Origin of the sequence: uncultured Piscinibacter sp. (assembly GCF_937952055.1) — a bacterium.
Taxonomy (GTDB): domain Bacteria; phylum Pseudomonadota; class Gammaproteobacteria; order Burkholderiales; family Burkholderiaceae_C; genus Piscinibacter.
In genome coordinates this window covers 57,672-158,712 of record NZ_CALFYO010000008.1, presented here as the reverse complement: position 1 = coordinate 158,712, position 101,041 = coordinate 57,672, and the positions used below count along the sequence as shown (strand labels likewise).

The following is a 101,041-nucleotide window of genomic DNA, read 5'->3' as shown; positions in this document are numbered from 1 at the left end:
TGGTGGGTGCTGAGGGGTTCGAACCCCCGACCTACGCCTTGTAAGGGCGCCGCTCTACCAGCTGAGCTAAGCACCCGCGCTACGCGAGAAGCGACTCAGTTGACCGCGTCCTTGAGCGCCTTGCCCGGACGGAACTTCGGCACCTTGGCAGCCTTGATCTTGATCGTGGCGCCGGTGCGCGGATTGCGGCCGCTGCGTGCAGCACGCTTGCTGACGCTGAAGGTGCCGAAACCGACCAGCGAGACGCTGTTGTTCTTCTTCAGCGTCGACTTCACACCGCCGATCATGGCTTCCAGGGCGCGGGTGGCTGCGGCCTTGGAGATATCCGCCTGACGGGCGATGTGCTCGATCAATTCAGACTTGTTCACGGGTTATCCCCCTCTAAATGGTTTCTCGAACGGAATTCGGTGGGTGTCTCGGTGCGCGCCGACCCTGGGTACGCCCGGCGCGGGCCATTACAAGCTGTGCCCCCGAGGCTGTCAAGGGCGGAGCGGGATTCTATGCGCATTCATCGGCGTCGACGGCGCGGGGCGGGACACTGCTCACAACGTCATCGCCCATCGCGCACGACCAGTGCCACGCCGATCACCGTCAGCAGCATTCCCATCAGCATCAACGCCGTGAAGGCCTCGCCGAAAAGCAGCCAGGCCATCAGGGCGGTGCAGGGGGGCACCAGGTACAGCAGGCTCGTGACCTGCGTGGCGGCGCCGCGCTGAATGAGCAGGTAGAGCAAAGAGCTGCCTCCCAGCGTCAGTGCGAGCACCGACCAAGCCATCGCGATCGCGAGGTCCGATTGCCACTGCATCGACTCGGTTTCCAGCAAGGCCAGCGGTGCCGTGACGACGAAGGCCGCGAGCAACTGCACCGTGCTGGCAGCACGGACATCGGCGACGCGTACGAAGCGCTTCTGGTACAGCGTGCCGGCGGTGATGCTGAGCAGCGCGCCGACGGCGAGCGCCAGGTTCACGTTCGTCACTTCGCCGATGCCGAGCTTGCGCCACACCACCAGCGCGAGGCCGACGAGGCCGAACAGCAGCCCGAACCACTGTCGCGCCGTGACGCGGGACTGCGTCCCCGACGTCGCGCTGAGCCACAGGGCCGTGAGCACAGGTTGCAGACCGACGAGAAGCGCCACCGTGCCCGCGCCCATGCCCGACTTGACTGCCGACCAGACACCGCCGAGGTAGCCGGCATGCATCAGCACGCCCGATGCGGCGAGATGCGCCCACTGGGCGCGCGGTGGCAGGGGCACGCGGGCCAACGCGATCCACGCGGCGAAGCAGAGCACCGACAAGGCGTAGCGCACCGACAGGAAGCCCAGCGGCGGCGAATGGGGCATGGCCAGCCGCGCGACCACGAAGCCCGTGCTCCAGATGAGCACGAACACCCAGGGCATCGCCCGCAGCAGCGGGCGCTCGGCGAGCGCCACGGTCAGCGAGCCTTGGCGCGGATCTCCGGCAGCGCCTTCTGCAGGTAGTAGATCATCGACCAGATGGTCAGCACCGCAGAGATGAGGATCAGCAACGTGCCCCACCAGTGCGTGTCGATCAGGCCGAACAGCCGGCCATCGAAGAGCAGGAACGGGATGGCGACCATCTGCACCACCGTCTTCACCTTGCCCAGCATGTGCACTGCCACGCTGCGCGATGCGCCGATCTGCGCCATCCACTCCCGCAGCGCCGAGATGGCGATCTCGCGGCCGATGATCACCAGCGCCACGAGGGCGTGCAGGCGGTTCAGGTGCACCAGCACCAGCAACGCCGCGCAGACGAGGAACTTGTCGGCCACCGGGTCGAGGAAGGCCCCGAACGACGAGGTCATGTTCAGCTTGCGCGCAAGGAAGCCGTCAAGCCAATCGGTCAGCGCGAACACGACGAAGAGCACGGTGGCCAGCAGATTCTGCAGGCCGGGCTCCAGATTCAGATAGAAGACGCCGACGATCAGCGGGATCGCGACGATGCGTGCCCAGGTCAGCAGGGTCGGCAGGTTGAAGAACATCGGCCGATTGTGCCGAAGTTCTTCGCGGCGGCTGCTTCAGGCTCGCCGGAACGCCTACAACTGTCCTTCGGTCAGCGTGTCGAGTTGGAACCTGCCGCTCTTGTCGACCAGCCACGTGTCGGTGTACTTCACCGCGCCCAGCCGGTGGGGCGCGGGCAGTGGCGACGCCTTGCGGATCAACTCGCGCACCCTCGCCGTCACCTCCGGTGCGTGGCTCGGCGCGCGCAGCATGCGCACCTCGCGGACATTGCCCTTCGAATCGAGTTCGGTCTCGACCACCGCGATGGCGTACAGCATCGGTGGCAGCTTGCCCTTGTAGATGCTGTCCGGGTAGGCCGCGTAGATGGCACGCGCCGCATCCTGGCGATAGGCACGCTCGCTGGTGGCCTGGGACGCGTGGCGGTGGATCTGCGTCGGGGATGCAGGCGCAGGCATCGAAGGGGCGCGAGCCGCGGGCGCCGGGGCCGGCGTGCCCAGTGGCACCGGGCTGGTGCAGCCCGCCAGCCCCGCCAGCGCGGCGATCACCAGGCCGCTCTTCGCATCAATGCAACGCACGATAGATCTCCTCTGCAAGTTCCCTCGATATCCCATCCACGCTGGCGAGATCGTCCACGCTCGCCTGTCCCACCCCGCGCACGCCGCCGAAACGCTGCAGCAGTCGCGCTCGCTTGCGCGGACCGACGCCGGGAATCTCTTCGAGCCGGCTGCCGCCGGTGCGCACGCTGGCCCGCCGCGCGCGCATGCCGGTGATGGCAAAGCGGTGCGCCTCGTCGCGGATCTGTGCCACCAGCATCAGCGCGGCCGAGTCCCGGCCCAGGTAGACCTTGGGTCGCCCGTCGGCAAACACCAGTTCCTCCAGTCCGACCTTGCGGCCCTCGCCCTTCTCGACGCCGACGATCAGGCCGAGGTCGAGGCCGAGTTCCTCGAAGACTTCGCGCGCCATCGCCACCTGGCCGCGGCCACCGTCGACCAGCACCAGGTCAGGCAGCCGAGCCGTACCGCCGCCGACCGCCTCGGCCAGCTTGGCGTAGCGCCGCGTCAGCACCTGACGCATGGCGGCGTAGTCGTCGCCGCCGGTGATGCCTTCGATGTTGTAGCGGCGGTACTGCGCGTTCTGCATGCGATGGTTCTCGAACACCACGCACGATGCCTGTGTCGATTCGCCGGCGGTGTGGCTGATATCGAAACACTCGATGCGAAAGGTGTCGAGGTTTTCCACCGCCATGTCGAGCGCGTCGACCAGGGCGCGCGTGCGCGCCTGCTGCGAGCCCTCCTCGGCGAGCAGCTGCGCGAGCTTGATCTGGGCGCCCTGGATGCACATGTCCAGCCAGGCGCGGCGCGCTTCCCTCGGCTGGTGCTGTGCGGTGACGCGCACACCGCTGTGCCCCGACAGCGCCTCGATCAGCGACTTGTCGACCGCGTGGCTGAGGACGAGCAGCGGGGGGACGCCACCATCGAGGTAGTGCTGCGCGATGAAGGCCTCGAGCACCTGGACCTCCGGCGCCGCCTGCGCACCGCGCTCGCCGTCCTCGCCGGCCAGCACCGTGCCCTCCTCGACGTGCGCCGGGAAGTACGGCCGGTCACCGAGGTGACGGCCGCCGCGAACCATCGCCAGGTTGACGCAGGCCTTGCCGCCCTCGACGCGCACCGCGAGGATGTCCGCATCCTTGGTGGTGACGCCGCTGTTGTCCTCCACCGCCTGGCGGTGCAGCACGCGCGACAGCGCGCCGATCTGATCGCGGATCTCGGCGGCCTTCTCGAACTGCAGCGCGTCGGCATGGGCCATCATCTGCGCCTGCAGGGCATCGAGCGTCTCCTGCTCGCCGCCGAGCAGGAAGCGCTCGGCGTTGGCCACGTCGCGCGCGTAGTCGGCCGCGTCGATCATCTTCACGCAGGGGCCGGAGCAGCGCTTGATCTGGAAGAGCAGGCAGGGCCGTGTGCGGTTGGCGAAGACGGTGTCCTCGCAGGTGCGCAGGCGGAACACCTTCTGCAGCAGTTGGATCGACTCCTTCACCGCCCAGGCACTCGGGTAGGGGCCGAAGTAGCGATGCCGCTGGTCCACCGCGCCGCGGTAGTAAGCCAGGCGGGGGAAGGCCGCGGCGCCCTCGCCCTTCGCGCCGGCACGGCCGGTGATCTTCAGATAGGGGTAGCTCTTGTCGTCCCGGAACAGGATGTTGTAGCGCGGGACCAGCGTCTTGATCAGGTTGTTCTCGAGCAGCAGCGCTTCGGCCTCGGAGCGCACCACCGTGGTCTCCATGCGCACGATCTTGCCCACCATGTGGCCGATGCGCGTGCCGTCGTGGTTCTTCTGGAAGTAGCTCGAGACGCGCTTCTTCAGGTCTCGCGCCTTGCCGACGTAGAGCACCGCACCCTGTGCGTCGAAATAACGGTACACGCCGGGCAGGCTGGGCAGCGCGGCAACCTCTTCGAGCAGGCGCGCGTGCACCGCGTCGTCGCCTGCGGCGGCTGGCGGCGTGGTCGGCGTGCTCGTCCTGGGCTCCATCGGCGCGAATTATCGAGCCGTATGATCGATGCGCATGACCTGGGACCTGTTCTGCCGCGTCGTCGACAACCATGGCGATCTGGGCGTGTGCTGGCGTCTGGCCGCCGATCTCGCCAGCCGCGGCGAGCGGGTGCGGCTGTGGGTGGACGACGCCTCGGCGCTGGCCTGGATGGCGCCGAAGGGGGCGGCGGGCGTCGAGCTTCGCCCCTGGCCCGAGGCGGAACTGGAGGTCGAGCCGGGCGAGGTGGTGATCGAGGCCTTCGGTTGCGATCCGCCGGCATTCTTCGTGGCACGCATGGCCGCGCGCGCGACGCCGCCGCTGTGGATCAACCTCGAGTACCTCAGTGCCGAATGCTATGTCGAGCGCAGCCACCGGCTGCCGTCTCCACAGTCCTGCGGCCCCGGTGCCGGACTGGTGAAGTGGTTCTTCTATCCCGGCTTCACCGACCATACCGGGGGTCTGCTGCGCGAGCCGGGCCTGCTCGAGCGATGCCGGGCCTTCGATGCCGAGGCCTGGCTCGCCGGCCTCGGCGTGCAGCCGCACGCGGGCGAGCGGGTGGTCAGCCTCTTCTGCTACGCCAACCCGGCGCTGCCGCGACTTCTGGAGGCGCTGTCCGAGACGCCGACGCTGCTGCTCGCCACCCCCGGCCCCGCGGCGCAGCAGGTGCGCCACGTCCTTGGCGCCGCGATGGCGACCGGTGCGCTGCGTGCCGTCTCGCTGCCCTACCTGACCCAAGTCAATTACGACCACCTCCTGTGGGCCTGTGACCTGAACCTGGTGCGTGGCGAGGATTCGTTCGTGCGCGCGCAGTGGGCGGGCCTGCCTTTCGTCTGGCACGTCTATCCGCAGTCGGATGGTGCACATGTGGTCAAGCTGCAGGCCTTTCTCGAGCGTCATCTTGCCGGGGCCTCGGGAGACTGGGTCGATGCCTGCCGATCGCTCTGGCGGGCGTGGAACGGCGTGGGCGACGGCCTTCGTCTGCCGCCGCTGTCGCCCTGGGGTGCGCATTGCCGCGCCTGGCGCGATGGCCTCGCGGCGCAGCCCGACCTGACCAGCCAGCTGCAGAGCTTCGTCCTGGAAAGGCGCTAGAATCGCGAGCTTTGCGCCAAGCGGGGAACCACTGCCTGCGCGCCTCAGAACCGCCCGCCCCGGGGACCAGGAAGACACCGTGGTCGCGAGGCAACTGCAACACCGGAACTCACCATGAAGATCGCACAGGAAATCCGCGCCGGCAACGTCATCATGCAGGGCAAGGACCCGATGGTCGTGCTCAAGACCGAATACAGCCGCGGCGGCCGCAATGCCGCCACGGTGCGCATGAAGCTGAAGAACCTGCTGAACAGCTCGGGCACGGAGGTCGTCTTCAAGGCCGACGACAAGATGGACCAGATCGTGCTCGACAAGAAGGAGTGCACCTACTCCTACTTCGCCGATCCGATGTACGTCTTCATGGACAGCGACTACAACCAGTTCGAGGTCGAAGCCGAGAACATGGGCGACGCGATCAACTACCTCGAGGACGGCATGGCCGTCGAGGTGGTGTTCTACGACGGCAAGGCGATCTCGGTCGAACTGCCGACCACCGTGGTGCGCGAAGTCACCACGGAGCCGGCCGTCAAGGGCGACACGTCGGGCAAGGTGATGAAGCCGGCAAAGATCGCCACCGGCTTCGAGATCTCGGTGCCGCTGTTCGTCGAGAACGGCGACAAGATCGAGATCGACACGCGCACGCACGAGTACCGCAAGCGGGTGTGACGCCAGCGGGCGCGAGGTGAAGCGGGCGCCTGCGGGCGCCCTTTTCGTTTCTTTCGGCATCATCGGCACATGCCATTCGACTTTGCTGCGGTCACCGCCCCGTTCCGCATGCAGCCGGGTCTGCGCGCACTGACGCCGGGAGCCTCGCAGCTGACGCCGAGCCGCCCGGGCGACCGTGCGCTCGGCGAGAAGCTCGTCGTGCTGCGAGACCATGCTGCGCAAGCGCTGGTGGTCGCGCCCGGCTTCGATGCGGAGCCGGCGCTGCGCCGCTTGAGCGAACACGCGGCGGCCGAGCATCCGCAGGCCTGGTGCTGGGACGGCCAGGATCGCCTGGACGCGCCGCTGCTCGGCTGGTCGCTGCGGGGCGACACGGTGGTGGGCGATGGCCCCGCAGCCATCGGCCGCTGCCTGTCCGCCCTCCCCGCGCCGTGGCGGCGGGCCGCCCTGCTCTGCCTCGCCTTCGCCGAGGACTTCGCGGTCGTCGACGGCGCCACGGCGCGCATCCCCTGGCTGGCGGTTTGCCTGCCCTCGCACTGGTCGCCCGAGGACAAGGTGGGCCGGCACTTCGCCGAGGTCCACGCTCCGGTGGCCGACAACCGACTGCTGCTCAGCGCGAGCGAGCACCTCACGCGACTGGTAACCGGCAACCAGCGCTGGGAACGCTTCGTCTGGACGATCACCCCCGAGCCGCGCCTGGACATGCATCCACAGCGCGTGGGCGCGCCGCGCTGGCCGGCCGACGCCGATGCCGAGTCGCTGGTGGCAGGGGCGAGCTTCCGCACCGAGCGGCAGACCTTCATTCCACTGCCCGAACGGCGCCAGGCGATCTTCACCATCCACGTCGAGAGCCGTCCCCTGGACGAAGCGATCCGTGCGCCGGGGCAGGCGGCCGCCGTGCACGACGCGCTGGCGAGCATGAGCGAGGCGGTGCTCGCCTACCGCGGTCTGGGCAGCGCGCGCGATCGGCTGCTGGCCTGGCTGGCGGCGCGCACGGCATGAAGACCGCCCCCATCGTCCCGGCACGCATCGAACCTTCGTCCGAGGGGCTGCCCTTCGCGGCGAACTTCGACGATGTCTACCACCCGCGTGCCGGCGCGCTGGAACAGGCCCGCCACGTCTTCCTGGCCGGCAACGGCCTGCCCGGCCGCTGGGCCGGCCGCGATCGCTTCGTGATCGCCGAGACCGGCTTCGGCCTGGGCAACAACTTCCTCGCCGCCTGGGCCGCCTGGCGCTCCGATACGCAGCGCTGCAGGCGTCTCGACTTCCTCTCGGTCGAACTGCACCCGCCCACCCGCGAGGACCTTGCCGACTGGCCGCGCGAAGGCGAGCTTGCCGGCCTGTGCGCGGAACTCGTCGGGCAATGGCCGCCGCTCGCGCACAACCTGCATCACCTGAGCTTCGATGCAGGACGCGTGAACCTCTACCTCGCCTTCGGCGACGCCGCCGCCTGGCTGCCCGAATGGGTGGCCGCGGTGGACGCGTTCTTCCTCGACGGCTTCGCGCCGGACCGCAATCCGCGCATGTGGGAGGCGCGGCTGTTCAAGTCGCTGTCGCGGCTGGCTGCGCCACAGGCGACTGCGGCCACCTGGTCGGCCGCACGCAGCGTGCGCGACGGCCTGCACCGCGCCGGCTTCGCGGTGCAGAAGGCGCCCGGCCGGGGCGGCAAGCGCGAGATCACCGTGGCGCGCTTCGAGCCGCCGACAACGCGCCGCAGTGCCCCACCCGGGCGGCCGCGTGCCCGCGACGTCGAGCGCCATGCGCTGATCGTCGGCGGTGGACTGGCCGGTTGCGCTGCGGCCTGGGCACTGGCCGAACAGGGCTGGCGCAGCATGGTCGTCGATCGTCATGCCGGACCGGCCGGTGAAGGCTCGGGCAACCCGGGCGGCTTGTTCCACGGCGTGGTGACGCCCGACGATGGCCTGCATGCGCGCTGGCACCGCGCGGCCGCGCTGGCCTTCGAGCGCGTGGCGCGCGAAGCCGTGGCACAGGGTGTGCCGGGGCAGGTGCAGGGCCTGCTGCGCATGGCGGACGAGACGGCCGACCTGCCCGCCATGCGGGCCATGCTGCAGCGACTGGGTCTGCCGAGCGACTATGTCGATGCGGTCGATGCCGCCACGGCCTCGCGGATCGCGGGCCTCGGCCTGGCGCAGCCGGCCTGGTTCTATCCCGGTGGTGGCTGGATCGCGCCAGTGGCACTGGCGGCCTGGTACCTGCGCCGCGCGGCCGACCTCGCCACGTGGTGCGGCAACACGCCGGTGGCCGAGCTGCGGCAGCATGGCGACGCGTGGCAACTGCTCGACGCGGAGGGCCGCGTGCTGCACCGTGCGCGCAGCGTGGTGCTGGCCAACGCGGGCGACGCCTTGCGGCTGCTCGGCGCCGAAGACTGGCCCGTCGAGCCAGTGCGTGGACAGGTCTCGCTCGCGCCGGCGCAGCATGTGGCGCTGCCGCGGGTGCCGCTGGCCGGGGCGGGCTATGTGCTGCCGGCGGTCGGCGGCGCGGCGGTGTTCGGCGCGACCTCGCAGCGAGGTGACGGTGACGCCTCGGTACGCAGCGACGACCACCGCGTCAACCTCGGGCGGCTCGCGCGGCTCACCAGTGTGGCGGCGACCATCGAGGCCGACGCGCTGCAGGGCCGCACCGGCTGGCGCTGGACGTCCGCCGATCGCCTGCCGATCGTCGGCGGGGTGCCCGACGGTGCGCGGCGCGCGGTCGGCTCCGCCGACCAGCCGCGCTTCATTCCGAGACATGAGGGTCTGTTCGTTTTCACCGCGCTCGGCTCGCGCGGCATCGGCATGTCGGCGCTGGGAGCGCGGCTGCTAGCCGCCTGGGTGACTGGCTCGCCGTCGCCCGTGGAGGCGAGCCTGATGGATGCCGTCGATCCCGCGCGCTTCGCGGCGCGGGCGCGGCGCCAGGCGCTCAGCCCTGGTCGGGAGCCGGCGCAGCGGGCGTGACGTCCTCGCTGCTGGCAGCGTCGGCCTCGCCCTCGCCGGGTTGCCCGCTGCCGGTCTTGCGCTCTGCCTTCTCGCGGGCTTTCTCTTCCTTCTTCTTCTTCTTGGCCAGCTCGCGCTGGCGCTTCTCGTACGAATAATTCGGTTTCGCCATGCGACGTCCTTCCGGGATGCGAAGGGCGCCCGGGGGCGCCACAGTCGCGAGGTTACGCGTTTTTCGGCGCCACGCGCCGTGCCGCGCTCAGAAACTCAGCGTCTTCACGCCCTGTGCCGTTCCCAGCAGGCAGACGCTGGCCCGATGACGCGCAAAGATGCCCACCGTGACCACGCCGGGCCACTGGTTCACCTCCTGTTCCATGGCGAGCGGGTCGGTGATGGAAAGGCCCCTCACGTCGACGATGCAGCCGCCGTTGTCGGTGATCACACCTTCCCGCAGCACGGCCTCGCCGCCCAGCGCCGCGAAGCGGCGGGCCACCTGCGACGTAGCCATCGGAATCACCTCGACGGGCAGCGGATAGCGGCCCAGCATCTTCACGAGCTTCGATTCGTCGGCAATGCAGACGAAGCCCTCGGCGAGGTCGGCGACGATCTTCTCCCGCGTCAGGGCCGCGCCGCCGCCCTTGATCATGTGGCCGCCGTGGTCGATCTCGTCGGCGCCGTCGATGTAGACCGGGATGCGATCGACGCTGTTGCTGTCGAGCACGGTGATGCCGTGGGACTGCAGGCGCTGCGTGCTCTTCTCGCTGCTCGACACCGCGCCGGCGATGCGATCCTTCATGGCGGCCAGCGCGTCGATGAAACAGTTCACCGTCGAGCCGGTGCCCACGCCGACGATGCTGCCGGGTTGCACGTAGGCCAAGGCGGCCTGGCCGACGAGAGCCTTGAGTTCGTCCTGGGTCATGGGGGATGAGGCCGGTGCGAGGCGGTTTGCGACAATCCGGCGATTATCCAAGACGCACCGCATGGCCCTCGTTCCCTACGCCCTCGCCCGCCCCTTCCTGTTCGGCCTGGACCCGGAGGCCGCGCACGACCTGACCCTGGCCGCGCTGGCGCGCATCCAGCACACGCCACTGCTGTGCGGCATCGCGCAGCCGCGCGTCGACGATCCGGTCAGCGTCGCGGGGCTGCGCTTTCCCAACCGCGTCGGCCTGGCCGCCGGCCTGGACAAGAACGGCCGCTGCATCGACGGCCTCGCGGCGATGGGCTTCGGATTCATCGAAGTGGGCACGGTCACGCCGAAGGCGCAACCGGGCAATCCCAGGCCGCGCATGTTCCGCCTGCCCGAGGCGAAGGCGCTGATCAACCGGCTCGGCTTCAACAATGACGGCCTCGAGGCCTTCCTCGCCAACGTCAAGCGCGCGGGCTTCCGCGCCAAGGGCGGCATCCTGGGCCTGAACATCGGCAAGAACGCCGCCACGCCGATCGAACGCGCGGTGGACGACTACCTGATCGGCCTGGACGGCGTCTACCCGCATGCCGATTACGTGACGGTGAACATCTCCAGCCCGAACACGAAGAACCTGCGCGCACTGCAGAGCGACGAGGCGCTCGATGCACTGCTCTTGGCCGTTCAGGAGCGCAAGGCGGCGCTGCAGCGCGCGCATGGCCGCCGCGTGCCGGTGTTCGTGAAGATCGCGCCGGACCTCGACGAAGCGCAGGTGAAGGTGATCGCGGCAACGCTGAAGAAGAACGGCATCGACGGCGTGATTGCCACCAACACCACGATCGCGCGCGACGCGGTCAGGCACCTGCGGCACGGCGAGGAAGCCGGTGGCCTGTCCGGCGCGCCGGTGTTCGAGGCGAGCAATCGCGTGATCCGGCTGCTGCGCGCCCAGCTGGGCAGCGCCTATCCGATCATCGGCGTGGGCGGCGTGATGAGCGGTGCCGACGCCGTCGCCAAGCGCGAAGCCGGGGCAGACCTCGTGCAGATCTACACCGGCTTCATCTACCGGGGCCCGCCCCTGGTCACCGAGGCAGCGCGGGCCCTCCAGCACATGCGCTGAAGTGCCTACTGCAGCGGCACGCCCGTCTTCGACTGCACCTCCTCGCGCGTCACGCCCGGCGCGAGCTCGACGAGCTTCAGCCCGTGCGGCGTCACGTCGAGCACGCACAGGTCGGTGATGATGCGATCGACCACGCCGACACCGGTCAGCGGCAGCGTGCAGTGCGGCAGGATCTTCAGGTCGACGGTGCCATCCTTCTTCTTCGCCACGTGCTCCATCAGCACGACGACGCTCTTCACCCCGCCAACCAGGTCCATGGCGCCACCCATGCCCTTGACCATCTTGCCGGGGATCATCCAGTTCGCCAGGTCGCCCTTCTCGCTGACCTGCATCGCGCCGAGGATGGACAGGTTGATCTTGCCGCCGCGGATCATCGCGAAGCTGTCGTGCGAGCCGAAGATGCTGCTGCCCGGAATCGTCGTCACCGTCTGCTTGCCAGCGTTGATCAGGTCGGCGTCGACCTCGTCCTCGGTCGGAAACGGGCCGATGCCGAGCATGCCGTTCTCGCTCTGCAGCCAGACTTCGATGTTCGGGTCGACGAAGTTGGCCACCAGCGTGGGCAGGCCGATGCCGAGGTTCACGTAGAAGCCGTCGGCGAGTTCCTTGGCCGCACGGGCAGCCATCTGGTCGTGGGTCCAGGCCATGGTCAGATTCCTTCCTTCGCGGGCACGCGCTCGGTGATGGTGCGCTTCTCGATGCGCTTCTCCGGCGTGGCGTTGAGCACCAGGCGGTGCACGTAGATGCCGGGCAGGTGCACGGCGTCCGGGTCGAAGGTGCCGGTCTCGACGATCTGCTCGACCTCGACCACCGTGACGCGGCCGGCCATCGCCACCGCCGGATTGAAGTTGCGCGCGGTGCGGCGGAAGATCAGGTTGCCGCTCTTGTCCGCCTTCCAGGCCTTGACCAGCGACACGTCGGGCAGCAGCGCGCGCTCCATCACGTAGGTGTGGCCGTCGAACTCGCGTGTCTCCTTGCCCTCGGCGACCATGGTGCCGACGCCGGTGCGCGTGAAGAACGCCGGGATGCCGGCGCCGCCGGCGCGAAGCTTCTCGGCCAGCGTGCCCTGCGGCGTGAACTCCAGCTCCAGTTCACCGGCCAGGTACTGGCGCTCGAACTCCTTGTTCTCGCCCACGTAGCTGGAGATCATCTTCTTGATCTGGCGCGTCTCAAGCAGCTGCCCGAGGCCGAAGCCGTCGACGCCGGCATTGTTCGAGATGACCGTCAGGTTCTTCACCTTCGAGTCGCGCAGCGCGGCGATCAGTGCCTCGGGAATGCCGCACAGGCCGAAGCCGCCCACGGCGAGCAACTGCCCGTCGTGCACGATGCCTTCGAGCGCCTTGGCCGCGCTCGGGTAGACCTTGTTCATCGAAACGTCTCCTGGGAGGAAATCCAGCCGCGCAGCGTACTACGTATGCCATTACGTAGGGGTTACGTAGAATTCAGTAAGGATCTTCCTGCGCGAGCAGGTTCCCCTCATGACCGACATCCCGGCGCTCGACTACCGCACCGCCTTCGACCTCGCCCCGGTCGGCATGGTGCTGTCACGGCATCGCCTCATGGTCGACTGCAACCAGCAGGTGCTGGCGATGTTCGGCGCCGAGCGCGAGCAGCTCGTCGGCCAGAGCTTCGAGATGCTCTATCCCACCCACGACGAATTCGAGCGCACCGGCGCGCGCATCGCCGCCAGCCTGGACCGACAGGGCTGGTACAGCGACGAGCGGGTGATGAAGCGCGTCGACGGCGCGCAGCGCGGCGAGCTGTTCTGGTGCCATGTGTCGGGCCGCGCACTCGACCCGGCGCAGCCGCACGCGGCGGGCATCTGGGTGTTCGAGGACCTGTCCGCGCGGCGCCGCATCGCCGTGGACCTGACGCCGCGCGAACGCGAGATCGCCGCACTGCTGATCGAAGGTCTCACCAGCAAGCTGATCGGCAAGCGACTGGACATCAGCCCGCGCACGGTGGACGTCTACCGCGCCCGGCTGATGAAGAAGCACAGGGCGGCGACGACGCCGGAGCTGGTGCAGAAGCTCCTGCGCGCCTGAGCTCCGATGGGTGGCTGCGCCGCCCTTCAGCGGATCGCCTGGCCGCTCCACACGCCCGCCGCCGGCACCTGCACGTACTCGAGGAAGGTCTCGCCCAGGCGCTGGGTGCGCGACGGCGTGGCGTCGCCACGGAATGCCGTGCTGCGCAGCAGCTCGGACAGATTGAGCGACACGCCGACGTAGGCGCGCCGCGTCGGTGACGCCAGCGCACCCGGCGCGGCCGGAAAACCCTGCGCGCCATAGCCGACGCTGAGCTCGAGATGGCGCAGCACGGGGCGGGTCCTCAGCGCGGGCATGCCGCTGGCCTTGAAGACCAGCAGGTAGCGCTGCCCGGCGTAGTCGCCGAACGGATTGAAGCTGCTGCGGCCCGTCGGCCCCATCGAGCGGCGGTAGTACAGGCGCAGGTCGACGAGGTCGTCGAGCGCCGGGTCGCGCTCCATCCACCAGCCCAGCGCACCGCCGACCAGGTCGGCGATCGCATCCTCGTGCGAGAAGCGCCACTTGCGCGAGTAACCGTCGGCCACCTCGACAGCGAGCAAGGTGCCGACCGCCGTCCACGCGCCCCACCGCAGGGCCATGTCCGGATCCCGGCCGATGCCCTCGAAGGCGCGCGTCAGCAGGCGCGATCCCGCGTACGCGAACATCATGTGCCCAAGCTTGTCCGCGCCGCCATTGGCCGTGCCGCGACCAAACCAGCCTTCGTTGGCGCGCTTGAAGCCGCCGCCGAAGCCGTCCTGCCACCATTCGGCGCGGCCGTAGGCGGCCATCGCCGCGAAGGAAGCGCCTGTCAGCGCCGCGCTGCGCCGGCGCAGCTGCGCCGGGCTCGGGTCGCGCGTCGGCGACTCCGCCACCCCTCCAACATCAAGGCGCGCCTCTGGCTGCGGCGGCGCGGGCGTCTGGGCCCCGGCGCCCGGCGGAGCGAGCAGCGTGGCGATCAGCGCTATCCTCGTTCGCATCGCACCACCCCGATGGCCACGATGATCTCAGGTGACCAGGGCGCGGATCCAGTCCGGCAGCAGGATCGATTTCTGCTTCGGGAAGTCGACCCACACGCAGCGCGCGCCGCCTTCCGTGTAGACCACGCCCGGCTGGTCGGTGCGCTCGAGCGTCAGGTAGGTGTCGAAGCTGCTGCGGCCGGGGTTGGCCACATAGTGCCGCGCGACCACCTCGCCGGGGTACTCGAGCTGGCGGATGAAGTTGCAGAAGGCGTTGACGATCACCGGGCCTTCGCCCTGCGGGTCCGGCCGGCAGCCGATGCTGTCGAACCAGGCGATCCGCGCCGTCTCGAAGTAGCGGAAGTAGATGGTGTTGTTGACATGACCCATCGCATCCATGTCGCCCCAACGGATCGGGATCACCATCTCGTTGGTGAGCTTCTTCTGTTCGGGCAGATGGAAGCGCAGCATCGCGATGCTTCAGTTCCTGGCCACCCCGAGCTCGGCGTAGAGGCGCTCGACCAGCCCGCGCAGTTCCGCCAGTTCGGCCTGCAGCGCATCCTGCCGGGCCTTCAGCGCGGCGATCTCCCCTGCGGCGACGAACTCCTCGGCGCCCGCCGCGACCGGCAGCGTCGACACGTCGACCGGTCCGCACAGGAGGTGCGTCCAGCGCGGTTCGCGTGCGCCCGGAGCACGCGGCAGCCTGAGCGCCAGCGGCCCACCCTTCTCGTCCGGCCGCGCGGCCAGTTCGTCGAGAAAGGCCTCGACCGAGGAGACGTCGGCGAAGCGGTGCAGGCGGTCGCAGTTGGCGCGCAGTTCCGAACTGGTCTGCGGCCCGCGCAGCATCAGCACCGACAGCAGCGCCACCGACTGCGAGGGCAGCCCCATCGCGCGCCCCATGTTGTGCTCGTAGCGCGCCACGCGCGAGCCGCTGGTCTCGAACACCAGGCTCAGCGCACGCAACGCATCCACCGCACCCTGCACTTCCGACTCGGTGGCGTTGAGCACCGGGTCGCGTGCCGTCTTCTGGTTGCAACCCAGCGTCAGGGAGTTCAGCGACAGCGGGTAGCTGTCCGGCACGGTGTGGGCCTTTTCGACCAGCACGCCGAGCACGCGTGCCTCGAGCAGAGACAGTGGCCGCATCGCCGCACCCACCTCAGACCGCGAAGCCGTCGTCCGCCTGGATCACGGCGCCGTTGATGAAGTGGCTCTCGTTGGCCACCAGCATCATCAACACCGAGTCGAGGTCCTGGGGCTGGCCGACGCGCTTGCGCGGCAGCATGTCGATGAGCTTCCTGCCCTGCTCGGTCTGCCAGTGGTGGTGGTTGATCTCGGTGTCGATGTAGCCGGGACAGATGGCATTGACGTTGATGCCGAAGCGGCCCCACTCCAGCGCCATCGCACGCGTCATGTGAATGACCGCCGCCTTGCTCATGCAGTACACGCCAATTTGCCCGAGCACGCGCAGGCCGGCCATCGAGGCGATGTTGACGATGCGCCCGCCGGTGAAGGTGCCCGGCGCCGCGCCCTTGGCGCGCGCCAGCATGCGCTTGCCCACCTCCTGCGCCACGAAGAAGGCGCCCTTGGTGTTGGTATCGAAGACGAAGTCGTAGTCATCTTCCGTCACCTCGACCAGCTTCTGCGTGGTGCTCACGCCGGAGTTGTTGACGAGGATGTCGATCGTGCCCATCTCGGTCTCGGCATGGGCCACTGCCGCCTTGATGCTGTCGTGATCGGTGACGTCCAGCGTGACCACATGCGCGTCGCCACCGGCCGCCTCGATCTCGGCGCGCAGCGTCTTCAGCCGCTCCACGCGGCGGCTGGCGAGCACCACGGCGCAGCCGGACTTGGCGAGGGTCCTGGCGAATTGCGCGCCCAGGCCGCTGGACGCTCCGGTGACCAGGGCCACGCGGCCCGAGAGATCGATGCTGTAGGTCATGCGGACTCCATCGTCGTTCGTCGTTTGGCGGAGACGATAGCACGCGGTTTCGCTGATGCCGGCGTGTCGCGGCGGCGACTCCGAGCGCCGCGCCCAACGAAGCGAACGATCGTGCTTTTTTGCGTCGCCAGCCCGTAGAATCGCGCGCAGTCCCGACCTTCAGGAAGCCCGATGACACCCCAAGCGATCCTCGAACAATACGGCCCGCGCGAAGCGATGGAATACGACGTGGTCGTGGTCGGCGGCGGTCCCGCCGGCCTGGCCACGGCGATCCGCCTGAAGCAGCTGGCGGCGCTGGAAGGCGGCGAGGTCTCGGTGGTCGTGCTGGAGAAGGGTTCGGAGCCCGGCGCGCACATCCTCTCCGGAGCGATCATGGACCCGCGTGCGATCACCGAGCTGTTCCCGAAGTGGAGCGAGATGGACGCGCCGCTGAAGCAGGAAGTCACCGCCGACCGGTTCCTCTTCCTCGGCGAAACCGGCGCGAAGGCGACGCCCGAGTTCCTGCTGCCCGACTGCTTCAAGAACCACGGCAACTACATCGTCAGCCTGGGGGAGGTGGTGCGCTGGCTGGCCCGGCAGGCCGAGGCGCTGGGCGTGGAGATCTTCCCCGGCTTTGCCGCCGCCGAAGTTCTGTACAACGACGACGGCTCGGTGAAGGGTGTGGCCACCGGCAACATGGGCGTGGGCAAGGACGGTGCGCCGCACGACGGCTTCCAGATCGGCATGGAGCTGCATGCCAGGTACACGATCTTCGCGGAGGGCGCCCGCGGCCACCTCGGCAAGCAGCTGATCGAGCGCTTCAAGCTCGACGCCGGCCGCGACCCACAGAGCTACGGCATCGGCCTGAAGGAGCTGTGGGAGATCGACCCGGCCAGGCATCAGCCCGGCCTGGTCATCCACACCGCCGGCTGGCCGCTGGAGTCGGACACCTACGGGGGATCGTTCCTCTACCATGCGCAGGACAACAAGGTCGCGCTCGGCTTCGTCGTCGGCCTCGACTACGCGAACCCCTGGCTGAGTCCCTTCGAGGAGTTCCAGCGCTGGAAGACGCACCCCGAGATCCGCAAGTTCCTGGAGGGCGGAAAGCGCATCGGCTACGGCGCGCGCGCCATCACCGCCGGCGGCATCCTCAGCCTGCCGAAGACGGCGTTCAGGGGCGGTGCGCTGGTTGGCTGCGAGGCCGGCTACCTGAACGCCAGCCGCATCAAGGGCAGCCATGCGGCCATCAAGACAGGCATGCTGGCCGCGGAAGCTGCGCATGCAGCGCTGCGGGCCGGCCGCCAGCACGACGAGTTGAACGACTACCCGAAGGCGTTCGAAGAGAGCTGGCTGTTCGAGGAACTGGACCGGGCGCGCAACTTCAAGCAATGGTTCAAGAAGGGCCGCAACACCGCCACGCTGATGACCGGCATCGAGCAGTGGTTGCTGCCCAGGCTCGGTTTCAAGGCACCGCCGTGGACGCTGCACCGCGCGGCGGCGGACCACACCTATCTCAAGCCCGCCGCGGAGTGCCCGCAGATCGCCTACCCGAAGCCCGATGGCAAGCTGACCTTCGACCGCCTCAGCTCGGTGTTCATCAGCAACACCAACCATGAAGAGAACCAGCCCGCGCACCTGACGCTGCGCCGCGCCGAGGTTCCGGTCGCCACCAACCTGGCGAAGTACGCCGGGCCGGAGAGCCGCTACTGCCCGGCCGGCGTCTACGAATTCGTGAAGAGCGACGACGGCAGCGACCGGCTGCAGATCAACGCGCAGAACTGCGTGCACTGCAAGACCTGCGACATCAAGGACCCGACGCAGAACATCGTCTGGGTCACGCCCGAGGGCGGCGGCGGGCCCAACTACGCGGGCATGTAGCGGGCCTCAGCGCCGCGCGGCGTAGACCTGCGCGCCCGGCACGGCGAGCATCTGCTCGACCAGCTTGCTGCGTGCCTTGTCGCGCCAGTACGGATGCCCGAGGTCGATGACCATGAACGGGCACGGCAGCTCGATGTGCTCGCGCAGCTCGGTCCACCAGGTCAGCGTGTCCGGCTGACCCAGGCCGCGGGCGCGCTCGACGATGACGAGGCAGAAGCGCCAGCTTGCAGCCGCGCCCTCGATCTTGCGGATCACCCAGGCGCGGCCGGCGGCGCGCTCGCCTCGCAGCAGGTCCTGAAGCGCGCGCAGCGCGCGCCGGCTCAGGCCTGAAGGCTCGAACCGCCGAGGACCGTCGAACTGGTGCAGCGCCTCCATCGCCGCGGTGGCTTCCGCGTCGCGCTGGCGCAGCAGGTCGCGCCAGCTCGTCAGCTCTTCGAAGCGCTCGCGGCTCTCCAACCAGGCCTCTCGGCGCAGCGCCGCACTGTAGGCCCAGGGATGGTTGCCGGCCTGCGCGACGGCACGCAGCCACTCCGCGCCCTCCTCGCAGCGCGTCGAGTCCGGTTCGTCGACGAGCAGCATGCCGAGCTCGTAGCGGCCTGCCAGGTCGTCCGGCTGCTCTTGGATCAGGCGACGCAGCACCGACTCGTAGGCTGCGTCGCCCTCGAGCAGCCGCACGGCACGGGCCCACAGCAGGTGGTCGTCGGCAGGGATCGGTCCGGTGGCGCTCTCGCGCGCCAGTTCGTCGATCATGTGCCGCTGGCCGTTGGCATGTCGGTGGTGTTCGTTCCAGCCGCGTGCGACCTCGTCGCGCCAGCGCGCATCGAGGCGGCCGATCCAATCGCGCAGGCTCTCGCCGAGCAGTTCTTCGGCGGCCGATGACGCTGCCGGGGGGGGCAGGCCCGGCTTCACCTCGGCGAAGTCGAGCCGGTCGCGCAGCGAGGGGTGGGTGTCGTCCGGGTCCGGCAAGCGCTTCAGGGCGTCGTTCAGCCAGGTCTTCGCCTTGCTGTGCAGCAGGCTGGCCGGCACCGCCCGGCGCAGCTCGCGGTACGGGCTCTCCTGCGCGGGCGACGGCGTGGCGGCGGCGCGCTGCCATACCGCGGGCCAGAATTCCTCGTCGAGAAAGCGCGCCTGCACTTCGATGGCCTGCAGTCCTTCGGCGGACGGCCGCGCGCCGACGATGCGGTGCGCCGTGCGGTCGGCCGCGAACTCCTGCTGGCGCGACAGCACGAACGCGCGCGCATTGAAGCGCGGGAAGAAATGACGGAAGAAGAAGGCCAGCGCGAGATCCGCGACGTTGCCGCCCAGGCCGGCGCGGTCGCGCGCCTCGGCAAGCTTGAACCAGCTGCGGCGCGTGCGGTAGACCCACTGTCCCAGCTTGCCGTGCGCGCCGCGCAGATGGCCGAACTCGTGCGCGATCACCGCGGCGAGTTGCCGCGTGGACAGGCCCATCAGCAGCGGCAGACCGAGGATCAGATGATTGCGGTGCCAGCCGAGCAGACCCAGGCGAGGCTCCTGCCAGACCGCGGCGTTCAGCTCGCCATCGATCAGCACGCGGTCGGGCCGCGGCGCGCCGGTGCGCTGGCGCAGCTTCTCGATCAGCTCGAACAGGCGCGGCGCCTGCATTGCGGTGATGGGAATGCCACGTGGCGCCTCCGGTCGCATCCACAGCGCGCGCATCAGCGAGAGCAGCAAGGAGCCGCAACCCAGCACCAGCATCAGCTTCCAGCCCTGCACGCTGCCTTGCACCAGCTGCTGCACGCCCCAGATCAGCCCCCAGGCCGACGCCGCGAGCGCCAGCAGGATCGCGGCGAAGCCGAAGGCGGCCATCCGCGCGGTGGCCTTCGCAAATCGCTGCGGGTCGTCGCGGCTGTCGTGCTCGTAGGCCGCGACCAGGCTGCGGAAGGCCTGATCGTCCATCGTCGTTCTCGCTCCTGCCGGCAGTCTTGCCCAGAGTAACGGCAGTCGTGTTTCCGGCGAGCCTATCGTGTGTCAAGTCGTTCACACATTGGAACGATATGGATGAGCTGCACCGATACACTAGGGGGCATGTCGACGCTCAACCGCCGCCGCTTCGTGGCCGCACTCGCCGCCGTGCCCGCCATCGCCAAGGCGCGCAGCAGCGAGCCGCGCGTGCTGAACTTCAACCACCTGCACACCGGCGAGAAGCTCGAGGTCGAGTACTTCAACGCAGGCGTCTACCTGCCCGACGCACTCGACGCGGTGAACCGGCTGCTGCGCGATTTCCGCACTGGCGACGTCGCCTCGATCGATCCTTCGCTGCTCGATCTGCTGCATGCGCTGCGCCAGCGCACGGGCGCCGAGCGGCCGTTCCAGATCATCTCCGGCTACCGCTCGCCGCTGACCAACCGCGCGCTGCACGAGCGGAGCAGCGGCGTGGCGACGAAGAGCCTGCACATGAGCGGTCAGGCAATCGACATCCGCGTGGCCGACGTGCCGCTGCCGCAGCTGCGCGACGCCGCGCTCTCGCTGCGCCGCGGCGGGGTGGGCTTCTATCCGGGCTCGAACTTCGTGCACGTCGACACGGGGCGCGTGCGCGCCTGGTAGACCCGCGGATTCCGTTCAGCGTGCGCGGCCCCTGGCGAGCGCGCGCTCCAGCGCGGCGTCGTGTCCGTAGATGTCGTCGGCGAAGTGCAGCAGGCCGTCGTCGGGCGTCACCGCCGCGGTGATGTAGTACAGGATCACCGGCACCGGCGCGACCAGATTCACCTGCTGCGGCCTGTCCGCGTCCATCGCCGCGGCGATGCGTTCGGCCGTCCAGGCCGGCTGGTCCTTCAGCAGCCACTGCGCGAGCGCCGTCGGTTGTTCGACGCGCACGCAGCCATGGCTGAAGTCGCGCCGGCTGCGCGCGAACAGCGAGGTCGCCGGCGTGCCGTGCAGGTAGACGTTGTCGTCATTGGGGAAGATGAACTTCACCAGCCCGAGTGAGTTCTTCGGCCCCGGACGCTGACGCACGCGCAAGGCGCCGCTGCGCAAGGCGTCCAGGCTCTGCGCGGACAGTCCCACGGGCTTCGCGTCGTCGCCCTGGCCGCTCACCACTTCCATGTCGTGGCGCGCCAGCCAGCTTGAATCGCGCTCGACCGCGGGCAGCACCTCGTTGCGCAGGATGGAGCGCGGCACGTTCCAGTAGGGGCGGAAGATCAGATGCGTCATCTCGTCGGCGAACACCGGCGTGCTCGTGCGCATGGCACGGCCGACGATCACGCCCATGCTCAGCGTCGGCGCGGGCTCGGCTGCCCCGGCGTCCCAGGCCCAGAGACGGAACATCGGAATGTTGATGGCGACGAAGGGTCGGCCGCTGCGAAGCGGCAGCCAGCGCAGGCGCTCCATGGCGAGTTCGATCTGCCGCACACGCCGTGCCGGCGCGACATTCAGCGCCGCGAACGTCGAGCGGCCCACCACACCGTCGACCTCCAGGCCGTGGCGAGCCTGGAAGCGCCGCACCGCCTCGGCGAGCGCTTGGTCGTAGTGCGTGGACGAGACGGCCACATCCGCGCCCAGGTCGCCGAAGGCCAGCAGACGCTCGCGCAGCGCGGCCGTGCCGGCATAGGGCTCGCCAGGCACGAGCTTCTTCGCCACCGGCGGCAAGGCGGCGAAGGCCGGACCCGCGGCGAGGCCCCGATAGCGGGCGAGCGCCTCGCGCAATTGGCGGTATTGCGCCAGCGGCGGCGCCATCTCCCCCACCACTGGCTGCAGCCGGCCGGCGTCGACGGCGGCCTGCAGCCGCGCGGCAATGTCCTGCTCGGTGCGGGCGCCGTTGTCGACACGGAAGCCCAGGTCCTTCGACCGGACCCGGCCGAGGCGGAGGTGGCGGAGATAACGCAGGAAGGTGTCCTGCAAGGCCGCGTCGCCGTCGGCCGCAGAGACGACGTAGTCCGCCGGGTCCAGGCCATCGGCCGCCGCCGCCGCGAGGATTGCCGCCGCCTCGCGGCCCAGCGACGAGGCTTGCCCGTTTGCATCGAACCAGCGCAGACGCGGCTCGGCGGCCCCGGCGGCGCCGACGAGCAGGACCGTCAGCGCGAGCAGCGTGCACCGTGCCCGGGCAGCGATGCTCATCCCTGCGTGCTGCCCCAATTCGGCGGTCGCTTGTCAATGAAGGCCTGCACGCCCTCCAGCGCGCAGTCGTCCATCATGTTGCAGGCCATGGTCTGGCCGGCGTCGTCGTAGGCGGCGGCAATGCCCTTTTCCAACTGGCGGTAGAACAGCGACTTGCCCATCGCCAGCGCCACGCGCGGCTTGGCGACGATCGCCGCGACCAGCGACTCCACCGCCTCGTCGAGCTGCTCCGGCGCGGCCACGCGGTTCACCAGACCCTTGGTCATCGCCTCGTCGGCCGAGATGAAGCCGCCGGTGACGAGCATCTCGAAGGCAGCCTTGCGCGACAGGTTGCGCGACAGCGCCACGCTCGGGGTCGAGCAGAACAGACCGAGGTTGACGCCGCTGACGGCGAACTTCGCGTCGCGGCTGGCCACCGCCAGGTCGCACATGGCGACGAGCTGGCAGCCCGCCGCGGTGGCGATGCCGTGCACGCGCGCGATCACCGGCACGGGCAGCCGCTGCACCGCCAGCATCACCTGCGTGCATTGCGCGAACAGCTTCTGGTAGTAGTCCAGCGAGGGCTCGGCGCGCATCTCCTTCAGGTCGTGGCCGGCGCAGAAGGCCTTGCCGGCGCCGCCGAGCACCACGGCGCGCGCCTTCTCGTCCTGGGCGATGGCGTCGAGTTCCGCCTGCAATGCGGCAAGCATCCCCTCGGAGAGCGAATTGAAAGCGTTCGGGCGGTTCAGCGTCAGCCGCACGACGCCGCGCGCGTCGGTCTCGCGCAGCACGAGCTGTTCGTGGATGTTCATGACCTGGTCCTCATTCGATGGCGGAGGCGCTCTTTGCGCGTTCGCGCAACTGGAACTTCTGGATCTTGCCGGTCGAGGTCTTGGGGATCGCCTCGAAGCGGATCTCCCTCGGCACCTTGTAGCCGGCCAGCAAGCCCTTGCAGTGCGCGATCAGATCTTCGGCCGAGACGTCCGCCCCGGGCTTGATCTCGATGAAAGCCAGCGGCGTCTCGCCCCACTTCTCGTGCGGCTTGGCAACGACCGCACAGGCCAGCACCGCCGGGTGACGGTACAGCGCGTCCTCCACCTCGATCGAGCTGATGTTCTCGCCGCCAGAGATGATGATGTCCTTGCTGCGGTCCTTGATCTTCACGTAGCGATCGGGCTCCATCACCGCCAGGTCGCCGGTGTGGAACCAGCCGCCCTCGAAGGCCTTGGCGGTGGAAGCCGGGTTCTTCAGGTAGCCCTTCATCACGATGTTGCCGCGGAACATGATCTCGCCCATGGTCTGGCCGTCGGCGGGTGTCTCGCGCATCGTCTGCGCATCCATCACCGTCATGCCCTCCTGCAGCACGTAGCGCACGCCCTGGCGGCCGTTCAGCCGTGTCTGTTCGGACAGGCTCTCCTGAGCCCATCGATCACGTTTGACCGCCACCGCCGCCGGCCCGTAGACCTCGGTGAGGCCATAGACGTGGGTGATGTCGAAGCCGATCTTCGCCATGCCTTCGATCATCGACGCCGGCGGCGCGGCGCCGGCGACCATGCCGCGCACCTTCTGGCGAATGCCGGCGCGCAGTTCCTCCGGCGCCGCGATGATGAGGTTGTGCACGATCGGCGCAGCGCAGTAGTGATCGGCTCCGTGCTCGCGCATCGCGGTCAGGATCGCCGGCGCCTCGACACGGCGCAGGCAGACATGCACGCCGCCGAGCATGGCCACCGTCCAGGGGAAGCACCAGCCATTGCAGTGGAACATCGGCAGCGTCCACAGGTAGATCGGGAAGTGCGGCATGGTCCAGGTGGCCGCGTTGCACACCGCGTTGAGGTAAGCCCCGCGGTGGTGCGTGACCACGCCCTTCGGGTCGCCGGTGGTGCCCGAGGTGTAGCTCACCGCGATCGCATCCCATTCGTCGGACGGGCCTTCGAGCCTGGCAAGCGGCTCGTGCGCGGCGAGCAGCGCCTCGTACTCGTGCGTCCCGAGGCGCTCGCCGGGGCCGGTGTACTCGCTGTCGCAGACGTCGATGACGACGGGGCTGCGACCATGCTCCGCCTTCAGCAGGCGCAGCGCTTCGCCCATCACCGGCGCGAACTCTCGGTCGGTGATCACCACCGCAGCCTCGCAGTGGTTCATCTGCCAGGCCAGCAGCGGCGCGTCGAGCCGCGTGTTCAGCGTGTTGATGACAGCGTTCAGCGCGGGGACCGCGTAGTGCGCCTCGACCATCTCCGGCGTGTTGGGCAGCATCGTCGTCACCGTCGTGCCGCGCCCCACGCCGAGCGCACGCAGGGCCGCGGCCAGCCGCGCCGAACGCTCGCGCAAGGTGCGCCAGTCGCAACGGCGCGCGCCGTGGATCACCGCCGGCAGATCGCCGAAGACCTCGGCGCTGCGCTCGACGAAGCTCACCGGCGAGAGCGCCGCGTAATTGGCCGGATTCCTCTCGAGATGCTGGTCATAGATGCTGGTCATCGCCGTCTCCTGCCGGTTCCTTTTTCATTCTCGCACCGTGCCATTCGAGCCGACCGGCCGAAATGAAACACTTGACTCATGTATGTGATGATGAAACACTTGTTCGTATCTCATCGCCGCAGGCCCAGCGCGCTCCCATGCCCATCGCGTCGCTCTCCCAGCTGATCGACCGGCGCTTCGACGAGCTCAGCCCGGAGCTGCAACGCGCGGCACGCTGGCTGCAGCGCCACGAGGCGACGATCGCGCTGCACTCGATGCGCAGTTCGGCGCGCCAGGCCGGGGTCAGCCCGGCGACGATGACGCGGCTCTCGCAGCGCCTCGGTTTCGAGGGGTTCGAGGCGCTGCGGCAACCGGCGCGGCGGCAGCTCGCGGCCCAGGCGCAGGTTGCGCCGGCCGCCTACGCCGAGCGTGCACGCGCCCAGCAGCGCAAGGGCGCCGCCGCGCAGGAGCGACTCGATGCGCTCAACGCCGCGCAGCAGGCCGACGCCGCCTCGGTGGTCGCGCGCAACACTGCCGACGCGATCGACGCCGCCGCCGACGCGCTGCTGCAAGCGCCGCGGGTGTTCTTCCTCGGACTGCGCGTGTGCCACGGTCTGGCCTACCACCTGCACTATGGCTGGGGCCTGCTGAAGGCCAACGGCACGCTGATGAACGACCTCGGCGGCACGCTGGCCGATCAGGCCCTGCAGATCGGCCGCGGCGACCTGCTGGTGGCGATCAGCCAGGCGCCCTACACACGACGCAGCGTCGAGACGGTGGCGCTGGCGCGTCGCCAAGGCGCGCTGGTGCTCGCGCTGACCGACAGCCCGCTCGCGCCGATCGCGCGCGGTGCGCAGCACGTGCTGTTGTTCGACACCGCCTCGCCGTCGTTCTTCCATTCCCTCACCGGTGCGCAGGCGTTGATGGAGTCGCTGCTCGCCGAGGCCGCCGCACGCGGCGGCGACGCGGTGCTGCAGCGGCTGCAGCGCATGCAACAGCACCTGCACGCTACGCGCGCCTACTGGGAGCGCCCCTCGCACACGGCAATCCGATGAACGAAGCCCCTTCCCTTCCAGACAGCCGCGTCATGCACCGCCAGCTGCGCCATGGCCTGCCGGTGGCCACGGCCGGTGCCGGGGTCATCCTCACCGACGCCACCGGCAAGCGCTACATCGACGCCTCGGGCGGCGCCGCGGTGTCGTGCCTCGGGCATGGCCATCCGGACGTGCTGGCGGCGATGCATGCGCAGATCGATCGCCTGGCCTACGCGCACACCAGCTTCTTCACCACCGAGGTGGCCGAGCGGCTCGCCGACACGCTGGTCGCCCATGCGCCGGCCGGCATCAGCCACGCCTACTTCGTGTCCGGCGGCTCCGAGGCCGTCGAGGCGGCGCTGAAGATGGCGCGCCAGTACTTCGTCGAGGTCGGCCAGCCGCAGCGCCAGCACTTCATCGCGCGGCGACAGAGCTATCACGGCAACACCCTGGGCGCGCTGGCGGTCGGCGGCAACGAGTGGCGGCGCCGCCAGTTCGCGCCGCTGCTGATCCCGGTGACCCATGTCTCGCCGTGCTACGAGTACCGCGACCGCGCTCCCGGCGAGTCCGCCGAGCAGTATGGCCAGCGCCTCGTGCGCGAGTTGTCCGGGGCCATCGAACGGCTCGGGGGCGAGCGCGTCATCGCCTTCGTCGCCGAGACGGTGGTCGGCGCCACGGCCGGCGCCCTGACGCCGGTGCCCGGTTATCTGCGCGGGGTGCGCGAGCTCTGCGACCGCCACGGCATCCTGCTCATCCTCGACGAGGTGATGTGCGGCATGGGACGCACCGGCACGTTGCATGCCTGCGAGCAGGAGGACGTGGTCCCCGACCTGATGACGATCGCCAAGGGCCTGGGCGGCGGCTACCAGCCGATCGGCGCCGTGCTCGCGCAGGAGCGCATCGTGCTCAGCCTCGCGCAGGGCAGTGGCCTGTTCCAGCATGGCCACACCTACATCGGACACCCGGTGGCCTGCGCAGCGGCGCTGGCGGTGCAGCAGGTGATCGAGCGCGACCACCTGCTCGAGGCGGTGCGGCGGCAGGGGCAGCAACTGCACGACCGCCTGCGCACCGCGTTCGGCGAGCATCCGCACGTCGGCGACATCCGTGGCCGAGGGCTGTTCTGGGGCGTCGAACTGGTCGCCGACCGTGCCGACAAGCGCCCCTTCGACCCCTCGGTCCGGCTTCATGCGGCCGTCCGCGCGCGGGCCATGGCCGAGGGCCTGATGGTCTATCCGATGGGCGGCACCATCGACGGACGCCTCGGCGATCACGTGTTGCTCGCCCCGCCTTTCATCGTCAGCGACGACGAGCTCGAGCAGATCGTCGGGAGGCTGAGGCGCGCCATCGACCTGGCCATCGCCGAGGTGGTGCACGCAAATTGCTAGCCACCCGGGGCAATCCCGCTCGCGCCCGGTCCGCCGTTGCGCGTATGGTGGGCGCCGGAGTCGTGCGCGTGGCGCACGCATCTCGCTCTTGCCTGCCTCACGAGGGCAGGCGTTCCACGCAACCCGCCCATCGGAGTTAACGATGAACAAGACCCCCCTCTCCCGCCGCCTGGCCCTGGCCGCCGCCGTCGCCCTGACCGTCGCCCTGCCCGCCGCGCCCGCGCTGGCCCAGCAGAAGTTCATCACCATCGGCACCGGCGGCGTCACCGGCGTCTACTACGCCGCCGGCGGCGCGATCTGCCGACTGATGAACAAGGACCGCGCCCGGCACGGCATCCGCTGCTCGGTCGAGTCGACCGGCGGCTCGGTGTTCAACATCAACACCATCAAGGCCGGCGAGCTCGACTTCGGCGTCACGCAGTCGGACTGGCAGTACCACGCCGCCAAGGGCACCAAGGTGTTCGAGAAGGACGGCGCCGTGCAGGACCTGCGCGCCGTGTTCTCGGTGCACCCCGAGCCTTTCACCGTGCTGGCGCGCAAGGAAGCCAACATCGCCAAGTTCGAGGACCTGAAGGGCAAGCGCTTCAACGTCGGCAACCCCGGCTCGGGCACGCGCGCCTCCATGGAGGAACTGCTCGGCGCGGTGGGCTGGAAGCTCGGTGACTTCTCGCTCGCCTCGGAGCTGAAGGCCGACGAGCACGGCGCCGCACTGTGCGACAACAAGATCGACGGCTTTTTCTACGGCGTCGGCCATCCCTCGGCGAACATCCAGGATCCGATCACCACCTGCGGCGCGAAGCTGGTGCCGCTGACCGGTCCGGCGGTCGACAAGCTGGTCGCGGGCGCGCCCTACTACGCCAAGGTCGACATCCCCGGCGGCTTGTACGCCGGCCACCCGAACCCGACGCCGACCTACGGCGTGCTGGCCACCTTCGTGACCTCGGCCAAGGTGCCGGACGCGACGGTGTACGAGCTGGTCAAGGCGGTGTTCGAGAACTTCGACGAGTTCAAGAAGCTGCACCCCGCGTTCGCCAACCTCGATCCGAAGCGCATGGTCAAGGACGGCAACTCGGCGCCGATGCATCCGGGCGCGGTCAAGTACTACAAGGAGAAGGGCTGGCTCTGAGCGGCGGTTGATCCGCGAAGGACGAGCCGCACGCGCCGCGCGCGTGCGGCCTCTGGCTTGGCGCCGATCGGCGTTCGGGAGGATCCGATGTTCGGCAAGAAGAAGTCGGCTGCGGCCGAGATCGACGTCAACCAGCTGGTCGCGGAAAGCGACGCCGGAGGCCGCAACCCCGGCCCGCTGGTCAGCCGACTGATCCTCGCGCTGTGCCTGGGCTGGAGCCTGTTCCAGCTCTGGATCGCCTCGCCGCTGCCGTTCGCGCTCGGCATCGGCGTGTTCAACGACACGCAGTCTCGTGCTATCCACCTGGCCTTCGCGATCCTGCTCGCGTTCCTGGCCTACCCGGCGTTCAGCCGCTCGCCGCGGGACCGCGTGCCGCTGACCGACTGGGTGTTCGCCATCGTCGGCGCCGCCTGCGCGAGCTACCTGTTCATCTTCTACCGGGAGCTCTCGACGCGCCCCGGCCAGCCGATCACGCAGGACCTCGTCGTCGGCGTGGTCGGCATCGTCCTGCTGCTCGAGGCGACGCGGCGTGCGCTCGGCCTGCCGATGGTGATCGTCGCGCTGGTGTTCCTCCTCTACACCTTCGCCGGGCCCCACATGCCCGACCTGATCGCGCACAAGGGCGCCTCGCTGTCGCGCGCGATGTCGCACCAGTGGCTGACCACCGAAGGCGTGTTCGGCGTCGCGCTGGGCGTGTCCAGCGGCTTCATCTTCCTGTTCGTGCTGTTCGGCTCGCTGCTCGACAAGGCCGGCGCGGGCAACTACTTCATCCAGTCGGCCTTCGCGCTGCTCGGGCACATGCGCGGCGGGCCGGCGAAGGCCGCCGTCGTCTCGTCGGCGGCCACCGGCATCATCTCCGGCTCGTCGATTGCCAACGTCGTGACCACCGGCACCTTCACGATCCCGCTGATGAAGCGCGTCGGCTACCGGCCCGACCAGGCCGGTGCGGTCGAGGTCTCCAGTTCGGTGAACGGCCAGCTGATGCCGCCGGTGATGGGCGCGGCGGCCTTCCTGATGGTCGAGTACGTCGGCATTCCCTACACGCAGGTGATCAAACACGCCTTCCTGCCGGCCATCATCTCGTACATCGCCCTCTTCTACATCGTCCACCTGGAGGCGCTGAAGTCCAACCTGGTGGGCCTGCCGCGCCGCTCGCAAGCCGGTCCGCTGCAGCGCCTGCTGTCCTTCGGCCTCACAGTCAGCGGCTTCGTGGTGCTGGCCGGCGCGGTCTACTACGGCATTGGCTGGATCAAGCAGGCCGCCGGCGCGGCGGCGATCTGGATCATCGGGGTCGGTGTGCTGGCCTCGTACATCGGGCTGCTCTGGGTCGGCGCGCGCCAGCCCGAGCTCAAGCTCGACGACCCCGACGCACCGGTATTCGAGCTGCCGGAGACGGCACCGACGCTCCAGTCCGGCCTGCACTACCTGCTGTCGGTGGTGGTGCTGATCTGGTGCCTGATGATCGAGCAGATGTCGCCCGCGCTGTCGGCGTTCTGGGCGACGGTGTTCATGATCTTCGTGATGCTGACGCAGCGCCCGCTGATCTCCGCGCTGCGTGGCCGCGGCGATTACGGCGCGGCGCTGCGCCAGGGATTCGCTGACCTCATCGGCGGCCTGGAGGCCGGTGCGCGCAACATGATCGGCATCGGCGTGGCCACCGCGGCCGCCGGCATCATCGTCGGCACCGTGTCCCTGACCGGCATCGGGCTGGTGATGACCGAGGTCGTCGAACTGCTGTCGGGCGGCAACCTGATGCTGATGCTGGTGCTGGTGGCCTTCATCAGCCTGGTGCTCGGCATGGGACTGCCGACCACCGCCAACTACATCGTCGTCTCGACGCTGATGGCGCCCGTCGTCGTGGAGCTCGGCGCGCAGAGCGGACTGCTCGTGCCGCTGATCGCGGTGCACCTGTTCGTCTTCTACTTCGGGCTGATGGCCGACGTCACGCCGCCGGTGGGTCTGGCCTCGTTCGCCGCTGCCGCGATCGCGCGCACCGACCCGATCAAGACGGGGGTCACCGCGTTCTTCTACAGCCTGCGCACCGCGATCCTGCCGTTCCTCTTCATCTTCAACACGCAGCTGCTGATGATCGGCGTCGACAGCACCTGGCACCTGCTGCTGACGATGGTCAGCGCCACCGTGGCGATGCTGGTGTTCGCGGCAGCCACTCAAGGCCACTTCCTGGTGCGCTCGCGAGCCTGGGAGACGGCGGCGCTGCTGCTGGTCACCTTCACGCTGTTCCGCCCCGGCTTCTGGTGGGACATGGTGTACCCGCCCTACGAGGAGATTCCTGCTGCTCAGCTGATGAAGCGCGTCGAGGAAGCGCCGGCCGGAGCCAGCAAGCGCATCTGGGTGGAGGGCACCAACCTCGATGGCAAGGACATCCGCAAGGGCGTGCTGCTGCCGCTGGGGGACGCCGGGCCGGGCCGCGACCGCCTGCGCAAGATCGGCCTGACGGTCGTGCCGCTGGGCGACGAGATGCAGATCGCGCAGGTGCAGTTCGGCTCGCGTGCCGAGAAACTGGGGCTGGAACAGGGCTTCAAGGTCACCAGCATCGAGATGCCGGCACCGCGGCCGGCCAAGGAATGGATGTTCCTGCCCGCGCTGCTGCTGCTGGCGCTGGTGATGGGCGCGCAGCGGGCTCGCCGGCGTCTCTCGCAAGGCGGCGCGCCGGCGCCGGCCTGAGCCGCGGTCACGCGCGCGCGGCCGCGAGCGCCTGGTCGATGTCCCAGAGGATGTCGTCGATGTGCTCCAGCCCGACCGACATGCGGATCATGTCGGGCAGCACGCCGGCGGCGAGTTGCTGCGACGCGTCGAGCTGGCGGTGCGTGGTCGATGCCGGGTGAATGATCAGCGTGCGCGTGTCACCGATGTTGGCGAGGTGACTCATGAACTGGGCCGACTCGATGAAGCGCACGCCCGCCCCCATGCCACCCTTCACGCCGAAAGCGAGCAGACCCGACGCCCCGCGCATCTGCCGCTGCACCAGCGCGTGCTGCGGGTGGTCGGCCAGGCCCGGGTAGTTCACCCAGTTCACCTGCGGATGCGCGCGCAGGAACTCCGCCACGCGCGTGGCGTTCGTACAGTGCCGCTCCATGCGCAGCGGCAAGGTCTCGACGCCTTGCAGGATCTGCCAGGCGCTCGTCGGCGCCAGCGCCGCGCCGTAGACGCGCAGCGTCTCCATGCGCGCGCGCATCGTGAAGCCGAAGTCGCCGAAGGTCTCGTAGAACTTCACGCCGTGGTAGCCCGGCGAGGGCTCGGTCATGCCCGGGAACTTGCCGTTGTCCCAGGGGAACTTGCCACTCTCCACGATCACGCCGGCCAGCGTGGTGCCATGGCCGCCGAGGTACTTGGTGGCCGAGTGCACGACGATGTCGGCACCATGGCGGATCGGCTGGCACAGGAACGGCGACGGCACGGTGTTGTCGATCACCAGCGGGATGCCGTGTGCATGGGCCACCTCGGCCACCGCGGCGATGTCCAGCACGACCAGGCTGGGATTGCCCAGGCTCTCGGCGAAGATCGCACGCGTGTTCGGCCGGATCGCCGCGGCGAATGCCTCGGGTTTCGTCGCATCGACGAACGTGGTCTCGATGCCGAACTTCTTCAGGTTCACGGCCAGCATGGTCACCGTGCCGCCGTAGAGCGCACCGGCCGCCACCACGTGGTCGCCCTGCTGCAGCAGGGTCATGAGCGCCATCGCCTCGGCCGCCATGCCGCTGGACGAGGCGACGGCGGCGCGCCCCCCCTCGAGCGCAGCGACACGCTCCTCCAGCGCCGCCACCGTCGGATTCGACAGGCGCGAGTAGACGTTGCCGAAGGTCTGCAGGTTGAAGAGGGACGCCGCATGGTCGGCGCTGTCGAACACGAAGCTGGTGGTCTGGTAGATGGGCAGCGCGCGGGCGCCGGTGGCGGCGTCGGGGATCTGTCCGGCGTGGATGGCCAGCGTCTCGGGCATGAATACGTGGTCGGCCATGGTGTTGCGCTTCAGACGACGGGACGGCGCGCCGAGATCACGCGGGTGTTGACGCCGGCCCAGTTCAACCCGCCGAACAGGCGGGCGTGCTCGATCTTCACGCAGCGGTCCATCACCGACGCGAGGCCCGCCTCGCGCGCGATCGCGTCGGCCTCGAGGCTCTTCACGCCGATCTGCTGCCAGAGGCACCTGGCGCCGATCGCGACCGCCGAGCGCGAGATCAGCGGCACGTCTTCCGCCCTGCGGAACACGTCGACCAGGTCGACCGGGAACGGCACCGCCTCCAGGCTCGGGTAGCACGGCTCGCCCAGCACCTCGGTGTAGCGCGGGTTGACCGGAACGATGCGGTAGCCATGCTCCTGCAGGTACTTGGCGGCAAAGTAGCTCGGGCGGTGCCACTCGGCCGAAAGCCCGACCACCGCCACGGTCCGGCAGTCGTTCAGGATGCGGCGCAGTTCGGAGATCGTGTCGGCCATGGGGAAACGATAACCGATCGCCCCGGGCGTGAAGGGTTCACGCGGCGCCCGGTTTTTCCCTCAGTTTTCCGCCGGTGCAGCCGACAACCCAGCGGTGAAGCGCGTCTCGCTCCAGGCCCTGCTCGCCGCCCTGTGGTTCGCGCTGCACCCCGCGGCCGGCGCGGCCACGCTGCTCCCGCCCAGCATGCTCGTGATCGACGAGCGCATCAACGACGACCCGCGCGCCGCGATCGAGCAGGCCCGCGTCCAGCTTGGGGCAGCCAGCGCGCCGGTCGATCGTTTCTGGGCCCTGCTCGCGCTGGCGCGGGCGCAGAACACACTCGAACTGCAGGCGCAAGCCGAGCAGACGCTCGAGGAGGCCGACGCCGCGCTGGCCGGCGCACCTCAGGCCATGACAGGCCATCGGGCCTGGCTGGCGGCGGCCCGGCTGCTGATCGGATGGTCGTCGCAGGAACCGCGCGAGGCACGCCGGCAGATGGATGCACTGGCGCGGCAGGTGACGGCGCTGGACGACACCATGCTCGCCTGCGAGCTGAAACAGATCGACCTCGGCATGCCGATCGACATCGACAGCCTCGACGAAGCCTGGCTCACCGCGGAGGCGGTCGAACGATGCGGTCGCGAGCTGGGCCTGCCCGGCGTCGAGGTCGGGGCACTGATCTCCATGGGCACCATTGCCGGCCGCGGGCGCGCCCGCACTCAGGCGGACACCGACAGCCATTATCGAGCGCGCACTGAGGGCCCTGGCCGACCGGCCGGCCCGCTTTGTCCGCAGCATCGTGCTGTGGGAGCGCGGCAACGCCATGCGCCACGCCAGGCGCTGGGAGGAAACCGCGCAGTTCTTCGGCCAGGCTCGAGAGCTGTCGCGCAGCATCGACGACCGGGCCGGCATCGCCGCCGCCGACATCGGCGTGGCCGAGTTGCAGATTCGACTCAAGCAACCGGCACAGGCTCTGCCACTGCTGGACGAGGCACGCCGGCTGCTCGAAGGCACCGATGAGGGCTACCGGCTCTTCTCGGTCGCCGAACACAGCGTCTCCGCGCTGGCTGCGCTGCGCCGCCCGGAAGTCATCGCCGCGATCGGGCGCGCCCGACGCTGGGACACCCCCGCCGTGCCGGCCGCGGCCCGCGCGCGCATGGCCCGCGCCATGGCCGCCGGCTATGCCTCGCAGGGGCGCTACGCGGAGGCCTACGCAGAGACGCAGCGTGCCGAGTCCTTCCAGGACGAAGGCCGCGGTTTCGCATCGGACGTGCAGACCCTGCGCCTGCAGGCCCGCTACGCGGCCGCCCAGCGCGACGCCGAGAATGCCGAACTGCGCCACCGCAGCGAGACCGCCCGGCTGGCGCTGCAGGCCGAGGCGGCCACGCAGCGAGCGTTGTGGTTGGCACTGGCGGCATTGGTGCTGGTGGCGCTGACCGCCCTCGGCGTGGCCTGGCGCGCGTTCGCGCGCCGTCGTGCGCTGGCTGATCTCGCGCTTCGCGACGAGCTGACCGGGGCACCCAATCGCCGTGCGGTCACCGCCTACGCGCAGGCACAGTGCGAGCAGGCACAACGGCTCGGCGTGCCACCGGCGCTGGCACTGATCGACCTCGACCACTTCAAGCACGTCAACGACTCACGAGGCCATGCCATCGGCGACGCCGTGCTGCGTGCGCTGGCGACCGCCGCCCGAGAGGTCCTTCGCGGACAGGACCGGTTCGGCCGCTGGGGCGGCGAGGAATGGCTACTGGTGATGCCCGGTACCGCGGCCGATGAGGTGCCGGCGGTGTTCGCCCGCCTGCGCCAGCGCTTTGCGGCAACGTCGGTCGGCGGCGTCGAGGGCGCACACGGCTGCACCTTCTCGATGGGCGCCGCCGTGCTGACGCCGCAGACCGGGTCGCTCGACGCATTGCTCGCCGACTGCGACCGGCAGCTCTACCGCGCCAAGCAGGAGGGCCGCGACCGGCTGTGCTTCGTGCGCTCATGAAGAACGGGCCCGCGGCAGCTGCCGCGGGCCCGTTCTGCTCACACGTCGCTCGAACTCAGGCGTGCTTCTTGTCGAAGAACTGCTCGTCCTCGGTCGAACCCTTCAGCGCGGCCGTCGAGGCCTGCGCCTCGATGGTCGTCGTCACCGCGTCGAAGTAGCCGGTGCCGACCTCGCGCTGGTGCTTCACCGCAGTGAAGCCACGCTCGGCGGCGGCGAACTCCTTCTCCTGCAGCTCGACGAAGGCGCTCATGTTGTTGCGCGCATAGCCGTAGGCCAGGTCGAACATCGAGTAGTTCAGGCTGTGGAAGCCGGCCAGCGTGATGAACTGGAACTTGTAACCCATCGCGCCGAGCTCGCGCTGGAACTTGGCGATCGTCGCGTCGTCGAGGTTCTTCTTCCAGTTGAACGACGGCGAGCAGTTGTAGGCCAGCAGCTTGCCCGGGAACTTGGCGTGGATCGCGTCGGCGAAAGCCTTGGCGAACGCCAGGTCGGGCTTGCCGGTCTCGCACCAGATCAGGTCGGCGTACTCGGCATAGGCGAGGCCGCGGCTGATCGACTGCTCCAGGCCGTTGCGGGTCTTGAAGAAGCCCTCGACGGTGCGCTCGCCGGTCATGAACGGCTTGTCGTTGTCGTCGACATCGCTGGTGACCAGGTCGGCCGCTTCCGCGTCGGTGCGCGCCAGCAGGATGGTCGGGGTGCCCATCACGTCGGCCGCCAGGCGCGCGGCCACCAGCTTGGCGACCGCTTCGCGCGTCGGCACCAGCACCTTGCCGCCCATGTGGCCGCACTTCTTCACCGAGGCGAGTTGGTCCTCGAAGTGCACGCCGGCGGCGCCGGCGTCGATCATGGACTTCATCAGCTCGAAGGCGTTGAGCACGCCGCCGAAGCCGGCTTCCGCGTCGGCAACGATGGGCGCGAAGTAGTCGATGTCGTTCTTGCCTTCACTCCACTGGATCTCGTCGGCACGCTTGAAAGTGGCGTTGATGCGCTTGACGACCTTCGGCACCGAGTCCACCGCGTACAGCGACTGGTCGGGGTACATCTCGCCGTTGCTGTTGGCGTCGCCGGCGACCTGCCAGCCCGACAGGTAGATGGCCTTCAGGCCGGCCTTGACCTGCTGCATGGCCTGGTTGCCGGTCAGCGCGCCGAGCGAGTTGACGAACGGCTCGGTGTTGATCAGCTTCCACAGCTTCTCGGCACCGCGCTTGGCCAGCGTGTGCTCGATCTGCAGCGAGCCGCGCAGGCGCACCACGTCGGCGGCGCTGTAGCCGCGCTTGATGCCCTTCCAGCGCGGGTTCTCGGCCCAATCCTTCTCGAGGGCGGCGATTTGCTGTTCGCGGGTCAGATTCGTCATGGGGACCTCCGTGAATGATGTGAAGACAGGGACTGAAAACGAAATCTCTGGCCTCAAGAGTAGTCCCGCTCGTGCGCCGTGAGAAGACTTATGTCTTATAGAAGACTAAAAATGTTATCTTTATTAATCAATAACTTAGGAACATCAAACCGGGATGCGAAATAGCGTTCTCCACGATGAGAAAGATTGCGGCGCTGCAGCATCCGTCTTTTCCGCAATTCGAAAAGACCATCCCGCAACGTGAAATACTGTCAGGCGCCCAGCCAGCGCGCATACAGCCGATCCGCCAGCGCCTGCTGCGCGGCAAGTGCTTCGGCCGCCTGGGCACGCATGGCCTCGCCGCCCTGCACCGTCGGGCAGGTCTTCTGCAGCCGCAGGTAGGCGCGATCGCGCGACGCGGACCACAGCGCCAGCTTGTGCGCGTCGACTTCCACGTGGAACTGCATGCCGAGGTGGCGGCCGACCGCGAAGGCCTGATGGGCGCAGGCCTCGCTGCCGGCCAGCGGCACCGCGCCCTGCGGCAGCTCGAATGCCTCGTGGTGCCACTGGAACACGGTCAGCTCTGTCGCGCCGCCGAACCACGCCGTCGCCTCACGATGTGCGAGCACGCGCATCGTCTGCCAGCCGATCTCCGGTGCCGCAGCATCGACGACGCGAGCGCCGAGGGCCTTGGCCATCAGCTGCCCGCCCAGGCAATGGCCGATCACCGGTCGGTCGCCGGCCATGCTCTCGCGGATCAGCGCTTCGGCACGGCGCAGCGACGGCAGATCGTCGTTGGCACTCATCTCGCCGCCGAGCACCGCGAGCGCCCCATGCGCATCCATCGAGGACGGAAAGTCCTGCCCCGCCGCCGTGTTGAACACCTCGAAGGGCACGCCCCGCCGTTGCAGCCAGGTGGCCAGGTAGCCCGGCCCGTCGCCGTCCATGTGCTGCAGCACCAGCACAGGCTTCATGCACGCACCGCCACGATGAACTCGCCCAGCGCCTGCGCCAGCGGCTCGACGTCGACGGGCTGCGTGTCGGGCGCGACGAGCAGCATGTTGTGGAAGGGTGTGATGAGGATGCCGCGATTGAGCAGCCACAGGTGCAGGCAGCGCTCCAGTTCGTCGTCCATCGCTGCCCGCGCTTGCGCGCCGGTCTGTGGCGGCCGCACGCAGAACTGCAGCTCCATGCGTGCGCCGAGCCGCGTCACCGACCACGGCGCACCGGCACCGGCAATGACTTCGCGCAGCCGCGCCTCGAGGATCGAGGCCGTGGCCAGCATCTCGGCATAGGCGTGCGGCGTCATCACCTCGGCGAGATGGGCGCGCAAGGCCGCCATGGCCAGCAGGTTGGCCGACAAGGTCGTGCCGATGCCCGAGTGGCCGTCGGGCGACGCCCGCTTGGCCGTCTCCATGCGGCCGTTCATCGCCTCGGTGAAGCCGTAGACGGCACAGGGCAGCCCGCCGGCGATCGCCTTGCCGATCACCATCATGTCGGGTTCCAGCCCTTCGACGCGCGCATGACCGCCCCAGCCGCTGCTGACGGTGTGCGTCTCGTCGAGCACGAACAGCGTGCCGTGGCGGCGGCAGGCGTCCTGCAGCGCGTGCAGATATCCCGGCCGCGGCGGCACCAGGCCGCAGTTGGTCAGCGCCGGTTCGGTGAGCACGCAGGCCACGTCGCCCCGCGACAGTGCGTGTTCCGCGGCATCGATGTCGTTGAACGGCACCACCACCGTGCCGAGCGCGAGGTCGTGCACCTGGCCGAGCAGGCTTGCGCGCTTGACGGTGCGCTGCTGCGCATCCATGTCGACCAGCGTGTCATCGACGGTGCCGTGGTAGCAGCCGTCGAACACCAGCACCTTGGGCCGGCCGCTGACCGCACGCGCCCAGCGCAGCACGAAGCGGTTGGCATCGCTGGCGCTGAGCGTGAGCTGCCAGCGCGGCAATCGGAAGCAGTCGGTCAACAGGCCGCCCACCTCCGCGCTGAGCGTCGAAGGCAGCATCGCGGTGAGTCCGCGGACGGCTTGCGCGGCGACGGCTTGCGCCACCGGCGCCGGGCTGTGGCCGAACATCGCCCCGGTGTCGCCCAGGCAGAAGTCGAGGTACTCATGGCCGTCGGCACACCACAATCGATTGCCGCTCGCGCGTGCGACGTGCAGCATGGCCGGCACCGGCCAGTCGCGCATCCAGTGCAGCGGCACGCCGAACAGGTAGTGCCGTGCGTCGTCGGCGGCCAGCGTCACGCTGCACGGGTGGGTGTCGAGGTAGCGCTGCGCTTCGCGCTGCTGCACGGCAGACAGCGCTTCGCGGTCGACGCGGAAGCGGTGCATCGTCATCGGGTCAGGGCTCCTGCAACTCGGCTCGTATCATCGCCGCGAGTTTGCAGCAGGACGACCGATGAGCAGCTTCGCCTTCCTCTCCAACAACGCCTTCCTGAAGGCGCCTCCCGCCTCCGCCAAGACGCGCTACGCGGTGGCCGGCATCGCCTGGGACGGTTCGGTGACCAATCGCCCGGGCGCCCGCTTCGGCCCGCGCGCCATCCGCGAGGCGAGCCACATGCTTTGCGACGCGATCCATCCGCTGTTCGACATCAGCCCCGCGGGGCAGCTCGGCGACGCCGGCGACCTGCCCCTGCCCAACACCAGTCTCGCAGCGATGCGCGAGGCAATGGCTCCGCAGGTGGAGCGGCTGATCCGCGCGCACCACATGGTCTGGCTCGGCGGCGACCACAGCATCACGCTGCCGCTGCTGCGCGCCTACCGGGCGAAGCTGGGCAGGCCGCTGGCGGTGATCCACTTAGACGCCCACTGCGACACCTGGGAAGACCACTTCGGTGAGCCGAGCGGCCACGGCACCTGGGTCTACGAGGCGATCCAGGAAGGACTGGTCATCCCGGAATGCTTCACCCAGCTCGGCATCCGCTCGGCGGGCGTGCGCGAAGCGCGCGAGTACGTGCGCGGCCAGGGCGGACAGATCTTCACCGCGCGCGACCTGCGCGGGCTCGACAACCCGGCGCAACTCGCGCCCGTGCTCGAAGCGATCCGCGGACGCCTCGCCGCACATGGGCACCCGCCGGTCTACCTCAGCCTGGACATCGATTGCCTCGATCCGGCGTTCGCGCCCGGCACCGGCACACCCGAACCCGGCGGCATGAGCACCAATCAGGTGCTCTCCGTGCTCGAGGAACTCGCGGTCCTGCCGCTGGTGGGGATGGACTGCGTCGAGGTGGCTCCGCCCTACGACCATGCCGAGCTGACCAGCCAGGCCGCCGCCCATTTCGTCTGGACCTACCTCTGCGGCAGACTGCGGCTCGCTTGACCTGTCGCAACTGCTGCAACGCAGCAACTCGAAGAATGGAATCACACACAACGACGTGGAGGTTCCATGGCAGCGGCAGTCCCGACGAAGAACCCCGGCACCGACTTCCAGGCGCTGGACGCCTGCCACCAGCAGATATCGGCCCACCTCGACCGGCTCGATGCCTTGTTCGGGCATCTCTCCGACCATGGCGTCGACGCCCATGCCCAGCAGGAGGCCGGCCGGATCGAGACCTTCTTCTCCGAGACCTCGCAACAGCACCACGTGGACGAGGAGAGCAAGGTCTTCCCGGCGCTGCTCAACTCCAGCGACCCCTCGCTGGTCGCCACCGTGCGCATGCTGCAGCAGGACCACGGCTGGATCGAAGAGGACTGGCTGGCGATCGCGCCGCAACTGCGCGCCATCGCGGCAGGCTACAGCTGGTATGACCCCGACGAACTGCGCCACGCGATCGGCGTCTTCGTCGAACTCTGCCGCGAGCACATCCAGCTCGAGGAGTCGATCATCTACCCGCAAGCCAAGGCGATCGTCGCCAAGCTGGCAAGGCGCCGCGCCTCGCTGCCGCCGCTGCGCTTCACAACGGCAGGGCCGTCGTCTTCTTGACGGTGCGAAGCACCAGCATCGAGTTCGATCGCGACACCCCGGGCAGGTGCATCAGCACCTCCGAGTGGAAGCGCTCCAGGTCCTCGGCGTCGCGGTAGGCGAAGCGGATCAGGTAGTCGTTCGCGCCGGCGACGTAGTAGCAGTCGAGGATCTCCGGTGTGTCGCGCACCGCCTGCTCGAAGGCTTCGAGCAGTGGCGTGTTCATGCTGTCGAGGTTGATGATGGTGTAGCTGATGCCGTGCTTGCCCACCGCGCGCGGGTTGAGCAGCGCGACGTACTGGGCGATGACGCCGGCATCCTCCAGCGCCTTGACGCGGCGCAGGCATGCCGAGGGCGACAGATGCACGCGCTGCGCAAGCTCCTGGTTGGCGATGCGGCCCTCGTGCTGCAGCACCTCCAGGATCGCCCGGTCGATCGCATCCAGTTGCACGTCGAAGGCGTTGTTTCGCATTCTCTGCGGTCTTTCGGTTGTCTGTTCGAATGATATTGCAGCTTGGAGGGAGAACCCGCCTCCATTGCGCAAGCACATTGCGCTGCGATTTCTCTAGACTCACCCTGTCTCCGATTGCACACTTTGTCGCAGCGAGACCAGTGTCTCGAGGAGCCTTTCGCCATGAACAAAGCCATCGATCCCGCCGTGCTGGCAATGCGTGAGGAAGGCTCGGCGCATCCGCACTCGATGGACGCCTACTGGATGCCGTTCACCGCCAACCGGCAGTTCAAGAAGGCGCCGCGGCTGCTCGCCAAGGCCTCGGGCATGCATTTCTGGACCCCCGAGGGCCGCGAGGTGCTCGACGGCATCGCCGGACTGTGGTGCGTCAACGCCGGCCACGCGCGCCCGAAGATCGTCCAGGCGATCGCCGCGCAGGCCGCCGAGCTCGACTTCGCGCCGCCCTTCAACATGGCGCATCCCAAGGCCTTCGAGCTGGCCGAGCGGCTGGTGCAGATGACACCGCAGGGCCTGAACAAGGTCTTCTACACGAACTCCGGGTCGGAGGCGGTGGACACCGCGCTGAAGATGGCGATCGCCTACCACCGCGCGCGCGGCGAAGGCACGCGCACCCGGCTGATCGGCCGCGAGCGGGGCTACCACGGCGTCAACTTCGGCGGCATCTCGGTAGGCGGAATCGTCGGCAACCGCAAGTTGTTCGGTCCGGCGCTGGGCGGCGTGGATCACCTGCGCCACACCCACGATCTCGCGCGCAACGCCTTCTCGCGCGGCGTGCCGGCATTCGGCGCCGAGCTCGCCGACGACCTGGAACGCATGGTCGCACTGCACGACGCCTCGACCATCGCCGCGGTGATCGTCGAGCCGGTGGCCGGCTCCACCGGCGTGCTGCTGCCGCCCAAGGGCTACCTCGAACGGCTGCGCGCAATCTGCGACAAGCACGGCATCCTGCTCATCTTCGACGAGGTCATCACCGGCTTCGGGCGCCTCGGCGCGCCGTTCGCGTCCGATTACTTCGGCGTCGTGCCCGACCTGATGACGGTCGCCAAGGGCATCACCAACGGCTGCGTGCCGATGGGCGCGGTGTTCTGCAAGGACGCGATCCACGATGTGTTCATGACCGGCCCGGAGCACGTCATCGAGTTCACGCACGGCTACACCTACTCCGCCCACCCGCTGGCCTGCGCCGCGGCGCTGGGCACGCTGGACACCTACGCCGAGGAGGGTCTGCTGACGCGAGGCGCGCAGATGGCGCCGTACTTCGAGGACGCACTGCATTCGCTGAAGGGATCGCGCCACGTCATCGACGTGCGCAACATCGGCCTGGTGGGTGGCGTCGAGCTCGAGCCGCTTCCCGGGCAACCCGGCAAGCGCGCTTTCGACATCTTCCTCGAGTGCTGGCAGCGCGGCGTGCTGATCCGCACCACCGGCGACACCATCGCGATGTCGCCGCCGCTGATCATCGAGAAGCAGCACGTCGACCAGCTCGTCGGCACGCTCGCCGAGGTGCTGAAGACCGCGGCCTGAAATGACGCCCCCACGCTCCCGCCGCGCGGTGCCCCCCAAGGGGCCGCAGGCCGTCCACGCGGCGGTCCGGCGGAAGTCCTGAGCCTCTCTATGTCGCTGCTGCAAACCGACCTCGAACTCACGAAGAACTCCTACTACGCGGCCACGGCGCCGCGTCGGCAGCATTTCCCCTCGCTTCAGTCCCACATCGACGCCGATGTGGCCATCGTCGGCGGCGGCCTCGCCGGCCTGTCGGCGGCGATCGAACTGGCCGACCGCGGCTACCGCGTCGCCTTGCTGGAGGCACGCCAGGTCGGCTGGGGCGCGTCCGGGCGCAACGGCGGCCAGGCGATCGCCGGGCTGGCCTGCGACCAGTCGGTGATCGAGGGCCAACTCGGCCGGGAAGATTCGAAGCGCGTCTGGGACATGACGCTCGAGGCCATCCGACTGATCGGCGAGCGACGCCGTCGCTTCGACATCGACTGCGATTGGCGTGACGGCTACATGGGCCTGGCCGTCAACGCGCGCAAGGCGCGCGAACTGCAGGCCTGGCACGAGCAGATGCAGCGCGACTACGGCTACGAGACGAGCTGGATCACGCCGCAGGACATGCCGAACTGGATCGCCAGTCCGCGCTTCCACAGCGGCATCCACGACCCGAAAGGCGGTCACCTGCATCCACTCAAGTACAGCCTGGGGCTGGCGGCGGCCGCGGCCGGCCTCGGAGTGCAGATCCACGAGGATTCCGGCGTCACCGAGATCCTGCCCGGCCGCCTGCCGAAGCTGCGTACCGCGCAGGGCAGCGTCAGCGCCTCGCACGTGCTGCTCGCCGGCAACGTCTACCTGCAGGGCATCGCACCGGTGCTGGAGAAACGCGTGATGCCGGTCGGCACCTACATCGTCGCCTCGGAGCCCATCGAGCCGACCCTCGCGCAGTCGTTGGTGCCGTCCGGCTCGGCGGTGTGCGACACCAATTTCGTGCTCGACTACTTCCGCCCGACGCTGGATCACCGCATGCTCTACGGGGGACGTGTCAGCTACAGCACGGCCACGCCGCCGAATCTCGCGGCGAGCATGCAGCGCCGAATGGCGCGCACCTTCCCGCAACTGAAGGACACCAGGATCGAATTCGCCTGGGGCGGCTTCGTCGACATCTCGATGAACCGCGCGCCGGACTTCGGCCGCCTCGCCGACCGGCTGCACGACAGGCAAGGCTCCGACTGGTCGAACGTCTACTACCTGCAAGGCTTCTCGGGCCACGGGCTGGCCCTCACCGGCCTGGCCGGCAAGCTGGTGGCCGAGGCCATCGCGGGCGACGCCGAGCGCTTCGACACCTTCGCGCGCATCCGCCATCGGCCCTTCCCCGGCGGCCGGCTGCTGCGCACGCCGGCGCTGGTGGCCGGCATGGCCTACTACCGACTGAGGGATCTGCTGTGAGCGCGCCCCGTTCGTCGAAGCCGGTCGTCCTCGTGCCGTCGTGCAACCGCATGCTCGGCCAGCACCCCTTCCATGTCGCCGGCCGCAAGTACATCGAGGCGGTGCGCCTGGCCGGTGGCCTGCCGCTGATCGTGCCGGTGGCGCATGCCGACGAGCTCGACGCCTTGCTCGACTTGGCCGACGGCGTGCTGCTCACCGGCTCGCCGTCGAACGTGCATCCGCGCCACTTCGGCGAGGACGTGCACGATCCCGGTCTGCCGCTGGACCCGGATCGCGACGACTGGACGCTGCCGATGATCCCGCGCATCCTCGAGCGCGGCATCCCGCTGTTCGCCATCTGCCGAGGCTTCCAGGAGACCAACGTCGCGCTGGGTGGCACGCTGCACCAAGCGGTGCACGAGGTCGAGGGTCAGCACGACCACCGCGGAGCCGCCGGCGAGAACGACGCGCCCGCGGAGCGCGTCTACGGGCTCGCCCACCCGGTCGACGTGCAGCCGGGCGGCGTGCTGCAGCAGATCCTTCCCGAACCGCGCATTCAGGTGAACTCGGTGCATGGCCAGGGGGTGAAACGGCTCGCGCCGGGGCTGCGCATCGAGGCGAAGGCGCCGGACGGCCTGGTCGAGGCGTTCTCGGTCGAGCGTGCGCCGGGGTTCAACCTGTGCGTGCAGTGGCATCCGGAATGGCAGGCCGCATCGAACCCGGTCTCGGTACGCTTGTTGCGTGCCTTCGGCGATGCGTGCCGCGCCTATCGCGATCGCCACAGGGCCCCTGAGCCATCGCGCTGAACGCGCGGCGCGACAGGCGCCCGAAAGCCGCCATCGCGGCGACCCTTCCCGCAGCAAGCACCGGCCACGAGCCGAACGCTGTGCCCCAACTCTCAGGTGACACATGGTTGACAAGAAAAACTTCGGCTTCGCCGAACTCGAACAGTGGCTCAATGAACGACGCGTGACGGAGATCGAGTGCCTGGTGCCCGACCTCACCGGCGTGGCGCGCGGCAAGATCCTGCCGCGCGAGAAGTTCACCGAGGACCGCGGCATGCGCCTGCCGGAGGCGATCGTCGCCATCGGCGTGACCGGCGAGTTCCCCGAAGAGGGGCCGTACTACGACGTCATCCACGCCACCGACCGCGACATGCACCTGCGCCCGGACCCGAGCACCGTGCGCATCGTGCCCTGGGCCACCGACCCGACGGCGCAGGTGATCCACGACTGCTTCGACCGCAACGGCCAGCTGATTCCCTACGCGCCGCGCTCGGTGCTGCGCCGCATCTGCGACCTCTACGCCGCCGAAGGCTGGAGCCCGGTGGTCGCGCCCGAGCTGGAGTTCTACCTGATCGAGCGCAACTCCGACCCGAACACGCCGCTGCGCCCGCCGCGCGGCCGCAGCGGCCGCGCCGAGACTTCGCGACAGGCTTACTCGATCGATGCGGTGAACGAATTCGACCCGTTGTTCGAGGACATCTATGCCTACTGCGAGCAGATGGAGCTCAACGTCGACACGCTGATCCACGAGGTCGGCGCCGGGCAGATGGAGATCAACTTCTTCCACGACCATCCGCTGGGGCTCGCCGACGAGGTGTTCTTCTTCAAGCGCACCATCCGCGAGACGGCGCTGCGCCACGAGATGTATGCCACCTTCATGGCCAAGCCGATGGCCGGCGAGCCGGGCAGCGCGATGCACGTGCATCAGAGCGTGGTCGACACGGCCAGCGGGCGCAACATCTTCAGCAACCCCGACGGCACGCCGAGCAAGGAGTTCTACTGGTACATCGGCGGTCTGCAGAAATACACGCCGGCGGCGATGGCCTTGTTCGCGCCCTACGTCAACTCGTACCGACGCCTGGCGCGCTCGACGGCAGCGCCGATCAACATCCAGTGGGGCACGGACAACCGCACCGTGGGCATCCGCTCGCCGGTGGCCACGCCTGCGGCGCGCCGCATCGAGAACCGCGTCATCGGCGCCGATGCCAATCCCTACGTGGCGCTGGCCGCCACGCTGGCCTGCGGCTACCTCGGCATCAAGAACCGCATCGACCCGACGCCCGAGTGCAAGGGCGACGCCTACCTGTCGGAATACCAGCTGCCGCGTTCGCTGTCCGAGGCGCTGGGCTGGCTCGCCGACGAGAAAGACCTGCACGACGTGCTGGGCCGGGAGTTCGTCACCGTCTACTCCGAGGTCAAGGAGATCGAGCACGACGAATTCATGAAGGTGATCTCGCCGTGGGAGCGCGAGCACCTGCTGCTGCACGTCTGAATACCGAACGAGACTGGAGATGCGCATGACCGCCGCCGTGAACTCACCGAACAGCCGCACCACCGCCGAGTGGCAGGCTGCGGACGCTGCCCACTACCTGCACCCTTTCACCGACTTCAAGGGCCTGGCGAACAAGGGGTCGCGGGTCATCACCCGCGCCGACAACATCTACCTCTGGGACAGCGACGGCCAGAAGATCCTGGATGCGATGTCGGGCCTGTGGTGCGTCAACGTCGGCTACGGCCGCCCGGAGCTGATCGAGGCGGCGACGCACCAGCTGAAGGAACTGCCCTTCTACAACAGCTTCTTCCAGACCGCGACGCCGCCGGCGATCGAACTGGCCGAACTGCTCGCCGAGGTGACGCCGCCGCAGTTCCAGCACGTGTTCTTCTCGGGTTCCGGCTCCGAAGGCAACGACACCGTGGTGCGCATGGTGCGCCGCTACTGGGACGTGCTCGGCCAGCCGCAGCGCAAGGTCATCATCAGCCGCAAGAACGCTTACCACGGCTCGACCATGGCGGGCGCCTCGCTCGGCGGCATGAGCGGCATGCACGAACAAGGGGGTCTGCCGATCCCCGACATCGTGCATATCGAGCAACCGTTCTGGTTCGATCTGGGGCGCGGCCTGTCGCGCGACGAGTTCGGCCTGAAGGCGGCAGGCTGGCTGGAGGCGAAGATCCTCGAGATCGGCGCGGACAAGGTAGCGGCCTTCATCGGCGAGCCGGTGCAGGGGGCGGGCGGCGTGATCGTGCCGCCCGAGACCTACTGGCCCGAGATCCAGCGCATCTGCGACAAGCACGGCATCCTGCTGGTCAGCGACGAGGTGATCACCGGGTTCGGCCGCACCGGCCAGTGGTTCGGCTGCGAACGTTTCGGCACGCGTCCCGACCTGATGACCTTCGCCAAGGGTGTCACCTCGGGCTACATCCCGCTCGGCGGCGTGATGGTCGGCGAGCGCGTCGCCCGGGTGCTGATCGACCAGGGCGGCGAGTTCGCCCACGGCTATACCTACTCCGGCCATCCGGTGGCCTGCGCGGTGGCCATCGCCAACATCCGGCTGATCCAGCGCGAGGGGCTCGTGCAGCGCGTGCGCGAGGACGTCGGCCCCTACCTGGCCGGGCGATTCGCGGAACTGGCCGAGCACCCGCTGGTCGGCGAGGCGCAGACCTGCGGCCTGATGGGCGCGCTGCAGCTGGTCAAGGACAAGTCGTCGGGCACGACCTTCGACGCCGCGCTGGAGGTCGGCATGCTCTGCCGGGGGCACTGCTTCGGCAACGGTCTGATCATGCGCGCGGTGGGCGACCGCATGATCATCGCGCCGCCCCTGGTCATCACGCGCGTCCAGATCGACGAGATGGTCGGCCTGATTCGACGCTGCCTTGACCTGACGCTGGCCGACGTGCGCGCACGAGGCTGGCTCTGAACATCGTTCCTCAGGCGTGGCACGGGGTTTGCCTCTAGCTTCGCGAACGGCCCCCTCGCTAGACTGCCCGACAGCCTGTTTTTGACCCCGTCCCTAGACCTCACAGAACCTCGACACGAAGGAAGTCCACCATGAAACGGATGCTCAGCGCCATCAGTTCCCTGACCTCGGCCACGCTGGCTGCCACGGCCTTGCTGTGGGGACCGCCGGCCGCAGCGCAGGAAGAGGAAAAGGTGCTCAACGTCTACAACTGGTCCGACTACATCGCCGAGGACACGATCCGCAACTTCGAGAAAGAGACCGGCATCAAGGTCCGTTACGACAACTTCGACAACAACGAGATCGTCCATGCCAAGCTGGTGGCGGGCAAGACCGGCTACGACGTCGTCGTGCCCTCGTCCTACTGGGCCAAGATCCAGGCCGACGGCGGCCTGCTGATGAAGATCGACAAGAGCAAGATCCCGAACCTGAAGTACCTCGACCCGGCGCTGCAGGAGCAGCTGGCCAAGCTCGACCCGGGCAACCAGTACCAGGTCAACTGGCTGTGGGGCTACACCACGGTGGGCATCAATGTCGACAAGGTCAAGGCCGCGCTCGGCACCATGCCGATGCCGGACAACGCCTGGGACCTGATCTTCAAGCCCGAGTACATCTCCAAGCTGAAGAGCTGCGGCGTGAGCATGCTCGACTCCGCCACCGAGGTGATCCCGGCGGCGCTGCACTACCTCGGCAAGCCGGCCTACTCGCGCAACCAGGCCGACTATGCCGGCGTCGCGCCGTTGCTCAAGTCGATCCGACCGCACGTGACGCTGTTCAGCTCGTCGGGCTACATCAACGACATGGCCAACGGCTCGATCTGCCTGGCGCTGGGCTGGTCCGGCGACATCAGCATCGCCCGCCAGCGCGCCATCGACGGAAAGACCGGCCAGAACATCCAGACGCTGATCCCCAAGACCGGCGGCATCCTGTTCTTCGACGTGATGGTCATCCCGGCCGACGCGCCGCACCCCGGCAACGCGCACAAGTTCATCGACTACATCCTGCGTCCCGAGGTGCACGCGAGCCTGACCAACAAGGTCTTCTACGCCAACCCGAACAAGGAATCGAAGAAGTTCATCAAGCCCGAGGTCGCCAGCAACCCGACGGTGTTCCCGAGCGATGCCGACATGAAGAAGATGCAGGCGCCGGACGCGCTGTCCAACGACATCCGGCGCACCATGACGCGCCTCTACACGAGCTTCAAGACGGGGCTCTGAGGTGAGCGTCGCGCAGCCCGCGTACCTGCAGATCCAGGACGTGGTGAAGGACTTCGGCGGCGGTGCCGTCGCGGTCAACCACGTCTCGATCGACATCGCCAAGGGTGAGATCTTCGCGCTGCTCGGCTCTTCGGGCTGCGGCAAGACGACCCTGCTGCGCATGCTCGCCGGCTTCGAGACGCCGACATTCGGGCGCATCGTGCTGGACGGCCGCGACCTCGCCGGGCTGCCGCCCTACGACCGGCCGATCAACATGATGTTCCAGAGCTATGCGCTCTTCCCGCACCTCAGCGTGTGGGACAACATCGCCTTCGGCCTGCGCCGCGACCGCATGCCCGCTGCCCAGGTCGACGAGCGGGTCGAGGCCATGCTCAAGCTGGTGCAGCTCGGCAAGTACGCCAAGCGCAAGCCGCATCAGCTCTCCGGCGGCCAGCAGCAGCGCGTGGCGCTGGCGCGCAGCCTGGCCAAGCGGCCGCAATTGCTGCTGCTCGACGAGCCGCTGGGCGCGCTGGACAAGAAGCTGCGCGAGGAGACGCAGATCGAGCTGGTCAACATCATCGAGGAGGTCGGCGTCACCTGCGTGATGGTGACGCACGACCAGGAGGAGGCCATGACCATGGCCTCGCGCATCGCCATCATGAGCGAGGGCAAGGTGCTGCAGGTCGGGGCGCCGGCCGACATCTACGAGACGCCGGCGACGCGATTCGTGGCCGACTTCATCGGCAACGTCAACCTGATGGACGGCACGCTGGTGCAGGACGAAGCCGATCACTGCGTCGTCGAGTGCCAGGACCTCACGCACTACGTCGGCCATGGCATCACCGGCACGCGCGGCATGTCCGTCACGGTGGCGGTGCGTCCGGAGAAGATCCATCTGTCGCGCCACGCCCCCACCAACGAGGACGAGGCGCCTGGCTACAACCGGGCCAGGGGCGTGGTGAAGAACCTGTCCTACTTCGGCAGCTTCACCGTGTATCACCTCGAGTTGCCCTCGGGACGGGTGCTGAAGATCAGCCAGAACAACACGCAGCGCCACCGGGAGCACGAGCTGACCTGGGGCAGCGAGGCCTGGGCGCACTGGTCGCGCCAGTCGCAGGTCGTGCTGACGCAGTAGCGGACCATGAACGCTGCACGCGCCGTCCTCGCCTGGCTGTCCCGCGGCCGCACCGCGGTCATCGGCATGCCCTACCTGTGGCTGCTGGTCTTCTTCCTGCTGCCGTTCCTGATCGTGCTGAAGATCAGCGTCTCCGAGATGGAGGGCGTGGTCTTCAAGGACGTGCTGAGCTTCACCGATGGCGTGCTGGCGCTGTCGGTGAAGCTGTCCAACTACGTGTTCATCACGCAGGACGACCTCTATTTCAAGACCTACCTGTCGAGCATCAAGTACGCCGCGGTCACCACGGTGCTGTGCCTGGCCATCGGCTACCCGTTCGCCTACTTCATGGCCCGCGCCAGGGCGACGATTCAGCCGGCGCTGCTGATGCTCGTCATGCTGCCGTTCTGGACGTCCTTCCTGCTGCGCGTCTACGCCTGGAAGGGCCTGCTGACCGAGCACGGCTGGGTGTCCGAGCTGCTGATCGCGTTGCGCGTCGACGAACTGCTGCTCGCCGCCGGCGTGATCGCGACGCAGGGCAAGTTCATGAACACGCCCTTCTCCCTGGTGCTGGGCATGGTCTACACCTACCTGCCATTCATGGTCCTGCCGCTGTACGGCAACCTGGCGAAGATGGATCTGCGCCTGCTCGAGGCGGCTGCCGACCTCGGCGCCACGCCCTGGGTGGCATTCTGGAAGGTGACGGTGCCGCTTTCGAAGGCCGGCATCATCGCCGGCTCGATGCTGGTGTTCATCCCCTGCATCGGCGAGTTCGTCATCCCCGAGCTGCTCGGTGGGCCGCAGACGCTGATGATCGGCCGCGTGCTGTGGGACGAGTTCTTCAGCAACAACGACTGGCCGATGGCCTCGACGGTGGCGGTGGTGATGATCCTGCTGATCATCGTGCCGCTGGCGATCTTCAATCGCTACCAGGCGCAGGCGCAGGAGCGGCGTCCATGAAGGGCAAGACGCTGTTCGGCGCCGGATTCGCGAAGGGCTTCTCCAAGGCCTGGCTGCTGGCGGGCTACCTGTTCCTCTACCTGCCGATCGTCGCGCTGGTCGTCTACTCGTTCAATGACTCGCCGATCCCCAACCTCTGGGCCGGCTTCACGCTGAAGTGGTACGCCGCGCTGCCCGGCGACCGCGAGATGATTGCCGGCCTGTGGCTGAGCCTGAAGATTGCCTTCTTCACCGCCTGCGGTTCGGTGATTCTCGGCACGCTGGCGGCCTTCGCGCTGGTCAAGTACCGGCGCTTCACCGGCCGCACGATGTTCAGCGGCATGGTCAACGCGCCGCTGGTCATGCCCGAGGTGATCATCGGCCTGTCGCTGCTGCTGATGCTGGTGTCGGTGCAGCGCATGCTCGGTTTCCCCGAACGAGGCATGCTGACCATCTGGTTCGGCCACCTGCTGCTCGGCATGGCCTACGCCACCGTCGTCGTGCAGGCGCGGCTGCAGGACCTCAACCCGCAGCTCGAGGAAGCCGCCATGGACCTCGGCGCCCGCCCCTGGCAGGTGTTCACGCTGGTGACCCTGCCGATGATCGCGCAGTCGCTGATGTCGGCCTGGCTGCTCACCTTCACGCTGTCGCTCGACGACGTGGTGCTGTCCGCCTTCCTGTCGGGCCCCGGCGCCACGACCATGCCCCTGGTGATCTTCTCACGCGCGCGGCTCGGCCTGAACCCGAGCGTGAACGCGGTCGCCACGATCATCGTGCTGGTGGTCTCGGTGGGCGTGGTGCTCGCCAGCCTGGCCATCGCACGCGCCGAACGCCGCCGTGCCCAGGAACTCGCCGCCGCGGCACGCGGCGCCTGACGAGAACAAACCGAACCAATCCAAGCCGCAACGATAGATCACACGAGGAGAACCCGATGAAATTCTGGCAACCCACCGCCTTCGCCCAGGCTGCCGTGCTCGCACTGGGCGCCAGCTTCGCCAGCGGCGCCGCGGCTCAGTCGACGGCCGACCTGATCAAGGAGATCCAGGAGCTGAAGAAGCGCGTGCAGGAGCTCGAAGGCAAGCAGAAGGCGGCCGAGGCCGCCAAGCCGGCTGCCGGCCAATGGGGCATGACGCCGGAGCAGGCCGCCGAGTTCAACCGCATCACGGTGAAGACCGAGGCCACCGAGGACAACCTCGAGATGTGGGGACTGAAGGGCCTGACGATCTCCGGCTACATGGACGTGGCCTACCTGTGGAACCGAGGTCAGAAGCGCGCGGGTTTCCAGTTCCTCAACTCGCAGGGCGACGGCTTCTTCTACGACACCTCGTACATCGGCTCGGCATCGCTCGACTTCACGAAGGAAACCGAGAGCGGCTCGCGCTTCAAGCTGACGCTGTCGCCGAACCGCGGTGCCGGCGCAGCCACCTCGGGCGGCACGAGCATCGTGCAGGAGGCCTCGGTCTCGGTGCCGCTGACCGACCTGCAGACGCGCTTCATCGCCGGACAGATTCCCGACTGGTCGGGCTACGAGTACCAGCAGCCGACGCTGAACCCGTTCATCACCCACAACCTGCTGTTCGACTTCACGCTGCCGACCACCTACACCGGCGCGGGCATCGACTACACGCAGGGCAAGTGGTGGTTCCGCAGCATGGTCGCCAACGTCAACGAGAACATCGGCGCCCAGGGCGAGCGCCAGCCGGTGCTGGTCTACCGCCTCGACTACTCGAAGGGCGAATTCGACGGCTGGGGCTTCGCCGGACTGCACGGCAAGACGACCAACTTCAACCTCTGCCGCGACGCCGACTGCACGCAGTTCCACAAGACGATGACCAACCTCTTCGAGGTCGATGGCTACTACATCCGCGGCGACTGGACGCTGCAGGGCCAGCTCTCCTACGGCCAGCAGAAGCAGGCGGCGATCATGCCGGACGCGAACGGCGAATTCCCGAACGCCAAGTGGTTCGGCCTGTCCGGACTGGCCGGCTACTACGTCAATCCGCGCCTGCAGCTGCTGGCGCGCGCCGACTACATCAAGAACCGCGACGCCGGCGGGGGCCTGTTCGCCTACACCGGCTACTGGGATGCCTTCGGCATCGACGGCCCCTATGGCGACTACCGCAACGGCATCGGCCCCAACCCGGGACTGGGCTGCGACGTCGATCCGACCGCGACCGACTGCGACAAGGGGGCCAACCGCTACGCGCTGTCGTTCGGCCTGAAGTACGCGTTCAACCTGAACACCACCTTCAAGCTCGAGTACCGCCGCGACGGCGCCAACGTGCCGGTCTTCTTCGACGTGAAGTCCGGCACCTACAAGAAGAGCAACGACCTGCTCGGCGCCTCGGTGGTGCTGAGCTTCTGAGCCCACGGGGGTTCGTCCCCCGAACGACGATGAGCACCGATCTCTCGCGCCTGCGGCCCCCGGGGGCTGCGGGTGCGCCGTCGTCTTCCTGATCGAGAAGGAACTGCCATGAACAAGCCCGCCCCCGACTGGCACGGCGCCGCCAAGGCGCTGCGCATCGACGGCCGTGCACTCATTGCCGGCCACCGCGTCGCCGCGAAGAGCGGCGAGAGTTTCACCAAGACCTCGCCGATCGACGGCCGCTATCTTGGCGAGATCGCCCGCGGCCGTGCCGAAGATGTCGACGCGGCCGTGGCGGCGGCCCGCGCCGCCTTCGCCGACGCGCGCTGGGCGGGGCAGTCGCCGGCGGCGCGCAAGAAGGTGCTGCAGCGCTTCGCCGAGAAGATCCTGGCCGCCAAGGAAGAGCTCGCCCTGCTCGAGACGCTGGACATGGGCAAGCCGATCCAGTACAGCCTCGCCGTCGACGTGGCGGCCACCGCGCGCACCATCGCCTGGTACGCCGAAGCGGTCGACAAGGTCTACGACGAGATCGCCCCGACGCCGGCGACGGCGCTGGCACTGATCACGCGCGAGCCGATGGGCGTGATCGGCGCGGTGGTGCCCTGGAACTACCCGATGATCATGGCCGCCTGGAAGCTCGGCCCGGCGCTGGCCGCCGGCAACAGCGTGGTGCTCAAGCCCAGCGAGAAGAGCCCGCTGACGGCGTTGCGCCTGGCCGAACTCGCCCTCGACGCCGGCCTGCCGTCCGGGGTGTTCAACGTGGTGCCCGGCTACGGCCACGAGGCCGGCGAGGCGCTCGCGTTGCACATGGACGTCGACGCGATCGGCTTCACCGGCAGCACGCGCGTCGGCCGCAAGATGCTCGAGTACGCCGGGCGCAGCAACCTCAAGCGCGTCTACAACGAGCTCGGCGGCAAGTCGGCCTTCGTGGTGTTCGACGACTTCGCCGACATCGAGCGCGCCGCCAAGACCGTCGCCGGCAGCATGTTCTTCAACCAGGGCGAGAGCTGCAACGCGCCTTCACGCGTGTTCGTGCACGAGGCGGTTGCCGAGCGCTTCCTCGAGGTCGTCGCGGCCGAGGCGCCGAAATACGTGCCGGGCGACCCGCTGTCCGGCGCCGCCGAGATGGGCGCGCTGGTCGACGAGACGCAGATGCGCACGGTGCTCGGCTACATCGACGCAGGCAACAGCGAAGGCGCCAGGCTGGTGGCGGGCGGCCGGCAGGCGCGCGGCGAGACCGGCGGCTACTACGTCGAGCCGACCGTGTTCGCCGGCGTGCGCAACGACATGCGCATCGCCCGCGAGGAGATCTTCGGGCCAGTGATGAGCGTGATCCGCTTCCACACCGAGGCCGAGGCGATCGCCCTGGCCAACGACTCCTCCTACGGCCTGCAGGCCAGCGTGTGGAGCGACAACATCAACCGGGCGCATCGCGTGGCCCGCGCGCTGCGTGCCGGCACCGTGCACGTCAACCAGTACGACGAAGACGACATCACCGTGCCCTTCGGCGGCTACAAGCAGAGCGGCAACGGCCGCGACAAGTCGCTGCACGCCTTCGACAAGTACACCGAGCTGAAGACGACCTGGCTGCGCATCGACGCGGCCTGAGGAGAACGAACCATGAACCTTTCGCTGAACGAGCAACTGATGGCCCGCAAGGCCGCCGCCACGCCGCGCGGCGTGGGCGTGATGGGCACCTTCTTCGCCGACCGTGCCGACAACGCCGAACTGTGGGACGTCGAAGGCCGGCGCTACATCGACTTCGCCGGCGGCATCGCGGTGATGAACAGCGGCCACGGCCATCCGAAGGTCGTCGCCGCCATCGAGGCGCAGCTGAGGAAGTTCACCCACACCTGCTACCAGGTGGTGCCCTACGAAAGCTACATCGCGCTGGCCGAGAAGCTCAATGCGCTGACACCGGGCAGCCATGCGAAGAAGACGGCGCTGTTCTCCACCGGCGCCGAGGCCGTCGAAAACGCGGTCAAGATCGCCCGCGCCCACACCAAGCGCGGCGGCGTGATCGCCTTCGGCGGCGCCTTCCACGGCCGCAGCCTGTTCGCCGTGTCGCTGACCGGCAAGGTGGTCCCGTACAAGCTTGGCTTCGGGCCCTTCCCGCCGGAGATCTACCACGCGCCCTTCCCTTGCCACTGCGCGAGCCTCGCCGAGGTGAAGAAGGCCGTGCACGGCATCTTCAAGGCCGACATCGAGCCCAGCCGCGTGGCGGCGATCATCTTCGAGCCGGTGCAGGGCGAAGGCGGCTTCAACGTCATCCAGGCGGAAGCGGTGAAGTGGCTGCGCGAACTTTGCGACGAGCACGGCATCGTGATGATCGCCGACGAGATCCAGACCGGGTTCGGGCGCACCGGCAGGCTGTTCGCGATGGAACACTTCGGCGTGGTGCCGGACCTGATGACCATCGCCAAGAGCCTGGCCGGCGGCGTGCCGCTGTCGGCGGTGACCGGCAAGGCCGAGATCATGGATGCCCCCGCCCCGGGCGGCCTGGGCGGCACCTATGCCGGCAACCCGCTGGCCATCGCCGCGGCGCACGCGATCATCGACGTGATGCGCAACGAGAAGCTGCCCGAGCGTGGGCAGCAGCTGGGCGACCGGCTCAAGGGCGTGCTCGAGTCGATGCGCCAGGAGGTGCCGCAGATCGCCGACGTGCGCGGCCTCGGTGCGATGGTCGCGGTCGAGTTCAACAAGCCGGGCAGCGACGAGCCCGACGCCGATTTCACGAAGAAGGTGCAGGCCGAGGCGCTCAAGCGCCAGCTCATCCTGCTGACCTGCGGCGTCAACGCCAACGTGGTGCGCTTCCTGTTCCCGCTGACCATCCAGCAGCCGGTGTTCGACGAGGCGATGGACGTGCTGCGCGCCGCCTTGCGGGCGGCCGTGGCGTGAGCGGTCATCACAACGTCGAGACCCTGCGCGAGACCCTGGCCGCGCAGGGCGTGCACACGCTGATCGCGCAGTTCACCGACCTGCACGGCGTCGCCAAGGGCAAGTACGTGCCGCTCGACCAGTTGCGCACGCTGGTCGAGACCGGTGCCGGCTTCTCCGGCCCGTCGATCACCGGCACCGGTCTGCCGCGCATGGGCCCGCGCTCCGAGTACTACGGCCGCGGCGATCCGGGCAGCGCCCGCGCCCTGCCCTGGATGCCGGGCTATGCGCGGCTGGCCTGCGACGGCTTCGTCGACGGCCAGCCCTTCGACGGCTGCCCGCGCCAGGTGCTGCGCCGCCAGATCGCGCGCCTGGCCGGTCATGGCTGGACGCTGCAGACCGGCATCGAGCCGGAGTTTTTCCTGCTGCGTCGCACCGAGTCCGCCGTCGTGCCGGCCGATGCGCAGGACCGGCTCGACAAGCCCTCCTACGACCTGAAGAGCCTGTCGCGCCAGCGCGAGTTCCTGCACGAGCTCGCCACCGGGCTGCAGGCCTGTGGTCTGCAGGTGTTCCAGATCGACCACGAGGACGCGCACGGCCAGTACGAGCTGAACTTCCTGCATGCCGACGCCCTGGCGAGCGCCGATCACCTGATGCTGTTCAAGCTCGCCGCGCACACGCTGGCCGAGCGCCACGGCATGCTGTTCTCGATGATGCCCAAGCCCTTCGGCAACCAGCCGGGCAGCGGCATGCACTTCCATGCCTCGCTGTGGAGCGGCGAGCGTTGCCTGTTCGAGGGCGACGAAGGCGAGGCGACGATGCGCCACTTCGTCGGCGGCGTGCTGGCGCACTCGGCTGGGCTCGCCGCGCTGGCCGCGCCGACGGTGAACTCGTACAAGCGACTGGTCGTCGGCGAATCGCTCTCCGGCACGAGCTGGGCGCCGGCCTGCGTCGCGCACGGGCCGAACAACCGTACGGCACTGGTGCGAACGCTCGGCGGCCGCTTCGAGTGGCGGCTGCCCGATGCCTCGGCCAACCCCTATCTCGCCACCGCCGGGCTGATTGCGGCCGGGCTCGACGGCATCGCCCGCCGCACCGATTCCGGTCCGGCCTGCACGGACGACCTGTTCGAGCAGCCGCTTTCGGCCCTGCGCGCGCGTGGCATCGCGCTGCTGCCGCAGCACCTGGGTGAGGCGGTCGACGCGCTGGAGGCCGACGGCGTGCTGTGCGACGCGCTCGGCGAGACGCTGGCGCGCGAGTTCGTCCACGCCAAGCGGTCGGAGTGGATCTCCTACGCGCGCCATGTCAGCGAGTGGGAGATGCGGCGCTACGTCGACCTGTTCTAATCGCGGCCGCGATGAGTGCTCCCGGCGCGGCTGTGCCGCATCCCGTTCCCTGGATCTCCTACCTCTGTCTCGCCTCCGGCATGGCGCTGGTGGGCAGCTACGTGGGCTTGTCCAAGATCCTCGTGCTGGTGCTGCCGATCTTCCTGCTGGCCTGGCTGCGCTTCGGCATCGCCGCGGTGGCGATGGCAGGCTGGGTCAAGCGCGCGCCGGGCGAGGCAGGGCTCGGACCGCACGATCGCTGGCTGCTCTTCCTCGAGTCCTTCTTCGGCAACTTCCTCTTCTCGGTGTGCATGCTGTTCGGCGTGGCACGCACCTCGGCGCTGGCGGCGGGCGTGATCATGGCGGCCATACCCGCCGTGGTGGCGATCCTCTCGCGAATCATCCTGAAAGAACGCATCGCGCCGCGCGTGGCTGCCGGCATCGCCTGCGCGGTGGGCGGCATCGCGCTCGTGTCGCTGGGCAAGCATGCCGGGGCCGACGCGGGCACCCTGTTCGGCAACCTGCTGCTGCTCGGTGCGGTGACCTGCGAGGCGATCTACGTGGTGATCGGCAAGAAGCTCACCGGCAACGTCTCGCCCAAGCGCATCAGTGCCCTGATCAATCTGTGGGGACTGCTGCTGGTGACGCCGCTCGGCCTCTGGCAGGCACTGAGCTTCGACTTCGGCAGTGTCAGCGCGGGTCACTGGTGGCTGCTGATCTTCTACTCGCTCGCGGCGAGCATGGTGACCGTGTGGCTGTGGATGACCGGCCTGAAGCATGTGCCGGCCTCGTCGGCCGGGGTGTTCACGGTGATGCTGCCGGTGGCCGCCGCGGCGGTGGGCGTGGTCTTCCTCGGCGAACGGTTCAGCCCGGCACAGGCCAGCGCCTTCGCGCTGGCGCTGGCCGGCGTGGTGCTGGCCACCTGGCCGGCACGCCGCTGAGGTCGATCGGCAGCGTTCAGGCCTCGGTGGCCACGGCCGCCGGATGGCGCCGCGCCTGCGTGGCCAGGCCCGCCACGGCCGCCGGCGGCAAGTCCTTCAGCTTGTGATCCGACCAGACCTGTCGCCAGCGGCGCGCGCCGGGCTGGCCGTTCCACAGGCCGAGCATATGACGTGCGATGCGTGGCCACGGCTCGCCTTCGCGGACCTCGCGCTCCATGTAGTCGACCATCGCCGCCTCGACCTGCTCGCGCGTGCGTGCCACCGGTTCGGCGCCGAGGAAGAGCGCATCCCAATCGGCCATCAGCCAGGGATGGTGATAGGCCTCGCGGCCGACCATCACGCCTTGCACCCCTTGCGCGAACAGCGACCCGACTTGCGCATTGCTGCTGACGCCGCCATTGAGAACAAAGCGCAGCCGCGGGAAGTCGAGCTGCAGTCGCTGCACGAACTCGTAGCGCAGCGGCGGCACCTCGCGGTTCTCCTTCGGGCTCAGTCCCTTCAGCCAGGCATTGCGAGCATGGACGATGAAGACCTCGCAACCGGCGGCGGCCACGGTGCCGACGAAGTCGCGCACGAAGTCGTAGCTCTCGAAGCGGTCGATGCCGATGCGGTGCTTGACGGTCACGGGAATCGTCACCGCGTCGCGCATCGCCTTCACGCAGTCGGCCACCAGGTGCGGCTCGGCCATCAGGCAGGCGCCGAAGGCGCCGCGCTGCACGCGTTCGCTCGGGCAGCCGCAGTTGAGGTTGACCTCGTCATAACCCCATTGCTCGGCGAGCTTCGCGCCATGCGCGAGATCCGGCCCCTCGCTGCCACCGAGTTGCAGCGCCAGCGGGTGCTCCTCCTCGTTGTAGTCGAGGTGGCGCGGCACGTCGCCATGCAGCAGCGCGCCGGTGGTCACCATCTCGGTGTACAGGCGCGTGCGGTGGGTGATCAGGCGATGGAAGTAGCGGCAGTGCCGGTCGGTCCAGTCCATCATCGGCGCCACGCTGAGGCGCCAGGGTGTTTCGACGCGTGTGGGGGAGTTCACCGGCACGGGTTGGCAAGCTGCGTCTGCGGCCGGCGGCCGCGTTCATGCGTCCATTGTGCGGCATGCGCTGCCCGCGCCGCGCGCGGGGCCCCTACCGGTCCGTCGTGCGCATTCGCGCGCCGGCCATGCCGGCGCGCCACCAGCCGGAGGCCCGCAACTGAAGCCAGGTCGCGCCCGTCGCCGCGCCGATGACGACCAGCAGTTCCACCGCCGAGAGCAGCGACGGACTCGTCGGCTGACCGAAGACCACGCCCCAGGCGAAGAGCGCAAGGACGTGCCACAGGTAGATCCACAACATGTGGCTGGACAGCCAGACGATGGCGGGCGCGGCACGAGGCGACACGTTGACGTCACGCAAGGCAAGGTAGACGAGATGGATGCAAGCGAAGGCGTAGGAGAGGTAGTACGCCGTCGGCGGATACTTCTGCGCCTGCGTGGGGACGAATGCTCCGGTCGCCACGAACTGTGCGAGTGCCAGCACGGCGAACACGACCGTCGAGCCCAGCGCCACCGCGCGCACCTCACCGTCGTTCATCCGCGGCAGTGCCAGCCCGTAGGCGAACAGCAGCACATAGGGCAATGGCGTGAACACGGTATCGTCCATCGTCTCGAGCCAGTAGGCGCCCTCGCTGCCCGCATGCAAGGCGACACGCATCAGTTCGCCGACGGCGTAGACGATGGCCACGCCGGCCAGATAGGCGCGCTGCGATGGGGCTGCACCGTACAGGTGAAGCATGGGCGGCGTGATCAGCGCCACCAGGATGTAGACGCGGAAGATCCAAAGGTAGCCGATGCCGCCCGAGAAGGTGAAGCTGTCGAGCACGTCCTGCCGGCTGAACGGGAACGAGCGTCCAGCCACGAGAGCGGCCACTTCCGCGCACACGAAGAAGATGGCGAGGAACGCCCAGGGCTGCAGGGTCAACTTCGGCAGGCGCCGCCGCAGGAAGGCGACCGCGTCCATCGGCTGCCGCCCGTGCACGACCTGCATGGCCAGGGCCGAGACAACCACCAGCATCGGCGCGCCGAAATTGCGCAGCTGGAAAAGCCACGGAGGCAGCTTCACGTGCGCGGACATGACCACCAGTCCACCGATGACACGGAGCACGTCGATGGACAGATTGCGCTCGGCGTCGCGGTGCATGCGTGGGAAACTATTCCATGTGAACCGTCCTCACTCTAGCCGCTTCGCCTGCAGCGCGGCACATGGGTGCAGCTCGTCCCCCCGGGTCGCGGGGGCGTTGCGCCAGTCTCAGCGCCGCGCCCAGTACCCTGGCCGATGCCGCCACCCCGGTCCTTCGCGATGCCAGGCGGGGGGTACCCAGACGTAGCCCGGACGCGGCGGCTCCCAATGGCCGCTGATCCAGACATGCCGCCCCGCCTGCCACACCCAGTAGCCACCGATCCAGATGTAGCCGACGACCGGCGGGGCACCGATGTATTCGGCCTGCGGCGGCGGCGGCGCGACCGCGACGACCTCGCCGGGACCGGGATAGGGACCGGCCGGCGCGATGACGCAGCCAGCCAGCGACAGCGCCAAGGCGCTGGCAGCGCCTTGCACAATACTTCGACGGGAACGGGACACCATGACGTGCTCCTCGGGGGTTCATGTCCTCGAGCCACCGGACTCGCCCGTCTTCGAGCGCGCGCGGTGCATCCAGACTCGCTTGTGCGACAGCCTCTCGCTGCCGGCCTTGAGCGGAATCAACCGAGGCCAGCAACGCGCGCAATCTGCTGTGCGAATCGTGGCCAGAGCGCCTCGGGAAGATCGTGCCCCATGCCCTCGACGAGGTCGAGACTCGCGCCAGCGATGCGCCGCGCCAGATCGCGGCCGGCTTCGGGCGGCACGAGCGGGTCGGCCAGCCCGTGGATCACCGTCGTCGGCTGGCGGATGGCCCCCAGCAGCGACGTGCGGTCGCCGTCGGCGAGGATGGCCATCAGCTGCCTCGCCGTGGCCGCCGGGCGATAGGCTCGCTTCACCGACATTGCCAGGCGCTCGCGCAGGCCGGCCGGGTCGCTCGGGAAGCCGGGACTTCCGATCACGCCGTAGATGTGCATGAAGTGGTCGACGATGCGGTCGACGTGGCGCGCATCGGCCGGCCGCGACATCAGCGCCATGCGCACCTTCCAGCCCGGCTGAGGCAGGTGGCGCGCGCCGCTGGTGGTCATCATCAGCGTCAGGCTGCGCACGCGCTGCGGATGGCGGGCGGCGAGATGCTGCGCGACCATGCCGCCCATCGATGCGCCGCACACATGCGCGCTGTCCAGGCCCAGCGCCGCGATCAGCGCTGCGGTGTCGTCGGCCAGGTCGCTCAGACGGTACGGGCTGTCGACCGACAGACCGAGCGTGTGGCGCAACGCGCCGGCGGCGACATTGGGCACGCCGAGGTGGTCGAAGCGCTGCGACAGTCCCATGTCGCGGTTGTCGAAGCGGATGACGCGAAATCCCTGCCCGACGAGCAGGTCGACCAGCCCGTCCGGCCAGGCGACCAGCTGCATGCCCAGGCCCATGATCATCACCAGCGGTTCGGCGCCGGGCGGTCCGCGGTCATCCACCTCGAGCGAGATGCCGTTGGCGCTGATCTGCACGAGGCCGTCCTCAGTCCACCTGCGTGCCGCCGGGCGTGCGGTAGAACCAGCGCCGCGCGCCGTGCGGCTCGAAGGGCTTCCAGTGCCCGGCCGGCTGCGCGAGGCGGTCGGCGATCGCGTACAGCGCGAGCGGGTTCATGCCCATGCCCACGTGGCTGGCATGCACCTCGATGTTCTCGGCCAGCGGGCTGGGCGCGACGACGCTGCAGCGCCACGCGACGATGCCGTCGCTGCGTGACCAGATCGAGGTGGTGGGCACCGGAGGCTCGCGGCGGATCTGTCCCATCAGCTCGGCGTCGTGCACCGACTGGCCACTGACCAGTTCGAAGAAGCGCCACGCGTTGGTGGCGCGTGGATGGCCGGTGAAGGGCGTGCCCAGCGTGATCACGCAGCGTATGTGTTCGGGCAGTTCCTTGGCCAGTTCGCGCGCGTAGATGCCGCCCAGGCTCCAGCCGATCAACGTGACCTTGCGCGCGTGCGCGTCGAACAGGTGCCGCACGTCGTGGCTGCAGCGCTCGAGCACGCCCTGGCGCGGGCCGAAGTTGAACCCCTGTCCCCAGGGGTGTGTGACGTAGCCGAGGCCGTCGAGGAAGCGGCGCAGCGGGCCGGTGGTGAAGTCGTTCGCGCCCAGGCCGGGGAACACCAGCACAGGGTGGCCGTCGCCGCGCGGCAGCCTGCGCAGCCAGGGCGTGCTGGCCAGCAGCGCCGCATACTCCCAGGGCGCCCTGCCCTCCATGGCCAGCAGCAGCGCGTTCGGCGCGCGCAGGTCATCGACGTGGAAATGATGATGGTGAAGGTCGGGCTTGAGGCGGGGCATGCGCAGCGACATGTCGGCGATCGCGGCATGTTAGCGGCTGGCCCGCTTCGTCGTTGGAGCGCTTGCCCTAGCCGTGCGTGTCGCCGCGGGGACAGGCTTGGCGCGCTTCTTCGTTGCAGGCGCCTTCTTCGCGACGACCTTCTTTGCCGGCGCCGGTGTTGCCACCTCATGCGCGACCGGCAGTCCCTTGAACTCCTCGAACGCCGTCTCGAGATGCGCCGCGAACTCCGCCACTTCGGGCATCGCCTGTGCGCAGGCGATGATGCCGACGTCGAGCGACTCGTTGTAGGTCTGCACCGTGATGTTCAGCGCCACGCCGTGCACGACGATCGAGGTCGGGTAGTTGGTCAGCATCTTCGCGCCGGCCATGTACAGCGGTACGGTCGGTCCGGGCACGTTGGAGATCACCACGTTGGCCACCGGCGGGATGCGATCGGCCACGCCGGCTCGGCCGTAGATCGCCGTCAGGCCTTCCATCAGCCAGGGCACGCCGATGGACGGGAAGTCGGTGGGCAGCAGGTTCTTCACGCTGCCCACCGTCGCTTTCATCGAGGTGCTCGCCGCCATCACGTGCGCGAGGCGCCTGCGCGCATCGGCGAGGTGCGTGCCCAGGCTGATCAGGCTGATCGAAGCCTGATTGTTCGCCGCGCTGTCGCCTTTCGCGCGCAGCGAGATCGGCACGGCGGCCACCAGGGACTTGCGCGGCAGCGGACCGTGCTTGGCGAAGTGCCGCCGCAGCGCGCCGCTGCACACGAACAGCAGTGCATCGTTCAGGCTGGCGCGATGGCGGCGCCGCACCGCGTTCAGTTCGGCCAGCGGCAGGCTGACGGTGGCGAAGGCGCGCGTGTCGGAGACGGTCGTGTTCAGCCATGTTCGTGGCGCGAGGCCGAGGTTGCTGACGCTGCGCGAGGGCCTGACGCCCTCGCCCTTCAAGCGCGACCACACCGAGGCCGCAGTCTCGCCGACCGCGTCGCCGGCCGACCGCGCCGCCACCTGCGAGATGGCGCCAACGGCTGCGGGAATCGCCTTGACGAGGTTGCCCACCTGCTCCAGCTGGTTGGCCAGTGCGCCGCGCAGCATTTCGGTCATGCCGAGCTGGCCCTTGCGCTCGTGCGCCGGCCGCGCCGGGATGTCCCGCGGCACCGGACTCAGGTCGAGGATGGCTTGCGCCAGAGCCACTGCCGCCTGGCCGTCGACCGATGCATGGTGCAGCTGGGTGTACAGCGCGGCGCGCTTCTCGCCGTTCGGCCCGGGTGCCAGGCCGTCGAACACGTGGAACTTCCACAGCGGCCGGCTGCGGTCGAGCAGCACCGGATGCAGTTCGCCGACCTGCGCCTCCAGCTCGGCCATGCCGCTGCCTGGCGGCAGATCGATGCCGACGATGTGCTCGTCCAGGTCAGGCTCGGCGTCCACCCAGGCCGGCGCAGCGAGATTCAGCGGCATCCATGCGAGCCTGCGGCGCAACACCGGGGCGATGGGGATGCGTGTCGCCATGTGAGCGCGCATGTCGGCGAGGAAGTCGCCGCGGTAGCCTGCCGGCAGCTCGAAGAGATGCAGCGCGCCCACGTGCATGGGCATCTCGGCGGTCTCGAGGTACAGAAAGCTGGCGTCCAGGCCGGACAGCTGTTCCATCGGCATCTCCCTTGGCATCGTGGGGACATGCTATGTCGCGGCCGGCGGCGCGCGCTGAGGGGAAGCCCTGCAGGCCGTGGCTGCCGCCCCGCAGAGCGCACGGGCCGCGCCGGTCGGCTTCTGTGCGCCACCACACGGACATGATGAAGTTCGCCGCCTAAAGTTTCACTGGAGGTTCGCCGGGCCGCCTTGGGCAAGCCTGCTTCCCCGTTTTTCTGTCTCGACTCACTGGAGGTCAGCTTGAAGAAGTTGTTGATCATCGCGACCCTGCTCGCTGCGCCTGCATACGCCGAGACCACGGTGACGCCAGGGCTTTGGGACCTGTACCTGGATCGGAGTCTGCTGCAGGCCGGCCTGGCGTCCGAGCAGGCATGCATCGACGAGGCGACGCGGCGCAACGTGACCCTCACGTACACCTGCCGCACGCGTACCACGGTCGCGGTGACGGCGGAGACGACCAACCCGCCGCCGCCCCCACCTCCGCCGCCGCCCACGGGAGCGGTGACCTACAGCACGAACTTCGATGCAACCGAGCTTCCGTTGAGCGAGGGCGGGAGGTGGTCCAAGGCCAGCAACTCCTGGACCTATGTCCGCACCGCCAACGGCACGGCGTACGGGACCAATGGCATCACCAATTCCTACGACGATTCGGTGGCATTCCTCAGCGGTTTCGGTTCCGACCAGACCATCGAGGCGGTCGTGCAACTGAACCCCGGAACCGTCGGCCCGACACATGAAGTGGAACTGTGGCTGCGTGCACGCGACGACTCGAACAACCTGTGGGGCTACGAAGTCTGCTTCTGGCGCACCGGCCAGGTGCAACTAGGCGTCTGGAACGGCCCCTTCGGTGACGTGCTGAGCATGGACAGCAATCGTTCGGTTCCCTGGACGCAGTCCTCGCCGCTCAAGACGGGCGACCGCATCAAGGCGCAGATCGTCGGCAACACGATCAAGGCCTGGATCAACGATGTTCTGAAGCTGCATGTCGTGCACTCGAAGTACACGAGCGGTCAGCCGGGCATCGGCTTCTTCATTCGCCCCGGAGGCAGCAGCAACCTGCTGACGCTGACCAGCGTCACGGCCTCCTCGGACTGAAGCGCCGGACGGCGTGCGTGGGCCGCGTCAGGACCGGCGCTCGCGCATCGCCAGCAGCTCGTTGCCGGCCAGCGCGCCCAGCACCAGCGCTCCGCCGAGGATGACCGATGCGGCGGGCGCTTCGTTCGCACCGAGCCAGGCCCAGAGCACGCCGAACACCACCTCGAGCAGGCCGAGCAGCGAGATTTCCGGCGCGGCGAGCGAACGCGCGATGGTCACTGCCAGCAGACAGGGGATGGCCAGCTGCACGATGCCGAGCATGGACAGCAGCGCCAGGTCGCGCGCTGTGGCCTCGAAGGGCAGCGAAGGCGGCAAGGTCACCAGCGCGGACAGCAGCGCGCCGATCAGCACGGCCGGCAGCATGTCGCGCTGCGCGGCGCCGCGGTTGTGTTGGATCAGCGTCCAGTTCACCGCGGCGGCGATCGGCACACCGAGCGCGACCACGGTACCGAGCAGATGGCGCGGGTCGCTGCCACTGACCTCGCGGGCGTACATCCAGGCGATGCCGACGCCGGCCAGCACGATCGCGCCCCAGGTGCGGGCGGCGAGACGGTGGCCGAGCGCGAGGCGCGCCGACAAGGCAGTGAACAGCGGCGCGAGCGCCATGGTGACCAGCACGTTGGCCACCGTGGTCAGCGCCAGCGCCATCATGAACGCGGTGTACATCACTGCCCAGCACAGGCCGGACAGCCACAGCGTGCGACCGCCGTCGCGGATCGTGCGTGCGAGCGCGACCGGGCCGCGCAGCCACGACAGCAGCACGAGCAGCGCCATGCCGTTGAACAGGCTGCGCCAAAAGGTCACCTCGAAGCCGCGCGCCGACTCGAAGTGCCGCGACACCACGCCGGCAATGCTCCACATCAGCGTGACGACGACCATCATCAGCACCGCCTTGCGGTGCGTCATCGGCATTGCCGCAGCCTCAGCCGGCACCGGGCCGCCCCAAGCCGGCCGAGCCCTCGCTCGAGCGGCAGGCGCGACGCCAATGGGGGGTTGCCATCCCATCAGGCCGCTTCGCGCGACGCCCGCTTGCGGTCGTGCTCCTTCAGGTGCCGTTTGCGGATGCGGATGCTTTTCGGCGTGATCTCGACCAGTTCGTCGTCGGCAATGAACTCCACCGCGTACTCGAGCGTGAGGATGATCGGCGGCGTGATCTTGATCGCGTCTTCCTTGCCGGAGACGCGGAAGTTGGTCAGCTGCTTGCCGCGCACCGCATTGACCACCAGGTCGTTGTCGCGGCTGTGGATGCCGATGACCATGCCTTCGTACAGCGGGTCGCCCGCCTTCACGAACATGCGGCCGCGGTCGTCGAGTTTGCCCAGCGAATACGTCACCGCCTCACCGTCGTCCTGGCTGATCAGCACCCCGTTCTTGCGGCCTTCGATCTCGCCCTTGAACGGCTCGTAGCCGTCGAAGATGTTGCTGATCAGGCCGGTGCCGCGCGTCAGGTTGAGGAACTCGTTCTGGAAGCCGATCAGGCCGCGTGCCGGGATGCGGTATTCGAGGCGCACCCGGCCCATGCCGTCAGGCTCCATGTTGATGAGCTCGGCCTTGCGCTCGCCCAGGGCCTGCATGACGGCACCCTGGTGCTGGTCCTCCACGTCGGCGGTGACCAGTTCGATTGGCTCGTGGCGCTCTCCGTTGACTTCGTGGAAGACCACGCGCGGCTTACTCACGGCCAGCTCGTAGCCCTCGCGGCGCATGTTCTCCAGCAGGATGGTCAGGTGAAGCTCGCCGCGCCCGGAGACCTCGAAGATGCCGTCCTCGTCCGTCTCCCTGACCTTCAGCGCCACGTTGCTCTGCAACTCGCGCTGCAGCCGGTCCCAGATCTGCCGGCTGGTGACGAACTTGCCCTCGCGCCCGGCCAGCGGACTGGTGTTGACGCAGAAGTTCATCGTCAGCGTCGGCTCGTCGACCTTGAGCATGGGCAGCGGGGCCGGCCGGTCCGGGTCGGTCAGCGTGACGCCGATGCCGATGTTCTCGATGCCGTTGATCAGCACGATGTCGCCCGGGCCGGCCTCGGTGGCCTGCCTGCGCTCCAGGCCCTCGAACTTGAGCACCTGGTTGACGCGCGCGGTGAACGGCGTGCTGTCCGGACCGGCGTAGACGGCCACGTTCTGCATCGGCTTGAGCGTGCCCTGGTTGACCCGCCCGATGCCGATGCGGCCGACGTAGCTGGAGTAGTCCAGCGAGCAGATCTGCAGCTGCAGCGGCGCCTCGGCCGATCCCTCGTGCGCCGGCACGTGCTGCAGGATGGCGTCGAACAGCGGCGCCAGGTCGGTGCCGGTCTCACCCTGCTTGAGCGTCGCCCAGCCGTTCAGGCCGGAGGCGAAGATGACGGGGAAATCGAGCTGCTCCTCGGTGGCGTGCAGCTTGTCGAACAGCTCGAACGTGGCGTTGATGACGTAGTCCGGCCGCGCGCCGGGGCGGTCGACCTTGTTGACCACGACGATCGGCTTGAGGCCCAGCGCCAGCGCCTTCTTCGTGACGAAGCGCGTCTGCGGCATCGGGCCTTCGACCGCGTCGACCAGCAGCAGCACCGAGTCGACCATCGACAGCACGCGCTCGACCTCGCCGCCGAAGTCGGCGTGGCCCGGGGTATCGACGATGTTGACGTGCGTGCCCTTCCACTCCACCGCGCAGTTCTTCGCCAGGATGGTGATGCCGCGCTCGCGCTCGAGGTCGTTGCTGTCCATCACGCGCTCGGCGACCTTCTCGTTCTCGCGGAAGGTGCCGCTCTGGCGCAGCAGCTGGTCGACCAGCGTGGTCTTGCCATGGTCGACGTGGGCGATGATGGCGATGTTGCGGATCTGGCGGGTCATGCGGTTCTTTCAATCAGGAGGCCTTGCACCTCGGTCGGGCTGAGCAGCCTGGTGGAAATCAGTTCGCCGCCGACGATGTGGCCGGCGCCGAGGAAGGCCTGCGGTTCGGGGCCGAACACGCGTACCCGTTGCGCGTCGGCGAGCGCGAGGCGACGCCGCATGCCGGCGAGGAAGCGCGCCGCGTCGTCCGCGCCGAGGCGAACGACGGGGCAGTCGGCAAGCAGTGCGTCGGCGGGCCGCAACTGCGCATCGCGCTCGGCTTCGTCCATCGCCTCCAGCGCATCGAGCGTCAGCGCGCCGTCCAGCGTCAGCGCGCCCGAGCCGGTGCGTCGCAGCGCGACCAGGTGTGCACCGCAGCCGAGCGCCTCGCCGATATCCTCGGCGAGGGTGCGGATGTAGGTGCCCTTGCTGCAGCGCACGTCGAGCATCCAGCAGTCGTGCTCGCCGTCGACGATGTCGATCGCATGGATCGTCACGCGCCGCGGCTCCCGCTCGACCTCGACGCCGGCACGCGCGTATTCGTACAGCGCCCTGCCCTCGTGCTTGAGCGCCGAGTGCATCGGCGGCAACTGCTCGATCTCGCCGGTGAAGCGGTCGCAGGCGGCGCGCAGCACGGCGCGCGTCACGTGGACCGGTCGCTCCCGCAGCACCTCGCCTTCGAGGTCGCCGCCGCGCCGCGTCAGGCCGAGTCTGAGCGTGGCGAGGTATCGCTTGTCGGCATCCAGGCTGATCTGCGAGAACTTGGTCGCCGCGCCGAAGCACAGGGGCAGCAGGCCGCTGGCCAGCGGATCGAGCGTGCCGGTGTGGCCGGCTTTCTCGGCGCGGTAGAGCCGCTTGGCACGCTGCAAGGCATCGTTGCTCGATAGGCCGACCGGCTTGTCGAGCAGCAGCACACCGTGCACGGGACGGCGGACGATGCGGGCGCGCGGCGCGTTCACGGGGCTCAGTCGTCCTTCGCCCGCGTCGCATTGGCCCGGCTGATCAGCAGGTTCAGCTCCGCCGCGCGCTCCGTGGTGCGGTCGAACACGAAATGCAGCGTCGGCACGGTGTGGATCTGCAGCCGCTTGAACAGGCCGTTGCGCAGGTAGCCGGCAGCCTCGTTGAGCGCCGTCTCGCAGTCCTTCGGGTCGCCCACCAGCAGCGAGAAGAACACCTTGGCGTGGGCGTAGTCCGGCGAGACCTCGACGGCATGCAGCGTGACCATGCCGATGCGCGGGTCCTTCAGCTCGCGGATCAGTTCGGCCAGATCGCGCTGGATCTGGTCGGCGATGCGGAAACCGCGGTTGGGGATGGAACGCTTGTGACGCATGGTGTGCTCCTGAAACACAAACCCCGCCTCCTTTTGGAAGGCGGGGCTGGTGACGAGACCGGTACCGCCTTACAAGGTGCGGGCGACTTCCTTGACTTCGAAGAACTCGAGCTGGTCGCCTTCCTTGATGTCGTTGTAGTTCTTCAGCTTGATGCCGCACTCGAAGCCTTCCTTGACCTCTCGCACGTCGTCCTTCAGGCGGCGCACCGACTCGACCTCGCCGGTGTAGATCACCACGTTCTCGCGCAGCAGGCGGAAGCGCGCGCCGCGCCGCACCACGCCCGCAGTGACCATCGAGCCGGCCACTGTGCCGATCTTCGAGGCCACGAACACCTGGCGGATCTCGGCGGTGCCGATCGCCTCCTCGCGCTGCTCGGGCGCGAGCATGCCGGTCATCGCCGCCTTCACCTCGTCGACCGCGTCGTAGATGATGTTGTAGTAGCGGATGTCGACGCCGTTGCTCTCGGCCAGCTTGCGCGCGCCGGCATCGGCACGGGTGTTGAAGCCGATGATGATGGCCTTCGAGGCGATCGCGAGGTTGACATCGCTCTCGCTGATGCCGCCCACCGCAGCGTGCACGATCTGCACCTTGACCTCATCGGTGGAGAGCTTGACCAGCGACTGCGCCAGCGCCTCCTGCGAACCCTGCACGTCGGCCTTGACGATGAGCGGCAAGCTCTGCACTTCGCCCTGGCCCATCTGCTCCATCATCGACTCGAGGTTCGCGGCCTGGCGCTTCGCCAGCTTCACGTCGCGGTACTTGCCCTGCCGGAAAGTGGCGATCTCGCGGGCGCGGCGCTCGTCGGCCAGCACCATGAACTCGTCGCCGGCCTGCGGCACCTCGGTGAGGCCCTGGATCTCGACCGGGATCGACGGACCGGCCTCGGTCGTCGGCTTGCCGTCCTCGTCGAGCATGGCCCGCACGCGCCCGTAGCTGGAACCGGCCAGGACCACGTCGCCGCGCTTGAGCGTGCCGCTCTGCACCAGCACGGTCGCCACCGGACCGCGGCCCTTGTCGAGCTGGGCCTCGATGACCAGTCCCTTGGCCGGCGCTTCCTTGGCCGCCTTGAGTTCCAGCACTTCGGCCTGCAGAAGCACCTGCTCGAGCAGGTTGTCGATGCCCTGGCCGGTCTTGGCCGAGACCGGCACGAACGGCGAATCGCCGCCGAAGTCTTCCGGCACGACCTCCTCGGCCACCAGTTCGCTCTTCAGGCGCTCGACGTTGGCCTCGGGCTTGTCGATCTTGTTCATCGCCACGACGATCGGCACGCCGGCCGCCTTCGCGTGGTGGATGGCTTCCTTGGTCTGCGGCATCACGCCGTCGTCGGCCGCCACCACAAGAATGACGATGTCGGTGGCCTTGGCGCCACGCGCGCGCATCGCGGTGAACGCCGCGTGGCCCGGGGTGTCGAGGAAGGTGATCGTGCCGCGCGGCGTCTCGACGTGATACGCGCCGATGTGCTGCGTGATTCCGCCCGCCTCGCCCGCGGCGACGCGACTGCGGCGGATGAAGTCCAGCAGCGAGGTCTTGCCATGGTCGACGTGGCCCATCACGGTGACCACCGGTGCACGGGAAGTTTCCTCGTGCTGCTGCTCGGCCTGCTCCTCCTCGAGGAAGGCTTCCGGGTCGTCCAGCTTGGCGGCGAAGGCCTTGTGGCCCATCTCCTCGACGACGATCATCGCCGTCTCCTGGTCGAGTTGCTGATTGATGGTGACCATCTGGCCCAGCTTCATCAGCTGCTTGATGACCTCGGAGGCCTTCACCGACATCTTGTGCGCCAGGTCGGCCACCGAGATGGTTTCGGGGATGTGGACCTCCTGCACCTGCTGCTCGACCGGCGCGACAAAGGTCGAGGCCGAGCCCTCACCACGCTCGCCGCGGCGGCCGCCACGCGGCGCCCGCCAGCCGGCACGCGCGCCACCGGCGGCACCGTCGCTGCGACCCTTCAGCGCGGTGCGCTTCTTGGCGGCATCGTCGGCCCAGCTGGACGACAGCTTCTCGGACTTCACCGACTTCTTGTCACCCGGCTTGGCTGCGCCCGGCGCGGCGGTGGTGGCGGGAGCGCCCGGCGCACCCGCCTTCTTGTGGATCGTGCCCTTGATCTCGGTGGCCGGCTTGGCAGGCTCCTCGGGCTTCTTCGCGACGAGCACCTTCTTCGGCGCGTTCATCATCTCGCGGATCGCCCGTGCCTCGGCTTCGGCGGCCTGGCGGCGCTTGGCGAGGTCGGCAGCCTTCTGGGCTTCTTCGTTGGCCACGTCGGCGGCCTTGACGACGCGCAGGGCCGGCTTCGGCGGCTCGGCAGGCACCGCTGCCGGAGCAGCGGGCGCCGCTTCGGCCACCGGCGCCTTGGCGGCTGCCTTCGGCTCGGGCCGCGCGGCAGCGGCTGCCAGCGCGGCGGCGGCTTCCTCGGCGGCCTGGCGTGCCGCCTCGGCGGCACGTGCCTCGGCGGCTTCGCGCTCGCGCTTCTCCTGCTCCTCGCGCAGGCGGCGCTTCTCCGCCAGGTCCTCCTCCTGGCGGCGCAGCAGCTCGGCCTGGGCTCGCGCCTCTTCCTCGCGGCGCTGCAGTTCGGCCTCGTCGATCACCGGCGCGGCGGGCTCCTCGGCGGCAGGCACCTCGTCGCGCTTGACGAAGGTGCGCTTCTTGCGGACCTCGACCTGGATGGTGCGTGCCTTGCCGCTCGCATCGGCCTGCTTGATCTCGCTCGTCGACTTGCGCGTCAGGGTGATCTTCTTGCGCTCGCCGCCAGCGGTGCCGTGCGAACTGCGCAGGAAGTCGAGCAGGCGCTCCTTGTCCGACTCGCTGAGCGTGTCGTCGGCCGACGCCTTCTTGACGCCGGCCGACTGCAGCTGCTCGAGCAGCGCCGCGGCCGGGCGATTGAGCTCGGCGGCGAGTTGGGCGACGGTGGTCGAAGCCATTGTTGAATCCTTGCTTGGTCTAGCTCTGTCGTGTCGGCGCGTCTCGATCAGGCGGTGAACCAGTGTTCACGCGCCTTCATGATGAGTGCCTTGGCCTGCGCGTCGTCGATGCCGGTCATCTCGGTCAACTCGTCGACGGCGAGGTCCGCCAGGTCGTCGCGGGTGTGGATGCCGCCATCGGCGAGCTTGGCGATCAGTTCGGGCATCAGGCCCTTGCCGTCGAATTCGAGGTCACGCAGGTCCTGCGACACCTCGTCGACCCGCTCCTCACGGGCGATCTCCATCGTCAGCAGCGCATCCTTGGCGCGGGTGCGCAGCTCGCTGACGGTGTCCTCGTCGAAGCTCTCGATCTCGAGCATCTCCTGCATCGGGACGTAGGCGACTTCTTCCAGGCTGGTGAAGCCCTCGGCGATGAGGATGTCGGCGACCTCCTCGTCGACGTCGAGCTTCTCGACGAAGAGCTTGCGGATCTGGTCGGTCTCGGCCGCTTGCTTGGAGGCGGACTCCTCGGCGGTCATGATGTTGATGCGCCAGCCGGTCAGCTCGGAGGCCAGGCGCACGTTCTGGCCGCCGCGGCCGATGGCGATGGCCAGGTTCTCCTCGTCCACCACCACGTCCATCGCGTGACGTTCCTCGTCGACGACGATCGACTGCACGTTGGCCGGCGCCAGCGCGCCGATGACGAACTGCGCCGGGTCCTCGGACCACAGCACGATGTCGACGCGCTCGCCAGCCAGCTCGTTGGTCACCGCCGTGACGCGCGAGCCGCGCACGCCGACGCAGGTGCCGATCGGGTCGACGCGCCGATCGTGCGAGACGACGGCGATCTTGGCGCGCGAGCCGGGATCCCGGGCGCAGCTCTTGATCTCCAGCAGCCCTTGCTCGATCTCCGGCACCTCCTGGCGGAACAGCTCGATCATGAAGCCCGGCGCCGAACGCGACAGGATGATCTGCGGCCCGCGCAGCGTCGGGTCGACCTCGAGGATGAAGGCGCGAACTCGGTCACCGCTGCGCAGGTTCTCCTTCGGGATCATTTCGCTGCGGCGCAGGCGCCCTTCGACGCGACCGGACTCGACCACGATGTCGCCCTTGTCCAGGCGCTTGACGGTGCCGACGAAGATCTTGTCGCCGCGCGACAGGAAGTCGTTGAGCAGTTGCTCGCGCTCGGCATCGCGGATCTTCTGCAGGATCACCTGCTTGGCTGCTTGCGCGCCGATGCGGCCGATCGACACCGACTCGACCGGCTCCTCGATGTAGTCGTCGACCTCGATGTCCGGGATCTGTTCCTTGGCCTCGAACAGCAGGATCTCGGAGTCGGGCAGTTGCAGGCCGGCCTCATCGGGCACCACATGCCAGCGGCGGAAGGTCTCGTACTCGCCGCTCTCGCGGTCCACCGACACGCGCATGTCGACTTCGCCGCCGTGCAGCTTCTTCGACGCCGAGGCGAGCGCGGCCTCCACCGCACCGAACACCACCTCGCGATCCACGCTCTTCTCGCGCGAGATGGCGTCCACCAGCATCAACAATTCGCGGTTCATCGCTCACGACCTCCGTCAACCTCTTGTCCGGGCGCGGCTGCATCGGCGGGCGCTTCAGCGGGCGCGACACGGCGCCCCTTGAAGTCGACCACCGGCACCAGCCGGGCCTCGCGCACTTCGTCGAGTGAAAAATCCAGTGCCTGATCCGTCTTGCCGTCGTTGAAGACGATGCGCCAGCCGGTGGCCTCCCCGTCCTGCCAGGCCTGCAGCACGCCGCTGTACTTCTTGCGCCCCTGGAAGGCCTGCTTCAGCGTCAACTCGACCGCCGAGCCGGCGAAGCGGGCGTAGTCCGCGGGCTTCTTCAGCGGGCGATCGAGCCCGGGCGACGAGACCTCGAGCCGCGCGTAGGCGCAATTCTCGACCTCGAGCACGTGCTGCAGTTGCCGCGTGACCTTCTCGCAGTCGTCGACGGTGATGAACTCACCGTTCGGATCTCCGGCGACGCGATCAATGTAGACGCGCAGCAAGCCCCCGGCACTGCGGTCGGTGTCCACGAGCTCATAGCCCAGACCGGTCACGGTGCGTTCGACGGCGCTCTGCCAACTCGTCACAGGGTCATCAACCTTTGCCAAGGATGTCGCGGTTCTCTCAACAGCCAAAAAACGTTCGAGCAAAAAAAATGGGCTGGAAGAATCCGCCCACGCAGCTTTCTCGAAAACGGCAGATTGTAGCGTGCCTCCGGATTACAGGCAAGCCAAGCGACTGTCAAGAGCCCATGCCGGGCAGGTCGGCCATGCCAAAATCCGACCCCTTCCATCCACAACCCACCGCGCGGAGACTCCATGGGCTTTCTTGCCGGCAAGCGCCTCCTGATCACCGGCCTGCTGAACAACCGTTCGATCGCCTACGGCATCGCCCGCGCCTGCCACCGTGAAGGCGCGGAACTGGCCTTCAGCTACCAGGGCGAGCGTTTCAAGGAGCGCATCGCCGAATTCGCTGCCGAGTTCGGCTCCACGCTGACCTTCGACTGCGATGTCGCCGATGATGCGCAGATCGACGCGCTGTTCGCGCAGCTCGGCGAGCGCTGGCCGGATTTCGACGGCTTCGTGCACTCGATCGGCTTCGCGCCCCGCGAGGCGATCGGCGGTGACTTCCTCGATGGCCTGACGCGCGAGAACTTCCGCATCGCCCACGACATCTCGGCCTACAGCTTCCCGGCGATGGCCAAGGCGGCGCTGCCGCGGCTGCGTACGGGTGCGTCGCTGCTGACGCTGAGCTACCTCGGCGCGGTGCGCTACGTGCCCAACTACAACACCATGGGCCTGGCCAAGGCCTCGCTGGAGTCGAGCGTGCGCTACCTGGCGCACAGCCTGGGCGGGCGCGGCATCCGCGTCAACGGCATCTCGGCCGGCCCGATCAAGACGCTCGCCGCCTCGGGCATCAAGGACTTCGGCAAGCTGCTGACCGACTTTGCCGCGATGGCGCCGATCCGCCGCGCGGTGACGATCGAGGACGTCGGCAATGCCGCCGCCTTCCTGCTGTCGGACTTGGCCTCTGGCATCAGCGCCGAGATCACCTACGTGGACGGCGGCTTCAGCCAGGTGATGGCCGGCTCGGGCGACGCCTGAACCGTCGCCCGTTGGCGGCCGCCACCGCTCACAGCGCCTGGAGGATCTCCCGGCGCTTCTGCTGATACTCCTCCTCGCTGATCAACCCGCGCTCGCGCAGGCGCTTGAGCGTGAGCAGGCGCTGCTCGATCTCGTCGGCCGAGGCCGGTGCGGCCGGCCGTGGCGGGGCGGGCGGCGCGGCCGGCGCCAGCTGCTGCGGGGGCACGGCGGGTGCCGCGGCAGGCAGCACGACGGGGGGCGGTGCCACGGCGGGCGCCGGGGCGCGGTTGAGCGGAATCGCCAGCCAGTCGGCGCGCCGCTGCGCGGCGGACGGATCCTGCACAGAAGCCAGCCCCGGCTTGTTGCGCGAACCGAAGGTGAAGGTCGGCGTGATGCGCGAACCGATGTAGGCATCGACGAAATCCCGCCTCGCCTCGTGCACGATCAGATGCAGCGCATCGCCATGCACGAACAGCCGCGCGGTCAGGCCCAGCGGCGCGCGCAGCACGCCCTCGCCGCGCCGGTGCGTGCTCAGCAGCAGCAGATCTTCGTCCGGACCGACCGAGGCCAGTGCTTCGGACAAGGGCTCGATCAGGTCGTTCAGCTCGTCGGGCGCGAACAACGGTTGCGTGCCCCTGCTGGTCACCAGCCGTACCGGCGCGAGCAACTGGCGGATCGTTTCCGGCGCGAAACGCGCCGGGTGCTGGCTGGCCGGCGCGCCGGCTTCGCGTTCGGCGCGCTGGATGGCGGTGAACTCGCCGATGCGCCAGACACGCTGGCTCGACGCTTCGGCCGGCTTGTCCGGCTGACTCTTCTTCGCGCCGAACAGGAAGTCCGTCCAGGCGGCATGAGCCGAGGGGATCGCCAGCGTCGCACTGGCGCAGAGGATCGCAGGCGCAATCCAGCGCGGGGCAGAGGTCACGAGAGCGTCTCCGGTGATGCCGGCACCGGGCCGGACGTTGTGGTCAAAGGTCTTCAAGCGCCCGCGCCGCACCGAGCAGCGCCGGCGATGTGCTCGCCTGCACGACGTAGGTCGGGATGCCGCGCAGGTAGTCGCGGAATCTCCCCTTCGCCTCGAAACGCTCGCGGAACGAGGATCGATCGATGCGGTCGCCGAGGCGCGGGACGATGCCGCCGCCAATGTACATGCCACCGCGCGCCCCCAGCGACAGGGCCAGGTTGCCGGCCACGGTGCCGAGGAAGGAGAAGAACAGTTCAACCGCCTGCGCACAGCGGGCGTCGCCGCCGGGCCCGGACAGGCGCGTGATCTCCACCGCATCGAGCGCCTGAGGCACCGCGCCGTCGATCTCGCACAGCGCGACGTAGAGGTTGATCAGTCCCGGGCCGGACAGGGCACGCTCCGCCGAGGCGTGGCCGAAGCGGCTGCGCAGGTGCCCGATCACCGCATCCTCCAGGGGCTCGGTTGCCGCCAGGGTGACGTGGCCGCCCTCCCCGTTGATCGGAATCGCACTGCGCCCGCCGTGTGCCGGCAACAGCCCTGACACCCCCAGTCCGGTGCCGGGACCGAGCAGCCCGATCGGCGCCTGGGCCGCAGGCTCGCCAGGCCCCACCTGACGCCGGTCGCTCGCCGACAGCGCCGGCAGCGCCAACGCCAGCGCGGTGAAGTCGTTGAGCACCAGGAAGCGCTCCATGCCGAATCGCGCCTTGACCTCGCCGATCGAAAACGACCAGTCGTGGTTGGTCATGCGCACCAGATCACCCAGCACCGGGTTCGCAATGCCGATGGCGCACCACTTTGGCGACGGCAGCGCGTGCTGGTCCAGGTAGTGCTGCATGGCGTCCTGCAGCGAGGCATGTTCGGCGCAGCGGTAGCTGGCAATCCTGCCGGGCGCTTCGCCCGGCGCGGCCAGCCAGGCAAAGCGCGCGTTGGTGCCGCCGATGTCGCCGAGCAATCGCGGATGGGTGAGGTTCGGGTCGTCGTGCAAGGCCATGGTCATCACTCGTCGTGTCGCGGGTTCTTCCGAGAAGCATTGAGCAAGCTTCGCGCCGGTGGCACCACCCGTCGCCCAGCATCGAGGGAACTCGGAATGTAGCCAAACTACTCACGCAAGACAATGAAGAGAAGAACCTTGTCGCGCGACGCTCCTTCGTGCCGCATGAATCGCTTTGAGCGTATCTACAACACTGGTGCAAACCCTCGTTCACCCCCTGTAGTCTCACTACTAAAGTCCGGCCTGCTTTGAAACTACGCGATGTCCTGTAGTCGCACTACTTGCCGTGAAGCGCGCCGCACGACCCACCTGTCGACTCCTGCCGCCCATTCACGTCCACCGATTTCCCGGAAGAGCGAGTTGGCGCCGCCCCGCAAGGGGCGGCGCGTGTTTTCCCGCCGCCGGACCCACGTTCTCCCCGACCGGAAGCTGCACCCCTCGCTGAGGTGCGCAGTCCCGGCTTCAGTCCCCCCCAAGCACAACCTCTGAGGAGTCAAGTCGATGCACAACAAGTTCAAGAGACTGGCCGTCGCCGCTGCCGCGGCGAGCGCCTTTGTCGTTCCCGCGGTGCACGCCGAAGGCGTGGAATTCCACGGCTACCTGCGCTCGGGCGTGGGCACCACCAGCGAGGGCGGCGACCAGAAGTGCTTCCAGATCGCCCCCACCAAGTACCGCCTCGGCAACGAGTGCGAGACCTACGGTGAACTGGCCCTGTCGGCGCCGTTCGGCAAGTCCGATGGCCCTTGGGCCAAATACAACATCATGCTGGCCACCATCGAGAACAACGGCCAGAGCGACTTCGAAGCGGTCGAGGGTGACAAGTACTCCATCGCCAGCCGGCAGAACTTCTTCCAGGCCGGTGGCTTCTTCGGCAAGGGAGCCATGGAAGACGCCAAGATCTGGATCGGCAAGCGCTACTACAACCGCCACGACGTCCACATCAGCGACTACTTCTACTGGAACAACAGCGGCCTGGGTGCCGGCATCGAGGACATCAACACCGGTCCGGCCAAGCTGGCGTTCGCCTACCACCAGAACGGCAACGGCAACAACACGTTGAGCACGCGCCGCCTGTCGGCGCGGTTCTACGACATCGACGTCAACCCGAACGGCAAGCTCGAGGGCGAGTTCGCCTACGTGACCGGCAGCACCGCCGACAAGACGCCGACCGCGCCGAACGAGGGCTCCGGCTGGGCGTTGTTCCTCGAGCACACGCAGAGCGGCATCCTGAACGGCTTCAACAAGTTGGCTTTCGTCTACGGCACGGACGACGCCGCCGGCGGCGACTGGAACCCGACCTACTCGACAGCCGACGATGGTCGCGACGGCTGGAAGGAATTCCGCGTCATCGACCAGATGTACGTCGACCTGAAGAACGGCTGGTCGGGCATGGGCACGGTGGTGTACTCGCAAGTGAAGGACGGCGCTGGCAACAAGGTGAAGTGGTTCAGCATCGGCGCCCGCCCGCAGTACAACTTCACGCCCAACCTCAGCGTCGCGGTCGAAGGCGGGTTTGACCAAGTCAAGGTCAACGATCAGACGGCCAAGCTGGCCAAGCTGACGGTGGCGCCGCAATACACGCTGTCCGGCGGCTTCTGGGCGCGTCCGGCCTTCCGCGCCTTCGCCACCTACGCCAAGTGGAACGACAACGCCGGGGCCCTGGGCGGCGGCGTGTTCGCGCCGGACAAGAACGGCATGACCTACGGCGTGCAGGTCGAGGCCTGGTGGTGATCTGAGCCGCGGGACGGTGCGCGGACGGCCACGAGCCGTCCGCTGCATCGCAAGGCGCTCAGAGCGAACGGCGCCACTGCGCCGTTCCCCCTGCGTGTCGAACGCGTCACCTTTGCGCAGCACTCCATGGCCAACCTGCTCCTCAAGTCGCTGAAGAAGGCCTTCGGCGACGCAGTGATCATCCCGGGCATCGACCTGGAGATCCGCGACGGCGAGTTCATCGTCTTCGTCGGTCCTTCGGGCTGCGGCAAGTCCACCGTGCTGCGCTGCATCGCCGGCCTCGAGGACATCACCAGCGGCGAGCTGTACATCGGCGGCGAGCTCGTCAACGACGTGCCGCCTGCCAAGCGCGGCATCGCGATGGTGTTCCAGAGCTACGCGCTCTACCCGCACATGACGGTGGCGGAGAACATGGCCTTCGGCCTGCGCCTGGCCGGCTTCTCGAAGGACGAGATGAAGGCGGCGGTGGCACGTGCCGCGCAGATCCTGCAGATCGAGCATCTGCTCGAGCGCAAGCCCAAGGCGCTGTCGGGCGGCCAACGCCAGCGCGTGGCGATCGGCCGCGCCATCGTGCGCAAGCCCGGCGTGTTCCTGTTCGACGAGCCCTTGTCCAACCTCGACGCCGCCCTGCGCGTACAGATGCGCGTCGAGCTGTCGCGGCTGCACAAGGAGCTGAAGACGACGATGATCTACGTCACGCACGACCAGGTCGAGGCGATGACGCTGGCCAACCGCATCGTCGTGCTGAACAAGGGCGCGATCGAGCAGGTGGGCACGCCGATGGAGCTGTACCACACGCCGGTGAACCAGTTCGTCGCTGCCTTCATCGGCAGCCCGAAGATGAACCTCATTCCCGGCGAGCTGGTGTCGGCCACGCCGACCCTGGCGACCGTCAAGCTGTTCGAGGGCAGCGTCGTGCACGTGGGCGCCGACGCCACCTCGCTCGCACCGGGTGCGAAGGTCACCGTCGGCGCGCGGCCCGAGCACATCGATGCCAGCAAGGAGCAGCCCGCCGAGAACGCCGTGAAGGGCCACGTGCAGCTCGCCGAGCACCTGGGCGACACGATCTTCCTGCACGCCACGCTCGCCGGCGCGACCGAGGCGATGACCATCCGGACGCACCCCGACAACCCGGTCGATACCGGCGACATGGCGTGGCTCAGCCTGCCGCCGGCGCACTGCTTTCTGTTCAACGAGCAGGGCAAGACCCTGCCGCGTGCGGCCGGCTAGGGCCGCCGCCGACAACCCCCCAGCGACTGGCGCGTTCAACGCCTGCGTTCAACCCCGAAGCCCCAAGAAGGCACTTCCGAAGGAGAGCTCTCATGAACATCCCGCGTCAACGCCTCCGGCTGCTCGCCGCCGCCGCCACGCTCGCGCTCGGCGCCGGCTTCTCCGCCGGCGCCTTCGCGGCCGAACCTGGCAAGCTGCTCGTCTGGATCAACGGCGACAAGGGCTACAACGGCCTGCAGAAGATCGGCGACGAGTTCGCCAAGAAGACCGGCGTGCAGGTGACCGTCGAGCACCCCGAGGACGCCCCGGGCAAGTTCCAGCAGGCGGCCGCCGCCGGCAAGGGGCCGGACATCTGGATCTGGCCGCACGACCGCATCGGCGAGTGGATCGCCGGCGGTCTGCTGCAGCCGATCAGCCCGAGCAAGAAGGTGCGCGACGACATCGACCCGCTGGCCTGGAAGGCATTCACCGTGGGTGGCAAGACCTGGGGCTACCCGATGTCGATCGAGGCCGTCGCGCTGGTCTACAACAAGGCGCTGGTGAAGACACCGCCGAAGTCCTTCGAGGAGGTGATGGCGCTGGACAAGCAGCTCTCCTCGCAGGGCAAGAAGGCGATCCTGTGGGACTACACCAACACCTACTTCACCTGGCCGCTGCTGGCCGCCAACGGCGGCTACCCCTTCAAGCTGAAGGCCGACGGCAACTACGACCCGGCCGACACCGGCGTGAACAACGCCGGCGCCGTGAAGGGCGCGGAGCTGCTGAACAAGCTGATCCGCGAGAAGTACATGCCCGAGGGCAGCGGCTACGCCGAGATGGAGGCGGCCATGGCCCAGGGCAAGGTGGCGATGATGATCAACGGCCCCTGGTCGTGGGACAACCTGAAGAAGGCCAACATCGACTACGGCGTCGCCAAGATTCCCGCCGTGGGCGGCAAGAAGGCCGCGCCCTTCGTCGGCGTGCTCGGTGCGATGCTCAACAAGTCGACGCCGAACCGCGACGTCGCCGTGGAGTTCATCGAGAACTACATGCTCACCGTGCAGGGGCTGAAGACCATCAACGACGACGTGCCGCTGGGCACGCCGGCGAGCAAGGCCCTGTACGCCGAGTTGAAGAGCGACCCGCGCATCCAGGCCACCATGGCTTCGGCGCAGGACGGCGCGCCCATGCCGAACAATCCGGAGATGGGCCGCTTCTGGTCGTCGATGGTGTCGGCGCTGGGCAACATCATGGACGGCCGCCAGAGCCCGAAGGAGGCGCTGGACGGCGCCGCCAAGCGCATCACCGCCAAGTAGAGCGCTGAAGGAAGGCGCTGCTGCGCAGCGGCGCCCTCCTCCTCCCCGCACGGAACCGCCGCCAGAGTCCACCGATGCCGTCCACACCGACCTCGCCGACCCCGAACCGCTGGCTCGGGCCCGCGCTCTTTGCGCTGGTCATCGTCGCAGCGCTCTACCTCGTCGTCGCCGTGTACGCGACCGGCGAAGTGCTGCTGGCCGGTACGCTGCTGCTGATCAGCGCCCTGGCGGTGTGGATCTACACCGCGAAGTCCACCTACGCGTTCCGCTACCTCTTCCCGGGCATCGCCGCGGCGATCATCTTCGTCGTCTTCCCGATGCTCTACACGATCACCATCGGCTTCTCGAACTACAGCTCGCGCAACCTGCTCGAGTTCGAGCGCGCCGAAGGCTACTTCCTCAGCGAGACCTTCCGCGCCGAGGGCTCGAGCTTCGAGTTCAGCCTGCACCCGGCCGCCGGCGAATTCCGCGGCCGGCTGGTCGACGCGGAGTCGGGCAAGGCCTTCCAGTTCGGCCCGCTGGCCCTGGTGGCCGACCGCCGGCTGGAGGTCGCTGCCGAGCCCGAACCCGAGAATGCCGCGCCCCTGCCCGAGCCGGTGACGCTGAAGGAACTGATCGGCCACCAGAAGGCGCTGAAGGCGCTGACCGTCGTGCTGCCCGACGGCCGCAAGGTCGGCATGGCCGGCCTGCGCGAGTTCGCCACGGTGCAGCCGTTGTGGGTCAAGCAGGCCGACGGCAGCCTGAAGAACCAGGAGAGCGGCACCGTCATCCGGCCGAACCGCGAGACCGGCTACTTTGAGACAGAGGCCGGCGAGAAGCTGCAGCCCGGCTTCCACGTCGCGATCGGCTGGGACAACTACCGGCGCATCTTCACCGAGGCACGTTTCCGCGAACCCTTCGTGCGCATCTTCGTCTGGACGGTGGTGTTCTCGGCGCTGACCGTGCTTTTCGCCACCTCGCTGGGCATGCTGCTCGCGGTGCTGCTGAACTGGGACGCGCTGCGCTTCAAGGGCACCTACCGCATGCTGCTGTTCCTGCCCTACGCGGTGCCCGGCTTCATCTCGATCCTGGTGTTCAAGGGGCTGTTCAACCAGAACGTCGGCGAGATCAACCTGATCCTGGAGGGCCTGTTCGGCATCAAGCCTCAGTGGTTCTCCGACCCGTTTCTTGCCAAGGCGATGCTGCTCATCGTCAACACCTGGCTGGGCTTCCCTTACATGATGGTGATCTGCATGGGCCTGATCAAGGCGATCCCGGCCGATCTCTATGAGGCCTCCGCCGTGGCCGGTGCCGGGCCGCTGACCAACTTCTGGAGCATCACGCTGCCGCTGATCCTCAAGCCGCTGACGCCGCTGCTGATCTCCTCGTTCGCCTTCAACTTCAACAACTTCGTGCTGATCGCCCTGCTCACCGGCGGCCGGCCCGACTTCATCGACACCTCGGTGCCGGCCGGCACCACCGACCTGCTGGTCAGCTACACCTACCGCATCGCCTTCCAGGACTCGGGCCAGAACTACGGCCTGGCCGCAGCGATCTCGACGGTGATCTTCCTGATGGTGGCGGCGGTGTCGCTCGTGCAGATGCGCTTCACCAGGATCGTCGAGGAAGAGAAGCGCTGACCGCGCCGAAGGAGACCGCACATGGCCATCGTTCTCGACCGCTCGCACCGCTGGCGCATCATCGCGGCGCACGCCTTCCTGATCGGCCTGTGCGCTCTGGTGATCTTCCCGTTCCTGATCGTCATCTCGATCTCGCTGCGCCCGGGGAATTTCGCCACCGGCAGCATCATCCCGCAGACCATCAGCCTGGAGCACTGGCGCTTCGCGCTCGGCCTGCCCTTCCAGGACGCCAGCGGCCGCCTGATCGAGCCCGACCTGCCGGTGCTGCTGTGGCTGTGGAACTCGGTGAAGGTGGCGACGCTGTCGGGCCTCATCTGCCTGTTCCTCTCCACCACCGCCGCCTACGCCTTCGCGCGCATGAAGTTCGCCGGCAAGAAGCAGGCGCTGACCGGCCTGATGCTGATGCAGATGTTCCCGTCGGTGCTGGCGCTGGTGGCGATCTATGCCATCTTCGACCGCATCGGCAATGCCTTTCCGGCCTTCGGCATCGACACGCACTGGGCGCTGCTGCTGGCCTACTCCGGCGGCATCGCGCTGCACATCTGGACCATCAAGGGCTACTACGACACCATTCCCTACGAGATCGAGGAGGCGGCCAAGGTCGACGGCGCCACGCCCTGGCAGGCCTTCCGGCTCGTGCTGCTGCCGATGGCCGTGCCGATCCTGATGGTGGTTTTCCTGCTCGCCTTCATCGGCGCGATCATCGAGTACCCGGTCGCCTCCATCCTGCTCAAGCGACAGGACCTGCTGACCATGGCGGTCGGCTCGAAGATGTTCCTCTACGACCAGAAGTACCTGTGGGGCGACTTCGCGGCAGCGGCCATCCTCTCCGGCCTGCCGATCACGGTCGTCTTCATGCTGGCGCAGAAGTGGATGATCTCCGGCCTCACCGCAGGCGGCATCAAGGGGTGAACCCGGTCGGCGCCACGCCCACCCTGTCCGTTTCTCCGATCACCGCGGCCCCTGCGCCGCGGCTCTTTCTCAACCACCCGAAGAGGACCCCATGACGAAGAGCTTCCTTCTCCAGGCACTGGTCGCCGCCGCCGTGCTGATGCCCGGCCTGTCCAGCGCCGCGCCGCCGGAGGGCAAGGTGCAGATCAACTACAACCGCTGCGACGGCAACTACGACGGCTGGGGTGTGCACCTGTGGAAGGACCCGGGAATCCCGTTGCCCGGCATCGAATGGCAGAACCCGATGGTGCCCACCGGCAAGAACGACTTCGGCATCTTCTTCCAGGCCGACTTCAAGGAGTTCAGCAAGGGCAAGGTGAACTACATCATCCACAAGGGTGACAGCAAGGACCAGGGCGGCCGCGACATGTCCTTCGACGGCAACACCGTGAAGGAGATCTGGGTCAACAACGGCGACCGCAAGATCTACACGTCGCTGGACGACGCCAAGAAGGCGCGCGCCGAGAATCCCTGCAAGTGATGCTCCTGCCGTCGCTGTCCGCGCCCTGGCGCCGGGCGCTGGCCGCTCTCGCCTGCGGCCTGGTGCTGGCGGGACCGGCAGCCACCCGGGAGCCGGCGATCCCGGACCTCGGCCCGGTGGTCGCCGCGCCCGTGGCCAGCGCCCTGCCCGCGGGCTGGGCGCAACGCGGCGTGTTCATGGAGATCCTGGTGCGCGCCTACCAGGACAGCGACGGAGACGGCATCGGCGACCTGGCCGGCCTGACCCAGCGGCTCGACTACCTGCAGCAACTCGGCGTCCGGGGCATCTGGCTGATGCCCATCTTCAAGAGCGAGGATCGCGACCACGGCTACGCGGTGGTCAACTATCGCGAGATCGAGCCCGACTACGGCACCCTGGCCGATTTCGACCGCTTTCTCGTCGAAGCGCACCGGCGCGGCATCGCGGTGATCCTCGACTACGTGATGAACCATGCAGGTTCGGCACATCCACTCTTCGAAAGCGCCTACGACAGCCGCAAGTCGCCCTTCAACGACTGGTTCATCTGGGCCGAGGACAAACCCAAGGGCTGGAACACCTTCGCCGGCGATCCATGGCGCGAAGGCAATCAGCGCTGGTACTACGCTGTATTCGACGCGGGCATGCCGGACTTCAACCTGCGCAACCCGAAGGTGGTGGACTTCCACCTCGACAACCTGCGCTACTGGCTGAACCGCGGCGTGGACGGCTTCCGCTTCGACGCGGTGGGCGTGCTGTTCGAGAACAGCGCAATCGCCTGGGAAAACCAGCCGGAGAACCACCAGTTGCTCAGGCGCGTGCAGGAACTGCTGGCAAGCTACGGCAACAAGTACCTGGTGTGCGAGTCGCCGAGCGACCCGGCGCCCTTCGCCGAGGCGGACTCCTGCGGCGGCGCCTTCGCGTTCGGGCTGCAGAAGCACATCCTGTCCAGCGTGAAGCTCGGCCGGCTGCGCGACGACGTGCTGTACACGCTGCGCAAGATGCCGATGCCGCGCATGGCCACGCTGCTGGCCAATCACGACCACTTCGCCGGCGCGCGCCTGATGAAGCAGTTCGACGGCGACGAGAGAAGCTACAGGCTGGCCGCCGCGACGCTGCTCACGTTGCCCGGCACGCCCTTCCTCTACTACGGCGAGGAGATCGGCCTCGGCCTGTCGACGCCGGTGGCCAACGCCGACCAGTCGCTGCGCGGCCCGATGAGCTGGAGCGCCGAGCGCAACGCAGGCTTCACCCGCGCCGACAAGCCGTTCCGGCCCAGCGTGGCCAACTGGCAGACGCACAACGTCGCCGCGCAGCAGGCCGATCCGGGCTCGCTGCTCAACTGGTACAGGGGCCTGGTCGCGCTGCGCAACGCCGAGCCGGCGCTGTCGATCGGCAGCTTCACCCCGCTGTCCGAGCGCGACATGCCGGTGTTCGCCTTCACCCGCGAGCACGCAGGCGCGCGCCTGCTGGTGCTGATCAACTACGCTTACCGCGAGGCCACGCACGAACTGCCATCATCGTTCGCGGCGCAGCAGTGGTCGGTGGCCTTCCCGCCAGGCGCCGCCTCGCCGTTCGTGGGGCCCGCGAAGGGCGCCAAGGCCAGCGCCGGCAAAGCCACGACGCCGGTCAGGCTCGCGCCCCAGCAGGTGCTGATCCTCAAGGCCCGGTGAGAATCGCCCGATGAGCCTCGACCGCCCCGCCCCCGTGCTGCCGCACGCCGATCCCCGTCTGCTGGCCGACATCGGCGCCACCTATGCGCGCTTTTGCATCGAGCGCCTGCCGGGCCGATTCGAGCATGTCGCGGTGCTGCCCTGCGCCGACTATCCCGGCTTCACCGCGGTGGTGCATGCCTACCTCGACGGCTTGCCCGAAGGCGTCAAGCCGCGCCATGGCGCCGTGGCGATCGCCAACCCGATCGAAGGCGACTGGGTGCGCATGACCAATCGCGACTGGGCCTTCTCCATCCAGGAAGCCCAGCGCCAGCTCGACCTGACCACGCTGCTGGTGGTGAACAACTTCACCGCCTTGGCGATGTCCCTGCCTCGCCTGGGCGTCGACGGACGCCGCCAGGTCGGCGCCGGCGAGCCGCAGCCCAATGGCGTGATCGGCCTGATCGGTCCGGGAACGGGCCTCGGGGTGTCCGGCCTGATCCCGAGCGGCGACCGCTGGGTGACGCTGGCCACCGAGGGCGGCCACGTCAACTTCGCGCCCAGCGATGACCGCGAGCTGCGCATCCTCCAGTTCGCCTGGAAGACGATGCCGCGCGTGTCGGCCGAGCGGTTGCTCTCCGGCCCTGGCCTGGAACTGATCTACCAGGCGCTCACCCACGACAAGCCCGGTGCCGAGTTGCACCTGGCGGCCGCCGAGATCGTGCGCCGCGCACTTGGCGCGAGCGACAGCGCCTGCACCGAAACGGTGGACTGCTTCTGCGGGATGCTCGGCTCGATGGCCTCGGACCTGGCCCTCACGCTGGGCGCGACCGGTGGCATCTTCGTCGGCGGCGGCATCGTGCCCAGGCTGGGCGAACTGTTCGAACGCTCGCCCTTCCGGGCCCGCTTCGAGGCCAAGGGCCGCTTCAGCAGCTACGTCGCGCGCATCCCGACCTACGTGCTGACGGCGGAGAACCCGGCCTTCCACGGCGTTTCCGTGCTGCTCGCCGACCACGTGCCCGACCAGGATGGCGGCAACCCGCTGCTCGAGCGCGTGCGCGCCTCGCGCGACTCGCTGTCGCCCGCCGAGCGGCGCGTCGCCAACTTCGTGCTCGACAACCCGCGGACCGCGTTGAACGACCCGATTGCGCTGATTGCCCAGGGCGCCGAGGTCAGCCAGCCCACCGTGATCCGCTTCTGCCGCTCGCTCGGCTTCCAGGGACTGGCGGACTTCAAGCTCAAGCTCGGCTCGGGCCTGACCGGCACGCTGCCGGTGCAGCGCACGCAGGTGCGACGTCAGGACAGCACGGGTGACCTGTGCGCCAAGGTGCTGGACAACACCATCTCGGCGATCATGCAGTTCCGCGAGTCGCTCAACGTCGAGGCGGTGGACCGTGCGATCGAACTGTTGCGCCACGCCAAGCGCGTCGAGTTCTATGCCATGGGCAACTCGGCGGTGGTGGCGCTGGACGCGCAGCACAAGCTGTTCCGCTTCCGCATCCCTTCGGTGGCGCACACCGACGTCTCGATGCTGACCATGGCCTCGGAACTGCTCGGTCCCGAGGACGTGGCGGTGTTCGTCTCCAGTTCCGGTCAGCCGCCTGAGCTGGCGCGTGCCGCCGCCGTCGCCGTGGAGCGCGGCGCCTCGGTCATCGCGGTCACCGCCGGACAGTCGCCGCTGGCGCGGCGCGCGACGGTGTGCATCCCCGTGGAGCACAGCGAGGACGTGTCGACCTTCGTCTCGATGATCTCGCGCATCCTTCACCTGCTGGTGGTGGACATGCTGTCGGTCGGGCTCGCCGTGCGCCGCGCTGGCGTCGGCGGCCTGGGAACACCGGCCGCCGCGCCCGGCCAGAGCGCCGCCGCCGAGGTTCAGGTGCTGCCGGCCCCGGGAGTGCTCATCTCGCACATCGCCTGACGCCGCCGGCTGCGGGCGCTCAGGCCTGCACGCAGTCCACGTAGTAGCGGCGCGGTGCGCCCGGCGCACCGTCCTCGTCCTCGACGAGGCCGTGCACATCGGTGTCGAAGCCCGGGAAGGCGGCATTGAACTCGCGCGTGAACTTCAGGTAGTCGACGATCTTCTTGTTGAAGCGCTCGCCCGGGATCAGCAGCGGAATGCCCGGCGGGTACGGTGTCAGCAGCGCGGTCGTGATGCGCCCTTCCAGCGCATCGATGTCGACCCGCTCGGTGCGCCGCTGCGCGATGTGCGCGTAGGCGTCACTCGGCTTCATCGCCGGATGCAGGTCGGACAGGTACATCTCGGTGGTCAGCCGCGCGATGTCGCCGCGGGCATACATCTCGTGGATGCTCTGGCACAGGTCGCGCAGGCCCATGCGCTCGTAGCGCGGGTGATGGGCGCAGAACTCCGGCAGGATCTTCCACATCGGCTGGTTCTTCGCGTAGTCGTCCTTGAACTGCTGCAGCGCGGTCAGCAGCGTGTTCCACCGGCCCTTGGTGATGCCGATGGTGAACATGATGAAGAACGAGTACAGGCCGGTCTTCTCGACCACCACGCCGTGCTCGGAGAGGAACTTGGTGACGATGGACGCCGGAATGCCGGTCTTGGCGAACTTGCCCGAGACGTCCAGCCCGGGCGTGATGATGGTGCTCTTGATCGGGTCGAGCAGGTTGAAGCCGTCGGCGAGATCGCCGAAGCCGTGCCACTTCTCGCCGGCCTTGAGCACCCAGTCGGCACTGGCACCGATGCCTTCGCCAGCCAGCTTGTCCGGACCCCAGACCTTGAACCACCAGTCCTTGCCGTAGTCCTTTTCGACCTTGCGCATGGCGCGTCGGAAGTCGAGCGCCTCGACGATGCTCTCCTCCACCAGCGCGGTGCCTCCGGGTGCTTCCATCATCGCCGCGGCCACGTCGCAGCTGGCGATGATCGCGTACTGCGGGCTGGTCGAGGTGTGCATCAGGTAGGCCTCGTTGAACAGGTGCCGGTCGAGCTTGCGCCCAGGAGAATCCTGCACCAGCACCTGCGAGGCCTGGCTCAGGCCGGCGAGAAGCTTGTGCGTGGACTGCGTGGCGAACACCAGCTGGTCCTTCGGCCGCGGGCGGTTCTTGCCCATCGCGTGGTAGCTGCCGTAGAACTTGTGGAAGGCCGCGTGCGGCAACCAGGCCTCGTCGAAGTGCAGCGTGTCGATGTAGCCGTCCAGCGTGTGCTTGATCGTCTCGGTGTTGTAGAGCACGCCGTCGTAGGTGCTCTGCGTGAGCGTGAGGATGCGCGGCTTGACCTTGCCGGGGTCGACGCCGGCGAGCAGCGGGTTGGCGGCGATCTTGCGTCGGATCGCCTCGGGCGTGAACTCGCGCTCCGGGATCGGGCCGATGATGCCGTAGTGATTGCGCGTCGGCGGCAGGAACACCGGCACCGCGCCGGTCATGATGATCGAGTGCAGGATGGACTTGTGGCAATTGCGGTCCACCACCACCACGTCGCCGGGCGCCACCGCATGGTGCCAGACCATCTTGTTGCTCGTGCTCGTGCCGTTGGTGACGAAGAAGCAGTGATCGGCGTTGAAGATGCGCGCCGCGTTGCGCTCCGAGGCCGCCACCGGACCGGTGTGGTCGAGCAGCTGGCCGAGTTCCTCGACCGCGTTGCAGACGTCGGCACGCAGCATGTTCTCGCCGAAGAACTGGTGGAACATGCGACCCACCGGGCTCTTCAGGAAGGCCACGCCGCCGGAGTGGCCCGGGCAATGCCAGGAGTAGGAGCCGTCCTGCGCGTAGTCCATCAGCGCCTTGAAGAACGGCGGCGCCAGCCCGTCCATGTAGCTCGTGGCCTCGCGGATGATGTGGCGCGCCACGAACTCCGGCGTGTCCTCGAACATGTGGATGAAGCCGTGCAACTCGCGCAGGATGTCGTTGGGAAGGTGCTGCGAAGTGCGCGTCTCGCCGTAGAGGTAGATCGGGATGTCGGCGTTCTTGAAGCGGATCTCCTGGATGAACTTGCGCAGGTTCACCACCGCCGGGTCGAGGTCCGGGCCAGCGGTGAACTCCTCGTCGTCGATCGACAGGATGAACGCACTGGCACGACTCTGCTGCTGCGCGAACTGGCTCAGGTCGCCGTAGCTGGTCGCGCCCAGCACCTCGAATCCTTCCTTCTCGATCGCCTGCGCGAGGGCGCGGATGCCCAGTCCGGAGGTGTTCTCCGAGCGGTAGTCCTCGTCGATGATGACGATGGGGAATCGGAAGCGCAGCATGGCAAGCCTCGGGGTGGCAGAACGCGGGAGCGCGAAGTGTAGGGCCTGCCGGTGACCGTACACTGCGCGCCATCAGCCTCCGAGGAACTTTGCATGGACCTGTCCGCCACCACGCTCTGGTGGGTTGCCGCCGGGGTGGCCGTCGCGGCCGAACTGGCCACCGGCACCTTCTACCTGCTGATGATCGCGCTGGGACTGGCGGCCGGCGCGGTCGCCGCGCAACTGGGCCTCGCGGCCACGAGTCAGGTCGTGGCGGCCGCGCTGGTGGGCGCCGCGGCGACGGCGCTGTGGCACTGGAAGCGCGCGCGACAGCCTCGCTCGGCGCCGTCCGACCGCAACCGCGACGTCAACCTCGACATCGGCGAGCGCGTGCAGGTCGAGGCCTGGGGCAGCGACGGCACGGCGCGCGTCAACTACCGTGGCACGCAGTGGACGGCGCGCCTCGCGCCGGGCGCCGTGCCCCAGCCCGGCGAACACCGTGTCACCGCCGTCGAGGGCAACTGGCTGGTGCTCTCCCCCTCTTCCTCTCACTGACCTCCACCGAAGGCCTCCTCCATGGAAATCGCCCTGGTCCTCGCCATCATCGCCGGCATCTTCATCGTCCGCACCTTCAAGATCGTGCCGCAGCAGCATGCCTGGGTGGTCGAGCGCCTCGGAAAGTTCGACCGCACGCTCACGCCGGGCCTGAAGTTCGTCGTGCCCTTCATCGAGCGCGTCGCCTACAAGCACTCGCTCAAGGAGGTGCCGCTGGATGTACCCAGCCAGGTCTGCATCACGAAGGACAACACGCAGTTGCAGGTCGACGGCATCATCTACTTCCAGATCACCGACCCGATGCGCGCGAGCTACGGCTCGAGCAACTACGTGGTGGCGATCACGCAGCTCGCGCAGACGCTGCTGCGCTCGGTGATCGGCAAGATGGAGCTGGACAAGACCTTCGAGGAGCGCGACGCGATCAACGCTTCGGTGATCAGCGCGCTCGACGACGCGGCCGCCAACTGGGGCGTGAAGGTGCTGCGCTACGAGATCAAGGACCTCACGCCGCCGGCAGAGATCCTGCGTGCCATGCAAGCGCAGATCACCGCCGAGCGCGAGAAGCGCGCGCTGATCGCCGCCTCCGAAGGCCGCAAGCAGGAGCAGATCAACATCGCCACCGGCGAGCGCGAGGCCTCGATCGCGCGTTCCGAAGGCGAGCGGCAGGCCGAGATCAACAAGGCTCAGGGCGAGGCCGCGGCGATCACCGCGGTGGCCGACGCGACCGCCGACGCCATCCGCAAGATCGCCGCGGCGATCCAGTCGCCGGGCGGCGAGCAGGCAGTGCAGTTGAAGGTGGCCGAGAAGGCGGTGGACGCCTATGCGCATCTTGCGCAGAAGAACAACACCATGATCGTGCCCGGCAACATGAGCGAAGTGTCGGCGCTGATCGGCACGGCGATGGCTTTGCTCAAGGCCAAGGGCCCCGGGCCGGCCTGAGGGCATGCGATAAACTCGCGGGTTCCGGAGAGATGGATGAGTGGTTTAAGTCGCACGCCTGGAAAGCGTGTGTGGGTTAACAGCCCACCGCGGGTTCGAATCCCGCTCTCTCCGCCACCGCTGTCCGTCGCCGGCTGACACTTCGGCCGCATGTGCACCCGCTACGTCTCTCCCGAAGCCGCCGCGATCGAGCGGGCCTGGCACCTGGGTCGCGACACGCCGTGGCAAGGCGGCGAGATCTTCCCGCAGCGCCCAGGCGCCTTCATCCGCGCGGCGCGTGACTGCAGCGAGCCTGCGCGTGAACTGGTGGTCGGCCAATGGGGACTGGTGCCCTGGTTCGCCAAGACGCCCAGGCTGACCTACTCCACCTGCAATGCGCGCAGCGAGGAACTCGCCGACAAGGCCACCTTCAAGGACCCGTGGAAGCACGGCAAGCGCTGCATCATCCCGGCCTGGTCGTTCGACGAGCCGAACTGGGAGAGCGGCAGGAACGTCTGGTGGCGGTTCCGCCGCACCGACGGCGCGCCCTGGGGTCTGGCCGGTCTGTGGAACACCTGGGTCGACCGCGCCAGCGGCGAACTGGTCGAGAGCTACACCATGCTCACGCTCAATGCCGATCACCACCCGCTGATGCGCCGCATGCACAAGCCCGACCCGAAGCTGCCGCCCGATCGGCAGGACAAGCGTTCGGTGATCCCGCTCGAACTCGAGGATGTCGACCTCTGGCTGCACGGCACCATCTCCGATGCACGCAGCTTGTTGCGATTGTCCGAGGACTATGCGTTCGACGCCGTTCCGGCCGCCGTAGACTCGCGCCAATGACCGCGCAGGATCCCGACGCCGTCCCTACCAAGCCGAATGCGGCCGATGCAGGTCCGCGCACCGAACCGACCAAGCCTGTCGCGGTGGCGGCCGCCACGCCGTTCAAGCGCATGCCCTACGTGCCCAAGCGCAAGCGCGGATGGGAGGCGATCAGCGTGCCGCTGCCGCTGCAGTTCGCCATTGCCGTGATGATCGGCGTGCTCGTTGCCACGGCGATCGCGGCGGTGTACGTGCGCTGGAGCGCCAGAGCCACGGCCGAGGAGAACGCCCGGGCTACGGCGGCCGAGATCGAGCGCATCGCGCGCGAGAACCAGCAGCAACTCGAGGCCGAGCAGCGTGAGGCGGTCGATCGGCAGCGCCTGGCGGCGCAGGAGGAACGCCTGCGCATCGAGCGGCTGCGCGAGGAGCAGCGCCTCGCCGAAGCGGCGCGGCGCAACGCCGCGAGCGATGCCGAGCGCATGGAGCAGGCCTTCGCCGCCAGCTACCGCAAGCCGCCGGGCTGCGCCGACGCCGCCACGCTGGAGTGCGCCAACCACTACATCCGCGCCAAGCGGGCCTTCGAGGCACAGTACACGCGCGATCTGGCACGGCAACGGGCCACTTCGTCCCCCTAGCTTCGCACCCACCCCTTGGGGATGTGCCGTCGCCCACTCGAGGCGAACAATCCGTCGCATCGGCTCACCGGCCGCGCAACGAGACGGAGCGACGACGATGGCACGCATGATCCACGACACCGGCGGTGACAAGATCCAGGCCCTGCAGCGCTTGCTCGCCTGCCGCGGACTGGAAGTTCGAGACTTCGACATCGAGGAGGATGCGCACTCGGGCATCAGCCAGTTGCTCGGGCTCGGCGGCGGCATCGTCTCGCTGCGGCGCCGCTCCACCGGGGAGATCCGCGTTTATGCGGCCGGCACCGGCTCGGCCTGGTTCGCGGCCATCTGCGCCGACCTCGACCGGGGCTACTTCAAGGCCCCGACGCCCTCGACGGCCTTCCTCAGGCGCTCCGTGCCCGCGCTGTCGGCATGGTGGGTTTGAGCCGCTCCGTTCAGGCGCGTACGAGGCTCATCAGACCGAACAGCCCGGCCACACCCAGGCCCAACACGCCGCCGATCATCAACCACAGGACGAGGCCACTGCCACCGCCGCTGCGGTGGCGTCTCGAGCTCGTCACCGGCGCGACGCAGAAGCCGGAGTGCAACTGGTAGCCGGTGCTCTGCGCGAACTCGCTCGGGCGCTCGTCGTGCGGTTCGGCCTCCCAGTCGAAGACCTGGGTGTCCTTGTAGCGGCTGCTGGTTTTGCTCATGCGGGCATTGTGGAAATCGCCCGCGTCGTTGCGCAGCCCGTGCCCGGGGGGGTGCTGCGACCTGTCGGCACAGACCGTGAACTATTGACGCTCCGGCACCAGTGCACGGTACAGCGCCAAGTAGTGGCCCGCCGCGCCGTCCCAGGAGAAGTCCTGCGCCATCGCCGTCACCATGAGGCGGCGCCAGAGTTCCGGCTGCGCGTAGGCCTGCACGGCCCGCTGCATGGCGGCCTCCAGCGCCGCTGGCGTCGAGGCGTCGAAGGCGAATCCCGTGGCGCGTCCTTCGCGCACCGCCTCCTCGCTGGCGTCCACCACGGTATCGACCAGGCCGCCGACGCGCCGCACCAGCGGCAGCGTGCCGTAGCGCAAGCCATACAACTGCGTCAACCCGCAGGGCTCGAAGCGCGAGGGCACCATGATCACGTCGGCGCCGGCGATCAGGCGGTGCGCGAAGCTCTCGTCGTACCCGATGCGCACCGCCACCTGCGACGGGTGCGAGAACGCCGCCGCGGTGAAGGCTGCTTCGAGCACGGGGTCACCGGTGCCCTGCAGCACGAGCTGGGCACCCTGGCGCAGCAGCGCCGGCAGGGCAGCCAGCACCAGGTCGAGCCCCTTCTGCGGCGTCAGGCGGCTGACCACCCCGAACAACGGCGCCCCCACCTTCGCCTCGACGCCCACTTCCTTCTGCAGCGCCGCCTTGTTCCTCGCCTTGCCGGCCAGGTCCTGCGGCGAGTAGCGCGCGGCCAGGCTGCTGTCGGCGGCGGGGTTCCACACCGAGCCGTCCACACCGTTGAGGATGCCGCTGACGTCGGCCCCGCGGCTGCGGATCACACCGTCGAGCCCGCAGCCGAGCTCATGCGTGGCGATCTCGTTCGCGTAGGTCGGGCTCACCGTGGTGACCCGCTGCGCGTACTTCAGGCCCGCCTTCATGAACGACAGCTGGCCGTGGAACTCCACCCCGTGCGACTGCATGAAGCGCAGCGGCAGGCCCAGCTGGGCGAAGTCCTGCGGCGGGAACAGCCCCTGGAAGGCGAGGTTGTGCACCGTGAACACCGAAGGCGCCGTCGTGCCCGGGTGGGCCGCCATGTAGGCGCACGCCATGCCGGCATGCCAGTCGTGTCCGTGGAGCAGGTCGGGTGCCCAGTCGGGGTCCATCTCGCCAGCGGCCAGGTGGGCCGCCATCCAGCCCAGCAGCGCGAATCGTTGCAGGTTGTCGGCCCATTCGCTGCCGTCGCCGGCCTGGTAGGGGCCGCCGCTGCGCCGGTACAGGTAGGGTGCGTCGACCACGTACGCGGGCACATGGCTGTAGGGCATGGTGCCAAGGCGCAGCGCGACGCGACCGGCACCAAACAGCGGCCCCAGTTCGACGAGCGTCTTCTGGTGCAGCACCGCGTCGACGATGGTCGGGTAGCCGGGCAGCACCAGCCGCACGTCGGCGCCGGCGCGGGCCAGGGCCTGCGGCAACGCACCCACCACGTCGGCCAGCCCCCCCGTCTTGACCAGCGGAAAGACCTCCGCCGCCGCATGCAGCACTCTCATCGTTCAGCGTTCCTCGAGCTTGGCGAGCATCTCGCGGGTGACCAGCGTGATGCCGTTGTCGGAGCGGTAGAAATTCTCCGCGTCGCTGGCGGCATCTTCGCCGATGGCCATGCCGTCTGGAATGACGCAACCGCGGTCGACCACCACGCGCGTCAGCCGCGCGCCGCGACCGACCTGCACCCCGGGCAGCAGCACCGCCCAGTTCACGCTGGCGAAGGAGTGCACGCGCACGCTGGAAAACAGCACCGAACGGAACACGTGGCCCGAAACGATGCAGCCGCCAGAGACCATGGACTCGATCGCCATGCCGCGCCGATCGTCCTGGTTGTGCACAAACTTTGCCGGCGGCAGCTGCGGCTGGTAGGTCCAGATCGGCCAGCGGGTGTCGTACAGATTGAGCAGCGGGTCGGTGGCGGTGAGGTCGATGTTGGCATCCCAATAGGCGTCGATGGTGCCGACGTCTCGCCAATAGGGCTCCTCGTTGTGCCGCGTGCCGACGGCGCTGAGGTCGAACGGATGGGCGACCGCCTGGCCCTGGCGCACCGCATGAGGAATGATGTCCTTGCCGAAGTCGTGGCTCGAATTGGGGTCGTTGATGTCCCGCTCCAGTTCCCTGTAGAGGTAGCGTGCGTTGAACACGTAGATGCCCATGCTGGCCAGCGCGCGATCCGGCTTGCCGGGCATGGCAGGAGGATCGGCCGGCTTCTCGACGAAGTCGACGATGAGGTTGTTCTTGTCCACCGCCATCACGCCGAAGCCGGTGGCCTCGGCGCGTGGCACCTCGATGCAGCCGACCGTGCAGTCGCGCCCCTTGGCCACGTGATCGGCCAACATCAGCGCGTAGTTCATCTTGTAGACGTGGTCGCCGGCGAGGACAACGATGTAGTCGGCACCGTAGCTGGCCAGGATGTCCTGGTTCTGGTACACGGCGTCGGCCGTGCCGCGGTACCAACTCTCCTCGTCGACGCGCTGCTGCGCGGGCATCAGATCGACGAATTCGTTCATCTCGCTCTTCAGGAACGCCCAGCCCCGCTGCAGGTGGCGCATCAGGCTGTGGCTCTTGTACTGCGTGATCACGCCGATGCGGCGGATCCCCGAGTTCAGGCAATTGGACAGCGCGAAGTCGATGATGCGGAACTTGCCGCCGAAGTAGACCGCCGGCTTGGCGCGCCGGTCGGTCAGGTGCTTCAGCCGACTGCCTCGGCCACCGGCCAGCACCAGGGCCACACTGCGCTTGGGCAGGTCCAGGCTGAGCGCCAGATCGTTCGGACTCATGGGGTCATCTCCTTTGTCGTTGTGGGCGTGGACTGCCGCGGCGGTCCCGCGCCCCGATGATCAATGATTTCGGCATCGGCGCAACAGCACCGGACCGGCAGACGGTGCGCCCGCAGCCCCCCGAGTGCATGGAGTCGATGTTGTTTCACCGTACTTCAGCGTAACTGCGAAGCGCGGCCCGTGCCATGCGCCTGGGCCGAGGGCGGGGGGCCCTTTCCGGTGCCGTGGAATCGCCCGTAACCGGGCATCGCCGATGGCCGGTGTGGGCGCGAAAATTGCGATCTGCCCGCGGTTGACGCCCCTGATTCGGGCATGGACACTGCGCACCCGCCGCAAGGCCGGTGGCGCCATGAGCGCCGCCGCACCACAAAGGATCCCGAGTGGAAACGAACCCGCTTTCTCCCGTCGCCATCGTCGGCGGCGTCGACGATCACCTGCTGAAGACCGTGGGCGTGACCCCGGCGCAGGCCTCCTCCACCGAGCTGATGCAGGCGATAGCCCAGGTGGCGCGCGAGCAGCTGTCGCGCCGCTGGGTCGCCACGCAGACGCGCGAGCGCGAGGCGAAGGCCCGCCGCGTCTACTACCTGTCGATGGAATTCCTCATCGGCCGCACCATGGGCAACGCGCTGGCGGCACTGGGCTTGGTCGAAGGTGCCGGCAAAGCCGCCCAGGCGCACGCACGCAAGCTGGAGGAGGTGGCCGAGCGCGAGCCCGATGCGGCACTCGGCAACGGCGGTCTCGGTCGGCTCGCGGCCTGCTTCCTCGACTCCATGGCCACCCTCGGCCTGCCCTCCTTCGGCTACGGCATCCGATACGAGTACGGCATGTTCGCGCAGGAGATCCAGAACGGCTGCCAGGTCGAATACCCCGACCCCTGGCTGGCCGATGGCACGCCCTGGGAGTTCCCTCGCTCGGGCGTGAGCTACCCGGTGCGCTTCGGCGGCTGGGTCGAGCATCAGGGCAACAAGCCCGTGTGGCGGCATGGCGGCGAGGTGGCCGCGAAAGCGCACGACATGGTCGTGCCTGGCCACGGTACCGACAAGGTCAGCACGCTGCGGCTGTGGAAGGCCGTGGCGCCGGCGCACATCGACCTGCACGCCTTCAACACCGGCGATTACGCGCGCGCCGCCGGCGTGAAGAACGAGTACGAGAACATCTCCTGGGTGCTCTATCCGAACGACAGCACGCCGGCCGGCCGCGAATTGCGCCTGCGCCAGGAGTACTTCTTCGTCGCTGCGTCGGTGCAGGACATCCTCGATCGCCACCTCGAGGAGCATGGCACGCTCGCCAACCTCGCCGACCAGGTGGCCATGCACCTGAACGACACGCACCCGGCGATCGCCGTGGCCGAGCTCATGCGTGTGCTGTGCGACGAGCACGACATGGCCTGGGACAAAGCCTGGTGCATCACCCAGCGCGTCTTCTCCTACACCAACCACACGCTGATGCCCGAGGCGCTGGAGACCTGGCCGGTGGCGCTGATGCAGCACGTGCTGCCTCGCCACCTGGAGATCATCTTCCGCATCAACCAGGAGTTCCTCGAGTTCGCTTCGCACCACCGGCCCGGCGATCACGGGTTCCTGGCGCGCCTTTCGCTGATCGACGAGAACGGGGAACGCCGAGTGCGCATGGCGCACCTGTCGATCGTGGGCAGCCACAAAGTGAACGGCGTCTCCGCGCTGCACTCGGACCTTCTGGTCAAGACGATCTTCGCCGACTTCGCATCGCTGTGGCCGGATCGCTTCACCAACATGACCAACGGCGTCACGCCGCGGCGCTGGCTGGCGCAGGCCAACCCGGGGCTGGCCGGCCTGCTCGACCGGACCATAGGGCGGCAATGGCGTCTCGACCTCGACCAGCTGCAGGCGCTGCGCGACCAGCGTGGCAATGCGTCCTTCCGCGACGAGTTCATGGCCGTCAAGCGTGCCAACAAGGCGCGGCTGGCAGAGCACATTGCGCGCGTCACCGGCATCGCCGTCGACCCGGCCAGCCTGTTCGACGTGCAAGTCAAGCGCATCCACGAGTACAAGCGCCAGTTGCTCAACGTGCTGCACGTGGTGGCACGCTACCAGGCCATCCTCGCCCACCCGAACGCCGGCTGGGTGCCGCGCACGGTAATCTTCGCCGGCAAGGCAGCGTCGTCCTACGCGATGGCGAAGAGCATCATCCGCCTGATCCACGACGTCGGCCACGTGGTCAACCACGATCCGCGCGTCGCCGGGTTGCTGAAGGTGGTCTTCGTGCCGAACTACGGCGTCTCGGTCGCCGAGGTGGTCATGCCCGGCGCCGACCTGTCCGAGCAGATCTCCACGGCCGGCACCGAGGCCTCGGGTACCGGCAACATGAAGCTGGCGCTCAACGGCGCGCTGACCATCGGCACCGATGACGGCGCGAACATCGAGATTCGCCAGCACGTGGGCGACGACAACATCTTCATCTTCGGCCTGAAGACGCCCGAGGTGCTGTCGCTGCGCGCCGGCGGGTACCAGCCGATGCGCTACTACGAGAGCAACCCGCAATTGAGGCACGTGCTCGACGCGATCGCCGGCGGCCAGTTCTCGCCGGAGGAGCCAGGACGCTACCGCGGCCTGGCCGACTCGCTGCTGTGGGGCGGCGACCACTACCTCCTGCTGGCCGATTTCGGCCCCTATGTGGAGACGCAGCTGCGCGTCGACGCGCTCTATCGCCAGGCTGGCGAATGGGCCTCGCGGGCGATCGCCAACGTGGCCGGCATGGGCGCGTTCTCCTCCGACCGCACGATCCGCGAGTACGCGCAGCAGATCTGGGGCATGACGCCGGCGCCCTGAAGCACGGCGATTGCTACCATCGACGCAGTCCACCGAGGCTGCCGTCAAGATGCTGAACGACCAAGAGATCGAACTGATACGCCTTGCCCGGCACGGCGACCCGTTCTCCGTGCTGGGCCCGCATGCCGGCGCCGATGGCCGGCTGTGGCTGCGCGCCTTCCTGCCTGGCGCGACGCACGCGGTGGCGGTGGAGGCCGACGGCGGTGCAACGCTCGCGCCGCTGCTGCTGGTGCATGTGGACGGGCTGTTCGAGGCTCCGCTGGACATCATGCCGACGTCCGGCTATCGGCTGCAGGTGCGCTGGACCGACGGCAACACCTCGACCATCGACGATCCGTACCGCTTCCCGCCGGTGCTGGGTGAACTCGACGTCTGGCTGATGAGCGAGGGCACGCACCTGCGTCCCTACGAGGTGCTTGGCGCGACGCAGCGTGAATTCGGCGGGGTGCACGGAACGTCCTTCGCCGTGTGGGCGCCTAACGCGTCGCGCGTCAGCGTGGTCGGCGACTTCAACCTGTGGGACGGCCGCCGCCACCCGATGCGTCTGCGTCGCGAGTGCGGCGTGTGGGAGATCTTCCTGCCCGGCGTGGGCGCGGGCGCGCGCTACAAGTACGAGATCGTCGCCCGCGACGGCGAGTTGCTGCCGCTCAAGGCCGACCCCTACGCGCTGCAGTCCGAACTGCGTCCGGCCACGGCCAGCGTGGTGGCGCAGATGCCGCCGGCGGCGCCGCCCTCCGAGGCGCGCCGCCAGGCCAATGCGCTGGACGCGCCGATCAGCATCTACGAGGTGCACCTCGGCTCGTGGCGGCGCAAGCCCGAGGAAGGCAATCGCTGGCTGAACTGGGACGAGCTCGCCGCCACGCTGGTGCCCTATGCGCGCGAGATGGGCTTCACCCACCTCGAACTGCTGCCGGTGTCCGAACACCCCTTCGACGGCTCTTGGGGCTACCAGCCGATCGGACTGTACGCACCGACCTCCCGCTTCGGCGACCCGAACGGCTTCCGCCGCTTCGCCGAGCGCTGCCACGCCGAAGGCCTGGGCCTGATCCTGGACTGGGTGCCGGCGCACTTCCCGTCCGACACGCACGGCCTGGGCCGCTTCGACGGCACCCACCTGTACGAATACGCCGACCCGCGCGAAGGCTTCCACCAGGACTGGAACACGCTGATCTACAACCTCGGCCGCACCGAGGTAAGCAACTTCCTCGTCGGCAATGCGCTGTACTGGCTGGAGCGCTTCGACGTCGACGGGTTGCGCGTCGACGCGGTGGCCTCGATGCTCTACCGCGACTACTCGCGCCGGCCGGGGGAGTGGGTGCCCAACGTGCACGGCGGGCGCGAGAACCTCGAGGCGATCGCCTTCCTCAAGCGCGTCAACGAGGTCGTCGGCGCCGAGCGTCCGCAGGCGGTGACATTGGCCGAGGAGTCGACTGCGTTCCCGGCGGTGTCTCGCCCCACCTACCTCGGCGGGCTGGGCTTCCACTACAAGTGGAACATGGGCTGGATGCACGACACGCTGAAGTACATGGCGCGAGACCCCGTCCATCGCCAGTTCCACCACGGCGAGATGACCTTCGGCCTGGTCTACGCCTTCAACGAGAACTTCGTGCTGCCGCTGTCGCATGACGAGGTGGTGCACGGCAAGGGCTCGCTGCTGGGCAAGATGCCGGGCGACCGCTGGCAGAAGTTCGCCAACCTGCGTGCCTACTTCGGCTTCATGTTCGGCCACCCGGGCAAGAAGCTGCTGTTCATGGGCGGCGAATTCGCCCAGGAGCGCGAGTGGAACCATGACCAGAGCCTCGACTGGCACCTGCTCGGCGACCGCGCGCATGCCGGCGTGCATCGACTCATTCACGACCTCAACCGCTAC

Annotated in this window: 89 protein-coding genes and 2 tRNA genes (1 of these 91 running past the window's edge); 47 read left to right on the top strand and 44 right to left on the bottom strand. The window is 68.5% G+C overall.

The window, feature by feature from the left end; genetic code table 11:
• The 6 genes from Q0599_RS02445 to uvrC all read right to left on the bottom strand — a co-directional run bounded on the left by Q0599_RS02445 (nt 1) and on the right by uvrC (nt 4,501).
• Nucleotides 1–76, bottom strand: a tRNA-Val gene (locus Q0599_RS02445).
• A 19-nt stretch (nt 77–95) separates the two neighbouring features.
• The gene (locus tag Q0599_RS02440; RefSeq protein WP_298825110.1) at nt 96–368 is read right to left on the bottom strand and encodes an HU family DNA-binding protein; all 273 of its coding nucleotides are present in this window, start codon (nt 366–368) and stop codon (nt 96–98) included.
• A gap of 182 nt (nt 369–550) precedes the next feature.
• Nucleotides 551–1,396: a DMT family transporter gene (locus tag Q0599_RS02435; RefSeq protein ID WP_298825132.1), complete on the bottom strand. Its 846-nt coding sequence runs from the start codon at nt 1,394–1,396 to the stop codon at nt 551–553.
• Nucleotides 1,397–1,431: 35 nt separating this feature from the next.
• Complete coding sequence (gene pgsA / locus Q0599_RS02430) at nt 1,432–1,998, bottom strand: CDP-diacylglycerol--glycerol-3-phosphate 3-phosphatidyltransferase (protein ID WP_298825108.1); 567 nt, start codon at nt 1,996–1,998, stop codon at nt 1,432–1,434.
• A 54-nt stretch (nt 1,999–2,052) separates the two neighbouring features.
• The gene (locus Q0599_RS02425; RefSeq protein WP_298825106.1) at nt 2,053–2,553 is read right to left on the bottom strand and encodes a hypothetical protein; all 501 of its coding nucleotides are present in this window, start codon (nt 2,551–2,553) and stop codon (nt 2,053–2,055) included.
• Nucleotides 2,540–4,501 carry an excinuclease ABC subunit UvrC gene (gene uvrC, locus Q0599_RS02420; protein WP_298825103.1) on the bottom strand — a complete coding sequence of 654 codons (1,962 nt, stop codon included), beginning with the start codon at nt 4,499–4,501 and terminating at the stop codon, nt 2,540–2,542. The genes Q0599_RS02425 and uvrC overlap by 14 nt, the downstream gene beginning before the upstream one ends.
• Before the next feature lie 28 nt (nt 4,502–4,529).
• Between uvrC and earP the strand changes: the two genes are divergently transcribed.
• The 4 genes from earP (at nt 4,530) to mnmC (ending at nt 9,208) form a co-directional block, all read left to right on the top strand.
• Nucleotides 4,530–5,591, top strand: a complete 1,062-nt coding sequence (earP, locus tag Q0599_RS02415) for an elongation factor P maturation arginine rhamnosyltransferase EarP (protein ID WP_298825101.1) — start codon at nt 4,530–4,532, stop codon at nt 5,589–5,591.
• A gap of 114 nt (nt 5,592–5,705) precedes the next feature.
• Complete coding sequence (efp, locus tag Q0599_RS02410) at nt 5,706–6,257, top strand: elongation factor P (protein WP_298825098.1); 552 nt, start codon at nt 5,706–5,708, stop codon at nt 6,255–6,257.
• Nucleotides 6,258–6,326: 69 nt separating this feature from the next.
• A complete protein-coding gene (locus Q0599_RS02405) occupies nt 6,327–7,256 on the top strand; it encodes a heme-dependent oxidative N-demethylase subunit alpha family protein (protein WP_298825095.1) in 930 nt (309 codons plus the stop codon).
• A complete protein-coding gene (mnmC, locus tag Q0599_RS02400) occupies nt 7,253–9,208 on the top strand; it encodes a bifunctional tRNA (5-methylaminomethyl-2-thiouridine)(34)-methyltransferase MnmD/FAD-dependent 5-carboxymethylaminomethyl-2-thiouridine(34) oxidoreductase MnmC (RefSeq protein WP_298825093.1) in 1,956 nt (651 codons plus the stop codon). The genes Q0599_RS02405 and mnmC overlap by 4 nt, the downstream gene beginning before the upstream one ends.
• Here the strand turns inward: mnmC and Q0599_RS02395 are convergent.
• Nucleotides 9,174–9,359, bottom strand: a complete 186-nt coding sequence (locus tag Q0599_RS02395; protein ID WP_298825091.1) for a hypothetical protein — start codon at nt 9,357–9,359, stop codon at nt 9,174–9,176. The two genes, mnmC and Q0599_RS02395, sit on opposite strands and share 35 nt — an antisense overlap.
• An 87-nt stretch (nt 9,360–9,446) precedes the next feature.
• On the bottom strand, nt 9,447–10,106 hold the full coding sequence (gene rpiA / locus Q0599_RS02390) for a ribose-5-phosphate isomerase RpiA (RefSeq protein WP_298825089.1): 660 nt from the start codon (nt 10,104–10,106) through the stop codon (nt 9,447–9,449).
• Between the two features lie 61 nt (nt 10,107–10,167).
• Between rpiA and Q0599_RS02385 the strand changes: the two genes are divergently transcribed.
• On the top strand, nt 10,168–11,208 hold the full coding sequence (locus Q0599_RS02385; RefSeq protein WP_298825086.1) for a quinone-dependent dihydroorotate dehydrogenase: 1,041 nt from the start codon (nt 10,168–10,170) through the stop codon (nt 11,206–11,208).
• Nucleotides 11,209–11,213: 5 nt separating this feature from the next.
• Here Q0599_RS02385 and Q0599_RS02380 read toward each other — a convergent pair whose 3' ends face one another.
• Together Q0599_RS02380 and Q0599_RS02375 are read right to left on the bottom strand one after the other, a co-directional pair.
• Nucleotides 11,214–11,852 (bottom strand): 3-oxoacid CoA-transferase subunit B, encoded by a 639-nt coding sequence (locus tag Q0599_RS02380; protein ID WP_298825083.1) that lies wholly within the window; start codon nt 11,850–11,852, stop codon nt 11,214–11,216.
• A gap of 2 nt (nt 11,853–11,854) precedes the next feature.
• Nucleotides 11,855–12,574 carry a CoA transferase subunit A gene (locus Q0599_RS02375; RefSeq protein WP_298825080.1) on the bottom strand — a complete coding sequence of 240 codons (720 nt, stop codon included), beginning with the start codon at nt 12,572–12,574 and terminating at the stop codon, nt 11,855–11,857.
• Nucleotides 12,575–12,683: 109 nt separating this feature from the next.
• Between Q0599_RS02375 and Q0599_RS02370 the strand changes: the two genes are divergently transcribed.
• On the top strand, nt 12,684–13,250 hold the full coding sequence (locus tag Q0599_RS02370) for a LuxR C-terminal-related transcriptional regulator (protein WP_298825078.1): 567 nt from the start codon (nt 12,684–12,686) through the stop codon (nt 13,248–13,250).
• A gap of 26 nt (nt 13,251–13,276) precedes the next feature.
• On the opposite strand, the gene Q0599_RS02365 is transcribed toward Q0599_RS02370, so the two are convergent.
• Genes Q0599_RS02365 through Q0599_RS02350 form a run of 4 tightly spaced genes read right to left on the bottom strand, consistent with a single transcriptional unit; the run spans nt 13,277 to nt 16,124 of the window.
• Nucleotides 13,277–14,206 (bottom strand): DUF2279 domain-containing protein, encoded by a 930-nt coding sequence (locus Q0599_RS02365; RefSeq protein ID WP_298825076.1) that lies wholly within the window; start codon nt 14,204–14,206, stop codon nt 13,277–13,279.
• A 27-nt stretch (nt 14,207–14,233) separates the two neighbouring features.
• Nucleotides 14,234–14,653 carry a thioesterase family protein gene (locus Q0599_RS02360; protein WP_298825129.1) on the bottom strand — a complete coding sequence of 140 codons (420 nt, stop codon included), beginning with the start codon at nt 14,651–14,653 and terminating at the stop codon, nt 14,234–14,236.
• Between the two features lie 12 nt (nt 14,654–14,665).
• On the bottom strand, nt 14,666–15,328 hold the full coding sequence (locus Q0599_RS02355; RefSeq protein WP_298825074.1) for a YceH family protein: 663 nt from the start codon (nt 15,326–15,328) through the stop codon (nt 14,666–14,668).
• A gap of 13 nt (nt 15,329–15,341) precedes the next feature.
• Nucleotides 15,342–16,124, bottom strand: coding sequence for an SDR family oxidoreductase (locus tag Q0599_RS02350; protein WP_298825072.1), 783 nt, complete (start codon nt 16,122–16,124; stop codon nt 15,342–15,344).
• 171 nt (nt 16,125–16,295) lie between these two features.
• Here Q0599_RS02350 and Q0599_RS02345 point away from each other — a divergent pair, with 171 nt between their 5' ends.
• Entirely contained in the window at nt 16,296–17,981 is a 1,686-nt protein-coding gene (locus Q0599_RS02345; RefSeq protein ID WP_298825070.1) for an electron transfer flavoprotein-ubiquinone oxidoreductase, read from the top strand.
• 6 nt (nt 17,982–17,987) lie between these two features.
• On the opposite strand, the gene Q0599_RS02340 is transcribed toward Q0599_RS02345, so the two are convergent.
• Entirely contained in the window at nt 17,988–19,898 is a 1,911-nt protein-coding gene (locus Q0599_RS02340) for a M48 family metallopeptidase (RefSeq protein ID WP_298825068.1), read from the bottom strand.
• 129 nt (nt 19,899–20,027) lie between these two features.
• Between Q0599_RS02340 and Q0599_RS02335 the strand changes: the two genes are divergently transcribed.
• Nucleotides 20,028–20,546, top strand: a complete 519-nt coding sequence (locus tag Q0599_RS02335; protein ID WP_298825067.1) for a YcbK family protein — start codon at nt 20,028–20,030, stop codon at nt 20,544–20,546.
• 15 nt (nt 20,547–20,561) lie between these two features.
• Here the strand turns inward: Q0599_RS02335 and Q0599_RS02330 are convergent, their stop codons facing one another.
• Genes Q0599_RS02330 through Q0599_RS02320 form a run of 3 tightly spaced genes read right to left on the bottom strand, consistent with a single transcriptional unit; the run spans nt 20,562 to nt 24,506 of the window.
• The gene (locus Q0599_RS02330; RefSeq protein ID WP_298825064.1) at nt 20,562–22,055 is read right to left on the bottom strand and encodes a L,D-transpeptidase family protein; all 1,494 of its coding nucleotides are present in this window, start codon (nt 22,053–22,055) and stop codon (nt 20,562–20,564) included.
• Nucleotides 22,052–22,846, bottom strand: a complete 795-nt coding sequence (locus Q0599_RS02325; RefSeq protein ID WP_298825061.1) for an enoyl-CoA hydratase — start codon at nt 22,844–22,846, stop codon at nt 22,052–22,054. The genes Q0599_RS02330 and Q0599_RS02325 overlap by 4 nt, the downstream gene beginning before the upstream one ends.
• A gap of 10 nt (nt 22,847–22,856) precedes the next feature.
• Nucleotides 22,857–24,506, bottom strand: coding sequence for an acyl-CoA synthetase (locus Q0599_RS02320; protein ID WP_298825058.1), 1,650 nt, complete (start codon nt 24,504–24,506; stop codon nt 22,857–22,859).
• A 137-nt stretch (nt 24,507–24,643) separates the two neighbouring features.
• Here Q0599_RS02320 and Q0599_RS02315 point away from each other — a divergent pair, with 137 nt between their 5' ends.
• The 4 genes from Q0599_RS02315 (at nt 24,644) to Q0599_RS02300 (ending at nt 30,715) form a co-directional block, all read left to right on the top strand.
• A complete protein-coding gene (locus tag Q0599_RS02315; protein ID WP_298825056.1) occupies nt 24,644–25,540 on the top strand; it encodes a MurR/RpiR family transcriptional regulator in 897 nt (298 codons plus the stop codon).
• A 32-nt stretch (nt 25,541–25,572) separates the two neighbouring features.
• Nucleotides 25,573–26,904, top strand: coding sequence for an aspartate aminotransferase family protein (locus Q0599_RS02310; RefSeq protein ID WP_298825054.1), 1,332 nt, complete (start codon nt 25,573–25,575; stop codon nt 26,902–26,904).
• Between the two features lie 142 nt (nt 26,905–27,046).
• A complete protein-coding gene (locus tag Q0599_RS02305; RefSeq protein WP_298825052.1) occupies nt 27,047–28,030 on the top strand; it encodes a TAXI family TRAP transporter solute-binding subunit in 984 nt (327 codons plus the stop codon).
• A gap of 87 nt (nt 28,031–28,117) precedes the next feature.
• Nucleotides 28,118–30,715: a TRAP transporter permease gene (locus tag Q0599_RS02300; protein ID WP_298825049.1), complete on the top strand. Its 2,598-nt coding sequence runs from the start codon at nt 28,118–28,120 to the stop codon at nt 30,713–30,715.
• Nucleotides 30,716–30,722: 7 nt separating this feature from the next.
• On the opposite strand, the gene Q0599_RS02295 is transcribed toward Q0599_RS02300, so the two are convergent.
• From Q0599_RS02295 to Q0599_RS02285, 3 genes are read right to left on the bottom strand one after another with little or no spacing between them, the layout of a single operon-like run.
• Entirely contained in the window at nt 30,723–32,006 is a 1,284-nt protein-coding gene (locus tag Q0599_RS02295; RefSeq protein WP_298825046.1) for an O-acetylhomoserine aminocarboxypropyltransferase/cysteine synthase family protein, read from the bottom strand.
• Between the two features lie 11 nt (nt 32,007–32,017).
• Nucleotides 32,018–32,482, bottom strand: coding sequence for a CoA-binding protein (locus tag Q0599_RS02290; protein ID WP_298825043.1), 465 nt, complete (start codon nt 32,480–32,482; stop codon nt 32,018–32,020).
• A 37-nt stretch (nt 32,483–32,519) separates the two neighbouring features.
• Nucleotides 32,520–33,287, bottom strand: a complete 768-nt coding sequence (locus tag Q0599_RS02285) for a hypothetical protein (RefSeq protein ID WP_298825040.1) — start codon at nt 33,285–33,287, stop codon at nt 32,520–32,522.
• On the opposite strand from Q0599_RS02285, the gene Q0599_RS02280 reads away from it, so the two are divergent.
• Complete coding sequence (locus Q0599_RS02280) at nt 33,286–34,449, top strand: diguanylate cyclase (RefSeq protein ID WP_298825037.1); 1,164 nt, start codon at nt 33,286–33,288, stop codon at nt 34,447–34,449. The two genes, Q0599_RS02285 and Q0599_RS02280, sit on opposite strands and share 2 nt — an antisense overlap.
• 55 nt (nt 34,450–34,504) lie before the next feature.
• Here Q0599_RS02280 and aceA read toward each other — a convergent pair whose 3' ends face one another.
• The 3 genes from aceA to Q0599_RS02265 all read right to left on the bottom strand — a co-directional run bounded on the left by aceA (nt 34,505) and on the right by Q0599_RS02265 (nt 38,120).
• Nucleotides 34,505–35,794, bottom strand: a complete 1,290-nt coding sequence (gene aceA / locus Q0599_RS02275) for an isocitrate lyase (RefSeq protein WP_298825125.1) — start codon at nt 35,792–35,794, stop codon at nt 34,505–34,507.
• A gap of 260 nt (nt 35,795–36,054) precedes the next feature.
• Nucleotides 36,055–36,756: a type 1 glutamine amidotransferase gene (locus Q0599_RS02270; RefSeq protein ID WP_298825034.1), complete on the bottom strand. Its 702-nt coding sequence runs from the start codon at nt 36,754–36,756 to the stop codon at nt 36,055–36,057.
• Entirely contained in the window at nt 36,753–38,120 is a 1,368-nt protein-coding gene (locus tag Q0599_RS02265; protein WP_367180890.1) for an aspartate aminotransferase family protein, read from the bottom strand. Before Q0599_RS02265 ends, Q0599_RS02270 begins: the two co-directional genes overlap by 4 nt.
• Before the next feature lie 61 nt (nt 38,121–38,181).
• Between Q0599_RS02265 and speB the strand changes: the two genes are divergently transcribed.
• A complete protein-coding gene (speB, locus tag Q0599_RS02260) occupies nt 38,182–39,102 on the top strand; it encodes an agmatinase (RefSeq protein ID WP_298825031.1) in 921 nt (306 codons plus the stop codon).
• A 66-nt stretch (nt 39,103–39,168) separates the two neighbouring features.
• On the top strand, nt 39,169–39,705 hold the full coding sequence (locus Q0599_RS02255; protein WP_298825029.1) for a hemerythrin domain-containing protein: 537 nt from the start codon (nt 39,169–39,171) through the stop codon (nt 39,703–39,705).
• On the opposite strand, the gene Q0599_RS02250 is transcribed toward Q0599_RS02255, so the two are convergent.
• Complete coding sequence (locus tag Q0599_RS02250; RefSeq protein ID WP_298825027.1) at nt 39,677–40,156, bottom strand: Lrp/AsnC family transcriptional regulator; 480 nt, start codon at nt 40,154–40,156, stop codon at nt 39,677–39,679. The two genes, Q0599_RS02255 and Q0599_RS02250, sit on opposite strands and share 29 nt — an antisense overlap.
• Before the next feature lie 195 nt (nt 40,157–40,351).
• Here Q0599_RS02250 and Q0599_RS02245 point away from each other — a divergent pair, with 195 nt between their 5' ends.
• From Q0599_RS02245 to Q0599_RS02180, 14 genes are all read left to right on the top strand, one after another.
• Nucleotides 40,352–41,680, top strand: coding sequence for an aspartate aminotransferase family protein (locus Q0599_RS02245; protein ID WP_298825119.1), 1,329 nt, complete (start codon nt 40,352–40,354; stop codon nt 41,678–41,680).
• 90 nt (nt 41,681–41,770) lie between these two features.
• The gene (locus Q0599_RS02240; protein ID WP_298825025.1) at nt 41,771–43,096 is read left to right on the top strand and encodes an FAD-binding oxidoreductase; all 1,326 of its coding nucleotides are present in this window, start codon (nt 41,771–41,773) and stop codon (nt 43,094–43,096) included.
• On the top strand, nt 43,093–43,881 hold the full coding sequence (locus tag Q0599_RS02235) for a gamma-glutamyl-gamma-aminobutyrate hydrolase family protein (protein ID WP_298825023.1): 789 nt from the start codon (nt 43,093–43,095) through the stop codon (nt 43,879–43,881). The genes Q0599_RS02240 and Q0599_RS02235 overlap by 4 nt, the downstream gene beginning before the upstream one ends.
• Before the next feature lie 103 nt (nt 43,882–43,984).
• Nucleotides 43,985–45,352 carry a glutamine synthetase family protein gene (locus Q0599_RS02230; protein ID WP_298825021.1) on the top strand — a complete coding sequence of 456 codons (1,368 nt, stop codon included), beginning with the start codon at nt 43,985–43,987 and terminating at the stop codon, nt 45,350–45,352.
• 25 nt (nt 45,353–45,377) lie between these two features.
• Complete coding sequence (locus tag Q0599_RS02225) at nt 45,378–46,775, top strand: aspartate aminotransferase family protein (RefSeq protein WP_298825018.1); 1,398 nt, start codon at nt 45,378–45,380, stop codon at nt 46,773–46,775.
• A gap of 131 nt (nt 46,776–46,906) precedes the next feature.
• The gene (locus Q0599_RS02220; RefSeq protein WP_298825016.1) at nt 46,907–48,031 is read left to right on the top strand and encodes a polyamine ABC transporter substrate-binding protein; all 1,125 of its coding nucleotides are present in this window, start codon (nt 46,907–46,909) and stop codon (nt 48,029–48,031) included.
• A 1-nt stretch (nt 48,032) separates the two neighbouring features.
• Nucleotides 48,033–49,145: a polyamine ABC transporter ATP-binding protein gene (locus tag Q0599_RS02215; RefSeq protein ID WP_298825014.1), complete on the top strand. Its 1,113-nt coding sequence runs from the start codon at nt 48,033–48,035 to the stop codon at nt 49,143–49,145.
• A gap of 6 nt (nt 49,146–49,151) precedes the next feature.
• Nucleotides 49,152–50,084: an ABC transporter permease gene (locus Q0599_RS02210; RefSeq protein ID WP_298825012.1), complete on the top strand. Its 933-nt coding sequence runs from the start codon at nt 49,152–49,154 to the stop codon at nt 50,082–50,084.
• Nucleotides 50,081–50,938 (top strand): ABC transporter permease, encoded by an 858-nt coding sequence (locus Q0599_RS02205; RefSeq protein ID WP_298825009.1) that lies wholly within the window; start codon nt 50,081–50,083, stop codon nt 50,936–50,938. The genes Q0599_RS02210 and Q0599_RS02205 overlap by 4 nt, the downstream gene beginning before the upstream one ends.
• A gap of 56 nt (nt 50,939–50,994) precedes the next feature.
• Nucleotides 50,995–52,428: a DUF3138 family protein gene (locus Q0599_RS02200; protein ID WP_298825006.1), complete on the top strand. Its 1,434-nt coding sequence runs from the start codon at nt 50,995–50,997 to the stop codon at nt 52,426–52,428.
• A 108-nt stretch (nt 52,429–52,536) separates the two neighbouring features.
• On the top strand, nt 52,537–54,036 hold the full coding sequence (locus tag Q0599_RS02195; RefSeq protein WP_298825004.1) for an aldehyde dehydrogenase: 1,500 nt from the start codon (nt 52,537–52,539) through the stop codon (nt 54,034–54,036).
• A 12-nt stretch (nt 54,037–54,048) separates the two neighbouring features.
• Nucleotides 54,049–55,326: a 4-aminobutyrate--2-oxoglutarate transaminase gene (gene gabT / locus Q0599_RS02190; protein WP_298825002.1), complete on the top strand. Its 1,278-nt coding sequence runs from the start codon at nt 54,049–54,051 to the stop codon at nt 55,324–55,326.
• Nucleotides 55,323–56,651 (top strand): type III glutamate--ammonia ligase, encoded by a 1,329-nt coding sequence (gene glnT / locus Q0599_RS02185; protein ID WP_298825000.1) that lies wholly within the window; start codon nt 55,323–55,325, stop codon nt 56,649–56,651. The genes gabT and glnT overlap by 4 nt, the downstream gene beginning before the upstream one ends.
• An 11-nt stretch (nt 56,652–56,662) precedes the next feature.
• Complete coding sequence (locus Q0599_RS02180) at nt 56,663–57,571, top strand: DMT family transporter (RefSeq protein ID WP_298824997.1); 909 nt, start codon at nt 56,663–56,665, stop codon at nt 57,569–57,571.
• Nucleotides 57,572–57,587: 16 nt separating this feature from the next.
• Here Q0599_RS02180 and dusA read toward each other — a convergent pair whose 3' ends face one another.
• From dusA to Q0599_RS02150, 6 genes are all read right to left on the bottom strand, one after another.
• Nucleotides 57,588–58,601, bottom strand: a complete 1,014-nt coding sequence (gene dusA, locus Q0599_RS02175) for a tRNA dihydrouridine(20/20a) synthase DusA (RefSeq protein WP_298824994.1) — start codon at nt 58,599–58,601, stop codon at nt 57,588–57,590.
• A 91-nt stretch (nt 58,602–58,692) separates the two neighbouring features.
• Nucleotides 58,693–59,742, bottom strand: coding sequence for an acyltransferase (locus Q0599_RS02170; protein WP_298824991.1), 1,050 nt, complete (start codon nt 59,740–59,742; stop codon nt 58,693–58,695).
• 108 nt (nt 59,743–59,850) lie between these two features.
• A complete protein-coding gene (locus Q0599_RS02165; RefSeq protein WP_298824988.1) occupies nt 59,851–60,186 on the bottom strand; it encodes a hypothetical protein in 336 nt (111 codons plus the stop codon).
• 116 nt (nt 60,187–60,302) lie between these two features.
• The gene (locus Q0599_RS02160) at nt 60,303–61,187 is read right to left on the bottom strand and encodes an alpha/beta fold hydrolase (protein WP_298824985.1); all 885 of its coding nucleotides are present in this window, start codon (nt 61,185–61,187) and stop codon (nt 60,303–60,305) included.
• A gap of 10 nt (nt 61,188–61,197) precedes the next feature.
• The gene (locus tag Q0599_RS02155) at nt 61,198–62,016 is read right to left on the bottom strand and encodes an alpha/beta hydrolase (RefSeq protein ID WP_298824981.1); all 819 of its coding nucleotides are present in this window, start codon (nt 62,014–62,016) and stop codon (nt 61,198–61,200) included.
• Nucleotides 62,017–62,034: 18 nt separating this feature from the next.
• The gene (locus Q0599_RS02150; RefSeq protein ID WP_298824978.1) at nt 62,035–63,636 is read right to left on the bottom strand and encodes a wax ester/triacylglycerol synthase family O-acyltransferase; all 1,602 of its coding nucleotides are present in this window, start codon (nt 63,634–63,636) and stop codon (nt 62,035–62,037) included.
• A 252-nt stretch (nt 63,637–63,888) separates the two neighbouring features.
• Here Q0599_RS02150 and Q0599_RS02145 point away from each other — a divergent pair, with 252 nt between their 5' ends.
• Nucleotides 63,889–64,731: a hypothetical protein gene (locus Q0599_RS02145; protein ID WP_298824975.1), complete on the top strand. Its 843-nt coding sequence runs from the start codon at nt 63,889–63,891 to the stop codon at nt 64,729–64,731.
• 27 nt (nt 64,732–64,758) lie between these two features.
• On the opposite strand, the gene Q0599_RS02140 is transcribed toward Q0599_RS02145, so the two are convergent.
• The 7 genes from Q0599_RS02140 to rimP form a co-directional block, all read right to left on the bottom strand.
• Entirely contained in the window at nt 64,759–65,643 is an 885-nt protein-coding gene (locus tag Q0599_RS02140) for a DMT family transporter (RefSeq protein ID WP_298824972.1), read from the bottom strand.
• 92 nt (nt 65,644–65,735) lie between these two features.
• A complete protein-coding gene (typA, locus tag Q0599_RS02135) occupies nt 65,736–67,553 on the bottom strand; it encodes a translational GTPase TypA (protein WP_298824969.1) in 1,818 nt (605 codons plus the stop codon).
• On the bottom strand, nt 67,550–68,491 hold the full coding sequence (truB, locus tag Q0599_RS02130; protein WP_298824966.1) for a tRNA pseudouridine(55) synthase TruB: 942 nt from the start codon (nt 68,489–68,491) through the stop codon (nt 67,550–67,552). Before truB ends, typA begins: the two co-directional genes overlap by 4 nt.
• A gap of 5 nt (nt 68,492–68,496) precedes the next feature.
• On the bottom strand, nt 68,497–68,862 hold the full coding sequence (gene rbfA, locus Q0599_RS02125) for a 30S ribosome-binding factor RbfA (protein WP_298824963.1): 366 nt from the start codon (nt 68,860–68,862) through the stop codon (nt 68,497–68,499).
• 69 nt (nt 68,863–68,931) lie between these two features.
• Nucleotides 68,932–71,778 carry a translation initiation factor IF-2 gene (gene infB, locus Q0599_RS02120; protein WP_298824960.1) on the bottom strand — a complete coding sequence of 949 codons (2,847 nt, stop codon included), beginning with the start codon at nt 71,776–71,778 and terminating at the stop codon, nt 68,932–68,934.
• Between the two features lie 47 nt (nt 71,779–71,825).
• Nucleotides 71,826–73,316, bottom strand: a complete 1,491-nt coding sequence (gene nusA, locus Q0599_RS02115) for a transcription termination factor NusA (protein ID WP_298824957.1) — start codon at nt 73,314–73,316, stop codon at nt 71,826–71,828.
• Nucleotides 73,313–73,867, bottom strand: coding sequence for a ribosome maturation factor RimP (gene rimP / locus Q0599_RS02110; protein WP_298825116.1), 555 nt, complete (start codon nt 73,865–73,867; stop codon nt 73,313–73,315). The genes nusA and rimP overlap by 4 nt, the downstream gene beginning before the upstream one ends.
• Before the next feature lie 231 nt (nt 73,868–74,098).
• Here rimP and fabI point away from each other — a divergent pair, with 231 nt between their 5' ends.
• Complete coding sequence (fabI, locus tag Q0599_RS02105) at nt 74,099–74,884, top strand: enoyl-ACP reductase FabI (protein WP_298824954.1); 786 nt, start codon at nt 74,099–74,101, stop codon at nt 74,882–74,884.
• Nucleotides 74,885–74,912: 28 nt separating this feature from the next.
• On the opposite strand, the gene Q0599_RS02100 is transcribed toward fabI, so the two are convergent.
• Both Q0599_RS02100 and glk read right to left on the bottom strand, forming a co-directional pair.
• Nucleotides 74,913–75,785: an SHOCT domain-containing protein gene (locus tag Q0599_RS02100; protein WP_298824951.1), complete on the bottom strand. Its 873-nt coding sequence runs from the start codon at nt 75,783–75,785 to the stop codon at nt 74,913–74,915.
• A gap of 43 nt (nt 75,786–75,828) precedes the next feature.
• Nucleotides 75,829–76,815 carry a glucokinase gene (glk, locus tag Q0599_RS02095; RefSeq protein WP_298824948.1) on the bottom strand — a complete coding sequence of 329 codons (987 nt, stop codon included), beginning with the start codon at nt 76,813–76,815 and terminating at the stop codon, nt 75,829–75,831.
• Nucleotides 76,816–77,316: 501 nt separating this feature from the next.
• Here glk and Q0599_RS02090 point away from each other — a divergent pair.
• The 8 genes from Q0599_RS02090 to Q0599_RS02055 all read left to right on the top strand — a co-directional run bounded on the left by Q0599_RS02090 (nt 77,317) and on the right by Q0599_RS02055 (nt 87,668).
• On the top strand, nt 77,317–78,546 hold the full coding sequence (locus Q0599_RS02090) for a carbohydrate porin (protein WP_298824945.1): 1,230 nt from the start codon (nt 77,317–77,319) through the stop codon (nt 78,544–78,546).
• 126 nt (nt 78,547–78,672) lie between these two features.
• Nucleotides 78,673–79,776, top strand: coding sequence for an ABC transporter ATP-binding protein (locus Q0599_RS02085; RefSeq protein WP_298824942.1), 1,104 nt, complete (start codon nt 78,673–78,675; stop codon nt 79,774–79,776).
• A gap of 92 nt (nt 79,777–79,868) precedes the next feature.
• Nucleotides 79,869–81,071, top strand: coding sequence for a maltose/maltodextrin ABC transporter substrate-binding protein MalE (gene malE / locus Q0599_RS02080; protein ID WP_298824941.1), 1,203 nt, complete (start codon nt 79,869–79,871; stop codon nt 81,069–81,071).
• Between the two features lie 74 nt (nt 81,072–81,145).
• Nucleotides 81,146–82,690, top strand: a complete 1,545-nt coding sequence (malF, locus tag Q0599_RS02075; protein ID WP_298824939.1) for a maltose ABC transporter permease MalF — start codon at nt 81,146–81,148, stop codon at nt 82,688–82,690.
• Between the two features lie 21 nt (nt 82,691–82,711).
• Nucleotides 82,712–83,602 carry a maltose ABC transporter permease MalG gene (gene malG, locus Q0599_RS02070; protein WP_298824936.1) on the top strand — a complete coding sequence of 297 codons (891 nt, stop codon included), beginning with the start codon at nt 82,712–82,714 and terminating at the stop codon, nt 83,600–83,602.
• Nucleotides 83,603–83,693: 91 nt separating this feature from the next.
• Nucleotides 83,694–84,122: a pullulanase-associated domain-containing protein gene (locus Q0599_RS02065; protein WP_298824934.1), complete on the top strand. Its 429-nt coding sequence runs from the start codon at nt 83,694–83,696 to the stop codon at nt 84,120–84,122.
• Complete coding sequence (locus Q0599_RS02060; RefSeq protein ID WP_298825114.1) at nt 84,122–85,771, top strand: alpha-amylase family glycosyl hydrolase; 1,650 nt, start codon at nt 84,122–84,124, stop codon at nt 85,769–85,771. Before Q0599_RS02065 ends, Q0599_RS02060 begins: the two co-directional genes overlap by 1 nt.
• A 10-nt stretch (nt 85,772–85,781) precedes the next feature.
• Nucleotides 85,782–87,668 (top strand): glucokinase, encoded by a 1,887-nt coding sequence (locus tag Q0599_RS02055; RefSeq protein ID WP_298824932.1) that lies wholly within the window; start codon nt 85,782–85,784, stop codon nt 87,666–87,668.
• Between the two features lie 19 nt (nt 87,669–87,687).
• Here Q0599_RS02055 and Q0599_RS02050 read toward each other — a convergent pair whose 3' ends face one another.
• Nucleotides 87,688–89,952 (bottom strand): arginine/lysine/ornithine decarboxylase, encoded by a 2,265-nt coding sequence (locus Q0599_RS02050; protein WP_298824929.1) that lies wholly within the window; start codon nt 89,950–89,952, stop codon nt 87,688–87,690.
• Nucleotides 89,953–90,045: 93 nt separating this feature from the next.
• On the opposite strand from Q0599_RS02050, the gene Q0599_RS02045 reads away from it, so the two are divergent.
• From Q0599_RS02045 to Q0599_RS02020, 6 genes are all read left to right on the top strand, one after another.
• Nucleotides 90,046–90,486 (top strand): NfeD family protein, encoded by a 441-nt coding sequence (locus Q0599_RS02045; RefSeq protein ID WP_298824926.1) that lies wholly within the window; start codon nt 90,046–90,048, stop codon nt 90,484–90,486.
• A 21-nt stretch (nt 90,487–90,507) separates the two neighbouring features.
• On the top strand, nt 90,508–91,425 hold the full coding sequence (locus Q0599_RS02040; protein ID WP_298824924.1) for a stomatin-like protein: 918 nt from the start codon (nt 90,508–90,510) through the stop codon (nt 91,423–91,425).
• Between the two features lie 26 nt (nt 91,426–91,451).
• Nucleotides 91,452–91,542, top strand: a tRNA-Ser gene (locus Q0599_RS02035).
• A gap of 33 nt (nt 91,543–91,575) precedes the next feature.
• Complete coding sequence (locus Q0599_RS02030; protein WP_298824921.1) at nt 91,576–92,247, top strand: SOS response-associated peptidase; 672 nt, start codon at nt 91,576–91,578, stop codon at nt 92,245–92,247.
• Nucleotides 92,244–92,861 carry a hypothetical protein gene (locus Q0599_RS02025; protein WP_298824920.1) on the top strand — a complete coding sequence of 206 codons (618 nt, stop codon included), beginning with the start codon at nt 92,244–92,246 and terminating at the stop codon, nt 92,859–92,861. The genes Q0599_RS02030 and Q0599_RS02025 overlap by 4 nt, the downstream gene beginning before the upstream one ends.
• Before the next feature lie 97 nt (nt 92,862–92,958).
• The gene (locus Q0599_RS02020) at nt 92,959–93,282 is read left to right on the top strand and encodes a hypothetical protein (protein ID WP_298824917.1); all 324 of its coding nucleotides are present in this window, start codon (nt 92,959–92,961) and stop codon (nt 93,280–93,282) included.
• A 10-nt stretch (nt 93,283–93,292) separates the two neighbouring features.
• Here Q0599_RS02020 and Q0599_RS02015 read toward each other — a convergent pair whose 3' ends face one another.
• The 3 genes from Q0599_RS02015 to glgC form a co-directional block, all read right to left on the bottom strand.
• The gene (locus Q0599_RS02015; RefSeq protein ID WP_298824915.1) at nt 93,293–93,550 is read right to left on the bottom strand and encodes a hypothetical protein; all 258 of its coding nucleotides are present in this window, start codon (nt 93,548–93,550) and stop codon (nt 93,293–93,295) included.
• Between the two features lie 81 nt (nt 93,551–93,631).
• Nucleotides 93,632–95,089: a glycogen synthase GlgA gene (gene glgA / locus Q0599_RS02010; RefSeq protein ID WP_298824912.1), complete on the bottom strand. Its 1,458-nt coding sequence runs from the start codon at nt 95,087–95,089 to the stop codon at nt 93,632–93,634.
• Nucleotides 95,090–95,092: 3 nt separating this feature from the next.
• Entirely contained in the window at nt 95,093–96,364 is a 1,272-nt protein-coding gene (gene glgC, locus Q0599_RS02005) for a glucose-1-phosphate adenylyltransferase (RefSeq protein ID WP_298824909.1), read from the bottom strand.
• Nucleotides 96,365–96,744: 380 nt separating this feature from the next.
• On the opposite strand from glgC, the gene Q0599_RS02000 reads away from it, so the two are divergent.
• Both Q0599_RS02000 and glgB read left to right on the top strand, forming a co-directional pair.
• Nucleotides 96,745–99,171, top strand: a complete 2,427-nt coding sequence (locus Q0599_RS02000; RefSeq protein ID WP_298824906.1) for a glycogen/starch/alpha-glucan phosphorylase — start codon at nt 96,745–96,747, stop codon at nt 99,169–99,171.
• A gap of 49 nt (nt 99,172–99,220) precedes the next feature.
• Nucleotides 99,221–101,041, top strand: the 5' portion of a protein-coding gene (gene glgB / locus Q0599_RS01995; protein ID WP_298824903.1) for a 1,4-alpha-glucan branching protein GlgB. 363 nt of this gene lie beyond the right edge of the window; the window shows 1,821 of its 2,184 coding nt (coding positions 1–1,821); its start codon is at nt 99,221–99,223; its stop codon lies off the right edge, out of view.

What these genes read in the sequence shown, in the direction of transcription:
- Q0599_RS02170 (WP_298824991.1), bottom strand. Translation starts at nt 59,742, where the DNA reads ATGCACCGCGACGCCGAGCGCAATCTGTCCATCGACGTGCTCCGTGTC.
- glgC (WP_298824909.1), bottom strand. Translation starts at nt 96,364, where the DNA reads ATGAGTCCGAACGATCTGGCGCTCAGCCTGGACCTGCCCAAGCGCAGT.
- Q0599_RS02155 (WP_298824981.1), bottom strand. Translation starts at nt 62,016, where the DNA reads ATGTCGCTGCGCATGCCCCGCCTCAAGCCCGACCTTCACCATCATCAT.
- Q0599_RS02255 (WP_298825029.1), top strand. Translation starts at nt 39,169, where the DNA reads ATGGCAGCGGCAGTCCCGACGAAGAACCCCGGCACCGACTTCCAGGCG.
- Q0599_RS02315 (WP_298825056.1), top strand. Translation starts at nt 24,644, where the DNA reads ATGCCCATCGCGTCGCTCTCCCAGCTGATCGACCGGCGCTTCGACGAG.
- glgA (WP_298824912.1), bottom strand. Translation starts at nt 95,089, where the DNA reads ATGAGAGTGCTGCATGCGGCGGCGGAGGTCTTTCCGCTGGTCAAGACG.
- Q0599_RS02150 (WP_298824978.1), bottom strand. Translation starts at nt 63,636, where the DNA reads ATGGAACAGCTGTCCGGCCTGGACGCCAGCTTTCTGTACCTCGAGACC.
- Q0599_RS02195 (WP_298825004.1), top strand. Translation starts at nt 52,537, where the DNA reads ATGAACAAGCCCGCCCCCGACTGGCACGGCGCCGCCAAGGCGCTGCGC.
- Q0599_RS02280 (WP_298825037.1), top strand. Translation starts at nt 33,286, where the DNA reads ATGCGCCACGCCAGGCGCTGGGAGGAAACCGCGCAGTTCTTCGGCCAG.
- Q0599_RS02050 (WP_298824929.1), bottom strand. Translation starts at nt 89,952, where the DNA reads ATGCTGCGCTTCCGATTCCCCATCGTCATCATCGACGAGGACTACCGC.
- Q0599_RS02340 (WP_298825068.1), bottom strand. Translation starts at nt 19,898, where the DNA reads ATGGACGATCAGGCCTTCCGCAGCCTGGTCGCGGCCTACGAGCACGAC.
- Q0599_RS02040 (WP_298824924.1), top strand. Translation starts at nt 90,508, where the DNA reads ATGGAAATCGCCCTGGTCCTCGCCATCATCGCCGGCATCTTCATCGTC.
- Q0599_RS02385 (WP_298825086.1), top strand. Translation starts at nt 10,168, where the DNA reads ATGGCCCTCGTTCCCTACGCCCTCGCCCGCCCCTTCCTGTTCGGCCTG.
- Q0599_RS02055 (WP_298824932.1), top strand. Translation starts at nt 85,782, where the DNA reads ATGAGCCTCGACCGCCCCGCCCCCGTGCTGCCGCACGCCGATCCCCGT.
- Q0599_RS02205 (WP_298825009.1), top strand. Translation starts at nt 50,081, where the DNA reads ATGAAGGGCAAGACGCTGTTCGGCGCCGGATTCGCGAAGGGCTTCTCC.
- Q0599_RS02320 (WP_298825058.1), bottom strand. Translation starts at nt 24,506, where the DNA reads ATGACCAGCATCTATGACCAGCATCTCGAGAGGAATCCGGCCAATTAC.
- Q0599_RS02025 (WP_298824920.1), top strand. Translation starts at nt 92,244, where the DNA reads ATGACCGCGCAGGATCCCGACGCCGTCCCTACCAAGCCGAATGCGGCC.
- Q0599_RS02310 (WP_298825054.1), top strand. Translation starts at nt 25,573, where the DNA reads ATGCACCGCCAGCTGCGCCATGGCCTGCCGGTGGCCACGGCCGGTGCC.
- Q0599_RS02220 (WP_298825016.1), top strand. Translation starts at nt 46,907, where the DNA reads ATGAAACGGATGCTCAGCGCCATCAGTTCCCTGACCTCGGCCACGCTG.
- malF (WP_298824939.1), top strand. Translation starts at nt 81,146, where the DNA reads ATGCCGTCCACACCGACCTCGCCGACCCCGAACCGCTGGCTCGGGCCC.
- Q0599_RS02355 (WP_298825074.1), bottom strand. Translation starts at nt 15,328, where the DNA reads ATGCGGCCACTGTCTCTGCTCGAGGCACGCGTGCTCGGCGTGCTGGTC.
- Q0599_RS02045 (WP_298824926.1), top strand. Translation starts at nt 90,046, where the DNA reads ATGGACCTGTCCGCCACCACGCTCTGGTGGGTTGCCGCCGGGGTGGCC.
- Q0599_RS02085 (WP_298824942.1), top strand. Translation starts at nt 78,673, where the DNA reads ATGGCCAACCTGCTCCTCAAGTCGCTGAAGAAGGCCTTCGGCGACGCA.
- mnmC (WP_298825093.1), top strand. Translation starts at nt 7,253, where the DNA reads ATGAAGACCGCCCCCATCGTCCCGGCACGCATCGAACCTTCGTCCGAG.
- malE (WP_298824941.1), top strand. Translation starts at nt 79,869, where the DNA reads ATGAACATCCCGCGTCAACGCCTCCGGCTGCTCGCCGCCGCCGCCACG.
- Q0599_RS02345 (WP_298825070.1), top strand. Translation starts at nt 16,296, where the DNA reads ATGACACCCCAAGCGATCCTCGAACAATACGGCCCGCGCGAAGCGATG.
- malG (WP_298824936.1), top strand. Translation starts at nt 82,712, where the DNA reads ATGGCCATCGTTCTCGACCGCTCGCACCGCTGGCGCATCATCGCGGCG.
- Q0599_RS02285 (WP_298825040.1), bottom strand. Translation starts at nt 33,287, where the DNA reads ATGGCGTTGCCGCGCTCCCACAGCACGATGCTGCGGACAAAGCGGGCC.
- Q0599_RS02180 (WP_298824997.1), top strand. Translation starts at nt 56,663, where the DNA reads ATGAGTGCTCCCGGCGCGGCTGTGCCGCATCCCGTTCCCTGGATCTCC.
- nusA (WP_298824957.1), bottom strand. Translation starts at nt 73,316, where the DNA reads ATGAACCGCGAATTGTTGATGCTGGTGGACGCCATCTCGCGCGAGAAG.
- Q0599_RS02060 (WP_298825114.1), top strand. Translation starts at nt 84,122, where the DNA reads ATGCTCCTGCCGTCGCTGTCCGCGCCCTGGCGCCGGGCGCTGGCCGCT.
- Q0599_RS02290 (WP_298825043.1), bottom strand. Translation starts at nt 32,482, where the DNA reads ATGGCCGACACGATCTCCGAACTGCGCCGCATCCTGAACGACTGCCGG.
- speB (WP_298825031.1), top strand. Translation starts at nt 38,182, where the DNA reads ATGAGCAGCTTCGCCTTCCTCTCCAACAACGCCTTCCTGAAGGCGCCT.
- glk (WP_298824948.1), bottom strand. Translation starts at nt 76,815, where the DNA reads ATGGCCTTGCACGACGACCCGAACCTCACCCATCCGCGATTGCTCGGC.
- pgsA (WP_298825108.1), bottom strand. Translation starts at nt 1,998, where the DNA reads ATGTTCTTCAACCTGCCGACCCTGCTGACCTGGGCACGCATCGTCGCG.
- rpiA (WP_298825089.1), bottom strand. Translation starts at nt 10,106, where the DNA reads ATGACCCAGGACGAACTCAAGGCTCTCGTCGGCCAGGCCGCCTTGGCC.
- Q0599_RS02245 (WP_298825119.1), top strand. Translation starts at nt 40,352, where the DNA reads ATGCGTGAGGAAGGCTCGGCGCATCCGCACTCGATGGACGCCTACTGG.
- Q0599_RS02330 (WP_298825064.1), bottom strand. Translation starts at nt 22,055, where the DNA reads ATGAGCATCGCTGCCCGGGCACGGTGCACGCTGCTCGCGCTGACGGTC.
- Q0599_RS02090 (WP_298824945.1), top strand. Translation starts at nt 77,317, where the DNA reads ATGCACAACAAGTTCAAGAGACTGGCCGTCGCCGCTGCCGCGGCGAGC.
- Q0599_RS02200 (WP_298825006.1), top strand. Translation starts at nt 50,995, where the DNA reads ATGAAATTCTGGCAACCCACCGCCTTCGCCCAGGCTGCCGTGCTCGCA.
- Q0599_RS02380 (WP_298825083.1), bottom strand. Translation starts at nt 11,852, where the DNA reads ATGGCCTGGACCCACGACCAGATGGCTGCCCGTGCGGCCAAGGAACTC.
- Q0599_RS02015 (WP_298824915.1), bottom strand. Translation starts at nt 93,550, where the DNA reads ATGAGCAAAACCAGCAGCCGCTACAAGGACACCCAGGTCTTCGACTGG.
- Q0599_RS02020 (WP_298824917.1), top strand. Translation starts at nt 92,959, where the DNA reads ATGGCACGCATGATCCACGACACCGGCGGTGACAAGATCCAGGCCCTG.
- Q0599_RS02365 (WP_298825076.1), bottom strand. Translation starts at nt 14,206, where the DNA reads ATGCGAACGAGGATAGCGCTGATCGCCACGCTGCTCGCTCCGCCGGGC.
- efp (WP_298825098.1), top strand. Translation starts at nt 5,706, where the DNA reads ATGAAGATCGCACAGGAAATCCGCGCCGGCAACGTCATCATGCAGGGC.
- gabT (WP_298825002.1), top strand. Translation starts at nt 54,049, where the DNA reads ATGAACCTTTCGCTGAACGAGCAACTGATGGCCCGCAAGGCCGCCGCC.
- Q0599_RS02335 (WP_298825067.1), top strand. Translation starts at nt 20,028, where the DNA reads ATGTCGACGCTCAACCGCCGCCGCTTCGTGGCCGCACTCGCCGCCGTG.
- Q0599_RS02350 (WP_298825072.1), bottom strand. Translation starts at nt 16,124, where the DNA reads ATGACCTACAGCATCGATCTCTCGGGCCGCGTGGCCCTGGTCACCGGA.
- Q0599_RS02230 (WP_298825021.1), top strand. Translation starts at nt 43,985, where the DNA reads ATGGTTGACAAGAAAAACTTCGGCTTCGCCGAACTCGAACAGTGGCTC.
- Q0599_RS02065 (WP_298824934.1), top strand. Translation starts at nt 83,694, where the DNA reads ATGACGAAGAGCTTCCTTCTCCAGGCACTGGTCGCCGCCGCCGTGCTG.
- Q0599_RS02270 (WP_298825034.1), bottom strand. Translation starts at nt 36,756, where the DNA reads ATGAAGCCTGTGCTGGTGCTGCAGCACATGGACGGCGACGGGCCGGGC.
- Q0599_RS02030 (WP_298824921.1), top strand. Translation starts at nt 91,576, where the DNA reads ATGTGCACCCGCTACGTCTCTCCCGAAGCCGCCGCGATCGAGCGGGCC.
- Q0599_RS02405 (WP_298825095.1), top strand. Translation starts at nt 6,327, where the DNA reads ATGCCATTCGACTTTGCTGCGGTCACCGCCCCGTTCCGCATGCAGCCG.
- infB (WP_298824960.1), bottom strand. Translation starts at nt 71,778, where the DNA reads ATGGCTTCGACCACCGTCGCCCAACTCGCCGCCGAGCTCAATCGCCCG.
- Q0599_RS02375 (WP_298825080.1), bottom strand. Translation starts at nt 12,574, where the DNA reads ATGAACAAGGTCTACCCGAGCGCGGCCAAGGCGCTCGAAGGCATCGTG.
- fabI (WP_298824954.1), top strand. Translation starts at nt 74,099, where the DNA reads ATGGGCTTTCTTGCCGGCAAGCGCCTCCTGATCACCGGCCTGCTGAAC.
- Q0599_RS02265 (WP_367180890.1), bottom strand. Translation starts at nt 38,120, where the DNA reads ATGACGATGCACCGCTTCCGCGTCGACCGCGAAGCGCTGTCTGCCGTG.
- typA (WP_298824969.1), bottom strand. Translation starts at nt 67,553, where the DNA reads ATGACCCGCCAGATCCGCAACATCGCCATCATCGCCCACGTCGACCAT.
- Q0599_RS02295 (WP_298825046.1), bottom strand. Translation starts at nt 32,006, where the DNA reads ATGGCCGACCACGTATTCATGCCCGAGACGCTGGCCATCCACGCCGGA.
- rbfA (WP_298824963.1), bottom strand. Translation starts at nt 68,862, where the DNA reads ATGCGTCACAAGCGTTCCATCCCCAACCGCGGTTTCCGCATCGCCGAC.
- Q0599_RS02250 (WP_298825027.1), bottom strand. Translation starts at nt 40,156, where the DNA reads ATGCGAAACAACGCCTTCGACGTGCAACTGGATGCGATCGACCGGGCG.
- Q0599_RS02165 (WP_298824988.1), bottom strand. Translation starts at nt 60,186, where the DNA reads ATGGTGTCCCGTTCCCGTCGAAGTATTGTGCAAGGCGCTGCCAGCGCC.
- Q0599_RS02140 (WP_298824972.1), bottom strand. Translation starts at nt 65,643, where the DNA reads ATGCCGATGACGCACCGCAAGGCGGTGCTGATGATGGTCGTCGTCACG.
- Q0599_RS02240 (WP_298825025.1), top strand. Translation starts at nt 41,771, where the DNA reads ATGTCGCTGCTGCAAACCGACCTCGAACTCACGAAGAACTCCTACTAC.
- earP (WP_298825101.1), top strand. Translation starts at nt 4,530, where the DNA reads ATGCGCATGACCTGGGACCTGTTCTGCCGCGTCGTCGACAACCATGGC.
- Q0599_RS02395 (WP_298825091.1), bottom strand. Translation starts at nt 9,359, where the DNA reads ATGGCGAAACCGAATTATTCGTACGAGAAGCGCCAGCGCGAGCTGGCC.
- Q0599_RS02435 (WP_298825132.1), bottom strand. Translation starts at nt 1,396, where the DNA reads ATGCCCTGGGTGTTCGTGCTCATCTGGAGCACGGGCTTCGTGGTCGCG.
- Q0599_RS02370 (WP_298825078.1), top strand. Translation starts at nt 12,684, where the DNA reads ATGACCGACATCCCGGCGCTCGACTACCGCACCGCCTTCGACCTCGCC.
- Q0599_RS02300 (WP_298825049.1), top strand. Translation starts at nt 28,118, where the DNA reads ATGTTCGGCAAGAAGAAGTCGGCTGCGGCCGAGATCGACGTCAACCAG.
- Q0599_RS02305 (WP_298825052.1), top strand. Translation starts at nt 27,047, where the DNA reads ATGAACAAGACCCCCCTCTCCCGCCGCCTGGCCCTGGCCGCCGCCGTC.
- Q0599_RS02325 (WP_298825061.1), bottom strand. Translation starts at nt 22,846, where the DNA reads ATGAACATCCACGAACAGCTCGTGCTGCGCGAGACCGACGCGCGCGGC.
- Q0599_RS02225 (WP_298825018.1), top strand. Translation starts at nt 45,378, where the DNA reads ATGACCGCCGCCGTGAACTCACCGAACAGCCGCACCACCGCCGAGTGG.
- Q0599_RS02210 (WP_298825012.1), top strand. Translation starts at nt 49,152, where the DNA reads ATGAACGCTGCACGCGCCGTCCTCGCCTGGCTGTCCCGCGGCCGCACC.
- uvrC (WP_298825103.1), bottom strand. Translation starts at nt 4,501, where the DNA reads ATGGAGCCCAGGACGAGCACGCCGACCACGCCGCCAGCCGCCGCAGGC.